The organism is Thermomonas fusca (genome assembly GCF_005862345.1).
GTDB classification, from domain to species: Bacteria; Pseudomonadota; Gammaproteobacteria; order Xanthomonadales; family Xanthomonadaceae; genus Thermomonas; species Thermomonas fusca.
Window position 1 is genome coordinate 1 of the sequence record NZ_SROY01000006.1, and the last position, 114,109, is coordinate 114,109.

Genomic DNA, 114,109 nt, shown 5'->3' on the forward strand with positions numbered 1-114,109 from the left:
TCTGCAGGAGGGCCGCGAATCATACCCGGGTTACAACCTCTGTCAACACCCGGATCGCCTCACTTCCCTGCCCCGCCTCCGCATTCATCCGCAGCGGCAAGGGGGCGCATCTTGCACCCCATTCGATCGATTGGGAAGTCTTGACGTGTTGACGAATCGCGTGCATCGCGCGCAAGGTGCGCGCTTTCGATCTGCAGGAACCCGCCCATGCGCCGCATCGTCCTTCTTCCGCTTCTCGCCTGCGCGATGTCCGGCTGCGCCGGCGCCAGCCAGCCCTGGGTGGAGCTGGCCGGGCAGCGCTTTTCCGTGGAGCTGGCGGACGACGATGCCGAGCGCGCACGCGGCCTGATGTTCCGCGACGCGATGGCCGATGACCGCGGCATGCTGTTCATCCACGACGCGCAGGAGCCGCAGGCGTACTGGATGAAGAACACCAAGATCGCGCTGGACATCCTGTACTTCGACAACGACCGCAAGCTGGTGGCCCAGCAGCGCGACGTGCCGCCCTGCTCGCTGGGCGATGCCTGCCCGTCCTATCCCAGCAACGCGCCCGCGCGCTATGTGCTCGAACTCAATGCCGGACAGGCGGAGAAGCTCAAGCTGCAGGACGGCGCCACGCTGACCTTCGGCCGCGGCATCCCGACGGCAGCACGCTGACGCGATCCGCGGACGAAGGCGATCAGCCTTCGTAGAGTTCGAAGTCGTCCTTGGTCACGCCGCAGTCCGGGCACGTCCACGTGTCCGGCACGTCTTCCCAGCGCGTGCCCGGCGCAATGCCGTCTTCCGGGGCCCCTTGCGCCTCGTCATAGACGTGGCCGCAGACCACGCACATCCAGCTGCGATAGGGACGATCGGGACCGGGAGTCGACATCGGGGCGATAATTGGCGGGCGGGCCGCGATTGTCCCATCCTGCACCGGATGGCGGAAGCCGCCCGCCACCCCACACCACTTCCGAAGACCCGCCATGCCGATCAGCACCGAACGCTCCCACGACCTGTTTTCCCGCGCCCAGCAACTGATGCCCGGCGGCGTCAATTCGCCGGTACGTGCGTTCAAGTCGGTGGGCGGCGAGCCGTTCTTCGTGCAGCGCGCGGACGGCCCGTATCTGTTCGACGTGGATGGCAACCGCTACATCGACTACGTGGGGTCGTGGGGGCCGATGATCGTCGGCCACAACCACCCGAAGGTGCTGGAGGCGGTGGTCGAAACCGCCCGCAACGGCCTCAGCTTCGGCACGCCCAATCCGCTGGAAGTGACGATGGCGGAGACCATCGCGCGGCTGATCCCCAGCTGCGAGATGGTGCGCATGGTGAACTCCGGCACCGAGGCCACGCTGTCGGCGATCCGGCTGGCGCGTGGCGCCACCGGCCGCAGCCGCATCGTCAAGTTCGAGGGCTGCTACCACGGCCATGGCGACTCGTTCCTGGTCAAGGCCGGCAGCGGCGCGCTGACTTTCGGCGTGCCGACCTCGCCGGGGGTGCCCAAGGCGCTGGCCGACCTCACCCTGACGCTGCCGTACAACGATTTCGAAGCGGCAACGCGCCTGTTCGACGAGTGCGGTGGCGAGATCGCCGCGCTCATCATCGAACCGGTGGTTGGCAACGCCAATTGCCTGCCGCCGCGCGACGGCTACCTGCAGCATCTGCGCGCCCTGTGCACGCAGCACGGGAGCTTGCTGATCTTCGACGAGGTGATGACCGGCTTCCGGGTTGCGCTGGGCGGCGCGCAGGCGCGCTACGCAGTGATGCCGGACCTGTCCACCTTCGGCAAGGTGATCGGCGGCGGCATGCCGGTAGGCGCCTACGGCGGCCGCCGCGAACTGATGCAGCAGATCGCGCCGAGCGGCCCGATCTACCAGGCCGGCACGCTGAGTGGAAATCCGGTGGCGATGGCGGCGGGCCTGGCGATGCTGGAGCTGGTGCAGGCCCCCGGTTTCTACGATGCGCTCGAAGCGAAGACCAACGCGCTGTGTGATGGCTTGGAGACCGCCGCGCGCGATGCCCGCGTCGCCTTCACCACCCAGCGCGTGGGCGGCATGTTCGGCATGTTCTTCAGCGCGGAAAAGGTGGACACCTTTGACCAGGCGATGGCCTGCGACAGCGCCGCGTTCAACCGCTTCTTCCACGCGATGCGCGAGCGCGGCGTATACCTTGCGCCCAGCGCGTTCGAGGCCGGCTTCATGTCCGGTGCGCACGACGACGACGTGATCGCCACCACCATCGACGCGGCGCGCGCCGCCTTCGCCGCGATCTGACCGGCGTCGTGGACGACAAGCCTCAGGCGGGTTCGGGCGGAGGCGATTTCTTTGCCCCCACCCTTCAGCCCGCCAGCCGCAAAGGGTGGCGCTTCCAGCTGTACCGGCTGATGTTCCACCACGAGAGCCGCGGCGAGCGGAACTTCGACCTCGCGCTGATCGGGGTGATCCTGGCCAGCGTGCTGGTGGTGCTGCTGGACAGCGACCCGGAGGTCAAGGCGCGCTGGCACTTCCAGCTGTACGTTGCCGAGTGGATCTTCACCCTCCTGTTCGCGCTGGAATACGCGGCGCGGATGTGGGTGGTGCGGGAGCCGACGCACTATGCGCGCAGCTTCCTCGGCATCGTCGACCTGCTGGCGATCCTGCCGACCTTCCTGTCGCTGCTGTTCCCCGCCAGCGCGTCGCTGACGGTGATCCGCATCCTGCGGCTGCTGCGCATCTTCCGCGTGCTCAAGCTGGTCAAGTATTCCGACGAAGCCGGCATGCTGACCCACGCGCTGATCCGCAGCCGGCGCAAGATCCTGATCTTCGTGCTGACCCTGCTCACCATCGCGGTGATCTTCGGCGCGCTGATGTACGTGGTGGAAGGCCCGGAACACGGCTTCGTCAGCATCCCCACCGGCATGTACTGGGCGGTGGTGACGATGGCGACCGTGGGCTACGGCGACCTGTCCCCAGCCACCGGGCCGGGGCGCTTCCTCACCTCCATGCTCATCATCATCGGCTACAGCATCATCGTGGTGCCGACCGGCATCTACAGCGCCGAGCTGGCCCGCACCATGCGTTCGCGTGGCCGCGTGCAACTGCGCTGCCCGCAGTGCAGCCTGGGCGAACACGACGACGACGCCTGGTTCTGCCGCAAATGCGGCGAAGCCCTGCCCCCACACGACTGAGGTTAGCGATGACCACGCACCGTCCCTGCACCCTCGCCGTCCACGCCGGCAACCATGCCGACCCCGCCACCGGCGCGGTGGCGCCGCCGATCCACCTGGCCACCACCTTCCGCCATGGTCCCGCTGGCGAGCGCATCGCCGGCTACGAATACCAGCGCGAGGGCGATCCCACCAACGACCGCCTGCGCGAAGCGCTGGTCGCGCTGGAAGGCGGCGCGACCGCGCTGACCTTCGCATCGGGCATGGCGGCGATGACCACCGCGCTGGAATCGTTGCCGGCCGGCAGCCGGGTGCTGTTCCCCGACGACTGCTACAGCGGCCTGCGCATGCTCTTCAACGAGTTCCTGCCGGAGCGCGGGCTGGTGGTCGAAACCGTGGACATGGCCGATCTCGACGCGGTGCGCGCGGCCTGCGCCACGCCGCTGGCGATGCTGTGGATCGAAACGCCGTCGAACCCGCTGCTGAAGGTCTGCGACATCGCAGCGCTCGCGGACATCGGCCACGCGGCCGGTGCGCTGGCGGTCGTCGACAACACCTTCGCCACCCCGCTGCTGCAGCGCCCGCTGGCGCTGGGCGCCGACATCGTGATGCACTCCACCACCAAGTATTTCGGTGGCCACAGCGACGTGCTGGGCGGCGCGCTGGTATTCGCCCGCGACGACGGATTCGCGAACAAGGTGGCACACCGCCTGCACGTCACCGGCGCGGTGCTGGCACCGTTCAGCGCCTGGCTGATCCTGCGCGGCTGCCGCTCGCTGGGCGCGCGCATGGCGATGCATTGCGCGAACGCACGCAAGCTGGCCGAATTCCTTGCCACGCATCCTGCGGTGGAACGGGTGAACTGGCCGGGGTTGCCCACGCATCCGGGCCATGCCGTGGCCGCGAAGCAGATGCGAGATTTCGGCGCGATGCTGAGCGTCGAGCTGCGCGGCGGCCGCGAAGCCGCGCTGGCAGTGGCCGGCAGGCTGCGCATCTTCACCAATGCCACCTCGCTGGGCGGCTGCGAATCGCTGGTGGAACACCGCGCCTCGGTGGAAGGCCCGAACCCGCGGTCGCCGCAGAACCTGCTGCGGGTGTCGGTGGGTCTGGAAGACGGCGACGACCTGATCGCCGACTTCCGGCAGGCGCTGGGCTGAGGGGCTCAGCCGGCGACGAACACCTCCAGCGCCTTGCGCAGCCGCGCCAACCCTTCCGCGACATCGGCATCGCCGATGTTGAGCGCCGGCACGAAACGCAGCACGTCCGGCCCGGCCTGCAACAAAAGCAGGCCATGTGCCGCGGCAAGGTCACCGATCGCGCCGGCCTTGCCTGCATGTTCCGGCTTCAGCACCGCGCCCAGCATCAGGCCGCGGCCGCGCACCTCGGCGAACAGACCGAGGTCGCGGTTGATCGCTTCGATACCGTCGCGGATCGCCTGCGACTGCTTCGCCACGTTGGCGGCGATCTCGGCGGATCCCAGCCGGCGCAGCGCCACGCGCGCCACCGCCGATGCCAGCGGGTTGCCGCCGAAGGTGGTGCCGTGGGCGCCGAACTGCATCGCCTGCGCGACCTTGGGACCGGCCAGCAGCGCGCCGATCGGCATGCCGCCACCCAAGGCCTTGGCCAGCGTCACGATGTCGGGCGTGACGCCGTCCTGCCAGTGCGCGAACAGCGCGCCGCTGCGGCCCATGCCGCACTGGATCTCGTCCAGCACCAGCAGCGCGTCGTGCCGGTCGCACAGCGCGCGCACCGCCTGCAGGTAACCGGGCGCGGCCGGCATCACCCCACCCTCGCCCTGCACCGGCTCCAGCATCACCGCGGCCACGTCGCCGCCGACCATCGCCGCCTCCAGCTGGGCGATGTCGTTGAAATCGACGTAGCGGAAACCGCCAGGCAGCGGATCAAAGCCTTCCTGGTACTTGGGTTGCGCGGTAGCGGTGACCGCCGCCAGCGTGCGGCCGTGGAAGCTGCCGCGGAAGGTGACGATGACGCGGCGCTCCGGTCCGCGCCCGTGCGATGCGGCCCATTTGCGCACCAGCTTGATCGCCGCCTCGTTGGCCTCGGCGCCGGAATTGCACAGGAAGGCGCGCTCGGCGAAGCGCGAGGCCGCCACCAGTTCCTGCGCCAGCCGCAGCGGCGGCTCGCTGTAGAACACGTTGCTGGTATGCCAGAGCCTGCCGGCCTGCTCCACCAGTGCGGCGGTCAGCTCGGGGTTGCAGTGGCCGAGACTGCAGACGGCGATGCCGGCGCCGAAGTCCACGTACTCGCCGCCTTCGCTGTCCCAGACACGCGCACCCTGCCCGCGCTCCAGGATCATCTCGCGCTGGCGGTATACCGGCAGCAGCACGTCGCGACCCAGTGCCAGAAGCTCCTCCACGCTCGTGTCGCGGGCCATCTCACCAGGCCCCCGTGTTCGGCATCGACGCCCACGGCTCCTGCGGCGGCAGGTGGCCGTCTTGCAGCAGCTCCACCGAGATCAGATCCGGCGAGCGCACGAACGCCATGTGGCCGTCGCGCGGCGGACGGTTGATGGTGTAGCCCATGTCCAGCAGGTGCTGGCAGGTGGCGTAGATGTCGGCGACGCGGAACGCAAGGTGGCCGAAGTTGCGGGCGCTGCCGTAGTCCTCGTCGGCGTCCCAGTTCCAGGTCAGCTCGATCTCCGCGTCCGGGCTTTCGTCGGCGGCGAGGAAGATCAGGGTGAAGCGGCCCGCTTCGTTTTCCATGCGGCGGGTTTCGCGCAGGCCCAGGCCTTCGCAGTAGAAGCGCAGCGACGCTGCGACATCGCGCACGCGCACCATCGTGTGCAGGTATTTCATGGCGGGATTCCGTTCGGGGGGATCGCAAGATGATCCCACGAAGCCCGGTTCAGGGATCGATGTAGAGATCCGGCAGCAGCGGCATCGACGGGTCCTGCGCGTAGCCGGACAGGTCGCCGATGCCGGCCTGGCGCAGCACCTGGTCGTCGATCAGGAAGTTGCCGGAAAAGCCGGCGGCCTCGCGGGTCAGCACGGCGTGCGCGGCGTCGCCCATGATCTCGGGCTTGCGGCCGTTGCCGGCGGCAACGCCGGGGATCATGTTCAGCGCATCGGTGGCGATCAGGGTGCGTGGCCACAGCGCGTTCACCGCCACGCCGCGCGGGCCGAATTCAGCGGCCAGGCCCAGCGTGACGAAGCTCATGCCCATCTTCGCCAGCGTGTAGGCGGTGTGCGGGCCCCACCACTTCGGTTCCAGCGAGGGCGGCGGGCACAGGGTGAGGATGTGCGGGTTGGGCGCGTCCAGAAGATGCGGCAGGCAGGCCTGCGCGCACAGGAAGCTGCCGCGGCTGTTGACCTGCTGCATCAGGTCGAAGCGCTTCATCGGCGTGTCCAGCGTGCCGCGCAGCCAGATCGCGCTGGCGTTGTTGACCAGGATGTCGATGCCGCCGAAGGCATCGACGGTGGCGGCCACCGCGGCGCGCACCTCGTCTTCTTCGCGGATGTCGCATTTCAGCGCCAGCGCGCGACCGCCCGCCTCCTCGACGGCGCGCGCGGCGCTGTGGATGGTGCCGGGCAGCTTGGGATTGGGCACGTCCGACTTGGCGACGATGGCGACATTGGCGCCGTCGCGCGCGGCGCGCAGCGCGATGGCCAGGCCGATGCCGCGCGAGGCGCCGGTGATGAACAGGGTCTTGCCGGAAAGCGTGGTCATGCGCATTCACCGTGTTGGCGACGAACGGAAGTGTAGCCTCCGCCACCTATAATCCGCCGATGCAAAGCGCGTGGTTCGACAACATCGTCGCGTGGATCGGCGCGCACCCGCAGGCGGCCGGCCTGCTGATCTTCCTGATCGCGTTCAGCGACGCGGTCATCGTGCTGGGCGCCATCGTGCCGGCGCTGCCGCTGATGATCGCCATCGGCGTGCTGATCGGGATGGACGAGATCGCAGGCCCCTACGCGGTGGCCTGCGCCGCGCTGGGCGCCTTCGCCGGCGACAGCCTGAGCTACTGGATCGGCCGCCGCTGGGGCAACGCGCTGCGCGGGGTGTGGCCGTTCAGCCGCTATCCGCAGCTGCTGGACCGCGGCGAGGCGCTGTTCCGGCGCAACGCGGTCAAGAGCATCTTCATCGCCCGCTACGTGGGCGCGGTGCGGCCGTTCGTGCCCGCCATCGCCGGCATGTCGCGGATGCCGCTGCCGCGCTACCTGCAGGCCAGCGGCGTGGCCTGCCTGTCGTGGGCGGTGCTGTTCCTGCTGCCGGGCTGGGCGCTGGGCCAGGCCTACGATGCCGTGGCCGCGGTGGCCGACAAACTGGCGCTGGTGCTGCTGGGCCTGCTGGCGGCGCTGGCGCTGGCCTGGGCGGTGGTGCTGTACAGCTGGCGCTGGTTCGCGATGAACGCCGACAGCCTGCTGGCGCGGCTGCTGCGCTGGAGCCGCCGGCATCCGCTGCTGGGCCGCTACGCCGCGGCGCTGATCGACCGCCGTCGCCCGGAATCGGCACCGCTGCTGCTGCTCGCGGTCTGCCTGTTCGCGGTGTCGTGGCTGTGGGCGTGGTTCAGCGCATCGCTGATGCTGCGCGGCGGGCCGCTGCTGATCGACCACGACGTGCACGCGCTGATGTTCGCCCTGCGCAATCCGCTGGCCGACCGGATGATGGCCACGCTGGCGGCGATCGGCAGCGCGCCCGTGCTGGGGCTGGCCTCGATGGCGGCGATGCTGTGGCTGCTGTGGCGGCGGCGCTGGAAGGCGGCGGTGCACTGGCTGATCGCCATCGCGGTGGGGCTGGGGCTGACCGAAGGGCTGGAGGCGCTGGTCGACATGCCGCGCCCGCCCACCGCCGCGGCGGGTTTCGGCTTCCCGTCGGTGGCGGTGACCATGACCACGGTGGTGTTCGGCTTCTTCGCGGTGCTGATCGCACGCGAGCTGCCGGGCCGGCAGCGTGTCTGGCCCTACCTGCTCACCGGCATTGCCACTGCGCTGGTCGGCTTCGCCCGCCTGTACCTGGGCGCGCACTGGCTGTCGGACATCGTCGGCGGCGTGCTGCTGGGCGCGCTGTGGGTACTGCTGATCGGCATCGCCTACCGCAGCCACAGCGAGCGCTCGTTCTGGATGCGGCCGCTGGGCTGGACCTTCTACGGCAGCTTCCTGCTCGCCGCGCTCTGGTACGCGCCGCACAGTGCGCCGCAGACGCTGGCGCAGTTCGAGCCGCCGCCGCCCGCGCAGGTACTGGAGGCGCGCAGCTGGCAGGCGCAGGGGCTCGGCGAGGATCACCAGCGCTTCGACCTGGAAATCGCCGGCGACATCGAACTGCTGCGGCAACGCCTGCAGGCGCGGGGCTGGCGGGTGCAACCGGCAGCGGACTGGGTGGCAGCGCTCGGGCTGCTGGATGACGACCTGTCGCCGGCACAGCGCCCGGTGCTGCCGCTGGCGCTGGACGCGCATCCCGAACGGCTGCTGCTGCGGCGCGTGGATCGCGGGAATCCCGAACGCATCGAAGTACTGCGCATCTGGCCGGGCCCGGTGCGGCTGGACGACGGCAGCACGCTGTGGGTGGCGCGCTATGACGTGATGCAGCTGCGTCGCCGGCTGTACCTGCTGAACCTGTGGAAGCCCGATCCGCCGGCGCATGCGCTGCCGGCGGACCTGCAGGCACTGGGCGATCCGCCGGCGCTACGGGTGCTGGCGCATCCGCGCTGAGGCCTGATTCCTTCTCTCCGTATGCGGGAGAAGGATTCAGAACGAGGATTCAGAGCGCGGCAAAAAACCTGCGCGGCGCGCCGTCAAAGCCGCCGTTGGACATGAACACCACGTGGTCGCCGGTGCGCACGATTCCGCCCAGCGCAGACAGCAGCGCATCGGCGTCGGCCACGGCATGACCTTCCCCGCGCAGCGCCGCGATCACCTTGCCGGCATCCCATGGCAGCTCCGGCCGGGCCAGGAACACCACCGTGTCGGCCAGGTCCAGCGACGGCGCCAGCGCATCGGCGTGCGCGCCCAGGCGCATCGAATTGCTGCGCGGCTCCATCGCCACCACGATGCGGGCATCGCCGACCTTCGCCCGCAGGCCAGCGAGCGTGGTCGCGATGGCGGTGGGATGGTGGGCGAAGTCGTCGTAGACGGTGATGCCGTTGCCCGCGCCGATCACCTCCAGCCGTCGCTTCACGCTATGGAAGCCCGACAGCGCCGGCATGACCGTCGCGACATCCACGCCCACGGCCGCGCAGGCCGCCAGCGCGGCCAGCGCGTTCAGCACGTTGTGGTCGCCCAACAGCGGCCAGTCGACGACACCAAGCTCGGCGCCAGCGTGGAGCACCGCGAAGCGACTGCCGTCTTCGGCCAGCTTGCGCGCGCTCCATTCGAACGCGGCATCGAAGCCGAACCGCTCCATCGGCGTCCAGCAGCCCATCGCCAGCACTTCACGCAGGTGCGCGTCGTGGCCGTTGACGATCAGCCGTCCGCGACCGGGCACGGTGCGCACCAGATGGTGGAACTGGCGCTGGATCGCTGCCACGTCCGGGAAGATGTCGGCGTGGTCGTATTCCAGGTTGTTGAGGATGGCGACCAGCGGACGGTAGTGGACGAACTTGCTGCGCTTGTCGAAGAAGGCGGTGTCGTACTCGTCCGCCTCGACCACGAATTCGCGGCCCGTGCCCACCCGCGCCGACACGCCGAAGTCCTCGGCCACGCCGCCGATCAGGAAACCGGGCTCGCGGCCCGCGGCCTGCAGCAGGTAGGCCAGGATGGTCGTCGTCGTGGTCTTGCCGTGGGTGCCGGCCACCGCCAGGGTGTCGCGGCCGGGCAATACGCGCTCGCTCAGCCACTGCGCGCCGGAGGTGTACTTCAGCCCGGCATCGAGCACGTGCTCCACCGCCGGGTTGCCGCGCGAAAGGGCGTTGCCGACGATGATTTCATCGCAATCGCCGGCGATGTTGCCGGCGGCATAACCCTGCTGCAGCGCAATGCCCAGCTGCTCCAGCTGGGTGGACATCGGTGGATAGATGTTGGCGTCGCTGCCTTCTACGGCATGGCCGAGTTCGCGCGCCAGCGCGGCCACGCCGCCCATGAAGGTGCCGGCGATGCCGAGGATGTGGAGTTTCATCTGACTGCTCCGGGAGGGGAGCAGATCGGCGGGGCACCGGCCCCGCAAGTCGCTCCCCGATACTCGCTTGGTTGCGGGGCCGGTGCCCCGCCGACCCGCTCATCGCGGGTCGCACGCCCCACGTTGCGCCGGCTTCAGCCGACGTCGTGCCCGGGTTGAATCGCCTCGACAATGCGGGCGAACACATCGTCCAGCGAACCGACGCCGTCCACCACGGTCAGCTGGCCGTGCTGGCGGTAATAGTCGATCACCGGCGCGGTCTTCTCGTCGTACACATTCAGGCGGTGGCGCACCGATTCGGGGGTGTCGTCGGCGCGGCCCTCGGCCTTGGCGCGGCCGGCCAGGCGCTCGATGATCTGCTCGTTGTCCACCGCCAGCTGCACCGCGGCATCGAACTTCTGGCCCAGGCTGGCCAGCAGCTCGTCCAGCGCGGCGGCCTGCGCGAGGTTGCGCGGATAGCCGTCGAGGATGAAGCCGGCGCGGGTATCTTCCTGCGAGAAGCGCGAGCGCAGCATGCCCAGCAGGATCTCGTCGCTGACCAGATCGCCGCGCGCCATCACTTCCTTGGCCTGCAGCCCCAGCGGGGTGCCGGCGGCTACTTCGGCGCGCAGCAGGTCGCCGGTGGAAATGTGCGGAACCTGCAGATGTTCCTTGAGTCGCGTCGCCTGGGTGCCCTTGCCGGAACCCGGCGCGCCCAACAGAACCAATCGCATCGAATCACTCCAGTAATGGACAGGCGGGGCGGCGTTAGACTGCACCCGAACCCCCGCTACCCGGTCAGCTTAACGCATCCGGCCGCCGTCTCAGACCCATTCCGAAGGATTTTCCATGCCCGCCGGCACCCTGCTGTACGCCCAGAGCGGCGGCGTCACCGCCGTAATCAACGCCACCGCCTCGGCCGTGCTGCAGGCCGCCCGCGCCCGCAAGGTGCCGGTGCTGGCCGCCCGCAACGGCATCCTCGGAGCGCTGCGCGAAGAGCTGCTGGATACCTCCACCCTGACCGCCGCCGAGATCAAAGGCCTGGCACATACGCCCGGCGGCGCGTTCGGCAGCTGCCGGCTCAAGCTCAAGTCGCTGGCCGACGACCGCGCCAGGTACGAACGCCTGCTGGAGGTGTTCCGCGCCCACGACGTGCGCTGGTTCCTCTACAACGGTGGCAACGATTCAGCCGACACCGCCCTGAAGGTCTCGCAGCTGGCCTCGGAATTCGGCTACCCGCTGACCTGCGTGGGCGTGCCGAAGACGGTGGACAACGACCTTGCCGTGACCGACTGCTGCCCCGGTTTCGGCTCGGCAGCGAAGTACACCGCGGTGTCGGTGCGCGAATGCGCGCTGGACGTGGCGGCAATGGCGGAAACCTCCACCAAGGTGTTCGTCTACGAGGCGATGGGCCGCCACGCCGGCTGGCTGGCAGCGGCGGCGGGACTGGCCGGCGAAGGCAGGGACGAGGCGCCGCACCTGATCCTGTTTCCCGAGCGGCCGTTCGACGAGGTGGATTTCCTGTCCCGCGTGGACGCCGTGGTCAAGCGCGTCGGCTACTGCGTGGTGGTCGCCAGCGAGGGCATCCGCACCGGCGACGGCACGTTCGTGGCCGACGCCGGCGGCGGCAAGGACAGCTTCGGCCACACCCAGCTGGGCGGGGTGGCGTCGCACCTGGCCGGGCGGGTCAAGGATGCGCTGGGCTACAAGGTGCACTGGGCGCTTCCCGACTATCTGCAGCGCTCGGCCCGCCACCTGGCCAGCGCCACCGACCTGGAACAGGCGCTGGCGGTGGGTCGGGCCGCGGTGGATTGCGCGCTGTCCGGCCAGAACGCGGTGATGCCGGTGATCGTCCGCGACAGCGACGCACCTTATCGCTGGCATATCGACATCGCCCCGCTGGCGCGCATCGCCAACCACGAGAAAACCATGCCGAAAGGCTTCATCCGCGCGGACGGCCATGGCATCACCGCGGCCGCGCGCCGCTACCTGACCCCGCTGGTTGCAGGGGAAGCCTACCCGCCGTTTGGCCGGGATGGGCTGCCGGATTACGTTGTACCCAAACTGCGGCAGGTGCGTCGCCGGCTTCCGGGCTGGAGCGACTGACCGCCTCCGGTTTAAACTCATCACCGCGCGCATTTCGCGACGCCCATCACATTCAACGGGGACACCATGAAGATTGCTTTCGCCGCCGCCGCCGTCCTGGCCTTGGCTGTTGCCAGCTCGCCCGCGCAGGCGCAGTTCAGCAAGAAGAAGAATGACCCGCAGGGCTCCGCCGGCGGTGCCAATGCACAGAACACCGGTGCCAACCTCGAATCCTGTGACGAGCCGATGGGCACGATTGCGGTGGTCGAGGAACAGGAAGGCGACTGGTACCGCTACCTCACCACCGACATGCGCCTGCCGTCGACGGTGCCGGTAATCCGCATGCTGATCCAGCAGTCCAACTGCTTCGTGGTGGTGGAACGCGGCCGCGCAATGCAGAACATGATGCAGGAGCGCGCGCTGCAGGACAGCGGCGAAATCCGCGGCGGCAGCAACTTCGGCAAGGGCCAGATGGTTGCGGCCGACTACACCGTCAGCCCCAGCATCAACTTCTCGCAGAAGAACGCTGGCGGCATCGGCGGCGCGCTGGGCCATTTCGGCGGCGCACTGGGCGCGGTCGGCGCGCTGGCCGGCGGGCTGAAGTTCGGCAAGGCCGAAACCATGCTGACCATGATCGACAACCGTTCCGGCGTGCAGATCGGCGTGGCGATGGGCGCGGCCAAGAAGACCAGCTTCGGCCTCGGCGGTGGCGGCTTTGGCGGCAGCGGCTTCGGCGCGCTGGGCGGCTACAGCAACACCGCGGAAGGCAAGACCATCGCCGCCGCCTTCGGCGAGGCCTACAACAACCTGGTGCGCGCCATGCGCGACTACAAGCCGCAGCAGGTCAAGGGCGGCCTGGGCAAGGGCGGCACGCTCAAGGTCGGCGACTGACCACGCTCCTTCGCAACACGGTTTACCGCGAACGCCCGGCCTGACCGGGCGTTTGCTTTTTGCACATGTCCGCTACGTGCGATGCTTGCGCGCATGCCGATCCTGCAGGTCAAAGCCAAGCCCAACAGCCGCGTTTCCGCGCTCACCCGGCAGGACGACGGCACCTGGTTGGCGCAGCTGAAATCGCCGCCGGTCGATGGCAAGGCGAATGCGGAATTGATCGAATTGGTGGCGCGCACTTTCGGCTGCGCGAAGTCGACCATCGCCATCAAGACCGGCGCCGGCAGCAAGCTGAAGCGGGTGGTGGTGCCGGACTGAGCCGGGCTCAGCGGCAGTCCTTGCCTTCCACCGCCATGGCCACCGCGTATTGCGGGATTGCCGCCAGCTGGCCTGCCGCCGCGGCGTCCAGTCCGTCCTTGAGGTAGACGCGGGCCTTGCCCTGCGCATCCATTTTCGGCGCAGCGTTGCCTGCCGGCTTGCGCCACACCCGCACCATTGCCTGTTGCGACGGGCAGGCCGCACTGGGCACGCGGATCAGATCGTTCAGCACCCACCCCGCCGCGCCCCCCTTGGGCGCCTGCTGCCGCAACGCCGCGCGGGACTGGCAGCGCGCGCCGGTGCGCACCGTGGCCAGCGCGTAGGGCGCGGCGGCATCGCCGGTGAAGCGGCCTTCCAGCCGCGCGCAGGCTTCGGGAATGGTGCGCAGGGTGTGCGCCACGCCCACGGCCTGTGGCGCGGCGGGGGCGCGCTGGATTTCCGGGGCACGATCGCCCGCAATGGCCAAGGACGCGGCGAGCAGGCCGGCGCAGAACGTGTGCAGTCGCACCATCGGAACAGCCTCGGCAACACGGATCGGATGGCCAGACTGGCACGCACCGGCTGAATCGGGCCGTCATCCGGGCCTGCGCGGGGCCGAACGCGATGGGCCTCCGCCCCGGCCCTCGCGCGGCGGCTCACGCCCGCCGGTCGTGTATGCGATAGTCGGACGTCGCCCGCCCACGGGTGGGCACGACAACCTGATGTCTTCCATTCGAACACTCCGGGGAGGGGTTTCATGCTGGAGCAATATGGTTTGGTGTTGGCGCTGGCCAGCGCCGTGATCGCGATCCTCTATGGCCTTTGGGCCGCTGCGTGGATCAACAAACAACCCGCGGGCAACGAGCGCATGCAGGAGATCGCCGGCGCGATCCAGGAAGGCGCGCGCGCCTACCTCAACCGCCAGTACACGACGATTTCCGTGGTCGGCGTGGTGCTGCTGGCGCTGATCGGGATCTTCATCGGTTGGCATACCGCGATCGGTTTCCTGATCGGCGCGGTGCTCTCGGGCGCAGCCGGCTACATCGGCATGAACGTCTCGGTGCGCGCCAACGTGCGCACCGCCGAAGCCGCCCGCAGCGGCATCGGTCCGGCGATGGACGTCGCCTTCAAGGGCGGCGCGATCACCGGCATGCTGGTGGTGGGGCTGGGCCTGCTGGGCGTGGCCGGCTACTACAGCCTGCTCACCGGCTATCTCAACGCCAAGCCGGAGGAAGCGCTGCACGCGCTGGTCGGGCTGGCGTTCGGCAGCTCGCTGATCTCGATCTTCGCGCGCCTGGGCGGCGGCATCTTCACCAAGGGCGCGGACGTCGGCGCCGACCTGGTGGGCAAGGTCGAAGCCGGCATTCCCGAGGATGACCCGCGCAACCCGGCGGTGATCGCCGACAACGTCGGCGACAACGTCGGCGACTGCGCCGGCATGGCCGCCGACCTGTTCGAGACCTACGCGGTCACCGTCATCGCCACCATGCTGCTGGGCGGGCTGATGGTCGCCACGGTGGGCCCGCACGCGGTGTTGTACCCGCTGGTGCTGGGCGGCGCCTCGATCATCGCTTCGATCATCGGCACGTTCTTCGTGAAGGTCAGCGGCAGCAACCCCAACATCATGGGGGCGCTGTACCGCGGCGTGATCGTCTCCGGCGTACTGGCGGCGGTGGCGTTCTACCCGATCACCACCCAGCTGATGGGTGGCGAGGGGTACATCCCCGCGATGAACCTGTACGGGTGCGCGCTGATCGGGCTGGTCCTGACCGGCGTGATCGTGTGGATCACCGAGTACTACACCGGCACCCAGTACAAGCCGGTCAAGCACGTCGCGCAGGCCTCCACTACCGGCCACGGCACCAACATCATCGCCGGCCTCGGCGTGTCGATGAAGTCGACCGCGCTGCCGGTGCTGGCGGTGTGCGCCTCGATCCTCGGTGCGTTCGAACTGGGCGGGCTGTACGGGATCGCGATTGCCGCCACCGCCATGCTGTCGATGGCCGGCATGATCGTGGCGCTGGACGCCTATGGCCCGATCACCGACAACGCCGGCGGCATCGCCGAGATGGCCGAGCTGCCGCCGGAAGTGCGCGCGGTGACCGACCCGCTGGACGCGGTGGGCAACACCACCAAGGCGGTGACCAAGGGCTACGCCATCGGTTCGGCAGCGCTGGCCGCGTTGGTGCTGTTCGCGGACTACACCCACAACCTGCAGGCCGCGCATCCGGGCGTCAGCTTCACCTTCGACCTGTCCAACCACATGGTCATCATCGGCCTGCTGATCGGCGGCCTGATTCCCTACCTGTTCGGTGCGATGGCGATGGAAGCCGTCGGCCGCGCGGCGGGCAGCGTGGTGGAGGAAGTGCGCCGCCAGTTCCGCGACATCAAGGGCATCATGGAAGGCACCGCCAAGCCGGACTACAGCCGCGCCGTGGACATGCTGACCAAGTCGGCGATCAAGGAAATGATCGTGCCCTCCTTGCTGCCGGTCGCGGTGCCGGTGGTGGTGGGCCTGGCGCTGGGCCCGCAGGCGCTGGGCGGGCTGCTGATCGGCACCATTGTCACCGGCATCTTCGTGGCGATCTCGATGACCACCGGCGGCGGCGCCTGGGACAACGCCAAGAAGTACATCGAGGACGGCCACTTCGGCGGCAAGGGCTCCGAGGCGCACAAGGCCGCGGTGACCGGCGATACCGTCGGCGATCCCTACAAGGACACCGCAGGCCCCGCGGTGAACCCGCTGATCAAGATCATCAACATCGTGGCGCTGATGATCGTGCCGCTGCTGCCGATCAACGCCGGCAACAGCGAGGCGGCGCCGGTGGCGGTGTCCGCGCCGGTGATGCAGGCCACGCCAGGCTCGACGCTGCCGGTGGCCGAACCCGCCGCAGAAGCCGCGCCGGAGCCGGCGCAATAAGCTTCGAGCACCTCAGCTAAACAGGAACGGCGACCGCAAGGTCGCCGTTTTTTTGCCCGCCGCTGCGGCGTTTGCGCATCGCGCGGAATACCCGCTGCGGAAACGACAAAGGCCGCCCGGAGGCGGCCTTTGCGTCGTGCGGATGAAGCGCTGGCTTACTTGGCCAGGCGCGCCGCGATGGCCGCGCCCAGATCGCCCGGCGACTTCACGGTGGTCACGCCCGCGGCTTCCATCGCCGCGAACTTGCCTTCAGCCGTGCCGGAGCCACCGGAGGCGATCGCACCCGCGTGGCCCATGCGCTTGCCCTTGGGGGCCGAGGCGCCGGCAATGAAGCCGACCACCGGCTTCTTGACGTGCTGCTTGATGTACTCGGCGCCGGCTTCTTCCGCCGCACCGCCGATCTCGCCGACCATGATGATGCCTTCGGTCTGCGGGTCTTCGTTGAACAACTTCAGGCAGTCGACGAAGTTCAGGCCGTTGATCGGGTCGCCGCCGATGCCGATGACGGTGGACTGGCCGAGGCCCGCAGCGGTGGTCTGCTTCACGGCTTCGTAGGTCAGCGTGCCCGAGCGGCTGACGATGCCGATCTTGCCCGGCATGTGGATGTGGCCCGGCATGATGCCGATCTTGCACTCGCCCGGGGTGATGATGCCGGGGCAGTTCGGGCCCACCAGCACCACGTCCGGATGCTGCTTCAGCACGTTCTTGACGCGCAGCATGTCCAGCACCGGGATGCCCTCGGTGATGCAGACGATGACCTTGATGCCGGCCGCGGCCGCTTCCAGGATCGCGTCGGCCGCGAACGGCGGCGGCACGTAGATCACCGAGGCGTCGGCGCCGGTGGAGGCCACGGCTTCGGCCACGGTGTTGAACACCGGCAGCTCGATGTGGGTGGTGCCGCCCTTGCCGGGCGTGACGCCGCCGACGACCTGGGTGCCGTATTCCACCATCTGGGTGGCGTGGAAGGTGCCCTGCTGGCCGGTGAAGCCCTGCACGATCACCTTGGTGTTCTTGTTGATCAAGACGGACATTTCTGGAAGTTCCTTCGCTGTTCGGATATCGGCTGCTTCGGACGCATCGGACAAGGGTGGATCTCCCTGTCCGCCACTACGTGCCTCCACAACCCCCACCGCGCCGCTTCGCGTCGCGGTTGCCCCCTTGACTCAAGGGGGCTGAAAAAACCGCTCCGCCGATCAGGCCGCCTTGGCAACAGCGGCGACGGCCTTGCGGGCACCGTCGTTGATGTCGTCGGCCGGGGTGATGGCCAGGCCGGATTCGGCCAGCAGCTTCTTGCCCGCCTCGACGTTGGTGCCTTCCAGGCGCACGACCACCGGCACCTTGACGTCCACTTCCTTGACCGCCGCGATGATGCCCTCGGCGATCATGTCGCAGCGGACGATGCCGCCGAAGATGTTGACGAAGATCGCCTTCACCTTGTCGCTGGACAGGATCAGCTTGAACGCCTCGGTCACGCGCTCCTTGGTGGCGCCGCCGCCGACGTCGAGGAAGTTGGCCGGCGAGCCGCCATTGAGCGCGATCACGTCCATGGTGGCCATCGCCAGGCCAGCGCCGTTGACCATGCAGCCGATGTTGCCGTCCATGGTCACGTAGTTCAGGTCATGCTCGCTGGCCTTCACCTCGGTCTCGTCTTCCTGCGTGGTGTCACGCATGGCGGCGAGGTCCTTGTGGCGGAAGGTGGCGTTGTCGTCGGAGTTGACCTTGCCGTCCAGCGCGTACAGGTTCTGGTCGTCCAGGATCGCCAGCGGGTTCAGCTCGACCAGCGACAGGTCCTTGTCATTGAACAGCTTGAACAGCCCGCCCATGATGCCGGCCAGCTGGTTGGACTGCTTGGCGGTCAGACCCATCTTGAAGCCGATCTCGCGTCCCTGGTAGGGCTGCAGGCCTTCGACGTAGTCGACGACCAGGGTGTGGATCTTCTCGGGGGTGTTGGCGGCGACTTCTTCGATGTCGACGCCGCCCTCGCTGGAGACGATGTAGGTGATCGCCTTGCGGTCGCGGTCGACCAGCAGCGACAGGTACAGCTCCTTGACGATCTCGCCGGCGGTGGTGACCAGCACCTGGTTGACCGGCAGGGCCACGCCCGCGGACTGGTAGGTGGCCATCTTGGTGCCGAGCATCTTGCCGGCCGCGGCCCGCACGTCGTCGGTGGTCTTGCAGAACTTCACGCCGCCGGCCTTGCCGCGGCCGCCCGCATGGATCTGCGCCTTGACCATCCAGGGGCCGTTGCCCAAGGACTTGGCCGCCTCGACCGCTTCGTCGGCGCTGGACGCAACGCGCCCGGCCGGAACCGCAATGCCGTAATCGGCAAACAACTGCTTCGCCTGGTACTCGTGGAAATTCATGGATCACCCGGGGAGGAATTTGCCGATAACGGCTGGAACGCTCCGCGCGGCCGGTGGAACCGGTCCGGCGCGGGCGGCCGGGCATTTTAACGTGTTGCGCCGCCGCATGCTTCGATCCCCGTCGCATCCCGCATACTCGGCCCCCATGGCCCCGCCCGACGCCGCGACCGCCGACGCCCGTTCGGTCCACCACGCCGAGATCCGGCGGGAACTCTATTTCTTCACCCTGTACCGGGTGTTCGAGGCAGCGCTGCTGTGCCTGACCGTGTTCGGCCCGGTCGGCGAGCTGCTGGCCCAGCCGCGCCATCCGCAGTTGGCTGCCGCGGTGGCGCTGGCTTATCTGCTGGGCGCGGCGGTGCTGTTCGCCACCGGCCGGCGCGGGGCGGTGGAAACCCAGGTTGCGGCCGGGGTGGCCGGCGACGTCCTGGTCACCGCGCTGGCCATGCATGCGCTGCCGTCGCTGGCCTCCAGCATCGCCATGATGCTGCTTTTCAACGTCGGCGCCGCCGCCCTGCTGCTGCCGATGCGTCGCGGCCTGGCGGTGGCCGGCGCCGCCAGCCTGGCGCTGCTCTTGCAGTACGCCTGGAGCGTGGCCGTGGGCGAGGACGAAGGCCGGCCGGCGGTGGAGGTGGTGATGTACGCCACCAGCTACCTGGCCCTGGCCACCCTTACCAGCCTGCTCGGGCGCCAGCTGCGCGCCAGCCAGGCGCTGGCCGAACAGCGCGGCAGCCAGGTCGCCAACCTGGCCGAAGTCAACGAGCTGATCATCCGCCGCATGCGCACCGGCGTGCTGCTGGTGGACGGCGACGACGAGATCCGCCTCGCCAACGAGGCCGCCATGCTGCAGTTGGGCGACGCCGGCCAGGGCCGGCGCCTGCTGGCCACCGCCGCGCCGGCGCTGGAGGCGCGGCTGCGGCGTTGGGAGCGCGACGGCCACAACGACCCCACCCCGATGCAGCTGGCTTCGGATCTGCCCGAAGTGTTGCCGCGCTTCGCCCGCCTGCTGGCCGAGGGCGACCAGGTGCTGGTGTTCCTGGACGATGCCGAACTGGCATCGCGGCGCGCGGAAAGCCTGACCCTTGCCACCCTGGGCCGTTTTTCCGCCAGCCTGGCGCACGAGATCCGCAACCCGCTGGCGGCGATCAGCTACGCCACCCAGCTGCTGGAGGAATCCCGCGATATCCCGGAAGCCGACCGCCGCTTGCTGGAAATCATCTACCAGCAGACCCGGCGCATGAACGGCATCGTCGAGAACGTGCTGGGCCTGGCCCGGCGCGAACGCGCCCAGCCGGAACACGTGGACCTGGGCGAATTCGCGCGCCATTTCGTCGCCGACTACCGCAACAGCCACCCGCTCGACCGCGACACCCTGGACGCCCGCACCGACGGCCGCCCGCTACCTTGCCTGGTCGATCGCCGGCAGCTGCAGCAAATCGTCACCGTGCTGGTGCACAACGCCCTGGTCTACGGCCGCATGCCCGGCGAACCCGCGCGCGTGTCGCTGCACGTGCACCGCGACGCCAGGGGCGCGCCGCTGCTGGACGTGATTGACCGCGGCCCCGGCATTCCCGAAGCCGTCGCCGGCCAGCTGTTCCACCCGTTCTTCACCACCTCCAGCCTCGGCACCGGACTGGGCCTCTACATCGCCCGCGAAATGTGCCTGGCCAACCAGGCCGACCTCAGCCATGTCGCCCTCCCCGCCGGCGGCGCCTGCTTCCGCATCCGCCTGGCCGGCGAGCGCGCGATCGATACCGCCTGAGCCCGGCATGCGCGACGCCGCACCGCTGGGTCAGTCGATGCCCAGCTTCTTCAGCTTGTAGCGCAGGGCGCGGAAAGTGATGCCCAGCTGGGCGGCGGCCTTGGTCTTGTTGTAGCGGTTGTCGACCAACGCCTGCTCGATCGCCTTGCGCTCGATTTCCTCGATGAAGCCCGGCAGCGCGCTGCTGGCGGATTCGCGCGGATCGATCAGGCTGGGGTCGAGGGTGGCGGCCGCTGCACTGGCCTGCGCGGCCAGCGACGGCGGCGCCGGACGGGCTTCGGGCAGGCGCAGGTCGGCGGCGCGGATGCCGTCGTCGTCGGCCAGGGCGAAGGCGCGTTCGAGGATGTTCTCCAGCTCGCGCACGTTGCCGGGGAAGGTGTAGTGCGCCAGCGCCTCCATTGCGTCGGAGTGCAGCTCCGGCCGCAGCCGGCCCTGCGCTGTGGCCAGGCGGGTGAGGATGGCGTCCACCAGCACGGGCAGGTCCTCGCGACGCTCGCGCAGTGGCGGCACCCGCAGCTCGATGACGTTGATGCGGTAGTACAGGTCGTGGCGGAACCTGCCCTCCTCCACCAGCGCGGCCAGGTCCTTGTGGGTGGCGGACAGGATCCGCACGTCCACCGGCACCTCGGTATTGGCGCCCACCGGCCGCACCGACTTCTCCTGGATCGCGCGCAGCAGCTTCACCTGCATCGACATCGGCAGCTCGGCGATCTCGTCCAGGAACAGGGTGCCGCCCTCGGCCGCCTGGAACAGGCCGGTCTTGTCGGCGTGGGCGCCGGTGAAGGCGCCCTTGCGATGGCCGAAGAACTCGCTTTCCATCAGTTCGGTCGGGATCGCGCCGCAGTTGACCGGCACGAACGGTGCGGCCGCACGCATGCCCTGGTCATGGATGGTGCGGGCCACCAGCTCCTTGCCGACACCGGATTCGCCGGCGATATAGACCGGCGCCTGGCTGCGGGCCACCTTGGTCAGCGTGGCGCGCAGCTCGGCCATCGCCGCGGACTGCCCCAGCAGCCGCGAGGCCACCGCACCGGCCACCGGCGCCCGCTTGGGCGCGTCCTCGCCGGCTGGCGCCGCCGGCCCCAGCTTCAGCGCGTGCTGCACCAACCCGCGCAGCACCGCCAGGTCGACCGGCTTGCTGACGAAATCGAACGCGCCCGCCTTCAGCGCGCCCACCGCCGCCTCCTGGTTGCCGAACGCGGTGATCATCGCCACCGGCGTCTGCGCGTACAGCTGGGAAATCTCCTGCACCAGCTCGATGCCGGAACCGTCGCTCAGGCGCATGTCGGTCAGGCACAGCGCGTACTGGTTGCGCTTGAGCAGCGCGCGCGCGTCGTGGAGGGACGAGGCCGTGTCGCACTTCAGCCCCATCCGCCCCAGGGTCAGCACCAGCAGCTCACGGATGTCGCGCTCGTCATCGACCACCAGGGCGCAGATCGGGGCGTTGGCTTGGGGGCTGCGGGCGGGAATACTCATATTGCTGGAACCATAACCGGTTGCCACGTCGCGTCCAAGTGCGACAAGGCAGTGCAGCGGAGCGGCAGTTCCGGATTGCAAAGCCTGTCGGGAAACGGCGTTTCTGGCAAAGGCGGAACCCCCCAGTGCCCGCTCGTCCACACAGCCCGATGACGGCGACCTGAAGCCGGGCAGCCCAGCCCGTCACGCAGGCCCCACCCGGCAGCGCAAAGCGACCTTATGCGTCACTTTGCGACGTCAAATGCCATACACTCCCCTTGGCACTTGTGCCGCCTTCCGTGATGGCGACCACAAAACCGCCACCCATGCCGGCATGACCGCAATTGGCATGAATCCTGCGTTATAACTTCCGCACGTGTCACCGCCCGTAGTCGGGACCGGTAACCGGCGGGCAACACGGCACGTGAACCACCCAACCAACCCTAGGGGATACACCATGAACAAGCAGCAAGGCTTCACCCTGATCGAACTGATGATCGTGGTCGCGATCATCGCCATCCTGGCCGCCATCGCGCTGCCGGCGTACAACAACTACCGCATCAGCTCGGCCGAAGGCGCCTGCCAGGCCGAAGCCAAGGCCTACATGAACTCCGCCGTGGCCGCGCTGATGTCGAGCATGACGGTTGACCCGCCGAAGGCCAAGGCCTGCACCGCTCCGACCGCCGCCCTGGCTGTCATCACCGGCACCACCGTCTTCACCCCTAAGGGTCCCGGCGTCAAGACCACCACTTGCAACAATGATTCGGCCACCTGCGGCAAGCCGGGCGTTGCCCCGTAAGTTTCGCTATCAGGCCTACACCCGCAAGACCAAAGCCCCTCGCGAGAGGGGCTTTTTTTGGGCTCTATTTCCCGACTGAGGCAGCCTCGCTCGGCGGGGCCGGAAGTAGCGGGCCGGAGTGGCACAACCCTTGCTTAAAGTGGGAGTGCGCGCCGCACATTTGGGATGCATCGCCATGAACCGCAGCAACTACGGCTTTACACTCATCGAGTTGATGATCGTCGTGGCCATCATCGCCATCCTCGCCGCGATCGCGCTGCCGGCTTACAACAAATACCGGATCAAGGCAGCTGAGGGTGCCTGCCAGGCGGAAATGAAAAATTACGCGAACTTCGCCCTTACAGCGATCTACACCAGTGTCGCGATCCCACCGCCCCCCAAGAACGCCTGCCCCAGCGCCGACACGGCCACAGATCTCGATACACCCATCACGGGCACGCCGCGGGCGCCAGGCGTTGCCGTAACCACCTGCGACATGCATACCGCCAACTGCACACTTTGATTCGGAATCGCCGGCGACGACGGCCTCAGTCCTACAGGGGATAGTTCGATAGGCGATACTTCAGGCATTCGCCCTCATGCCAGATCCCCCATGACGCAACTGTCGCGTGGATTCCTTTTCTTGAGCGCCATCGCGGCCACGGTTGCCGGCCTGTTGTTCCTGGCCGGCCTCCCCGGCGGATTCGTCTTCGACGACGCGTACAACATCGCGCAAAATCCTGGGATCCAACTCTCCTCACTTCAGCCCGGCGCACTGATGGATGCCGCCTTCAGTGCCCAGCCCGGCAGCGCGACCAGAGTCCTCCCGATGTTGACCTTCGCGCTAGACTTCTACCGCGGGGACGGAATGGACCCGGCAACGTTCAAAATCACCAACATCGCAATCCACGCGCTGACTACGGTGGTGCTGGCTTGGTTCCTGCGCGCACTGTTTCAAGCTGCGGGGCTCTCCGAAAGGCGAGCGGCCTGGACTGCACTTGCGCTTGCTTTTGCCTGGGCTGCGCACCCGTTGCAAGTTTCCTCTGTCCTGTACGTTGTACAGCGGATGCAAACGCTCTCCACGCTGTTCCTGTTGCTCGCGCTCTGGAGCTACCTGCAAGCTCGCATAGCGCAGATACAGGGGCGACCTGGCCGCGCAGGCTGGCTGCTGGGGGGGCTGTTCTGGGCTGTCGCCTTCAGTTGCAAGGAAGATGCGATCGCCTTGCCCGCTTACGCGCTAGCGATGGAGCTCACTGTCCTCCGCTTCAACGCCAAGGATGCATCTTTGGCACGGAATCTCCGGCGCGGCTATCTGTCCATTGCGCTCCTCGGCGGGCTCTTGTACCTGCTTGTGGTCGCCCCCTACTTCTGGTCGTGGGGTAACTACCCCACACGGGATTTTTCGAGCGTCGAGAGACTGCTGTCGCAAGGTCGCGTGCTTTGCCTCTATTTGTGGGAGATTCTCCTCCCCCTGCCATCGCACATGCCGTTCTACTACGACTGGCTGCCACCATCCCGGGGCCTCCTGTCTCCCTGGACAACACTGCCCTCACTGCTGGGCTTGGCGGCGCTGATGGGAGTGGCGTGGCACCTGCGTCGCCAACGCCCGCTGTTCGCGCTTGGCATTTTCCTGTTTTTCGGCGGGCATTTCGTCACCAGCAACGTAATCGGCTTGGAGTTGGCGTTCGAACACCGCAACCATTTCCCGATGATTGGCATTCTCATTGCCGCGGGTGACCTGATTGCCTTGGCCACCAGGCACCTCAGGTCTCGCCAGATTGCGACCTCGGTGACCTGCGCTGCGGCGTTGGTGGTGCTTGCCGGCACCACCGTCGCGCGGGCACGCACGTGGAACAGCGAGCTTTCACTCGCGAACACGAGCACGATCCTGGCTCCGCAATCGGCCAGGGCGTGGAACTCGCTCTGTGTGGCCTACTTCGAACTGGGCGGCGGGGCCAAGCGGGACAACCCCAATCTGGACAAGGCCATCGCCGCCTGCGGCAAGGCCGCGGACGTAGGACAGGATTCGATCAAGAGCCTTACCAATATCATCGCCTTCAAGGCGCTGCGCGGACCGGTACCCGATGCTGACTGGAATCGCTACCTGAACCGGCTTCGACACGTCACCATGACACCAGACAACTCGTCGTCGATCTGGGTGATCCTGAACCGGGCTCGTGACGGCATGCCCGTAGATGGAGAGAAGATGCTCGAAGCGATCGATATCATCAACGAGCGCGCCCGATTCAAGCCCATTGAGTCCGCGGCCATGGGCTATTTCATTCTCGGCCATACCGGGACGCCCGAACGCGCGTACCCATACTTCGCCCAAGCCGTGCTGGAAACCAGGGACCCTGCATTTGCAGCGAGCTTGACCGAGGACCTGCGCCAAGAGGGATATCCAGCATGGGCGGAAAGGCTGGAGCTTGCTGTGGAAGCTTCGCGTAGTGGCGGTGCTTCGCATCGAGCACCAGGAGTGCGCCAATGAACCACCCTCTCACCGGCAAGCTTGGGGTCAAAATCGGCGAAGAAACTCAGATGCGACCCAAGTCAGAGCGGAACCTGACGACACCCCCGATCCGCGCACCCTCATGGATATTCAAACACGAATCCAACTGCCTTATTGAATTCTTAATGTGATTGAAGTGATACAGCGATCCAAAGTACTGATGGTCAGCACGTCGTACCCGGCCTCGGGGGATGACTGGAGAGGCGTATTTATACGGCATTTGACGGATGCCTTGGCACGTCGCAGCGACATTGCGCTGCAGGTCTGGTGCCCACCCGGGGAGATGTCGACCAAAGTTGAACAGACCATGTCTAGTGGCGATGTCGCTTGGCTCTCCTCCTTGATGCGCGATGGCGGCATCGCACACCAAATGCGCAACGGAGGCGTTCAAGGCAAACTGCGTTCCATTGGCCTGCTGTTTCGCTTGCGTCAGCTATACCAACGAGTACCCGCTCTGGACGTAAGGCATGTCAACTGGCTACAAAACGCGCTGGTAATTCCGTCTGACAATGTTCCTTTGCTGGCGACCGTTCTGGGGTCGGATATGAAGTTGCTGCAGCTTCCGGGGATGGGTTGGGCGATGCGAAGAATATTTCGGCGTCACAGAACTGTGATAGCACCCAACGCCCAATGGATGGTCCCGGAACTTGTTGCGCGTTTTGGCGGGGATGCTGAGGTTCAGTATGTTCCGTTCGGAATCGACCCGAGCTGGTTCGAGGTGCGCAGAGATTCTGTCGAACCCATGGATTGGGTGTGCGTGAGCCGCGTCACCGAAGCAAAGGTCGGAAAATTACTCACTTGGTTCCAGGCGCTTGCCCTGCGGGGCGAGCGCCTGCACCTGTTCGGCCCAATGCAGGAAGCCGTGTCGCTCCCTGATTGGGTGACTTTTCACGGGCCGGTGACCGCGGCAGAGTTGAGAGAACGGTGGTTCGGGCTTGCATGTGGACTGATCACGTTAAGCCAGCATGCCGAGGGCCGGCCCCAGGTCATGCTCGAGGCCATGGCCGCCGGACTCCCGATCATTGCATCAGCCATCCCCGCACACATCGACCTTCTGCAGCATGGGATCACCGGCTGGCTTTGCCACGAAGCAGCCGATGTGGAGCAAGGCGTTGCTGAACTCTCTGACCCGGAGGTCAACCGGCGGATTGGGAAAGCCGCCCGTCAGTGGTGCCGAACGCACGTCGGCACATGGGATGACTGCGCTGGCCGCTATGTGGATCTTTACCGCTACCTCGCGCCAACGACATCCTCGTGAACAGGTCAGCACTTGTCTTGGGGGCAGGCGGCTTTCTTGGCCGGCATCTTTGCCGCAGTCTGACCGCGCACGGCTGGCATGTCGTCGCTGCCACACGAAATCCGACTACATTTGATGACTCGTCAATCGAAAATGCAGTTTCTCCATTCGATGATGCAAGCCATTTCGATGACCTTGTGAGCCGCTGCAGCGCCGTCATCCACGCCGCGGCGTCCACCACACCCGGGAGTACAGCGGCACAGCCGCAGATTGAAGGAAACCTACGGACAACGCTTGCACTTGTGGAGGCGCTGCAGGAGCACCCCGATGTGCGCCTGCTTTATCTATCCTCCGGCGGAACCTTGTATGGCGATAGAGCCAGTGCGCTGGCTAGGGAAGCGGACCCGTTATTGCCGCGGTCTTATCACGGAGCCGGCAAGGTCGCCGCAGAGGTGTTCGTACAGACTTGGGCAAGACAGTTCTCCGGCTGCGCCATCGTGCTCCGGCCCTCCAACATCTATGGACCCGGGCAATTATCACGTCGCGGGTTTGGCATCGTTCCAACCGCATTCGAGAGGGCCCGTGACGGCGCCCCGTTCATCGTCTGGGGAGGAGGTGGGGCGACTCGAGACTATCTATTCGTGAAAGACTTGATAGACCTCTGCATGCGCGCAATTGAGGCGCCATTCTCTCCCGGAGGGCATGTTTTCAATGCTGCCTCTGGAGAAGCATTGAACGTAAACCAGCTTCTTGACCGAATTGATGCCGTCACCGGCAGGCCCCTCGAGCGCTCCTTCGCACCGACACGCCCGGTCGATATCACTCACATCGTCCTGGACAACTCCGCCGCGCGAAACATTCTTGGCTGGCATCCCAGATACTCGATCGAACAAGGGCTAGAACGCACTTGGCAGTGGTTCTTGGGGCACGAATGAGCACCATCAACCGCCCGGAAATCTCGGTATGTATTGCCAACTACAACGGCAGGGATGTCCTTCTTCGCTGCGTCGATTCAGTCATCAATCAAGCGTGCTCGACAAGCGTGGAGATTCTCATCCACGATGACGCGTCGACCGACGACTCGTTGTCCATTGTCGAACAACACTATCCTGATATCCGAATTATTCGCAGCGAAGTCAACGTTGGCTTCTGCGTCAGCAACAATCGTCTTGCCCAAGAGGCGGCGGGCCAGTACATCCTTCTCTTGAACAACGATGCCTATCTCCGTGCAGGCGCCCTTCAGAGCATGCTGAATGAGGCATCGCGAGGATTTCGGGGGATACTGAGTGTGCCCCAGTACGATGCGGGATCGCGGCAGCTGCTGGATCGGGGCTGTGGCATGGACTGCTCTCTCATGCCGATTCCAGTACTTGCAAAGGATTCGCGGCGGGTCGTAACGGTAATGGGGGCGTGCCTGTGGATACCGAAACCACTCTGGGTGAGGATTGGCGGATTTCCGGAATGGTTCGGCTCGATCGCCGAGGACGTGTTCCTTTGCCTAGCCACCTGGAACAGTGGAGCTCGGGTCCAAGTCCTCGACAAGAGCGGTTACGACCACGTCGTTGGCTACAGCTTCGGTGGCGGCAAGGCCGTCCAAGGAAAGCTGCGAACGACTGTCCGCCGAAGGTTTCTGAGCGAACGAAACAGGCTGTGCGTGCTCCTTGTGTTTTGCCCGGCGCTGATTCTGCCCCCTGCTGTGGGGGCTCAAGTCCTCTGGATGCTTGTAGAGGCCATAGGGTTGTCACTGATTAGACGGGACATGCTCATACTGCGGGACGTCCACATCGCCGCGCTTCGGTCGGCATGGCGCTTGCGTGAAACGACCATCGCGGAGCGCCGAAGGATTCAACGGGAATTCGGGCGATTTCCGCTCGGGCGCTGGATCTCACTAGTGTCGCTTGTTCCGCAGAAGCTGCGGGCGATATGGCACTACGGGATCCCTGATGTCCGCTGATGGGGCAACCGGCAATGGCAGGTGGATCACGAATGCCGGAGGAAGCGCGGAATGAACACGGGCGAAAGAAAGACGTGGAGATCCGTGTTGCCCGTGATCCAGGTGGCGCTGGAAGTCGCCCTGATCGTCTTCTTCATCTGTTATGCGGCGCTGAACTGGGCCGAGATCCTTTCCGTCGTCGCCAGGCTTTCCCTCGTTGGCTTGATGTTCTGCATGGCTGCCTACTCCGCTGCACATTTCCTAGCGGTCGCGGCCGCCACCAGTCTGCTCGAGTCACTGGGGCAGGCACGTCCCTACAAGATGCTTCTGGGGATCCATTGGCGACGTCTGCCGGCGAAATACCTTCCCGGGGGGATCTGGCATACGGTGGGTCGCGGATCGGATCTCGTGGGCAACGGCGTACCAATGCGTCAGGTGGCGGAACTACTGACGGTGGAGCAGCTACTCTCTATCTGGTGGTCTGGGTTCTTGGGACTCGCTCTTGCTGGCATCGCATTCGACGGCGAGGTCCGCATGGTCGCGTTGACACTGTCCGCGGTCTGGATTGCGGCAACAACGCTAGTCCTGGGCTGGCTTTGGCGGTCCCCTGCGTATGCCCGGCTTGCTTCGGCAGTGCTTCGCCCCCGGGTATGGCTTTCGTACGTAGGAGGATGGGCTCTACTGGCATCGGCATTCACCGCCTATCTCAAGGTCGGCGCAGTCACGATCGATAATCCGTTGCAGGTTGCAGCGAGCTATCTAGTGTCATGGATGCTCGGCGCACTTGCGTTCTTCGCACCACAAGGCATGGGCGTGTTCGAGTTTGCGATGAGCAAGGCCGTAAGCGGCCCAGGAGGCATTGAGAGCGGCCTGCTCTGGTTCATTGGCGCGTATCGTATTGTCGTTCTGTTTGCCGATTTTTCGGCATGGTGCATGTGGCTTGCATGGCGGCAAGCGACACGTTTTTTCTGAGTCCGGCCCAGAGGCAGGCATGAGCTTTCGGCGACGAGTGATTGATGTCCTTTACTCAAGCAAGCTGTTGAAGAGCGTTCTTTTCAATCCGCTTGCCGAGTTCCACCAATGGCGCCTGCTCCGCTTTGTGCGCGGTGCCGCCAGCTCAACCGCAGCGGGCCAGCGCGTGATCGACGTGGGCGCCGGAGAGCTCAAGTACAAGCCACACTTCGCGCACTGCCAATATGTCAGCAGCGACCTGTGCATCGGGGATGGCGACTGGAGCTATGCAGGCATCGACATCGTGTCATCTGCGTACGATATCCCCGTCGAAAGCGGCAGCTTCGATGCGGTCCTCTGTATCCAAGTCCTCGAACACCTGGATGCTCCTGATCGGGCTTTCGAGGAGTTTCACCGGGTATTGAAACCGGGCGGCTACGCCTACTTATCCGCACCCTTGCTTTTCGGAGAGCATCAGCAACCGCATGATTTTTTCCGTTTTACTCGCTATGGACTTGTGTCGCTCGGCAAGCGACACGGGCTGAAGGTTCTTTCGATTGAACCCCATGGCGGGTGCTTCATCGCAATCGAGACAACATTCTGGGCGGCATTCTGGGAAATTATGCCATTCCGCAGGCAAACGCTCGGCCGCTACCTCATCTATGCGCTGCTATATCCGATAAAGATCACGACCGGACTGATGGCGTTGACGCTAGATATGCTTGACCGCAAAAAATCGATGACCATCAATTACGACGTCATCTACCAGAAGGCCGCCTGACAATGCCCTCGGCGAATTTCCACCAAATCATCATGCAGACATAAGCTCAGCTTCCAGTACGATCTGGATCGCAAAAAGGCTGGGCCAAGTGCGTCCGAGCATCCTCAAGGGCTCCCGTATGAACCATGGGTAGCGATGCAGACCAACATAGCCATCGACGCGAACCACGCGGAGACCAGCACCCTCAAGCAGCGCCACCATCGTACGCTTGGTAAAAAAGCGAAGGTGCGTTCGATCTAGGATCCCGTAATCCTTGTAGTCCCAGTTCCCCAGCAGATGGCTCAACCTGTTGGCGATAAACGCAATGTTGGGTAGAGAAACAAGGATCCGCGCTTCGGGCTTACCTCGCCGAGAAATCGCGGCAAGAACGTCCTTGGGCTGCAGCAGGTGCTCAAGGATGTCGCCGAACAGAATGAAGTCGTATTCCTGACAAGCTGAATCATCGAGCGGCTCGTTCAGATCAACGATCTCGACACGTCGGTAGCCTGTACCCAGGGCTTGTTCGGCCTGCATGGCGTCCCGCTCGATGCCGTCGACAACTGCCCCGCACGACCGAATCAGCTCCCGACCCAGAGTTCCGTTCCAGCAACCCACGTCGAGGATGACTGGCACCTTGCTGTGCCGCGAAACTGCTCGAACGAAGAGTGGATTAGCGTGCTCGTAGACATGTGGCTTGGACACGATCATTCGCCGCTCCCGCTCCCTCAAGCATCTCGCCGATAAGTCAGGTTAGTGATCTGCTCCGACACCAGCCCGATCAGGAACACGATCACCGCCGCGCTGAGTAGCAGCATGCTCATGTTGGTGAATCGGCCGGATTCTTGGAACGTCCATGCATACCAGCCAGCGCCGGCGAGAAAGAACGCCGCCGCCGTGGGCGCAAACAGTTTCAGCGGTGAATACAGGCTGGCGATCTTGAAGATGATCAGCAGGAAGCGCACGCCGTCCTTGATCGGACGGATGTGGCTGCCGTTGCCCACCCGCTTGGCCACCGGGATCGGCACATAGGCCACCGGGTAGGCGCTGCGGAAGAATGCCATGGTGCTGGTGGTGGGGTAGCTGAAGCCGTTGGGCAGCAAGTGCAGAAACTCGCGAAACTTTTCAGCGCGCACGGCGCGGAACCCGGAGGTAAGGTCGGCGATGCGGTGGCCGGTCATCCAGCTGGCCAGCCGGTTGTAGAAGCCATTGGCCAAGCCGCGATGCAGGTTGGCCTGGCCGCTACGGTCGCGGGCACCAACCACCATGTCGTAGCCTTCGCCAAGCTTGTCCAGAAGCGCGCGCACCTGGCCGGCGCAGTGCTGGCCGTCGGCATCCATGAACACCAGGATCTCGCCGCTTGCCGCCCGCGCACCGCGCTTGATGGCGGCGCCGTTGCCCATGGAGTATGGAGAGGACAGGACGCTGGCGCCGGCCTCGCGGGCGACCATCGCGGTGTCATCACTGGAGCCATCGTCGACGACGATGATTTCCGCGTCCGGATAGGCCACCCGCAGCGCCGGCAAGGTGCCACGCAGGCCTTCGGCCTCGTTCTTGGCGGGCAGGATGATGCTCAGTGTTGGGTTCCCCATGGAGTTAGGTTAGCGCGAACGGCAGCCGGCAGGGCCGAGCGTAGCTGGCTCATCGCCCGGGCCATCCGTGCCCTACCCGGACGACCGAACCGCACTCGCCCCAAGCCACGGGCCGCGTTGGGCCTTGTTATGCGTTTACGCTAAAGTCGCACCGTCCCCGTGGAGATACCCCGACCGATGAGCACCGCCCCCACTGCCAATCTGATGGGCATTACCGGGATCGCCCGGCGCCTGGTGCTGGACGGCGCCCTGGACGAGGCCATCGCACGCAAGGCGATGGACGGCGCCACCGCCGAGAAGATGCCGATGGCATCCTATCTGGCGGACCGCCGCCTGGTAACACCGGGGGCGCTGGCTGCCGCCAACTCCATCGAGTTCGGCATGCCGCTGGTGGACTCGCTGGCCATCGACCCGACGCAGTCGGCGATGGCGCTGGTCAAGGAAGAGCTGCTGCGCAAGCACCAGGTGCTGCCGCTGTTCAAGCGCGGCAACCGGCTGTTTGTCGGCACTTCCGATCCCACCAACAATCGGGCGCTGGAGGAGATCAAGTTCCACACCAACCTGGCGGTGGAACCGATCCTGGTGGACGCCGAGCGGATCAAGCGCAGCCTGGACCAGTGGCTCGAGGCCGCCGACGCGATGGCAGAAGATCTGGCCGACGGTGACGGCCTGGACGGCCTGGAAGTCAGCGGGGGCGACGACGACCTGAGCAACGATACCGGCGTGGACGCCAAGGGCGAGGACACCCCCGTCGTCAAGTTCGTCAACAAGGCGCTGGTGGACGCGATTCGCCGCGGCGCATCGGACATCCATTTCGAACCCTACGAAACCGACTACCGGGTGCGCTTCCGCATCGACGGCATCCTGAAGACATTCAAGAAGGTGCCGGTGAAGCTGCACGCGCGCATCGCCGCACGCCTGAAGGTGATGGCACAGCTCGACATCGCCGAAAAGCGCATTCCGCAGGACGGCCGCATCAAGCTCAACATCAGCAAGACCAAGCAGATCGACTTCCGCGTCAGCACCCTGCCCACCCTGTTCGGCGAGAAGATCGTGCTGCGCATCCTGGACGGCAGCGCCGCCAAGATGGGCATCGAGAAGCTTGGCTACGAGCCGGATCAGCAGAAGCTGTTCCTGGACAATATCCACAAGCCTTACGGCATGGTGCTGGTGACCGGCCCCACCGGTTCAGGCAAGACCGTGAGCCTGTACACCGGGCTGGGGATTCTCAACGACGAGACCCGCAACATCAGCACGGTGGAAGACCCGGTGGAAATCCGCCTGCCGGGCGTCAACCAGGTGCAGCAGAACGCCAAGCGCGGTATGACCTTCGCCGCTGCCCTGCGCAGCTTCCTGCGCCAGGATCCGGACGTGATCATGGTCGGCGAAATCCGCGACCTGGAAACCGCGGAGATCGCGATCAAGGCCGCGCAGACCGGCCACATGGTGCTGTCCACCCTGCATACCAACGACGCGCCCCAAACCATCGCCCGCCTGATGAACATGGGCATCGCGCCCTACAACATCACCAGCTCGGTGAACCTGGTCATCGCCCAGCGGCTGGTGCGCCGCCTGCACAACGACTGCAAGCGCGCGGTGCATCTGCCCGAGCACGCGCTGCTGGCCGAGGGCTTCACCGCCGACGAGATCCACGCCGGCATCACCGTCTACGAGGCGGTGGGCTGCGATGAGTGCACCGGCGGCTACAAGGGCCGCGCCGGCATCTACCAGGTAATGCCGATGACCGACGAAATCCAGCAGATCGTGCTGGCTGGTGGTAATGTCCAGCAGCTGACCGAGGCTTCCCTGCGCAGCGGCGTCCGCGATCTGCGGCGCTCCGCGCTGGACAAGGTGAAACAGGGGATCACCAGCCTCATCGAGATCAACCGCGTCACCAAGGATTGAAGGGGAGCGCCATGTCCGCACGCAAGGCCGCCATCGGCAAGGTTCGCGAGAAAGCCGAGGCCCACCGCTTGAATGCGCTGGAGGAGTTCGTCTGGCAGGGCCGCGACAAGCGCGGCAAGGTGATGAAGGGCGAGCAGATGGCGCGCAATGCCAACCTGCTGCGCGCGGACCTGCGCCGGCAGGGCATCACCCCGACCGTGGTCAAGGCGAAGCCGAAGCCGCTGTTCGGAGGCGGCGGGAAGAAGATCTCGGCACGCGACATCGCCGTGTTCAGCCGCCAGATCGCCACCATGATGAAGTCCGGCGTGCCGATCGTGCAGGCGCTGGAGATCATCGGCGGCGGCAACAAGAATCCGAACATGAAGAAGATGGTCAACAGCCTGCGCAGTGATATCGAGGGCGGCGCTTCCATCTACGAGGCGATGAACCAGTTCCCGGTCCAGTTCGACGAGCTGTACCGCAACCTGGTGCGCGCCGGCGAATCCTCCGGCGTGCTCGAAACCGTGCTGGAGACCATCGCTACCTACAAGGAAAACATCGAGACCATCAAGGGCAAGATCAAGAAGGCGCTGTTCTACCCGGCCGCGGTGATCGCGGTGGCGATCCTGATCAGCGCCGTGCTGATGATCTTCGTGGTGCCGATTTTCCGGGAAACCTTCGCTGGCTTCGGCGCTGACCTGCCGGCATTCACCAATCTGGTGTTCGGGATCTCGGACATCGTGGTGAAGTGGTTCTGGCTGATCGGCCTCATCATTGCCGCCGCCGTGGGCTTCTTTATCTTTTCCTACAAGCGCTCCGCCAAACTGCAGCACACCGTCGATCGGCTGCTGCTGAAGATCCCTGTGATCGGCAAGGTGCTGCACGAATCCGCCATCGCCCGCTTCGCCCGCACCCTGGCGCTCACCTTCCGCGCCGGCGTGCCGCTGGTGGAGGCGCTGGACAATGTGGCTGGCGCCACCGGCAGCATGGTCTACCACGATGCCGTGATGAAGATCAAAGAAGACGTTGCGGTGGGCTACCCGGTCAACGTGGCGATGAAGCAGGTCAACCTGTTCCCGCACATGGTGGTGCAGATGACCGCGATCGGCGAGGAGGCCGGCGCGCTCGATACCATGCTGATGAAGGTGGCCGAGTTCTACGAGGAAGAAGTCAGCAACACCGTCGACGCGATCAGCAGCCTGATCGAACCGATGGTGATGGTGATCATCGGCGGTCTGGTCGGCTCGATCGTGGTGGCCATGTACCTGCCGATCTTCAAGATCGCCATGACGGTGATGTAAGCAGGGCGCTCATACCAGATGGCATTTCTCGACGCACACCCCGGCCTCGGCTTTCCCGCCGCGGCTGGCCTCGGCCTGCTGGTCGGCAGTTTCCTCAACGTGGTGATCCTGCGCCTGCCGCCGCGGCTGGAATGGCAGTGGAAGCGCGACGCCCGCGAGATCCTGGAGGAGCCGGACCTTTACGATCCGCCGCCTCCGGGCATCGTGGTGGAGGGCTCGCATTGCCCGAAGTGCAAGAAGCCGCTGTCGTGGTACGAGAACATCCCGGTGCTGAGCTGGGTGCTGCAGGGCGGCAAGTGCCGCGGCTGCAAGGCGCCCATCTCGATCCAGTACCCGTTGGTGGAGTTGATCACGGCGCTGCTGTTCCTGGCCTGCGCCTGGCGTTTCGGTTTCGGCTGGAAGGGCTTCGGCGCGATGCTGCTGACCAGCTATCTGGTCGCGCTGTCGGGCATCGATTTCCGCACCCGCCTGCTGCCGGATCAGCTGACCCTGCCGCTGATGTGGCTGGGCCTGGTCGCCGCCAGCGACAACCTTTACATGTTGGCCAAGCCCGCGCTGCTTGGCGCGATGGCCGGCTACCTCAGCCTGTGGTCGGTGTACTGGATCTTCAAGCAGCTCACCGGCAAGGAAGGCATGGGCCACGGTGATTTCAAGCTGTTGGCGGCGCTGGGCGCGTGGATCGGCCTGTCCGGCATCCTGCCGACCATCCTGCTGTCTTCGCTGGTGGGCGCCATCGTCGGTTCGATCTGGCTGGCCGTGAAAGGCCGCGACAAGGCCACGCCGATTCCGTTCGGCCCGTATCTGGCCGTCGCCGGCTGGATCAGCTTCATGTGGGGCCAGCAACTGGTGGGCGCCTACCTGCGTTTTGCCGGGCTGGCATAACCCTCGAAACACCGGCGGCGATACCCACATAATGTCCCGATGAGCGACTACATCCTCGGCCTGACCGGCGGCGTGGCCTCCGGCAAGAGCGCGGTCGAAACATGTTTCCGGGCATTGGGCGTGGCAGTGGCGGACGCCGATGCGGCTGCACGCGACGCATTGGCGGCTGGCAGCGACGGCCTGGCCGAGGTGGTGGCGACGTTCGGCAGCGAGGTGCTGGGACCGGATGGCCTGCTGGACCGGGCGGCCATGCGCCGGCGGGTGTTCGCCGATCCGGCGGCGCGCCAACGGCTGGAGGCGATCGTCCATCCGCGGGTACGCGCAACCTTGGCCGATGCATGCCGCGGCGCGCCGGGCCTCTACGCCATGGCCTCGATCCCGCTGCTGGCCGAAGGCGGCGGTCGCGACGCCTATCCGTGGCTGGCCCGCGTGCTGGTGATCGATGTGCCGGAAGCCGTGCAGCTTGCACGCCTGCTGCGGCGCGACGGCATCGACGAGGCGCTGGCAGGGGCGATGATCGCGGCGCAGGCCACGCGGCGGCAGCGTCTGGCAATCGCCGACGACATCATCGTCAACGACGGGCCGCTGGAAGCACTGGACGGCCAGGTGGCGGCGCTGGACCGCTTGTACAGGTCGCTGGCCGCGCCTGTCCCGTAGCCGGCGTCATCCGCGAAGCAACAGCTCCGCCACCACCGGCAAGTCGGCGGGGGGCATCGGGTAGTCCACCAGCTTGCGCAGCGGCACCCAGGCCAAGGCCTGTCCTTCCAGGCCGCGCGGATGGCCGCTGAAGGCCACCTCCCGCACGTCCAGCAGCAGGCGCTTGCCGGGCGTCTCCAGCGGCACGCAGGCCACCGGTGCGCCCACCGTGGCCTCGATGCCCAGTTCCTCGCGCAGTTCGCGCACCAGGGCGTCTTCTGGTGATTCGCCGGGTTCCACCTTGCCGCCCGGGAATTCCCACAGGCCGGCAAGGTCGCGGCCTTCGGTGCGGCGCGCCAGCAGGATCCGCCCACGCACGTCGCGGATCACCCCGGCAACGACGTGGACCTGCTTCATGTCCGCAAGTCTGGGGCGGGCAATGCGGGAAGCGTGTTACGCAAGCTGCCCATGGCAGTGCTTGAACTTCTTGCCGCTGCCGCAGGGGCAAGGATCGTTGCGGCCGATATCGGCAAAGGCTTCCTGTTGCGCGCGCGCGGCCTGCACCTGCGCCGCCTCCTCGTCCGCGCCCATGCCGCCGGAACCGGGGTGCTGGAACTGCATCTGCCGGGCCACGGCCTCGGCGCGGGCACGCTCCTGCGCTTCCGCTTCGGCCACTTCCTCTTCGCTGCGGATGCGCACGCGTGCAAGCAGCGAGACCACTTCGTGCTTGACCTTCTCCAGCAGCTCCGAGAACAGCTCGAAGGCTTCCTTCTTGTATTCCTGCTTGGGCTGCTTCTGCGCATAGCCGCGCAGGTGGATCCCCTGGCGCAGGTAGTCCATGCGCGCCAGGTGCTCCTTCCAGCTCTGGTCCAGCACGTTGAGCATCACGTGCTTCTCCAGCATGCGCATGGTCTCGGCGCCGACCTGCGCTTCCTTGCCGGCAAACAGCGCGTCCACCGCGTCCTGCACGTGACTCTGGATCTGCGAGGCGTCCAGCTCCGCTTGCGCCTTGTGCAGGCCCACCAGGTCCAGCTGCACGCCGAACTCGGCGTCCAGCGCCGATTCCAGGCCCGGCAGGTCCCACTGTTCATCGATCGAGTCGGCCGGCACGTGGCGCTGCACCAGCTCGGCCACCACGTCGTAGCGGATGCCGTCGATGTTGTCCTTGACGCTCTCGGCTTCCAGCAGCTCGTTGCGTTGGCCGTAGATGACCTTGCGCTGGTCGTTGTTGACGTCGTCGAAGTCGAGCAGGTTCTTGCGGATATCGAAGTTGTGCGCCTCGACCTTGCGCTGCGCGTTGGCGATCTGCTTGGTCACCAGCGCGGATTCGATGATGTCGTCTTCCTTCAGGCCCATCCGCGCCATCACCTTCTGCACCCAGTCGGCGGCGAAGATGCGCATCAGGTTGTCTTCCAGCGACAGGTAGAAGCGCGATGAACCCGGATCGCCCTGGCGCCCGGAACGGCCGCGCAGCTGGTTGTCGATGCGGCGGGATTCGTGGCGCTCGGTGCCGATGATGTGCAGGCCGCCGGCGGCCTTCACCACGTCGTGGCGCTCCTGCCATGCGGCCTTGATCCGCTCCTTGTCGGACGGCGACGCGTCCTCGCCCAGCGCGGCCAGTTCGGCGTCCAGCGAACCGCCCAGCACGATATCGGTACCGCGACCGGCCATGTTGGTGGCGATGGTCACCGCGCCCGGCGCGCCGGCGTTGGCGATGATGTGCGCCTCGCGCTCGTGCTGCTTGGCGTTGAGCACTTCGTGCGCGATGCCGGCTTCGCGCAGGTTTTCGCTGAGCAGTTCGGACACTTCGATCGAGGTGGTGCCGACCAGCACCGGCTGGCCCTTGGCCACGCATTCCTTGATCTCGTTGGCCACCGCGCGGTACTTGCCGGCGCGGTTGAGGAACACCAGGTCCGGGTGATCCTTGCGCACCATCGGCCGATGGGTGGGGATGACCACCACTTCCAGCGCGTAGATGTTCTGGAACTCGAACGCCTCGGTGTCCGCGGTGCCGGTCATGCCGGACAGCTTCTTGTACATGCGGAACAGGTTCTGGAACGTCACCGACGCCAGGGTCTGGTTCTCGCGCTGCACCGGCACGCCTTCCTTCGCCTCCACCGCCTGGTGCAGGCCGTCGGACCAGCGCCGGCCCGGCAGGGTGCGGCCGGTGAACTCGTCGACGATGATCACCTCGCCGTCGCGGACGATGTAGTCCACGTCGTTCTGGTAGATCGCGTGGGCGCGCATCGCCGCGTTGAGGTGGTGGACCACGTGGATGTTCTGCGCGGCGTACAGGCTCTCGTCGGCGGCGAGGATGCCGGCCTGGCGCAGCAGCTGTTCGGCGTGCTCTTGCCCGGCTTCGGACATGTGCACCTGCTTCTGCTTCTCGTCGACCCAGTAGTCGCCCTCGCCCTCTTCGGTCTCCTGCCGCTGCAGCGACGGCACCACTGCGTTGACTCGCAGGTAGAGCTCCGGCGATTCGTCGGCCGGGCCGGAGATGATCAGCGGGGTGCGCGCCTCGTCGATCAGGATCGAGTCCACCTCGTCGACGATGGCGAAGTTGAGGCTGCGCTGGAAGCGGTCTTCCTTCGCCAACGCCATGTTGTCGCGCAGGTAGTCGAAGCCGAATTCGTTGTTGGTGCCGTAGGTGATGTCGCAGCCGTAGGCCGCGCCCTTGTCGCCGTGCGGCATGCCCGGGTAGACCACGCCCACGCTCAGGCCCAGCCAGTTGTAGAGCTTGCCCATCTGGGCGGCGTCGCGGCGGGCCAGGTAGTCGTTGACGGTGACCACGTGTACGCCCTTGCCCTCAAGCGCATTCAGGTACACCGCGGCGGTCGCGGTCAGGGTCTTGCCTTCGCCGGTACGCATTTCCGCGATCTTGCCGCCGTGCAGGACCATGCCGCCGATCAGCTGGACGTCGAAATGGCGCATGCCGAACACGCGCACCGAGGCTTCGCGGCAGACCGCGAACGCTTCCGGCAGCAGCTTGTCCAGCGATTCGCCCTTGGCGACGCGCGCCTTGAACTCCTCGGTCTTGGCCTGCAGCGCCTCGTCGGAGAGCGCCTGCATCTGCGGCTCCAGCGCATTGATCTTCCTGACGTTGGCGCCGTACTGCTTGAGCAGGCGCTCGTTGCGGCTGCCGAAAACGCTGGTAAGCAAACTGTTGAACATGGGGTGTCCCTGGCGGGATGCGCGCCGGTGGCGCGGCATCGGGAAAGCAACGAAATGCCCGAAACCGGGCATGGGTGCCCGTTCGGGAATCGAATAGTTTAGCTGGAGGCGGCCCGCGGCGTGCGCAAGCCCCTTGCCCGATGTCAGCCGCGCTTCGGCCCGTGCCGGGCCAGCGCGTTGTTGTGGCCGAGGAACTTGCGGGGATTGACCACCACGCCGTCCTGCCACAGTTCGAAGTGCACGTGCGCGCCGGTGGAGCGGCCGCTGGAGCCCGCCTTGGCGATTTCCTGCCCCGCGCGCACCAGATCGCCGACCTGGCGGGTCAGCCGCGAGTTGTGCGCGTAGCGGGTGACGTAGCCGTTGCCGTGGTCGACTTCCACGGTGCTGCCGTAGCCGCTGCGGTCGCCGGCATAGCTGACCACGCCGTCCGCCACCGCCAGCACCGGATCGCCGATGCTGGCCTGGAAATCGATGCCCTTGTGGAACTGGCTGCCACCGCCGAACGGATCGGCGCGGCCACCGAAGCCGGAGGTGACGAAGCTGCCGGCAATCGGTTCACGCGAAGGCACCGTGTTGCGGTCCAGCGCGCGGTTGAACAGCAGGGTTTCCAGCACCGACAGCTGGGTGCCGGCCAGGCGATAGTCGCCTTCCAGTGCCGCCAGCCGCGCGCGCAGCTCGGCCGGCGGCATGTCGCGGGTCATCCCGCCACCACCCTGGCCGACCGGCTTCTCGAAATCGAATTCGCCGTCCTGCAGCTGGCCGGCACGGGTCAGGCGGGTGCCCAGCGCGTTCAGCCGGTTGGCCTGCGCCTGCAGTTCGGCCAGCCGCGCGGCCAGCGCGTTGACATCGCGCTGCGCGTCGCGGCGGACCTTGTCCAGTTCGGCCTGACGCTCGGCATCCGCGGTTTGCAGCGCCTCCACCTGGGCCATGCCGATCGCACTGCGTGCGGCCGCGCCGCACAGCATGCCTGCGCCCAGCAGCAGCGCCAGCGCCGCCCACGGCCTGCTCCGCGCCCATTTGCGCAGCTGCCGGGCCTGCGCAACGGCGCGCTGGCGGGTATCGTGTAGGTTGCTGATTTCGATCATCCGTATGCCTGGTTCTCGATCCAACCCCGAAGGGAGCCGTGCCGCCGCCAGCCCGCGAGCGGCGCTGGACGCGCTGCTCGCCGGTTCCGCCGGGGGCACCCTGCGCCGGGCGCAGTGGCTCGACGCGATGGACCGGTTGTTGCGGCCCCTGCTGCCGGCGGGGCTGGGGGCGCATGCGCGCCTGGCCAACGTCCGCGGAGACAGGCTGGTGTTCGTGGTCGACTCGCCGGTGTGGCATGCCAAGTTGCGGCTTGCCGCGCCAGCGCTGATCGACGCCGCCCGCTCCATCGGGCTCGAAGTGAACGACGTGGGTGTCAGGACGACCACCGCACCGCTGCGGCCGTTACCGCCGGCCGAAGCGCGCCATGCTCCGATGTCGGCCGCCGCCCGTGCTGGACTGGAGGCGGCCTTGGCCCTGCTGCGGCCGGATGCGTCGGAAGAACACGCCGGGGGCGACCGCAAGGCCGGTGCGAGGCGGGCAACGAAGCCCCCCGCAGAACCAGCCGAGGGCGCATCCTAGCCGCGACGGCGGTCGGTTTTGTTAAGAAATCGCTGGCGAGCACTGCAATTTTGTGAGACGCACCGCGGTTTGCGGTGGAATCAGGCCGCCGGCAGCGCGATTCCGTAGCTCAATTGGGGCGCCTGTTCGGCGTCGGCGAAGCTGACCTCTTCCCACGCCTGCGCATCCGCCAGCAGAGCGCGCACCAGCTTGTTGTTCAGCGCATGCCCGGACTTGTAGCCCTCGTAGGCGCCGAGGATGGCGTGGCCGGCCAGGTACAGGTCGCCGACCGCGTCGAGGATCTTGTGGCGGACGAATTCGTCGGCATAGCGCAGCCCGTCTTCGTTCAGCACGCGGAAGTCGTCGAGCACGATGGCGTTGTCCATCGAACCGCCGAGGCCGAGGTTGCGGTCGCGCATGTATTCGAGGTCGCGCATGAAGCCGAAGGTGCGCGCGCGGCTGACTTCCTTGATGTAGGCGCTGGTGGAGAAGTCCACCTCCACCCGCGACAGCGTATCCGGGATCGCCGGGTGGTCGAACTTCACCGTGAAGCCCAGCCGGAAGCCGTCGTGCGGATCGAAGCGGGCGACCTTGTCGCCATCGCGCACTTCCACCGGCTTGAGGATGCGGATCAGCCGCTTGGCCGCGTGCTGTTCGACGATGCCGGCTGATTCCAGCAGGAACACGAACGGCCCGGCGGAACCGTCCATGATCGGGACTTCCGGCGCGCTCAGCTCGACATAGGCATTGTCGATGCCCAGCCCCGCCAGCGCCGACATCAGGTGCTCGATCGTCAGCACCTTGGCGCCATCGCGGCTCAGTCCGGTGCACAGCGTGGTTTCGGTGACCAGCGCGGCGGCGGCGGGCATTTCCACCACCGGCTCGAGGTCGATGCGGCGGAACACGATGCCGCTATCGACCGGCGCCGGCCGCAGGGTCAGGAAGACCTTCTCGCCGCCATGCAGGCCCACGCCGGTGGCGCGGATCACGTTCTTGAGGGTGCGTTGGCGAAGCATCGGTTCAGATTATCACGCGATTTGCTGAATCCAGCCGTAAAAAGGCCGTCGTCCTGCGCCCTGCGCAGACGGCAGCGGCGGAACGAAAGCGGCCGGCCGGCAGCGCCGACCGACCGGAAAACGCGCCGGGCGGACAACCCGGCACGCGATTCGACAGGAGTGACAGCCCCTTCCTCCGCCACGGACTGACGGGGGAAAAGGTCGGGGGCGGCGGCGTTGCGCGCGCTCCCCGGCTTCCTTCCGCTCACGCGGAAGGAAGCTGTGGGGGCATCAGTCTGCCTGGCGGCGCAAGAACGCCGGGATGTCCAGGTAGTCGTCCTTCGGCAGCTCGGCGGCGGCCGGGGCGGCCTCGGCGGCGTTGCGACGCAGGCTGCCGGCGAAACCGACCGGCGCGGCCGGGGTGAAGCTGTCGGCGATCGCGTCGATCGGCAGCCCGGTGGTGCCGTCGCGCTTGACCTGGGTGTTGATCAGCTGCACCTGCGGGCGACGCGGCGCTTCCTGGGTGGTTTCGTAGCGCACTTCGCGACGCTCGTTGCCGGCCGGCTGGCGCAGGCCCACGGTGGCGCGGCTGAGGCCGGTGGCGACCACGGTGACGCGCACTTCGTCCTGCATGTCCGGGTCGAGCACGGTGCCGATGACCACGGTGGCGTCTTCGGCGGCGAACTGCTCGATGGTGCGGCCAACCTCGTCGAACTCGGCCATGGTGAAGTCCGGGCCGGCGGTGATGTTGACCAGGATGCCGTTGGCGCCGGACAGGTTGACGTCGTCCAGCAGCGGGTTCTGGATCGCCGCCTCGGCCGCCGCCTGCGCGCGGTCGTCGCCGCGGGCGCTGCCGGTGCCCATCATCGCCAGGCCCATTTCGGACATGACGGTGCGCACGTCGGCGAAGTCGACGTTGATCAGGCCCGGGCGCACGATCAGGTCGGCGATGCCCTGCACCGCGCCGAGCAGCACGTCGTTGGCGGCGCGGAACGCCTGGATCATGGTGGCGTTGCGGCCCAGCACGGTGATCAGTTTTTCGTTCGGGATGGTGATCAGCGAATCGCAGTGCTGGCTCAGTTCCTCGATGCCCTTGGCCGCGACCTGCATGCGCCGGCGGCCCTCGAACGGGAACGGCTTGGTGACCACGGCCACGGTCAGGATGCCCATTTCCTTGGCCAGCTGCGCCACCACCGGCGCCGCGCCGGTGCCGGTGCCGCCGCCCATGCCGGCGGTGATGAACACCATGTCGGCGCCCTGCAATGCCTCGATGATGGTTTCGCGGTCTTCCAGCGCGGCCTGGCGGCCGACTTCCGGGTTGGCGCCGGCGCCGAGTCCCTTGGTGACGTTGCCGCCGAGGGTCAGCTGCTGGCTGGCGCCGCAGTTCTTGATCGCCTGCGAGTCGGTGTTGGCGGTGATGAATTCCACCCCGTCGACGCTGCTGTTGACCATGTGCGCGACCGCGTTGCCACCGCCGCCGCCGACGCCGAAGACCTTGATGACCGCGTTGGGTGCCACCTGCTGGATCAGTTCGAAATGTGCCATGTCCGTGTCCTGTCGTTGTGGCCGGGATCGGAGAGGCGGGGGTTCCGCTTCGCCTTCGCCGGCTTGTTATTGGGTTGTGTCCTGCGCTTGCCGCCTTGCCGCTTTTGCCGCCCTGCCTGCCTTTCCCTGCCCTGCCCGCTGTTGCTACCGCCTTCCGCTGCCGCCGCTCAGAACGCGCCGCGGAACCACTTCACCGCCTTGCCCAGCACCCCGCCGACCTTGCCGCTGGGCAGGGTCGGCCGCTTCGGGTGTTCCATCTGCGCGCCCATCAGCAGCAGGCCAACACCGGTGGCATGCACCGGATTGCCGACCACCTCGCCAAGGCCGGTGACGTGCTGCGGGATGCCGATCCGCACCGGCATCTGCAGCATTTCCTCGGCCAGCTCGACCACGCCTTCCATCTTCGAAGCGCCGCCGGTCAGCACCATGCCGGCGCGCACCCGCTGCTCGAAGCCCGAGCGGCGCAGTTCGGCCTGCACCATCTCGAAGATTTCCTCGTAGCGCGCCTGCACCGCCTGCGCCAGCGCGTGCCGCGGCAACCGTCGTGGCGGGCGGTCGCCCACGCTTTCCACCTGGATGCTTTCCTCGGCGCGCGCCAGCTGCGCCAGCGCGCAGGCGTACTTGACCTTGATGTCCTCCGCGTGCGGCGTGGGCGTGCGCAACATGTGCGCGATGTCCTCGGTCACCTTGTCGCCGGCCACCGCCAGGTTGGCGGTGTGGCAGATCGCGCCCTGCATGAACACCGCGATGTCGGTGGTGCCAGCGCCCATGTCCACCAGCACCACGCCCAGCTCGCGCTCGTCCGGGGTCAGCACGGCGGTGCTGGATGCCAGCGAGGACAGCACCAGCTCATCCACCTGCAGGCCGCAGCGCTGCACGCACTTGCTGATGTTCTGCGCCGCCGACTGCGCGCAGGTGACCAGGTGCGCATGCACTTCCAGGCGCACGCCGGTCATGCCGACCGGGTTGCGGATGCCTTCCTGCGAATCGTCCAGCACGTATTCGCGCGGGATCGCATGGAGGATGCGCTGGTCGGCCGGGATCGCCACGGCCTTGGCGGCTTCCAGCACGCGGTCGAGATCGCCGTAGGTGACCTCGCCGTCGCGGATCGGCACGATGCCGGGCGAATTCTTGCACTGCACGTGGTTGCCGGAAATCGAGGCGTACACGCTGCTGACTTCGCAGCCGGCCATCAGCTCGGCTTCCTCCACCGCGCGCTGGATCGACTGCACGGTGGAGTCGATGTCCACCACCACGCCGCGGCGCAGCCCGCGCGATTCGTGGGAACCGATGCCGATCACCTCGATGGGTTCGCCCGGTGCGTATTCGCCGACCAGCGCGGTGACCTTGGAGGTGCCGATATCGAGGCCGACGATCAGGGACTTGTCGCCTTTGCGGTTCATGTGTTGCTGCCGTGGTTCGTGGGGGTGGGATCGGCCTTCGCCCAGGTCAGGGCGAAGCCGTTGGTGTAGCGGAGGTCGGCGCGCACCAGCCGGCGGTGCGGGTTCTGCGCGGCCAGCTGCGGCAGCATCGGCGCGAACCGCGCCAGCCGCGCGCCGGGGTCGTTGCGGCCCAGCACCACGCGGGTGCCGTCGCGCAGGCTGATCGACCAGCTGCCGCGACGGTCCAGCGCCACGCCCAGCACGCCGCCGGCGTCGGCCAGCTGCTCGCGGGCCTGGTTGTACAGCGCCACCACTTCCGGCACCCGCCCTTCCGGGCCGTCCAGCAGCGGCAACCCGGCCGGCGTTTGCAGCTTGCCGGCCGGGAACAGCCGGCCGTGTTCGGACAGCAGCTGCTGCTCGCCCCAACGCGCGAACGGGCGATGTTCGACGATGCGCACTTCCAGCACGTCGGGCCAGTGCTTGCGCACCTGCGCGCGCTCCACCCACGGCAGGCCGTCCACGCTGCGCTGGACCGCACCCAGGTCCACCGCGAAGAAGCCGCGCTGCGCGTGCGGCAGCACTGCCGCCTGCAGCTGCGCGCGGTCGACCCGCGCCAGTTCACCCTGCACGCGCAGGGTGCGCAGCGGCCAGTGCTCGCCGCCCATCCAGCCCTCGACCACGGCCACCACCGGCAGCGCCAGCAGCGCCAGCGCGAGCAGCCAGGCCAGCGAGCGCAGGACAGTCTTCAAAGCGTCTGCTCCAGGATCCGCCAGCACAGTTCCTCGAACGACACGCCCAGCTCGCGCGCCGCCTTCGGCACCAGCGAATGGCTGGTCATGCCCGGCGCGGTGTTCACTTCCAGCAGCAGCAGCTCGCCGCTGGCGCGGTCGCGCATCACGTCGATGCGGCCCCAGCCGCTGCAGCCGGCGGCGCGGAACGCAGCCAGCGCCAGCGTGCGGATCGCGGCCTCGTTTTCGCCTTCCAGACCGGGGCACAGGTACTGGGTGTCCTCGGCGATGTACTTGGCGTTGTAGTCGTACCACTCGCCCTTGGGCACGATCCGGATCGACGGCAACGCGACCTCGCCCAGCACGCCGACGGTCAGCTCGTCGCCGACCACCATCTGCTCCATCAGCATCTCGCCGCCGTAGCCGCGCGCAACCTCGATGGCCGCGTCGATGTCGGCTTCGGCCAGCACCCGCGCCACGCCCACGCTGCTGCCTTCGCTGGACGGCTTCACGAACACCGGCAGGCCCAACTCCAGCGCGGCCGCGCGCAGGTCTGCACCGGGCGCCAGGCGGACGAACTGCGGCGTCGGCAGGCCGGCGCTGATCCACACCTGCTTGGTACGGATCTTGTCCATGCTCAGCGCGCTGCCCAGCACGCCGGAGCCCGTGCAGGGAATCTCGAAGCCCTGCAGCAGACCCTGCAGCACGCCGTTCTCGCCGTCGCCGCCGTGCAGGATGTTGAACACCCGGTCGAACCTGCCGTGCACCAGCGCATCGACCAGGGCCGGGATGCCGTCCACCGCGTGCGCATCGACGCCGCGCGACTGCAACGCTTCCAGCACGTTGCGACCGGAATCCAGCGAGACTTCGCGCTCGCTGCTGCTGCCGCCCATCAGCACGGCGACGCGGCCGAACGCGGCCGGGTCGGTGCAGCGCAGCGGGGCGAAGGCGGAGGCGCTCATGCGGGTTCTCCCTGCGCAGGTTGCGGCTGCAGGCCGTCGCGGGCGATCTGCTGGGCGGCGGCACCGATATCGCCCGCGCCCATCAGCAGCAGCAGGTCGCCGTCGCGCAGCACGCCGGGCAGCACGCCGGCCAGCTCGGCGGCACCGCCGACGACCACCGGCTCGACCCGGCCGCGGGTGCGGATCGAACGCGCCAGCGCGCTGGCATCGGCGCCGGCGATGGGCGCCTCGCCGGCCGGGTACACCTCGGTAAGCAGCAGCGCATCCACGCTCGACAGCACCGCCGCGAACTCGTCGAACAGGTCGCGGGTACGGGTGTAACGGTGCGGCTGGAACGCCACCACCAGCCGCTTGTCCGGCCAGCCGCCGCGGGCCGCGGCGAACACCGCAGCGAGTTCCTTCGGGTGGTGGCCGTAGTCGTCCACCAGCGCCACTTCGCCACCTTCGGCCAGCTTCAGCGTGGCCAGCTGGTTGAAGCGCCGACCGATGCCCTGGAAGCCTTCCAGCGCCTTGGCGATGGCCGCGTTCGGCACGCCCAGCTGCCAGCCGATGGCGGCGGCGGCCAGCGCGTTCTGCACGTTGTGGCGGCCCGGCAGGGCCAGCGTGCAGGCGGTGCGGCTGCCGTCGGGCAGGCACAGGGTGAACTGCATGCGCGCGCCGTGCTGGCGCACGTCGGCGGCGCGCACGTCGGCCTCCGGCGCGAAGCCGTAGGTGACCACATGGCGCGGCGTCCTGCGCGCCAGCTGCGCCACTTCCTCGTCATCGATGCACAGCACCGCCAGCCCGTAGAACGGCAGCCGGTGCAGGAATTCGGAAAACGCCTGCTTGACCCGTTCGAAGTCGCCGCCGTAGTTCTCCAGATGGTCGGCATCGATATTGGTGATGACCGCCACCACCGGGTTCAGGCGCAGGAAGCTGCCGTCGCTCTCGTCGGCCTCGGCCACCAGCCAGTCGCCACCGCCGAGGCCGGCGTTGGCGCCCGCGGCCAGCAGCTTGCCGCCAATGACGAAGGTCGGGTCCAGCCCGCCTTCGGCCAGCACGCTGGCGGTCAGCGAAGTGGTGGTGGTCTTGCCGTGGGTGCCGGCCACCGCCACCCCGCGCTTGAAGCGCATCAGCTCGGCCAGCATTTCCGCGCGCGGCACCACCGGGATGCGCTGGGCGCGCGCTTCCAGCAGCTCGGGATTGTCCTGCTTGATCGCGCTGGATACCACCACGCAGTCGGCTTCCAGCACGTTGGCGGAAGCGTGGCCGCGATGGATGACGATGCCGAGCGAGGCCAGCCGCTTGGTCACCGCGTTGTCTGCGCTGTCGGAACCGCTGACCTGGTAGCCCAGCGTGCGCATCACCTCGGCGATGCCGCTCATGCCGACCCCGCCGATGCCGACGAAATGCACGCGCGGCAGCGCCTTGGTCGGGTCGTTGATCTGCCGCAGGTGCAGGCTGTGCGGGCTCATCGGGAAACCTCGTTGGAAATGGTGGCCAGCACGGCTTCTGCGACGCGCTGCGCGGCATCGGGACGAGCCAGGCCGCGCGCGGCCTGCGCCATCGCCAGGCGCTTGCCGGGATCGGCGGAAAGATCGGCGAGCACCTGCTGCAGGCACCCGGCCAGTTGTTCGGTCTGCGGCAGCAGCACGGCGGCGCCGCGCTCCACCAGATATTCGGCATTGCGGGTCTGGTGGTCGTCCACCGCCTGCGGGAAAGGCACCAGCACGCTGCCGACGCCGACCGCGCACAGCTCGGCCAGGGTCAGCGCACCGGCGCGACAGACCACCAGGTCAGCGCCGGCATATGCCGCGGCCATGTCGGCGATGAAAGGTTCGACCCGCGCCTCGACGTCGGCATCGGCATAGGCTTGGCGCGCGGCATCGAGCATCTTTTCGCCGGCCTGGTGAACGATCCGCACCGGCAGGCCCAGCGCGGCGACTGCCTTCGGCACCGCTTCGTTCAGCGCACGCGCGCCCTGGCTGCCGCCCAGCACCAGCAGGCGCAGCGGGCCGGCGTGGTCGAAGCCGCGCTGGCCGGGCGGCGGCACCTGCGCGATCTGCGCACGCACCGGGTTGCCGACGTGGACTTCCTTCGCGAAGGTCTGCGGGAACCCCACCAGCACCTGCCGCGCCACCTTCGCCAGCGTCTTGTTGGTCATGCCGGCGGCGCGGTTCTGCTCGTGCACCAGCAGCGGAATGCCGGCCATCCGCGCGGCAATCCCGCCCGGCCCCGCGGCGTAGCCGCCGAAGCTGATCGCCGCGTCCGGACGGCGCGCACGCATCACCGCGGCGGCCGCGCGCACCGCCGACAGGATCCGCAGCGGCGCCGCCAGCAGGGTGGCGATGCCCTTGCCGCGCACGCCCTTGACCGCGATGGTGTCGATGGCGATGCCCTGCGGCGGCACCAGCCGGGTTTCCATGCCGCCGTCCGCACCCAGCCAGCACACCTCGGCACCGCGCTCGCGCAGCGCCTGCGCGACCGCAAGGCCGGGAAAGATGTGGCCGCCGGTGCCGCCGGCCATCACCATCACCAGGGGCGCATGCGCGCTCAACGGGACCTCCGCAGCGCGGCCAGCGCGGCCGATTCGGTGGACGGCCGGCCCAGGGCGGGTTCGATCCGCTGGCGCAGGCGGCTGGTGCCGCGGTTGCCGGCGTCGGCCGGCAGCGGCGGCTGCGCGGCCACCGGCGGCGTGCCCACGGGCGACCCGCTGGCCACGCCGCGCAGCTTCGCCACCTGGCGCGCCGCACGGTTGTACTCCCACGAAACACGCAGCAACAGGCCCAGCGCCACGCAGGTCATGAGTACGCTGGAACCGCCCGAGGACACCAGCGGCAGGGTCAGGCCCTTGGTCGGCAGCATGCCCAGATTCACGCCGATCGAAACGAAACTCTGCAGCGCCATCCACAGCGCGATGCCGAACGCGATGTAGCCGGAAAAATGCCGCTTCATCTCCACACACTTCAAACCCAGCCAGAATGCGCGCCCGGCCAGCAGCACGAACAGGCCCACCACCAAGGCCACGCCGGCAAAACCCAGCTCTTCGGCGATCACCGAGAAGATGAAATCGGTATGCGCTTCCGGCAGATAGCTGAGCTTCTGCACGGACGCGCCCAGGCCCACGCCGAACCATTCACCTCGACCAATCGCCATCAGCGCGTTGCTGAGCTGATAACCGGCACCCAACTGGTCTTGCCAGGGGTCCATGAACGAGGTCACGCGACGCATGCGATACGGCTCGAACACCACCAGCAGAACGAGCGCCGGCACCATCAACAGGATCGGCAGGGCGATCCGCCGGATCGGCGCGCCGCCCAGCAGCAGCATGCAGGTGGTGATGCCAAGCAGCAGCACCGATGAGCCGAAGTCCGGCTGCAGCAGCAGCAGCACGACCAGCACGCCGACCACGCCCAGCGGCTTGAACATCGCGGTCAGGGTGACCGCCACATCCTCGCTGTAGCGCTTCAGGTAGCTGGCCAGCCAGACGATGTAGAGCACCTTCACCGCTTCCACGACCTGGAAGTTGGACACGCCGAAGTTGAGCCAGCGCCGCGCACCGTTCACCGATTTGCCGATGACCGGCACGAACACCAGCAGCAGCAATACGGCGCAAGCCAGAAGCAGCCACTGGCTGTGCTTCTCGATGGTTTTCAGCTCGGTGCGCATCGCCACCGCAGCCAGCCCCACCCCGACCGCCAGGAACATCAGATGACGGCTCAGGAAGTACCACGGACCTGCATCGACGCCGCCACCGGCAATCGCCGCAGATCCGACCATCACCACACCCAGGCAGGCCAGCGTGATGGACACACCCAGCAGCCACGGGTCGAAACGCCCGACCAGCTCGTCGCGACGGGTCGCCTGGCCCAGGCTGCCGAAACCGGTCGCGGCCATCAGCGCACCTTCAAGGTGGCAAGGCCGACCAGCACCAGCACCACGCTGATGATCCAGAAGCGCACGATCACCCGCGGCTCCGGCCAGCCCTTGAGTTCGAAGTGGTGGTGGATCGGCGCCATCCTGAACACCCGCTTGCCGGTGAGCTTGAAGCTGGCCACCTGGATCATCACCGACAGGGTTTCGATCACGAAGATGCCGCCCATCAGCACCAGCACCAGTTCCTGGCGCACGATCACCGCGATCGTGCCCAGCACCGCGCCCAGCGCCAGCGCGCCGATGTCGCCCATGAACACCATCGCCGGATAGGTGTTGAACCACAGGAAGCCCAGCCCGGCGCCGGCGATGGCCGCGCAGATGATGATCAGCTCGCCCGCGCCCGGCACCCGCGGGATCTGCAGGTACTGGGCGAAGGTGGCGTTGCCGGAGGCATAGGCGAACACGCCCAGCGCGCAGGCCACCAGTACCGTGGGCATGATGGCCAGGCCATCGAGGCCGTCGGTCAGGTTGACCGCGTTGGAGAAGCCGACGATCCAGAAGTAGGCGATGCCGACGAAGCCGACGCCCGCCAGCGGCAGCGCGATCGATTTGAAGAACGGCACGTAGAAAGTGGTGGCCGCCGGCACGTCGGCGAAGGCGAACAGGTAGATGCCGGCGGCAAGGCCCAGCACCGACTGCAGCGCGTACTTGGTGCGCGAGCGCATGCCGTTGGGGTCGCGCTTGACGATCTTGATCCAGTCGTCCGCCCAGCCGATGGCGCCGAAACCGACCATCACCACCAGCACCACCCACACGTACTTGTTGCGCAGGTCGCCCCACAGCAGCACCGAAGCCGCCACCGTCGACAGGATCAGCGCCCCGCCCATGGTGGGCGTGCCGGCCTTGGAGAAATGCGACTGCGGGCCGTCCTTGCGGATCGGCTGGCCGCCCTTGAGCGTGGCCAGGTAGCGGATCATCCGCGGCCCCCACCACAGCGACAGCGCCAGCGCGGTCAGCGCGCCGAGGATGGCGCGGAAGGTCAGGTAGTTGAACAGGTTGAAATGGCCCTGCAGCTGTTCCAGCCAACGGGTGAGTTCAAGCAGCATCGGTGGTCTCCCCGTCGGGTCCGGCATCCCGCTGCAGCAGCGCGGTCACGATCCTGTCCATCGCGCTGCCGCGCGAGCCCTTCACCAGCACGGTGGTGCCGGCACCCAGCTGTTCCCACAGCGCCTCCGCCAGCGCGGCGTGCGAGGCATGCACGCTGCCACCCTCGCCGAACGTCCGCGCGGCGTGCGCGCTCAGCTCGCCCAGCGCGAACAGGCGGGCGATGCCGGCGACTTTGGCGCGGGTTCCGGCCGCGGCATGCAGATCGACTTCCTCGACGCCCAGCTCGCGCATGTCGCCCAGCACCAGCCAGGCCTCGCCGCCACTGTCCGCCAGGGTGTCGATGGCCGCGGCCAGCGAACCCGGATTGGCGTTGTAGCTGTCGTCCACCAGCATCGCGCCGCTACGCAGGCGATGGGTGGCCAGCCGACCGGCCACGCCCTCCACCGCTTCCAGCCCGGCGCGGATCTGCGCCAGGGTTGCGCCCACCGCCAGCGCCATCGCCGCCGCGGCGAGCGCGTTGCGGACGTTGTGGCGACCGGGCAGCGGCAATGCAACCTCGGTCTCGCCTTCCGGCGCCACCAGGGTGAAGCGCGATCCCTGCAGGCTGCCGTGGATGTCGCGCGCGCCGATCTCGGCCTCGGCTTCGATGCCGAAGCGGATCACCCGCACGCCACGCAGCCGCTCGCTGAAATAGAGCGCGAATGCGTCATCGGCATTCACCACCGCCACGCCGTCCGCCGCCAGCGCCTGGTAGATCGCGCCCTTGGTCTGTGCGACGCCGAGCAGGCTGCCCATCCGTTCCAGGTGGGCAGACGCGATGTTGTTGACCAGCGCCACGTCCGGCCGAGCGATGGCGGTCAGGTAGGCGATATCGCCGGGCTTGCCGGCGCCCATCTCGTAGACCGCGAAGCGCGCGTCGTCCGGCGCGTCCAGCACCGCCAGCGGCAGGCCGATCTCGTTGTTGCGGTTGCCGGGGTTGGCGTAGGCGCTGCCCAGCTGGCGCAGGATCGAATGCAGCAGGGTCTTGACCGTGGTCTTGCCGTTGCTGCCGGTGACCGCAAGCACCCTGGTGGCGCGCTCGCGCTGCACTGCCGCGGCCAGGCTGGCCAGCGCGCGCCCGGTATCGGCCACGATGACTTGCGGCAGTGCGACGTCGAGCGGGCGCGAGACCAGCGCCGCCACGCAGCCGCCGTCGGCAGCCGCCTGCACGTGGGCGTGGCCGTCGAAGTTTTCACCCTTCAGGGCGACGAACAGCGCGTTGCCGGCGGGCAGCGCGCGGGTGTCGGTGGCGATGGCGTCGACCGTGCGGTCGTCGCCGACCAGCCGGCCACCGGCGGCCTGGGCGATCCAGGACAGCAGGCGCGGCGTCATGCGACACCGCCTTCGCGACGACGCAGGCAGTCACGCGCCACCGCCGCATCCTCGAACGGATGCTTCACCCCGCCCACGTCCTGGTAAGGCTCGTGACCCTTGCCGGCGATCAGCACCACGTCGTCGGCGCCGGCGCCGGCAATCGCCTGCGCGATGGCGGCGGCGCGGTCGCGCTGGATCACCGCGCGCGCCGGCTCCGCCAGCCCGGCCACGATGTCGCGGACGATGGCGTCGCCGTCTTCGTTGCGCGGATTGTCGTCGGTGACGATGACACGGTCGGCCAGGCGCTCGGCGATGGCGGCCATCTGCGGGCGCTTGCCGGTGTCGCGCTCACCGCCGCAGCCGAACACGCAGGTCAGGGTGCCGGCGGTGTGCGCGCGCAGCGAGGCCAACGCCTGCTCCAGCGCATCGGGGGTGTGGGCGTAGTCCACCACCACCAGCGGCGCGCCGGCTTCGCCACCCAGCCGGTTCATGCGGCCATCGACCGGCAGCAGTTGCGACAGCGTCTCGGCGATCAGCGCCGGCGCCATGCCCATCGCGAACAGGGTGGTCGCCACGCCCAGCAGGTTGTCCACGTTGAAGCGGCCCAGCAGCGGCGAACGCACCGGGTGCGCCTGCCCGCCGGCATGCAGCAGGAAGCGGATGCCGCTGCCGTCCAGCAGCAGCTCTTCCGCGCGCACGCTGGCGCCGGCGGCGCCGCGCGAGGAGAAGCCCAGCGCGCGCACCTTGCCGCTGACCGCGGCGAACAGCTCGCGGCCGAACGCATCGTCCAGGTTGACCGCCGCCGCGCGCAGGCCGGGCCAGTCGAACAGCCTCGCCTTGGCCGCGCCGTAACGGGCCATGTCGCCGTGGTAGTCGAGGTGGTCGCGGGTGAGGTTGGTGAACACCGCCACGTCGAAGTGCACGCCATCCACGCGGCCCTGGTCGAGCGCGTGCGAGGACACTTCCATCGCCACCGCCGAGGCGCCCTCGTCACGCAGCTCGGCCAGCAGCGCGTGCATGCGCAGCACCAGCGGGGTGGTGAAGCCGGTCGGCACGATCTTCGGATACACGCCGCTGCCCAGCGTGCCGACGGTGCCGGCCTTCTGGCCGCGCAGCGTCCACGCCTGCGCCAGCAGCTGCACGGTGGACGTCTTGCCATTGGTGCCGGTCACGCCCACCGTGGCCATCGCCGCGCTGGGGTGGTCGTGGAAGCTGTCGGCCATCGCGCCCATGCGCGCGCGCAGGCCGACCACCGGGATCGCATCAGCGGGTGCCGGCAGCTCGTCCGGCGCCGGCGGCTCAAACAGCACCGCGGCGGCGCCGGCCTGGCGGGCGACGTCGACGAAGTTCAGCCCGTGCGCGCCGAAACCGGCGATCGCCACGAACGCATCGCCCGGCTTCACCTCGCGACTGTCCTGCACCAGCCCGGTGATGGCGAGGTCGGCGGACAGGCCTTCCAGCTCCGGCAGCAGCTCGCCCAGCAGCATGGCGCGGGTCATTGCAGCGCCCTCGCATTGGCGGCGCCGGACGGCGCGGCAGCGGCGGCGGCCACCGGCAGGGCGCGGCCTTCGGCTTTAATGCGCTTGGCTTCGGCCGCGGCCTGCACGGCCAGCCAGGCGTCGAGGTTGTCGGGTGAAACGTCCATCAGGCGCAGCGCGCCCTCCATCGTGCTGCGGAACACCGGCCCGGCGATCACGCCGCCGTAGTAGCCCTTGCGGCTGGGATCCGGATCGTTGACCGCCACCACCATCGCGAAACGCGGATGCTCCACCGGCACCAGCCCGGCGAAATAGCCGATGTAGCGGCGCGAATAGCCGCCGGCGCTGGCCTTGCGCGAGGTGCCGGTCTTGCCGGCCACGTGGTAGCCGAGGATCGCCGCCTGGGTGGCGGTGCCGCCCGGCTCGGTGACGGTCTGCATCATGTGCAGCACCTGATTGGCGATACGCGCATCCAGCACCCGCTTGGGCGGGTTGTGCTGGCCCTTGACGAAGCTGGGCTGGTGCAGCAACCCGCCGTTGCCCAGCGCCGCGTAGGCGGTGGCGATCTGCAGCGGGGTGGCGCTGAGGCCGTAGCCGTAGCTCATGGTCTGCTTGCTGGTGCCGCTCCAGCCGGGGCTGCCCGGCGACGGGAACAGCCCGGCCGCTTCGCCCGGAAAACCGCTGCCGGTGCGCTGGCCGTAGCCGAAACGGCGCATGAAGGCATAGAACTGCGCATCGCCCAGCCGCTTGGCCACCAGGGAAGCGCCGACGTTGGAACTCTTGCGGATGATGCCGGTGGTATCCAGCACGCCGTAGTTGTGGGTGTCGGTGGTGCGGTAGCGGCCGTTGGCGATCCAGCCCGGGTTGGTGTTGAACAGCGTGGCCGGGGTGATCACGCCGGCTTCCAGCCCCGCCGCCACGGTCAGCGGCTTCATCGTCGAACCGGGCTCCAGCAGGTCGGTGACCGCGCGATTGCGGTGCGCGTCGCGCGGGCTGGTGCCGACGGCGTTGGGGTTGAAGGTGGGCATGTTGGCCATCGCCAGCACTTCGCCGGTGGCCACGTCCAGCACCACCGCCGAGCCGCTGCTGGCGCCGGTTTCGGCAATCGCATTGCGCAGCTCGCGGTGGGTCAGGTACTGGATGCGGCGGTCGATGCTCAGCGCCAGGTCGTGGCCGGGCTGCGCGGCGCGCACCAGGTCCACGTTCTCGACGATCCGGCCCTTGTTGTCGCGGATCACGCGCTTGGCGCCGGCAGTACCGCGCAGCCAGTCGTCGAACGCCAGCTCCAGGCCTTCCTGGCCGCGATCATCGACGTTGGTGAAGCCGAGCACGTGCGCCAGCGCCTCGCCCTGCGGGTAGAAGCGGCGGTACTCGCGCTGGCTGGCCACGCCGGGGATGTCCAGCGCGAGGATGCTGGCGGCTTCGTCCGGGTTGATGCGGCGCTTGAGGTACACGAACTCCTTGTCGGCACGGGCGCTGAGCCGGCTGGCCAGTTCGTCCTGCGGCATGCCCAGCGCACGCGCCAGCGCCGGCAGGCGCTCGGGCACCTTCAGCAGTTCGCGCGGATTGCCCCAGATCGACTCGACCGGCGAGGAAATCGCCAGCGGCTCGCCGTTGCGGTCGGTGATCATGCCGCGCGAAGTGGCGATCGGGATCTCGCGCAGGAAACGCGCGTCGCCCTGCTGCTGGTAGAAGGCGTGATCGACCACCTGCAGGTCCAGCGCGCGCGCCAGCAGCGCCACCGAGCCCAGTCCGAGGAAGCCGCAGACCAGCGCCAGCCGGCGGCGCAGGTCGAACTGCTGCCCGCGCGCGCGCGGATGCACGCTGGCAGCGCGCTCGCGGCGCGCTTCGCTTCCGAACCAGCGCAGGCGTTTGCCGAAACGGGTCATCGCCGCAGCACCACCACGTCTTCGGTGCGCGGGAATTCCATTCCCAGGCGGGTGCGCGCGACCTGGTCGACGCGGTTGCTTTCCGCCCAGGTCGCCTGCTCCAGCTGCAGCCGGCCGAATTCGATGTTGAGCGCGTCGCGCGCCTTTTCCAGCCGGCTCAGCTCGACGAAGGCCTGGCGATGCTCGTGGCGGTCGCGCACGATCAGCAGCGCGGTCGCGATGTTGGCGACCACCAGCACGGCCAGCAGCAGATGCCGGTTCATGCCGCCACCGCCCGGTTCTCGGTTGCCAGCTTCTCGGCCACCCGCAGCACCGCGCTGCGCGCGCGCGGGTTGCCGGCCAGCTCGGCTTCGGCAGCCTTCTGCGCGCCACCCACCAACCGCAGGGTCGGCGTGAAGGACACTTCCACCGGCATGCGCCGGTTGGCCGGCGGTGCCTTGGCGTGTTTCGCCATGAACTGCTTGACGATGCGGTCTTCCAGCGAGTGGAAGCTGATCACCGCCAGCCGCCCACCCACCTTGAGCCGCGCCAGCGCGGCATCGAGGCCGGCTTCGAGGTCGGCCAATTCGCGATTGATGTGGATGCGGATGGCCTGGAAGCTGCGGGTGGCCGGATGGGTCTTGCTGGCGCCGCGCGGACAGGCCTGCGCGATCAATTCGGCCAGCTGCGCGGTGCGCAACAGCGGCGCCTGCGCGCGCGCGGCCACGATCGTGCGGGCGATGCGCCGGCTCTGGCGTTCTTCGCCATACACCCACAGCACGTCGGCGATGTCCTTTTCCGAAGCGCGGGCCAGCCACTCGGCGGCGCTCTCGCCGGATTCGGGGTCCATGCGCATGTCCAGCGGGCCGTCCTTGCCGAACGAAAAGCCGCGCTCGGCCACGTCCAGCTGCGGCGAGGACACGCCGAGATCGAGCAGCACGCCATCAAGGCCCGCCGCAGTGGCCGGCCAGTCGGCCAGGGAGGCGAAGCTGCCGCGCCGCCAGCACAGGCGCGCATCGGCGTCGGCCATCCGCATGGCCACCGCGATAGCGTCCGGGTCCTTGTCCATCGCCAGCAAACGCCCCTTTTCGCCAAGCCGCTGCAGCACCCCACGGGCATGACCGCCACGCCCGAACGTCCCGTCCAGGTAGGTTCCGTCCTCTTTCACCGCCAGACCGTCCATGACCTCGGCAAACAGCACCGGGAGGTGGGCGGACGCGATGCCCGCGCCACCGCCGCTCACAGCATCAATTCCTGGAACTCGTCGCCCAGGTCCCCGTCGCCCAGCGGCTGGCGGATCTGCGCCAGGTGGTCCGCCTCGCTCCACAGTTCGAACTTGTCGCCCATCCCCACCAGCACCGCCTTGCGTTCGATGCCGGCGGCATTGCGGTGGCTGGCAGGAATCGAGATCCGCGCGTTGCCGTCGGGCTCGACGAACTCGGCCGCGCCCACCAGCTTCAGCTGCAGGATGCGGCTGGGCTTCTTGACCCGCGGCAGCGCGTTGACCTGGTCGCGCACCTTTTCCCACACGGCGTGCGGATAGATGTACAAACCGGTGGTCTCGAAGGCGTTGTAGGTGATGACCAGGCGGTTGCCGCACGCACGCGCGACGAGCTCCCGGTAGGCGGTAGGAATCGCCAGCCGGCCCTTGTCGTCGATGGTGATGGCGGTCTCGCCCTGGAACATGCTGCCCTTGTCGCCCCCGTCTGTCGCGGAGTTTCAACCAGGAAAACCACGATTTTCCCGGTTTTCCCACGAGTCCCCACATTAGCAGGCAATTGACCTATGTCAACAATCCGACGGCGGAAATTTCCCCCGGCCCGTCAATGACTTGCAGCGAACTTCAACAAGTTGTTCAAGCTTTATCCACAAGCTCATGTTTCGTCTCATTTTTTGAGATTGTGAGACTGCCGGCACGCTTTTTCTGAACAGGCGAATGCAGGGGCGAGGCATGCTGCGTCGCAAAAAATGAATGGCCGTGCGACGGCGCAGAATGGCGTCCATGTGTCTGCTTGCCCTTGCCTGGAATGTGCACCCCCGCTGGCGGCTGGTGGTCGCCGGCAATCGCGACGAACAGCACGCCCGCCCGACCGCGCCGCTGGCCCGCTGGCCGGACATGCCGGTGCTGGCCGGCCGCGACCTGCGCTCCGGCGGCACCTGGATGGGACTGGGGCCGAACGGGCGAATGGCGGTGGTCACCAATGTGCGCAACGGGCTGGCACCGACGTTCACCGGGCCGTCCCGCGGCGCCCTGCCGCTGCGCTTCCTCGCTGGCAGCGACCCGGCCCCGGCCTTCGCGGCCTCGCTGGCCAGCGAGGCGGGGCGCTACGCGCCGTTCAACCTGCTGGTGGCCGATGCGCAGGCCTGTGCCTACGTCGGCCACCACCCGGATGGCGAACGCGAACGCCGGCTGGCGCCAGGCACCTACGGCCTGTCCAACGGCGCCCTCGATGCGCCGTGGCCGAAAACCACGCGCCTGCGCAGCGTGCTGGCGCAATGGGCCGATGCCGGCGACGCCGACCCGCAGCCGTTGTGGACGGCACTGGCCGACGAGCGGATCGCCGCCGATGACCGACTGCCGGATACCGGGGTGGGGCTGGCGCTGGAACGACGGTTGTCCGCCGCCTTCATCCGCGAGCAGGACTACGGCACCCGCGCCAGCACGCTGGTGCTGGTGGGACACGACGGCAGCGCCCGCATCCACGAGCGCCGCTTCGGACCGGGCGGGGTGTTCGAGGGCGAAACCATGCTCGAGTCCGCGCCCTGAACGACATCACGGCGCCACCACCGTACAATGGCCGCTGGCGGAGTCGGCCAGGCAGTCGCGTCATCGGAAACGGTGCCGAGGAAAGTCCGGGCTCCACAGGGCACGGTGCCAGGTAACGCCTGGGCGGCGAGAGCCGACGGAAAGTGCAACAGAAAGATACCGCCCAAGACTGCTTCGGCAGGACGGCAAGGGTGAAATGGTGCGGTAAGAGCGCACCGCGAGTCTGGCAACAGACCGGCACGGCAAACCCCACCGGGAGCAAGACCAAATAGGGAGACGATGAGGCGGCCCGCCGAGTCTCCGGGTAGGTTGCTTGAGCGTAGCGGTGACGCTGCGCCTAGAGGAATGACTGCCGCGGCGCGCAAGCGTCGAACAGGACCCGGCTTATCGGCCGGCTCCGCCAGCTTCAATTGCGCGCGGCGCAATTGAAGCTCCCAAAGTTTGCTGCGCAAACGTTTGGCCCCGGGCCTTCAACCTCCGAATCCCCGCGCCTGTCGGCGCGCCCCCTTTACCAAAGGGGCTGTTCCATCCGTGGCGATCCGGTGAAACCGCCTAGTCCGATCCGTACAGCGCCTTACGCGGGGCGCCGGAGAGATCGGCCGCCAGCTTCGCGGCGGTCGAGGGCGGCAGATGGCCCTTGAGTCTGGCGTACAGGCGTCGACCCTCGATCACCTTGGCATCGGCATCCTCGCCGGCACCCTGCACCAACACCACGAATTCGCCCTTGCGCTGGTCGCCATCGGCTTCGACCCGCGCCTGCAGTTGCGCGAGGTTGCCATCCAGTACGGTTTCGAACAGCTTGGTCAGCTCGCGCGCCAGCACCGCGGGACGCTCATCGCCGAACGCCTGCACCATGTCGGCCAGGGCTTCGGCGATGCGGTGCGAGGATTCGTAGAAGATCAGCGTGCGGGGTTCCGCGGCCAGCGCCTGCAGGCGTTCACGCCGGGCCGAGGGCTTCGCGGGCAGGAAGCCCTCGAAGGCGAAGCGGTCGCTGGGCAGGCCAGCCACGCTCAGCGCCGCGACCAGCGCGGACGGGCCCGGCAGCGGGCTGACCTTGACCCCGGCCGCGCGCGCGGCGCGCACCAGCCGGAAGCCCGGATCGGACACCAGCGGGGTGCCGGCATCGCTGACCAGGGCGAGGGATTCGCCGGCCTGCAGCCGCGCGACGATCTTCTGCGCGATCGCCTCCTCGTTGTGTTCGTGCAACGCCAGCAGCGGCGTGGCGATGCCGAAATGCGCCAGCAGCTGGCCGCTGCGACGGGTGTCCTCGGCGCAGATCGCCGCGACGTCGCGCAGGGTCTGCTGCGCCCGCGGCGAGAGGTCGCCGAGGTTGCCGATGGGCGTGGCGACGATGAAAAGCGTTCCGGAGTCCTGCATGCCTGTCTTCAGCCTGTGCGCGGGTAGAATCCTAGCCGGTTCCCGAACGAGCGCCCACGCCCGTGGCCCAAATGCGACTTTTCCTCCTCGTGCTGCTGCTGGCGCTGGCCGGCTGCGCGAACGTGACGCCGAAGGCGCCGCCCCCGCCGCCCTACGCCGCCGCCACCATGCAGGCGCAGGCGCTGGCAGCCGGCCACGCCGCGCTGGCCGGACAGGCGCGGCGCGACAATGCCGACGCCATTGAACGGCTGCTGGCCAGCCTCGACGACGCCACCCTGGCGCGCGACGCCGCGCGCCTGCCGGTGGGCGATTCGCTCTACAACTTCGCCGGCCGCACTCTGCTGCGCCGTGGCCTGCCGCCACCGCGCGGATTTGATCGCGGCGACGGCAGCTTCGGCGCGGCCAGCCGCCCGCCCGCCGCGGCCGACGGCTATCGGCCGCCGCTGCAGGTCGGCGTGCTGCTGCCGCTGTCCGGCAACCAGGCCGCCGCCGCCGCGGCGTTGCGCGACGGCTATCTGGCCGGCTATTACGGCGAGTCCCGCCGCCGCCCGCTGCTGCGCTTCTACGACACCGCCGGCGGCGCCAAGGCGGCGCTGGCCCGCGCAGCAGCCGAGGGCAACGACTTCGTGGTCGGCCCGCTGGGGCGCGACGAGGTCGACGCGGTGTTCGCCGGCGAACCGGCGCTGCCGCTGCTGGCGCTCAACCGCGGCGACCGCGCGCCGGCGCCAGGTAGCGCCGCGTTCTCGCTGTCGCCCGAAGACGAAGGCATCAGCCTGGCGCAGTACCTGATCGAGGAACGCGGCAGCAAGCGCGTGCTGCTGATTGCCGGCAGCGACGACACCCAGCGGCGCACCGCCGATGCCGCACGCAAGCAGCTGGAAAGCCGCGGCGTCAAGATCGTCGCCCACCTCGGCGTCAGCGAGCAGATGGACGGCGCGCTGCGCCAGCTGGCGCAGGCCGAGGCGCCCGACGCGGTGCTGCTGGTACTGAAGGGGCCGCAGGCGCGCATCGTGGCGCCGCAACTGGCGCTGGCCGGCATGGCCGGGCTGCCTCGGGTGGCTGCTTCGCAGATCGTCTCCGGCACCGGCAAGGCGGCCGAAGATGCGGCGCTGGACGGCATCGTCTTCCCCACCGAGCCGTGGCTGGTGCAGCGCGTGGACGGCCTGCCCTCGCAGGCCAGCGCCGCCGCCCGCGTGGATACCGCCAAAGGCCCGGCGGCGCGGCTGTTCGCGTTCGGTCTGGATGCGTGGCGGCTGACCGGTTATCTGGAACATCTGGCGCTGACCAACGGCGGCATCGTCGGTGCTACCGGGCGGCTGCGCCTGGACGGCTTCGGCAACGTGCTGCGCCGGCCCGGCTGGACGCGCTTCGTCGGCGGCGAGCCGGTGCCGCTGGCTGATGGCGCGCGCTGAGCCGGATCGACGCGCCTGCGGCGACGCGGTGGAAACCGCGGCACTGGGGTTTCTCGAGGCGAAAGGCCTGCGCCTGCTGGCACGCAACGCCAGTACGCGTGGCGGCGAACTCGACCTGGTGATGGCCGAAGGCGGCAGCGTGGTGTTCGTGGAAGTGCGCTATCGCGGCAGCGCCGCGTTTGGCGGCGGCGCGGCCTCCGTGGATGCCGGCAAGCGTCGCAGGCTGGTGCGCGCGGCGCAGGTCTGGCTGCTGCGGCACCCGCGCCACGCCGAGGCACCCTGCCGCTTCGACGTGGTCGCCGCCAGCGGCGACCCGGCCGCGCCGGCATTCGACTGGCTGCGCGACGCCTTCCGCGCCGACGACTGCTGAAGCGCATGACCCTGCCCGCCGCCCTCGTTGCCGAACTGTCCGCACTGCTGGGCGAGGGCTGGCGCACGGACGAAATCACGCGCACGGCCAACGGCGGCGACGACTCCCGCCGTCACGCCCTGCCCGACGCGGTGGCGCTGCCGCGCACGCGCGAGCAAGTGGTGGCGCTGGTGCGCGCCTGCCGCGCCCATCGCGTCCCCATCGTCGCCCGCGGCGCCGGCACCGCCACCACCGGCGCAGCGGTACCGACGCAGGGCGGCGTGGTGGTGTCGTTCGCACGCATGGACCGCGTCCTCGAGGTTCGCGCCGCCGACCGCTGCGCGGTGGTCGAACCCGGCGTCCGCAACGGCGCGCTGCAGGCTGCCTTGCAACCGCACGGGCTGTTCTGGCCGCCGGATCCGTCCAGCTTCGAGAGCTGCACCGTCGGCGGCAACCTCGCCACCAATGCCGGCGGCCCGCGCGCGGTGAAATACGGCGCCACCCGCGACAACGTGCTGGGACTGGTGGCCGTCACCGGTACCGGCGAACTGATCCGCGTCGGCGGCGCCTACACCAAGTGCTCCTCCGGCTTCGACCTCACCCGGCTGCTGGTGGGCAGCGAGGGCACGCTGGCGCTGATCGTGGAGGCGACCCTGAAGCTCGCGCCGCGCCCGCAGGCGCAGGCCGGCCTGCGCGCGTTCTACCGCGACGCCGCCAGCGCCGCCGCCGCGGTGTCGCGCTTGATGGCGCAGCCGGTGGTGCCGGCGATGCTGGAATTCATGGATCGGCGCAGCCTCGAGCTGCTGCGCCGCAACGGCAGCGGCGTGCCGGAGGCCGGTGCGATGCTGCTGGTCGAAGCGGACGGCAGCGTTGAAGCCTTGCCGGACATCCTTGCCGCACTAGGCGCAGCTGCCGACGGCGACGGCCTGATCGACATGGACGTGGCGCAGGACGGCATCGCCCGCGACAAGCTGTGGGCGGCGCGGCGCGCGCTGTCACCGGCGCTGCGCACGATCGCCCCGGGCAAGATCAACGAGGACGTGGTGGTGCCGGCCTCACGCATCCCCGAGCTGGTGGCGGGGGTCGAGGCATTGGCCGACGCATGCGCGCTGCCCATCGTCTGCTTCGGCCACGCCGGCAACGGCAACCTGCACGTCAACATCCTCTACCACCCCGACGATGCCGACGAATCAGCCCGCGCGCAGGCGGCACTGCCGCGCGTGTTCGCGCTGGCGCTGTCGCTGGGCGGCGCCCTGTCCGGCGAACACGGCATCGGCCTGTCCAAGCGTGCGTTCATGGCCGACGCCTTCGATGCCGCCACGCTGGAGGCCATGCGCGCGGTGAAGCGCGCACTCGACCCGGATGGCATCCTCAATCCGGGCAAACTGCTGCCGGACTGATCGACTCAGGCGAAGTGCTGGTAGCCGCCGGCACCGGCCGCCACGCCATCGCAGCGCACGCCCGTACCCGCAGTGACACTGCCGATGCAGGAGAGCGACAGCGCCAACGTGGCCGACAGCTGTCGCAACGCCGCGCGCTGCGCGGGTGCCGCGGTGAAGCACAGCTCGTAGTCGTCGCCGCCCGCGGCCTGCAGGACGCGGCGGGTGTCGGGATCGAAGGCGTTGCGCAGGGCAGCGCTGGCCGGCAGCGCATCGACATCGACCTCCGCGCCGACGCCGCTGGCGCGGCAGAGGTGGGCGAGGTCGGCGAGCAGGCCGTCGCTGACGTCGATGCAGCTGCTGGCGATGCCGCGCAGCGCGCGGCCCAGCGCCACCCGCGGGGTGGGCCGGTCCAGCCGCGCCTGCAGGGCCGGCGACATCGCCGCGCCGGCCTGCCACTGCCGCAGCGCGCCGGCGGCATCGCCCAGCGTGCCGCTGACCCAGATGTCATCGCCCACCCGGGCGCCGTCCCGGCGCAGCGCCCGGCCGGGCTCGACCAGGCCGTGCGCGGTGATCGCGATCGACAGCGGGCCGCGGGTGGTGTCGCCGCCGACCAGGGCGAAGCCGTGCTGCGCGGCCAGCGCGAAGAAGCCATCGAAGAAGGCGTCGACGAAGCCGGGGTCGCCCTGCGGCAGCGACAGCGACAGCGTGCCCCAGGCCGGCTGCGCGCCCATCGCGGCAAGATCGGACAGGTTCACCGCCAGCGCCTTCCAGCCGATGTCGGCGGGCGCGGTCTCGGGCGGGAAATGCACGCCCGCGTTGAGCGCGTCCATGGTCACCGCCAGCTGCATGCCGGGCGGCGGCAGCAGCAGCGCGCAATCGTCGCCGATGCCCAGCACCACGTCGCCGCGCGCGGCGGCGCGCTGGCGGATGCGGGCGATCAGGTCGAATTCGTGGACCGGTGGCATCGGTGCGGCGTTGTCATCCGCGCTGGCGCAGGACGACAGGGCGACTACTTCTTCGCTTCCACGCCGCGCAGCACCGCCGCGGCCTTGTCGAGCACGCCGTTGACGTAGGTGTGGCCGTGCTCCGAGCCGAAGCGCTTGGTGGAGTCGATGGCCTCGTTGATGACCACGCGGTACGGCACGTCCGGGCGGTGGGTCAGCTCGTAGGCGGCGATGCGCAGCGCGGCCCGCTCGATCTGGTCCACTTCCTCGATCCCGCGGTCCAGATGGCCGGCCAGCGCCGCGTCCAGCTCGGCGGTGTGGCGCAGCACGCCGCGCACCAGGTCCTCGAAGTACTCGAGGTCGGCCACTTCATGCGCCTGTTCGTGGGCGAACTGCGCGATCAGCGCGCGCTCGTCGGCATGGTTGATCTGCCAGGCATAGATCGCCTGCAGCGCGCGCCGGCGCGAGCGCGAACGGGCCACGGGATCGATGCCGTCCGGACGACGATGATGCTTGTTCATGCTTGCTCCTGCAGCTTGCGGCGCAGGTCGGCCATCTCGATCGCCACCAGCGCCGCCTCTTCGCCCTTGTTGCCATGGCTGCCGCCGGCACGCGCCAGCGCATCCTCGAATTTCTCCACCGCCAGCACGCCGTTCATCACCGGCACGCCGGTATCCAGCGCCACCCGCATCAGGCCATCGGATGCCCCGTCGGCCACCTGTTCGTAGTGGCGGGTATCGCCGCGCACCACGCAGCCCAGCGCGACGACGGCGGCGTGGCCGCCGGCCTGCGCCAGCTGGCGCGCGATCACCGGCAGCTCCCACGCGCCGGGTACGCGCACCACGTCGATGGCGGCCTCGGCGACGCCGTTGGCGAGGAAGGTGGCGCGCGCCGATTCCACCAGCGCATCGACGATGCGCGGGTTCCAACGGCTGGCAAGGATCGCGAAACGCGCGTCGGGATGGACGCGCAGGTCGCCTTCGAGATGCGGCATGGGCTTGGGCGGATGCGTGGGCTGGGCAGTTTACCGCGCCGGCAGCACCACGTATTCCACCACCTCAAGCCCGAACCCGGCCAGCCCGACCTGCCGGCGCGGGGTGCCGAGCACGCGCAGGTGGCGCACGCCCAGCGCGGCCAGGATCTGCGAGCCGGCGCCGTTGCGCCGCCACTGCGCCAGCGCGCCCGCCTTGCTGGCGGGCGGCGCCGGCTGTTCGCGGATGCGCGCCAGGGTGGCCTCGGCGTCGGGCGCATCGCCCAGCAGCACCAGCACCCCGCGGCCGTCGGCTGCGATCATCGCCAGCACGTCGCCTACCAGCGGGCCGAAGTCGGCGCGCCGCCAGTGCAGCGCATCGGCCAGCGGGTTCTGCTGCTGCACCCGCACCAGCACCGGCTCGTCGCCGGCCACCTCGCCGCGCACCAGCGCGTAGTGCAGGCCGCGGGTGAGGCGGTCGCGCCAGGTGTGCAGCTGGAAGCGACCGTGGTCGGTGTCGATCTCGCGGCTGTCGATGCACTCGACGGTGTGTTCGGTATCCAGCCGATAGCGGATCAGGTCCTCGATCGAGCCGATCTTCAGCCCGTGCTCGCGGGCGAACGCCTCCAGCTGCGGGCGGCGCGCCATGCTGCCGTCGGGGTTGAGGATCTCCACCAGCACGCCGGCCGGCTCGAAGCCCGCCAGCAGGGCCAGGTCGGCGGCCGCCTCGGTGTGGCCGGCGCGGTTGAGCACGCCGCCGGGCTGCGCCATCAGCGGGAAGATATGGCCCGGCTGGCTGAGGTCGGACGGCTTGGCGTCGGGGCGCACGGCGGTGCGCACGGTATGCGCGCGGTCGTAGGCGCTGATGCCGGTGGTGACGCCTTCCGCCGCCTCGATGCTGACGGTGAAATTGGTGTGGTGCTGCGAGGTGTTGTCACGCACCATCGGGTTCAGGCCCAGCTGCGCGCAGCGCTCGCGGGTCAGCGACAGGCAGACCAGCCCGCGCGCGTGGGTCACCATGAAATTGATGTCCGACGGCTTGACCAGCTCGGCGGCCATGATCAGGTCGCCTTCATTCTCGCGGTCCTCGTCGTCGACCACCACCACCATGCGCCCGGCGCGCAGTTCTTCCAGCAGTTCCGGGATGCTTGCAAAGCTCATGTCCAGTCCTTCGTTGCCTGCAGGCGCTCGGCATAGCGCGCCAGCAAGTCCACTTCGATGTTGACCGCGTCGCCGACCTGCAGCGCGCGGAAGGCGGTGTGTTCCACCGTGTGCGGAATCAGAGCGACCTCGAAACCGGTGTCGTCGGCGGCGTTCACGGTCAGGCTGACGCCGTCCACGCAGACCGAGCCCTTGTGGGCGATGTAGCGCAGCAGCGGCCGCGGCGCCGCGAACCGCCAGCGCACCGCGCGCGCGTCATCCCAGCGCCGCTGGGCACTGGCCAGCCCGTCCACGTGGCCGCTGACCAGATGACCGCCGAGGCGGTCGGTGGGCAGCATGGCGCGCTCCAGGTTCACCGGCGCGCCGATGGCCAGCCGGCCCAGCGTGGTCAGTGCCAGCGTCTCGTTGGAGGCATCGACGGCGAAGCTTGCCGCGTCGAATCCGATCACGGTCAGGCAGCAGCCGTTGACCGCGATGCTCTCGCCCAGCTGCACGCCGTCGAACGGCAGGGTGCCGGTGTCGATCACCAGGCGGGCATCGCCGCCGCGAGCCTCGCGCGCCGCCAGCCGGCCGACGCCGGCAATCAGTCCGGTGAACATCAGCTTTCCTCCGGGCGCAGCAGCAGGCGGAGATCCTCGCCCACCACGGTGCTGTCGATGCGCCGCATCTTCAGTCGCTGCGCCATCGCGTCGATGTGCAGTCCGTCGAACAGCGGGCGCGCGCGCGGACCCAGCAGCACCGGCGCCACGTACAGCAGCAGTTCGTCGACCAGCCCGGCATCGAGGAAGGCGCCGGCCAGGGTGGCGCCGGCCTCCAGCTGCACTTCGTTGATGCCGCGCGCGGCCAGCAGGCGCAGCACCGCATCGAGGTCGAAGCGGGTGCCCTGCACCGGCACCGCCACGCGGTCGATCTCCAGCCCGCGCGGCAGCCGGGCATCCGGCGCGTGGATGTACAGGGTGGGCGCATCGCCCTCGCGCACGCGGCCGCGCGCGACGGTGGCCAGGCCGGGGTCCAGCACCACCCGCAGCGGCGGCAGGAAGTCGCTGCCGTCCTCCAGCCGCACGGTGAGCTGCGGGTCGTCCGCCAGCACGGTGCCGGCACCGGTCAGCAGCACGCCGCTGCGCGCGCGCCAGCGCTGCACGTCGTGGCGCGAGGCTTCGCCACTGATCCACTTGGAGTCGCCGGAGGCCATCGCGGTGCGACCGTCCAGGCTCATCGCCAGCTTGACCCGCAGCCAGGGCCGGCCGCGCTCGACCCGAGCCAGGAAACCTCGGTTCAGCTCGCGCGCCTGCGCTTCCATCAAACCGTGTTCGACCGCGATGCCGGCGCCCTTCAATAGTTCGAAGCCGGCACCGTCCACCGACGGGAACGGATCGCGCATGGCCGCGACCACCCGCGCCACCCCGGCCGCCACCAGCGCCTCCGCGCACGGCGGCGTGCTGCCGTGGTGCGCGCAGGGCTCGAGGCTGACGTAGGCGGTCGCGCCGCGCGCGCGGTCGCCGGCGGCCTGCAGCGCGAACACCTCGGCGTGCGGCCCGCCCTTGCGCTGGTGCCAGCCCTCGCCCACCACCTCGCCATCGCGGGCGATCACGCAGCCCACCATCGGGTTGGGGCGCGCCGTGTACGCGCCGCGTTCGGCCAGGCGCAACGCGCGCGCCATCAGCGCGTGGTCGGTGGCGGAAAACGAGAAGGGGGTCTGAGTCACTTTTCCTTGTCCTTGCCCGGCTTGGCAGGAGGGCGGGGGAAAAGTGACTCCGACCCCCTCTTCCCCTCATCCAGCAGCGGCAGCTGGCCCTCGCCGGGAAGATCGCGCTCCAGCCGGTCCAGCTCCTCGCGGAAGTCGGCCACGTCCTCGAAGCTGCGGTAGACCGAGGCGAAGCGCACGTAGCCGACGTGGTCGAGCTTGCGCAGCTCCGCCATCACGAATTCACCCACGCGGCGCGCCGGGATCTCGCGCTCGGCGGCCATCCGCAGCTGGTGCACCACCGCCCGCACCGCGGCCTCGATCTGCTCCTCCGCCACCGGCCGCTTCTGCAGCGCGCGGTCGAAGCCGGTGCGCAACTTGCGCGCATCGAACGCTTCGCGCCGGCCGTCGGACTTGACGATGGCCGGCAGCTTCAGCTCGATGGTCTCGAGGGTGGAAAAGCGCTCGCCGCAGGCCTCGCAGACGCGCCGGCGGCGGATCGTGGCGCCGTCCTCCGACACCCGCGAATCGATCACGCGGGTGTCGCTGTGCTGGCAGAAAGGGCAATGCATAAGTCAGCAACAGGCAGCGTTCGCCCGCGCCCTGCGCTCAGCCATACACCGGGAACTGCTTGCACTGCTTCTCGACGTTGGCGCGCACGCCGGCGATCACGTTGTCGTCGTTGGGGTTGTCCAGCACGTCGCAGATCCACTCGGCCAACGCCACGCAGTCGGCTTCCTTGTAGCCGCGGGTGGTGACCGCCGGCGTGCCGATGCGCAGGCCGGAGGTGACGAAGGGCTTGCGCGGGTCGTTCGGCACCGAGTTCTTGTTGACGGTGATGTGCGCCTTGCCCAGCGCCTCTTCCGCCTGCTTGCCGGACACGTCCTTGCCGATCATGTCGACCAGCATCAGGTGGTTCTGGGTGCCGCCGGAAACGATCTTGTAGCCGCGCGCGATGATCACCTTCGCCATCGCCTGCGCGTTCTTCACCACCTGCTGCTGGTATTCGGTGAACGCCGGCTCCAGCGCTTCCTTGAACGCCACCGCCTTGGCCGCGATCACGTGCATCAGCGGGCCGCCCTGGATGCCGGGGAACACGATCGACTGCAGCTTCTTCTCGATCTCCTCGGCCGCATCGCCCATCGCGGCGCGGCTGGCGATGATGATGCCGCCGCGCGGGCCGCGCAGGGTCTTGTGGGTGGTGGAGGTGACCACGTGCGCGTGCGCCAGCGGGCTCGGGTACACGCCGGCGGCGACCAGGCCGGCCACGTGGGCCATGTCCACGAACAGGTAGGCGCCGACCTTGTCGGCGATGGCGCGGAAGCGCGCCCAGTCGACCACCTGCGAATAGGCGGAGAAGCCGGCGACGACCATCTTCGGCTTGTGCTCCAGCGCGAGGCGCTCCACTTCGTCGTAATCGATCAGGCCTTCGTCGTTGACGCCGTATTGCACCGCGTTGAACAGCTTGCCGGAGGCATTGACCTTGGCGCCGTGGGTCAGGTGGCCGCCGTGCGCCAGCGACATGCCGAGGATGGTGTCGCCGGGCTGCAGCAGCGCGAAGTACACCGCCTGGTTGGCCTGCGAGCCGGAGTGCGGCTGCACGTTGGCGTAGTCGGCGCCGTACAGCTGCTTGAGGCGGTCGATCGCCAGCTGCTCGGCGATATCGACGTATTCGCAGCCGCCGTAATAACGCTTGCCCGGGTAGCCCTCGGCGTACTTGTTGGTCAGTTGGCTGCCCTGCGCTTCCATCACCCTGGGGCTTGCGTAGTTCTCGGAAGCGATCAGCTCGACGTGGTCTTCCTGGCGGCGGTCCTCGGCGGCGATGGCCTTGGCCAGTTCGGGGTCGAAAGCGGCAAGCGTATCGGCGCGGGAGAACATCGGGCGGCTCCGGAAATGGGGGGACGTGGGGAAGCTGAATTCTAGCCCGTTTCGCGCCCGTTCCCGGCCATTTCCCCGCCGCAACTGTCCGTTCCAGCTATAATTTCCGCATCCCGAAATCCCTTCGCGGCCCTGCCCGGTGCAGGCCGCCGCCGTACGCCCGGAGCGCGCATGTCCTCGCAATACATCTACACCATGAACCGCGTGTCCAAGGTGGTTCCGCCGAAGCGGCAGATCATCAAGGACATCTCGCTGAGCTTCTTCCCCGGCGCCAAGATCGGCCTGCTGGGCCTGAACGGCTCAGGCAAGTCCACCGTGCTGCGGATCATGGCCGGCGTGGACAAGGATTTCGAAGGCGAGGCGCGCCCGCAGGCCGGCATCAAGGTCGGCTATCTGGCGCAGGAGCCGGAGCTGAACCCGGAACACACCGTGCGCCAGGCGGTGGAAGAAGGCGTGGGCGAAGTGCTGCAGGCGCAGGCGCGGCTGGACGAGGTCTATGCCGCCTATGCCGAGGAGGGCGCGGATTTCGACGCGCTGGCCAAGGAACAGGAGCGGCTGGAGGCGATCCTCGCCGCCGGCGATGCGCACACCCTTGAAAACCAGCTGGAAGTGGCCGCCGACGCGCTGCGCCTGCCGCCGTGGGACGCCATCGTCGGCAAGCTGTCGGGTGGCGAGAAGCGCCGCGTGGCGCTGTGCCGCCTGCTGCTGCAGAAGCCCGACATGCTGCTGCTGGACGAACCCACCAACCACCTCGACGCCGAGTCGGTGGAATGGCTGGAGCAGTTCCTGGCCCGCTACACCGGCACCGTGGTGGCGGTCACCCATGACCGCTACTTCCTCGACAACGCCGCCGAGTGGATCCTCGAACTCGACCGCGGCCGCGGCATCCCGTGGAAGGGCAACTACACCGACTGGCTGACCCAGAAGGATGAGCGCCTGAAGCAGGAAGAAAACCAGGAGAAATCGCGGCAGAAGGCGATCCAGAAGGAACTGGAATGGGCGCGCAGCAACGCCAAGGGCGGCCGCAGCAAGGGCAAGGCACGCCTGGCGCGGCTGGACGAACTGCAGTCGGTGGACTACCAGCGCCGCAACGAGACCAACGAGATCTTCATTCCGCCGGGCGAGCGCCTGGGAAATTCGGTGATCGAATTCAAGAACGTCAGCAAGCGGTTCGGCGACCGCCTGCTGATCGACGACCTGTCGATGATCGTGCCGCCGGGCGCCATCGTCGGCATCATCGGCCCGAACGGCGCCGGCAAGTCGACCCTGTTCAAGATGATCACCGGGCAGGAGAAGCCGGATTCGGGATCGATCAACATCGGCCCGACCGTGAACCTGGCCTACGTCGACCAGAGCCGCGGCGCGCTGGAAGGCAACCACACCGTGTTCCAGGAAGTCTCCGGCGGCCTCGACATCCTCAACATCAACGGCGTGGAGATCCAGTCGCGCGCCTACATCGGCCGCTTCAACTTCAAGGGCCAGGACCAGCAGAAGCTCGTGGGCACGCTGTCGGGCGGCGAACGCGGCCGCCTGCACATGGCCAAGACGCTGCTGCAGGGCGGCAACGTGCTGCTGCTCGACGAGCCGTCCAACGACCTCGACATCGAGACCCTGCGCGCGCTCGAGGACGCGCTGCTCGAGTTCCCGGGCAATACCTTCGTCATCTCGCATGACCGCTGGTTCCTGGACCGCATCGCCACCCACATCCTCGCCTTCGAGGGCGACTCGCACGTGGAGTTCTTCCAGGGCAACTACCGCGAGTACGAGGAAGACAAGAAGCGCCGCATGGGCGACGATGCCGGCCCGAAGCGGCTGCGGTTCAAGGCGCTGAAGTGACGCTTCTCTCCCTCCCCTTCCTGAAGGGGAGGGCCGGAGTGGGGTTGCGCGACCGCAAACCCCCTCCCAGCCTCCCCCTGCAAGCAGGGGGAGGAGCCAAACGGGGGATTACCGCATGACCTTCATCGAAAAACTGCGCGCCCGCTGGCGCGACGCGAACAGCCTGCTCTGCGTCGGCCTCGACCCGGATCCGGCGAAGTTCCCGGATCGCTTCGTCAACGATGAGGATGCGCTGTTCGCGTTCTGCCGCGACATCGCCGACGCCACCGCGGAATACGCCTGCGCGTTCAAGCCGCAGATCGCCTACTTCGCCGCCCACAACGACGGCGAGGCGCAGCTGCAACGGCTGATCGCCCACCTCAACGGCGCCCACCCGGACGTGCCGGTGATCCTCGACGCCAAGCGCGGTGATATCGGCAGCACCGCGCAGCAGTACGCCCGCGAGGCGTTCGAGCGCTTCGGCGCCGACGCGGTGACGCTGAACCCCTACATGGGGCGCGATTCGGCCGATCCGTTCCTGCAGTACAACGACCGCGGCTGCGTGTTCCTCTGCCACACCTCCAATCCGGGCGCGCGCGACTTCCAGGAATTGATGGTGGACGGTGCGCCGCTGTACCAGCACATCGCCCGTACCATCGCCGGCGAGTGGAACGGCGACGGCAACTGCGCGCTGGTGGTGGGCGCCACCTTCCCGGAGGAGTTGAAGGTGATCCGCGGCCTCATCGGCGAGATGCCGCTGCTGATCCCCGGCGTAGGCGCGCAGGGCGGCGATGTCGAGGCGGTGGTGCGCAACGGCAAGACCGCGGACGGCACCGGCCTGATGATCAATTCATCGCGCGGCATCCTCTACGCGGCGCGCGGCGAAGGCTATGCGGAAGCGGCGGCCGACGCGGCCAGGTCGCTGCGCGACCAGATCAACCGCTACCGCTGAACGCTGTCGCGCCCGGCATCGGAGCGGGCGCGGTCAGCGGCGCAGTGCCGCGCGCAGCGCCGCCAGCGGGAAACGCCCCCAGATCATCGCGAACACCGCCGCGCGGGTGATGCGCCCGCGCCGCGCCGCCTCGAACTTGCGGAAGTACCGCCACAGGCCGCGATGCTTGTGCCATTCGACGAACAGCGGCCGCGAGCGCGACGACACCCCGCGCACGTGCAGGACCTCGATGTCGTTGGCGATGGCGACCACGCCGCCGGCCTGGCGCACGCGCCGGCACAGGTCCAGATCCTCCGCATGCAGCCGGTAGCCTTGGTCGAAGCCGCCGATGCGCGCGAACAGCGCGCGCGGCAGCAGCAGCAGCGCGCCGGACACCGCACCCACCGGCTGCAGCGCCTGCGCCGGATCGCGCGGCAACGCCAGTCCGCGCGCGCTTGAGGTGCGCAGCATCGCCGCGAAGTCCGGATCGCGCCGGCGCGCGGCGGCATCCAGCGTGCCGTCCTCGCCGCGCAGCACGCCGCCCACCAGCGCATCGTCCAGCGTGGCGGCGGCGTCGCGCAGACGCGCCAGGGTGTCCACTTCGATGAAACAGTCGGGATTGACGAAGGCCAGCCACGGCGCGGTGCTGGCCGCCGCGCCCTGGTTGCAGGCCACGGCGAAGCCGGGGTTGTCCGGGTTGGCGATGAAGCGCAGGCGCGCATCGGCCAGCGCATGGCGCTGCACGAGGTCGATGCCGGCATCGCGCGAGGCGTTGTCGACCACCCGGATTTCTTCGACGCCGTCCGCCGCGCGCAGCCGCGACAGGCATTCGTCCAGGGTCTCCTCGCTGTTGTAGGCGACCACCACGACGGCGATGCCGGCGTCGCTCACGAGGCGCCCGCGAACAGGTCGGCCTGCGGCGGCAGCCGCGCCAGCTGCGCGAGCTCCTCGCCCAGGCGGGTGCGCAGCGCGCGCTGCGGGTCGTCCATCAGGCAGTGGGCGATGCGCGCGTGCCACGCCGGCCAGCGCGCGCACAGCGCGTCCATGTCGCCCTCGCGTGGCGCGCCCTCGACGGCGCGCACCACGAAGGCGGTTTCGCACAGCACGTTGCGCCCACCCAGCCCGGCCATGCGCAGGCTCAGATCGATCAGCGCCGCGTACCAGGAGCGATAGCTGGCGGCATCCAGGCCGCCCGCCTGCACGCGGGCACGGCCGCGCAGCAGCACCGCGTGGCCCACCGCCGCCGGCAATTCTGGATGCACCGGCGGCAGCAGTGCGCAGGCCTGGGCCAGCAGCGGCGACGGGTATTCGAGCGCAGCGATCTCGCCGATCCGTGGCCACGCGGCCGCTTCGCCGGCATTGCTCCACGGCGTGGCGCTGGCGATTGCCGGATCGCGCGCCAGGCATTCGGCCAGCCGCTCCAGCCAGCCGGGCGCGGGCGCCGCGTCACTGGCCAATACCGCAACGTCGGCGTCGGCGCAGGCGCGCAGCGCTTCGTCCATGTGCGCGGCTTCGCCCAGCGGCGCGGCGCGGCGCGTGTGCGCGGCCTGCAGGCGGGTGCGCGCCAGCCAGCCCTCGATGAGGGCGACGCCGCGCGGCCCGGCCTGGGCGTTGTCCGCCAGCCACACCCGCGTGCCCGCGGGGGTGCCGGCGTCTAGCGCGGCCAGGCAGGCGTCGAGCGCGTCCTCGTCGGTGCCCACCGGCACCAGCACGATCGGCAGGGCGGGATCGCTGCGGATCACTTCTTCGGCTTGTAGATCGGTTCCAGCGCGCGGAAGCGGCTGCCGTATTCGTCGGTCAGCGCGCGCGCCTCCTGCGGGTTGCGCACCACCGTGGGCGTGATCAGCACCACCAGTTCGTCGCGGTTCTTGCTCTTGCCCTGCATGCCGAACAGGCCGCCCAGCACCGGGATGCGGCTGAGCCCCGGCACGCCGCTGGAGTTGCTCCCGCTGCCCTCGCTGATCAGGCCGGCCAGCACCACGGTTTCGCCGCTGGTCGCCACCGCGCTGGTGGTGACCTTGCTGGTGTCGATGCGCACGTTGCCGAACCTGTCGGCGATGCCGGTGGGCTTGCTGACTTCCTGCACGATGTCGAGGAACACCATGCCGTCGCGGCTGATGCGCGGGCGCACCTTCAGGATGATGCCGGTATCGAGGTACTGCACCTGGCTGTAGGTGCCGGTGTCGCCGCCGGTCTGCGGGTTGAAGCTGACCGAGGCCACCGGGATCTTCTGGCCGACGTTGAGCACGGCCTCGCGGTTGTTCTGCGCCATCACCGACGGCGAGGACAGGGTGCGCACGTCGGTGACGTTGTCCAGCGCCTGCACGATGGCCGCGGCGCTGCTGCCGAGGAAGGTCCAATTGAGCAGATTGCCGGCGCCGTTGGGCAGCGCCGACACGCTGCCCGCGTGGGTGCCCCAGCTGTTGCGGCCAGTGGGAAGCGGCAGCCCCTTGTCGGCCACCGCCTGGTCGAAGAACCAGCTCACGCCGTACTGCAGTTCGCCCTTCAGGGCCACGCTCAGCACCTGCGCCTCGATGTGGACCTGCATCGGCATCACGTCGAGGCGCTCGATCACCTGGCGGATCGATTTCCACTGCGCCGGGCTGGCGCGCACCAGCAGCGAGTTGGTGTCCTCCACCGCCGAGACGCCCACTTCGCTGCCGTCGATCTTCAGGGTCACCCGGCCATTGCCGCTGCCCGCCTGCGGCAGGCTGGCGCCTTCGGCGAGGCCACCGGCATCGCCGCCGGAGCGGCTGCCAGCGTCGTCGCCGCGATCGCGCAGCTCGCCGGCCTGCAGGCCGGGCATCAGCGACGGCTCGCCGCGCCCGCCGGCAGCGGCGCCGCCGAACACCTCGCCCAGCCGGTCGGCCAGGTCGCGCGCCTTGATGTATTTCAGCTCGTAGGCGAACAGCCTGCCGTCACCGCTGCCGCCTTCGATGCGATCGATCCACTGGCGGATCTCGTCGAGGTGGGCGGGCTGGGCGGTGATCACCATCACCGCGTTGGTGGATTCCAGCGGCATGAAGCGGAACATGCCGGCGACGGGGGTGTTGGCCTGCGCGCCGAACACCCGCTCCAGGTCCTGCACCACGTCGCTGGCGCGGCCCGACTGCAGCGGGAACACGCCCACCGACATGCTGGCCATCCAGTCGACGTCGAACACCTGGATGGTGCGCAGGTAGTTCTCCAGCTCGGCGCGGGTGCCGGCGACCGTGATCAGGTTGCGCGCGCCGTCGATGCTGACGATCGAGCCCTGCCGCGCGTACGGCTTGAGGATCTTCTCCATCTCCAGCGCGGAGACGTGGCGCAGCGGAACCACCCGCGACTCGAAGCCGCGCGCCAGCGCCGGCGAACCGGTGCGCGGCACCACCCCGCTCTGCAGCGCCTGGTCGGCCGGGACGATGCTGTAGCGGCCGTCGCTGTAAACCATGCGCGCGCCGTTCTGCGCCAGCACCTGGTCCAGCAGGCCCAGCGCACCGGCGGCGCCGACCGGCTTCTGGGTGGCGACGGTGACGGTGCCCTGCACGCCCGGCGCGATGCTGTAGCTCTGGCCGAGCATGTCGCCGAGGATGGCCTTGACCACCGCATGCAGCGATTCGCCTTCGAAGTTGAAGCTGGCCTCGCCGCTGCTGGCCAGCGAGGGCGGCGGCGCGCTGGCCGCGGCCTGGTTGATCGGCGCGCTGCTGGCGCGGCGGATCACCGGCTGTGGCGCCTCGTTCCCGAGTTCCTGCAGCACCTCGCGACGGATGTCGGCGCCGGCGGCGGGATCGGTCTGCTGGCCAGCCGCTTGCATCGCCCGGTGCATCTGCGGCTGCGGCGCGCTGGCGCAGGCCGCCAGCATCCCCGCCAGCACGGCGACCAGCATGGGGCGCAGGGGCGCGCGAAGAAACGTTCGGTTCATGGGCTGCTTTGCCTTCGTCATCGGGCCGGTCCTGACAGTGGGCGCAGGCGCCCGCCGCCGTCGCCGGCGTCCTGGTTCTGTTGTCGCAACTGCGCACGCCGCGCTTCGATGCGCCGGCGGATGTCGTCGATCCTGCGCGCGTCGTCGGGCGTGGCCTCGCGCGCGGCCTGCACCTGCGGGGCGTCTGGCTGCGGCGGTGGCAGCACCATCGGCCTCGACGTTCCGGCATCGGCGCGTGGCTCAGCGGAGCCGGCAACGCCGAAGGCGCGCAGCTCCAGCGCCAGCTGCCCGCCGGGGCCCTCGAACAGCGCCCGCCGCGGCTGCACTTCCAGCAACCGCCAGTCGGCCGCACCCTCCGGCGCAGCGCCTTCGCGCACGCGCTGCGAATCGCCGCCGCCGCTGGGCTGCAGGATCGCCAACCGCACCTGCGGGCTGATCAGCACGCCGGTGAGGACGAAATCCAGCGCCGCGCCGCTGCCCTCGCCTTCGCCCTGGGCGACAGCGAGGAAGGCGCGCGGCCGGCGATCCTGGGTGAACAGCGGGCGCGATGCCGCTTCCGCGTACTGGCCGAGCGGACCGATGCGCTCGCCAACGACCGCGGGCGGCGCCGGCAGCGCGCCCGGCGCCTGCGCCGCCACCGCCGCGATGCGCGTGCCCATGCCCAGCGCCGCCGCCAGCCACAGCAGCAGCGCCCAGGCGCAGGCGGCGGCCAGCAGCCAGGTCGATGCCCTGGCGCGGCCCAACGAATGGGCGAAACCCTGTCCGCCGCTCATGGCTGTGCCCCCGCGGCGGGGCGCAGGTAGCCGTACAGGTTGAAGCCGACATCCAGCCCGCCTTCCTGCGGCTGCGCCGCGCCGGGGACGGCGAAATACCGCTGCGCGGTGATTCCCAGCGCGTCCACGAACAGCCACGGCCGCCCCGACTCCAGCGCATGCAGCACCGCCAGCATTTCGGCATTGCCGCAGCGCAGCCGCACCTGCACGGTGACCCGGCGGTAGCGACCGCTGCCGGCGTCATCACCCAGGGGGGTGCGGTTGACGATGGCGCAGCCGCGACCGCCGGGACTGGCGTCCGCCACCACCCGCTCCAGCCGCTGGATCAGCGCGGCGGCGGCCAGCTCCGCGGTCGCTTCGGCGAGGAAGCCGGACCCGCCGTCCTGCGCTTCCGGGGTCGCCAACGCGCGCTCGATCTGCGGTCGCTGCGCCAGCAGGCCGCGCAGGCGTGCGTCGCGTTCCTGCAGCTCAGCGATGCGGGCATCGGCGGCGCGCATCGGCAGGGTGAACAGCGGATGCACCAGCGCCAGATAGACCAGCCCCAGCGCCGCAAGCAGCAGCGCCAGCGCCAACCAGCGGTCACGGTCGGCGCGGATCACCGCACGCCCCCGGCCGGTGCGTTCGCTGCGGGGGGCGCGGCAGCGGTCGCCAGCTTCGCCACCAGGGTGAAGCGATCCACCCGCAGCCGCGGGTCCTGCTGCAGGGCACCGCTCAGGGCCGGCGCGCTCCACTGCGGCGCGCCCTCCAGCTTCCCGACCAGCGCCGCGGCCTGGTTGGACAGGCCGATCAGGGTCAGCTGGTCGCCTTCCACCGACACTTTCTCCAGCCAGGTGCCCTCGGGCAGCCGCTGCGCCAGTGCGTCCAGCAATTCCACCGACGACGGCCGCGCCGCGCGCTGCGCGCGCAGGTAGGCGGCGCCTTCCATCCCGTCCTGCAGCCGCTGGCGCTGCGCCGACAGCGCGCGCGCGCCGGCTTCACGGCTGGCCATCTCGGCGTGCAGCGCATCCGCGGCGGCACGGCGGTTGTCCAGCAGCTGACCCATGCCCAGCGCCAGCGCCAGCAGCGCGGCCAGCGCCAGCAGCCAGTTCCAGCGCCGCCACGGATCGCGCAGCGCATGCCGTTGCGCCGGCGGCAACAGGTTGACACCCAGCGGATGCCCGGCCTCATCGGCCAGATCCACCCCGGCCAGCCGCTCGCCCTGCCCGCCCAGGCCAGCGGTTGCCGCGGCCAGCTGTTGGCGCGGTACCACCACCAATTCGACCTGCAGTTGGCCATCGCCGCGCAGCGCGAGGACGCGGCCATCGAACAGCACGTCGGTAGCGGCAAACGGGGTCTGCCGCTCGATCTCGAACGCCAGCACATCGCGCAGGCGCTCCCGCGCCGCCGCCGGCAGCAGCAGGCCGCGGCGCAGGCCGCAGGCACCCGGCAGCAGCAGCCAGCGCGGCATGCCGATGGCGCGCTCGCGCAGCAGATCGGCCAGCGGGTCCACCGCCGCGGCCAGCGGCAGCGGCAGCGAGGCAAGCCGGCGCAATTCACCCGCCTGCTGCAGTTCCAGACCCAGCTCGCCCGCGTCGGGACGCAGCAGCAGGCGGTCGTCGCCCGCAGCCAGCGCCCGGCGCAGGCGCGCCGGCAGCCAGGCCAGCAGACCGGCCCGCCACCACGACAGGAAGCCGCGCAGACCCGAACCGGGCCACGGCCAGCGCAATGCGGCAGTGCTCACTTCACGGTTCCCCCGCGGCCCAATGCAGTGTCGTGTACGTCGAACCCGGCAAACCGCTGCTCCCCATCCGCAAGACCACCGACCATCGCGCACTGCGCCCATCGGCAAGCCGGGCGCGGCTCTCAATACTATACGTGCCGCTGCCCGGCGCCGGGGGCGCGGCCGGATCCACCGGCGCGGCCTGCGTGGACAGTCCCAGCGTCTTGCGCACCACCGCATCGGCAAGCCCGGCATCCGGCAACGCGCGGCCGCCGTACACGGTCAGGTGCGGCGCCGCGGCGGCCTGCAGTGCCGGGCGCATGCCCAGCACCTGCGCCAGCTCGGACACGGTGTCGAAAGGCGCGTCCTTGGCGCCGCCGTCCAGACCGGCCGCCGCGTAATCGGCATCTTCGGCACTGCCGGCAGGCTGGCCAAGGCTGTCGGCATCGCGCCAGTCGACCACCGCCGCAGCGAGCCTGGTCGCCGCGGCGCGCGGCTCGCCCAGCGCTTCGAAAAAGGCCTGCAGCAGATCGAACGAAGCCGCGTTGAGGTCGATCTTGCCGGCCTCGTCGCGCACCGCGACATCAATCGCGATGCCGTCAAGCGCGAAGCGGTAGCTGCGCCCATCCGCCACCCAGCGGCGCGCCGGGTCGGGATCGAGCAGCCGCGACGCCGCGTATTCGATCCCGGCGCGCGCGGCCTCCTGCGCCACCATCGCGCGCGCCACCCCGTTGCCCTGCATCGACTCCACCCGCGCCGACAGTGCATAGCCGGCCACCAGCCCGCTCAGCAGCAGCACCAGCCACAGCACCAGCAGCAGCGCCGCACCGCGCGCCGCCCTCATCGCTGCGCCTCCATGCCGGCGCCCGCCAGCGGCAGCGCCACCACCATCTCGGGCCAAGGGCCGCGGGCATCGCGGATGCGCACCCGCACCTGCATCGGCAGCGCCTGCGGCGCGGTCCAGACGCGCTCCCACGGTCCCGGCCGGCCGTCGGCAGCCTGCGCGCGGTAGGCGAATTCGACTTCGGCCAGCTCATCGGCCAGCGGTTCCGGGGGCCGCGAGGCCGGCAGCGCCTCGCCTGCGCGCAGCAGCTGGAAGCCGACCTCCAGCCGCCGCGCCTGACCGGCACCACCCACCTGCAGCGCATGCAGCTGCGGCCCGCCGCGCCCCAGGTAGGCCGGCAGTTCGGCAACGAAACGCATCGAACGCGCGTCGCCGGCGAAGCGCAGCGACTGGCCGCTGTCCGCATCGAGACCGAAGGCAATGGCCCCGGCGCCGCCGATGCGCTGCCGCAGGAACTGCGACACCGCGCGGATGCGCTCGTTGCGCTCCGCCATTGCTTCGCCGCGCGCCACCGTGGCGCCGGCCGCGCGCAGGATGCCGAATCCCAGCGCCAGCGCCGCCGCCAGCAGCGAGGTGGCCAGCAGCACTTCCATCAGGGTGAAGCCCGCCGCTGCCCGCCTCATGGCCGGACGCCGTCCGCCGCTGTTGGCAGTACCAGCCGCAGCGAGTTCACCTGCAGCTGCTGCTGCGGCCCGCCGTCGCCCCAGCGCACGTCCAGCCGCAGATGCAGCAGGCGTGCGGCGAACGGGTCGGCCGCTGCGGCGCGCGCCTGCGGCTCCTGCCACGGGGTCACCGCCAAGTGCCAGCGATAGCGGCCCTGCTCGAAGCTGCCGTCGAGTTGCCCCGGCTGCAGCAGCGCGTCGCTGCGTTCGGCCAGCAGCGACTGCGCGTGCAGCGCCGCCTGCCCGGCATCGCCGGCCTGGCGCAGCTGGCGGCTGGCGCCGGACAGGGTGCCCAGCAGCAGGGTCAGGCCCAGCGCCAGCAGCGCGAACGCCACCACGATCTCGATCAGGGTGAAACCGCGTTGCCGCCGCATGGCCGGCACGCGCGCGCCGCTGCGCCGCCGCGCGCTCATTGGGTGGCTCCGATCCGGCGCAGCCGCACCTCGCCGGTCAGCCAGGCCACGTCGACATCCCAGCCGCCGCCATTGGCGGCCATCCGCACCCGCCCGCCGGTGGCGGCGCCGTCGGGGAAAAAGCGCACCGCGCCTTCAGCTGACGCGGGCCGCAGGTCGCGCGCGCCGGTGAAGACCAGTTCGCCGGTGTCGGGCAGGCGGCCGTGGCGGCCTTTCGGCGCGCGCCAGGCGCGGGCGGCCGGGTCGATCACGAACTCCTGCGGCACCCCGCTGGCGATCGCCAGCGCGCGGGTGAAGCGCAGTTGCGCGGCCACCTCTTTCGCCGCCGAATGCAGGCGCGCGCCGCGCAGGCCATCGCCGAACGCGGCCATGGCCAGGAGGCTGGCGGCGGCGATGATCGCCAGCACCACCAGCATCTCCAGCAGGGTGAAACCGGCCGACCGACCACGCACGCGCCCGTCCGCTTATTCGAAGCGCAGGTCGGCGTCCACGCTGTCGCCGCCGGGCTGGCCGTCCGCGCCCAGGCTGACCAGGTCGAACGCCCGCCCTTCGCCCGGCAGCTTGTACTGCACCGGATGCATCCACGGATCCTTCAGCTCGGCCGGCTTGGCGTAGGGGCCCAGCCAGCCGGCGGCCCCGGGCGAGGTGACCAGCGCGTCGAGGGTGGGCGGCAGCGCGCCGGTATCCATCTGGAACTGCTGCACCTTCTCGGCCAGCGTCTGCAGCTGCGCCTGCGCCAGCTTGACCTTGGCGCGGTCGCCGCCGCCCAGGATGCGCGAGGCGGCGAAGGCGACGATGCCGCCGATCAGCACCACCACCACGATGATCTCGATCAGCGAGAAGCCGCCCTGCGCGGCCTTCTGGATCGGACGGAAATTGCGACGTTCACGCATTGCAGTGCCCCGGCTTGGGTTGGAATTCGGATTTCGGAAAGACGTCTGGCGCACTTATCCCACCACGCTGGTCAGGTCGTAGATCGGCGCCAGCACCGACAGGATCACCACCCCCACCACCGCTGCCAGCACCAGCGTCACCACCGGCACCAGCGCGGCCAGCAGCCGATCCATCGCCGCCTGCGTTTCCTGGTCGAAGGTGTCCGCGGTCTTCAGCAGCATGGCATCCAGCGCGCCGGATTCCTCGCCCACCTGGATCATCTGCAGCGCAAGCCGCGGCAGCCGCTTGCCCTTGGCCAGCGCGGCGGACAGGCCGATGCCGTTCTTCACTTCCTCGGCGGCCGCGGCCACGTCATCGGCCAGCACGCGGTTGTCCAGCACGTTGCGGGCGATGCCCAGCGCCGACAGCAGCGGCACGCCGTTGCGCAGCAGCGTGCCCAGCGTGCGCGCCAGCCGCGCGGTCTCGAGCTTGGCCACCAGCGGCCCGGCCAGCCTGCGCTGCAGCAGCCAGCCGTCGAAGCGGCGCATCACCGCGGGATCGCGGCGCAGGCGCCCCAGCCACAGCACCAGCAACAGCGGCACCGCCAGGATCACGATCCACCAGTCGCGGACGAACACGCCCACGCCCAGCACCAGCCGTGAGAACCACGGCAGCTGCGCGTCCAGGCTTTCGTACATGCCGGCGAACTGCGGCACCACGTAGCCCAGCAGGAACAGCAGCGACAGCCCCACCATCGCCAGCAGGATCGCCGGATACACCATCGCGTTGACCACCCGGGTACGCAGCGCGCGCGAACGCTCCAGGTAATCAGCCAGCCGCTGCAGGGTCTCGTGCAGGCTGCCACCCGCTTCGCCGGCGCGCACCATGTTCACGTACAGCCGGCCGAACGCGCCGTGCTGGCGCTCCAGCGCCGTCGACAGCGCCGCGCCGCCGCGCACCGCGTCACGGATGTCTTCGACGATGCGCCGCGCCGCCTCGTCTTCCGGCAGTTCCAGCAGAATCCCCAGCGCCCGATCCAGCGGCTGACCGGCCCCCAGCAGTGTGGCCAGCTGCTGGGTGAACTGCACCAGCCGCGCACCGGCGAACGGCCTGGGCTTGAACAGCGCGCGCCACGACGGATCGCCGCCCGCTTCCGAAGCCGGCTTCGCCTCCACCGGCAGATGGCCCTGCTCCTGCAGTCGCGCCGCCACCTCGGCCTCGCCGGCGGCTTCCATCTGCCCGTCCAGCAGCTCGCCGCGCGCGTTCAGCGCCTTGTAGCGGTACAGCGCCATCTCACGCGTCTTCCGTCACGCGCAGCACTTCCTCGATGGTGGTCTCGCCGCGCAACGCCTTGGCGATGCCGACCTCGTACATCGTCGCCATGCCGGCCTCGCGCGCGAGCGCCTCGATTTCGTCCATGCCGGCGTGGCGCATCACCGCGCGGCGCACCGCGTCATCCATCACCAGCAGTTCCATGATGGTGGTGCGGCCGAGGTAGCCGGTGGCCGACAGCGCGGACGGCACGGCGCGATACAGGAAGATCTCGCCCTGCGGCTGGAAGCGGCGCAGGCCGAATTTCTCGATTTCCTCCGGCGAGGCCGGGTACTTCTGCGCATGCACCGGCTCCAGCCGGCGCACCAGCCGCTGGGCCACGATGCCGTTGACGGTGGAGGTGAGCAGGTAATCCTCCACCCCCATGTCCAGCAGGCGGGTGATGCCGCCGGCGGCGTTGTTGGTGTGCAGCGTGCTCAGCACCAGGTGGCCGGTGAGCGCGGACTGGATGGCGATGCGCGCTGTTTCCAGGTCGCGCATCTCGCCGATCATGATGATGTCCGGATCCTGGCGCACGATGCTGCGCAGCGCGTTGGCGAAGTCCAGGCCGATCGCCGGCTTGGCCTGGATCTGGTTGATGCCCTCGATCTGGTATTCCACCGGGTCTTCGACGGTGATGATCTTGACCTTGGGCGTGTTGAGCCTGCTCAGCGCGGTGTACAGGGTGGTGGTCTTGCCGGAGCCGGTCGGGCCGGTCACCAGCAGGATGCCGTGCGGCTGCTCCAGCACCTTCTGGAAGCGCGGCATGAACGCGCTGCCGAAACCCAGCCGCTCGAAATCCAGCACCACCGTCTCGCGGTCGAGCAGGCGCATCACCACCGATTCGCCGTGCGCGGTGGGCACCGTGCTCACGCGCAGGTCGAGTTCCTTGCCCTGCACGCGCATCACGATGCGGCCGTCCTGCGGCAGGCGCCGCTCGGCGATGTTGAGCTTCGCCATGATCTTGATGCGGCTGATGATCGCGGCGGTCAGGTTGGTCGGCGGGCTTTCGCCCTCCTCCAGCACGCCGTCGATGCGGTAGCGCACCTTCAGCCGGTTCTCGAACGGCTCGACGTGGATGTCGGAGGCACGCACCTCAACCGCGCGCTGGATCAGCAGGTTGACCAGCCGGATCACCGGCGCTTCCGAGGCAAGGTCGCGCAGGTGCTCGATGTCGTCGGGTCCGGCCTCGCCCTCCGCGCCCTCGACGATGCCTTCCATCGTGCTGCGGCCCTGGCCGTGCCAGCGTTCGATCAGCTCGTCGATCTCGGAGCGCACCGCCACTGCAGGGCGCACCGCACGGCCGGCCGCCAGTCGCACCGCGTCCAGCACGTAGGCGTCCTGGGGATCGGCCAGCAGCACGTCGACGCCGGTCGCGTCCGCAGCCACCGGCACCACGTGGAACTGCTGCATGAACTTGACGCCCAGCGCCACCTCTTCGGGCGGCAGTTCCGGCACGTCCTTGCCGCTGCGCAGCGGCAGGTCCAGCGCGGCCGCGCAGGCCTCGGCGTGGTCGCGCTCGGACACCAGGCCCAGCCGCGCCAGCAGGTGCAGCAGGCTGCCGCCATCCTCCCCGTGCAGCCGCCGCGCGCGCGCCAGGTCCGGCTCCTTCAGCTTGCCGCGCTGCAGCAGCAGGGCGACGATGCGTTCGTCCGCATCCGCCTGCAGCGGCTCGAGCTGACTTGCAACTGCGTTCACGCACGGCACTCCAACGGTCCGTCGCGGACTTTAGCAGGCCGCGGGCCGGCGCCGAAACGACAGCGCCCGGTGGCTTGCGGGCCACCGGGCGCTCAACGGGTTCCCCACCGGCATTGCTCGATCAACCCGGCCCGACGGCCTGCATGCCGTCGGGCGTTCGCGGGCTCGCGGCTAGCGCCGCTCGAAAGCCCCGCTCACCCCACCCACACCCGGGCGTTGCGGAACATGCGCTGCCACGGCGAATCCTCCGGCCAGTCGGCAGGCGCCCAGCTGAAGTTGGCGCTGCGCAGGGTGCGCTCGGGGTGTGGCATCAGCAACGTGGCACGACCGTCGCGGCTGGCCACGCCGGCGATGCCGTCGGGCGAACCGTTCGGGTTGGCCGGGTAGCTTTCGGCGATGCGGCCACCCTCGACGTAGCGCGCGGCCACGTCCACCGCGCCCTGGTCGATCACGTTCGCGAACACCGCGCGACCCTCGCCGTGCGCCACCGCCACCGGGATCCGTGAACCGGCCATGCCGCGCAGGAACAGCGAAGGCGACTCGCCCACTTCCAGCAGCGCCAGCCGCGCTTCGTACTGCTCGCTGGCGTTGCGCTGGAAGGTCGGCCAGTGCTCGGCGCCGGGGATGATGTCGCGCAGCTGGGCCATCATCTGACAGCCGTTGCAGATGCCCAGCGAGAAGCTGTCTTCGCGGGCGAAGAAGGCGGCGAACATCTCGCGCAGCGCGGTGCGCTCGAGGATCGACGTCGCCCAGCCGCGACCCGCGCCCAGCACGTCGCCGTAGCTGAAGCCGCCGCAGGCGGCGAGGCCGTGGAAGTCCCTGAGGTCGAAGCGGCCGGCGATCAGGTCGCTCATGTGCACGTCGTAGGTATCGAAGCCGGCGCGGTCGAAGCCCCAGGCCATCTCGATCTGGCTGTTGACGCCCTGCTCGCGCAGGATCGCGACCTTCGGCCGCGCACCGGTCGAAACGAACGGCGCGGCGACATCCTCGGCGGCATCGAAGCCCAGCACCGGTTGCAGGCCCGGCGCGTCGAAGCGGCGCACCGACTCGCGCTCGCTGTCGGCACCGTCGGGGTTGTCGCGCAGCTTCTGCATCGCATGGGTGACCGACCACCAGGCGTCGAACAGCTCGTCCCAGCGCCACTTCGCCAGCTCGTCGTCGCCGTCGGCAATCCGCACCACCGGCGCGGTGGTGGGCACCGCGATGCGCTGGGCGCATTCGATCAGGCCGTGGCGGGCGACCAGGTCGGCGAACGCTGCGCGCTCCTCGACCGGCACCTGCACCACCGCGCCCAGCTCCTCGTTGAACAGCACCCGCAGCGGATCGCCGGTGCGGCCGTCGCCCCAGCCATCGAGGCGGATGTCCAGGCCCAGGTGCGAGGTGAACGCCATCTCGCACAGCGCGGCGAACACGCCGCCATCGGAACGGTCGTGGTAGGCCAGCAGCAGGCCGTCTTCGCGCGCATCGCGGATCAGCTCGAACAGCGCGCGCAGGCGCTGCGGGTCGTCCAGGTCCGGCGCTTCGCCGCCGAACGCCGGCAGCGCGGCGCCGCCGTTGGCTTCCGGGTGGCACTGCGCCAGCACCGAACCGCCCATGCGCTGGCGCCCGCCGCCAAGGCCGATCAGCCACAGCTCGGAGTCGACGTCGCGGCGCAGCAGCGGGGTCAGCTGGGCGCGCACGTCCAGCACCGGGGCGAACGCGGACACCACCAGCGACACCGGCGACACCGACTTGTGCGCTTGGCCGTCGGCCTGGTACTGCGCCTGCATCGACAGCGAATCCTTGCCGACCGGGATGCCGAGCTCCAGCTCCGGGCACAGCTCCATGCCCACGGCTTTCACCGCATCGAACAGGCGCGCGTCCTCGCCGGCATGGCCGGCCGCGGCCATCCAGTTGGCGGACAGCTTGATCCGGTTGAGCGACTCCAGCGGCGCCGCCATCAGGTTGGTGACCGCCTCGCCGACCGCCATCCGCGCCGAGGCGGCGGCGTCCAGCAGCGCCAGCGGGGTGCGTTCGCCCACGCTCATCGCTTCGCCGGTGAACCCGTCGAAGCCGGAGAGCGTGATCGCGCAGTCGGCCACCGGCATCTGCCACGGGCCCACCATCTGGTCGCGCGCGGTCAGGCCACCGACCGTGCGATCGCCAATGGTGATGAGGAAGGATTTCGCCGCCACCGCCGGGTGCGCCAACACGCGCAGGCCGGCGTCGTGCAGGTCCAGCGCATCGGTGTCCGCCTGCGGCCAGCGCGGCGGCGCCGGGTGCGCGGTGTCGCGGTGCATCTTCGGCGCCTTGCCGAACAGCACGTCCATCGGCAGATCGATCGCCGGCGGCTGGCCCTCATAGCCCACCCGCAGGTGTTCCTCGGCGGTGGCGACGCCGACCACCGCGAACGGGCAGCGCTCGCGCGCGCACAACGCGGCGAACTCGGCCACCCGCGACTGCGCCACGCCCAACACGTAGCGTTCCTGCGATTCGTTGCACCACAGCTGCATCGGCGACAGCGAGGGGTCGTCCTTCGGCACCTTGCCGAGGTCGATGACGCCGCCCACCCCGAAGTCGTGCAGGATCTCCGGGATCGCGTTGGACAGGCCACCCGCGCCGACGTCGTGGATGCACAGGATCGGGTTGTCGGCGCCGCGCGCCACGCAGCGGTCGATCACCTCCTGCGCGCGCCGCTCCATCTCCGGGTTGTCGCGCTGCACCGAGGCGAAGTCGAGGTCTTCGGCGGATTCACCGGAGGCCACCGAACTGGCGGCGCCGCCGCCAAGCCCGATCAGCATCGCCGGGCCACCGAGCACGATCACCGCATCGCCGGGGGACAGCGGCAGCTTGTCGACCTGGCCGCGATCGATGGCGCCAAGGCCGCCGGCCAGCATGATCGGCTTGTCGTAGGCGCGGGTCAGTCCCTCGCCCTCCGGCAGCTCGAAGCTGCGGAAATAGCCGGTGAGGTTGGGCCGGCCGAATTCGTTGTTGAACGCCGCCGCGCCCAGCGGGCCGTCGAGCATGATCTCGAAGGCCGAGGCCATGCGTGGATTGAGCGGACGTTCGCCCTCCCACGGCTGCGGCAGCGTGGGGATGCGCAAGTGCGAGACCGAGAAACCGGCGAGGCCCGCCTTCGGTCGGCCGCCGCGGCCGGTGGCGCCTTCGTCGCGGATCTCGCCGCCGGCGCCGGTGGACGCGCCGGGGAAGGGCGCGATCGCGGTCGGATGGTTGTGGGTTTCCACCTTGATGCAGAACGCCGAGTTGGTGACCGGCTCGCTGCGGTAACGCTGGGTGTCCGGGTCCGGGCGCCAGCGCGACGCGGCATAGCCTTCCACCACCGCAGCGTTGTCGCTGTAGGCCGAGAGCACGTGCTCCGGCGTGCGCGCCTGGGTGTTCTTGATCATCTTGAACAGCGAGACCGGCTGCGGCTGGCCATCGATCGTCCAGCTGGCATTGAATATCTTGTGCCGGCAGTGCTCCGAGTTGGCCTGCGCGAACATCATCAGTTCGACGTCGTGCGGGTCGCGGCCCAGCTCGGCATAGCGCACGCGCAGGTATTCGATCTCGTCGTCGGCCAGCGCCAGGCCGAGGTGCGCGTTCGCCGCCTCCAGCTGCGCCAGCGGGATGACCTCGACGTCGCCCGCGGGCTGCGCGGCGAACAGCGCCGCGCCGGCGTCGCGCGCGGCCAGCAGCGACTGGGTCATCGGGTCGTGCAGCAGCTTGGCCAGTGCCGCCTGCGTGGCGGCATCGTCCGGCCAGCCGGCCAGGTCGATGCGCAGGCCGCGCTCGACGCGCCGCACCGGCAGGCCGGCGCCGCGCAGCAGCTCGGTGGCCTTGCTGGCCCATGGCGACAGCGTGCCCAGCCGTGGCACCACGAAGCGGCTGACCGCGTCGGCGGCGGCGGCGGCGAAGCCATCCTCCGCCTGCAGGATGCGGCGCAGCGCGGCGGCATCCGGCGTGGCGCCGGGTTCCGGGTCGATCCAGTAACCGTGCCAGGCCCCGGCGATGTGCAGGCCGGGGACTAGGCTTTGAAGACGGGCTTGCAGGCGGTCGCGGCGGAATGGCGACAGGGCGGGCGCGCCCTCGAGGACGATCATGTCCGGCAGCTGTTGGGGACGGCCCGACATTGTAGCCGAGCCGAACAGGCCCGGCCCGCGGCGGGGCTCAGCCGGCCTTGTTGTCCTTGGCCATCGCGTCCAGCCGCTCCAGCAGCGCATCCGGCGGCAGATAGCCGCCGAGCTGGTGGCCAGCGGCATCGAGGATCATCGGCGTGCCCTCCAGTCCCATCCGCAGGCCGGCGTTGTACTGCATGTCCACCGGCGAGCGGGCGCACGGTTTTTCCGGCACGGCGCGGTCGTTCTTGGCGTCGGTCAGCGCCTTGCGCCGATCCGACGCGCACCACACCGCCACCATCTTGCGGTAGTCGGGGCTGCCGATGCCGGCGCGCGGGAACGCCAGGTATTCCACCCGGATGCCGCGCTTGGTGTACTCGGCGATGTCGGTGTGGAACTTGCGGCAGTAGCCGCATTCCACGTCGGTCAGCACCACCACGGTGTGCTTGGTGGCGCCGGCCGGGGCATACACGATGCGGTCGGCCTCGGGCAGGGTGGCCAGCACCTGCCGGCGCACCTTGGCCATCGCCTCGTCGCCCAGGTCCTTGCGGGCGGCGATGTCCAGCAGGTCGCCCTGGAACAGGTACTTGCCGTCGTCGCTGACCCAGATCACCTGGCCACCGGCGATGACTTCGCGGAAGCCGGGAATCGCCGCCTTGCCGATGGATTCGACCTGGATGCGCGGGTTCAGCGCGCGCAGCGCATCGCGTACGCGTGCTTCCGGGGTACCGGCGGCGAAGCTGGGTTCCTTCACCGTCGCTACCGGCTTGGCGGCGGCAGGCGCGGCGGGAGCGGTGGACTGCGCGCAGGCGGACAGGCTGAGGCAGAACAGGGCGGCAAAGACGAGGCGCTTCATTGGAACTCCGGATAGGGGCGCTGCATCCGACCGGACCGGGCGCCTTTGGTTCCGCATTCTCGCATGCCGTCCCGGCCGCGACCGGCCGCCCTCACGCCATCAAGCGCGCGGGTGGTGCTGCGCGTGCAGGTTGCGCAGGCGGTCGCGGGCCACCAGGGTATAGATCTGGGTGGTGGTCAGGGAACTGTGGCCCAGCAACATCTGCAGCGCGCGCAGGTCGGCGCCGTGGTTGAGCAGGTGGGTGGCGAAGCTGTGGCGCAGACCGTGCGGGCTGATCTTCGCGGGGTCGATGCCGGCCGCCACCGCGCAGCGCTTCACCAGCGCCCAGAACGCCTGCCGGCTGGGCGCGTCCCCATCCGCCTCGACAAACAGCGCCTGCACCGTGGACGGCTGGCGCGCGCTGGCCAGCAGTGGCGCCCGCGCGTCGCGCAGATAGCGCTCCAGCCAATGCCGCGATTCCTCCCCCAGCGGCACCAGCCGCTCGCGGCCGCCCTTGCCGGTCACCCGCAGCACGCCCTGGCGCAGGTTGAGCGCAGTGGCCGGCAGGCCGACCAGCTCGCTCACCCGCAGCCCGGCGGCGTACATCAGCTCCAGCATCGCGCGGTCGCGCAGACCCGTCGGCGATGTCACGTCGGGGGCGTCCAGCAGTGCCGCCACCTGCATTTCTGACAGGGCCTTGGGCAGCAGGCGCGGCAGCGTCGGCGGCTGCAGCAGGGCGCAAGGATCGTCCTTGCGCGCGCCGCTGCGCAGCGCATGGGCGAAATAGGCGCGCAGGCTGGACAGCAGCCGCGCGGTGCTGCGCGGCGAGTAGCCGGCCTCGGCGCGCATCGCCAGGCAGGCGAACAGGTCTTCGCGCCGCGCCTGCTCCAGCGGCGGCCGGGCCATCGCGCGCAGCCAGCGCGCCAGCCCCTGCAGGTCAGCGCGATACGCCGACAGGGTCGCACGCGACAGCCCGTGCTCGGCCCAGGCCGCATCGAGGAAACGCTCGATGCCGGCCGCGTCCTCCTCCGCCAGCTGCGGCAGGCTGCGGGACAACTGGCGGCGGTCGGCGGCGCTGGGCATATGCGCAAGGGTAGAGCCCCGGCGCGTTTCCGGCACCTTGCCAGCGCGCAGGCGCGCGCCGCCCCGCCTGTATCCTGTGCCGATGCCCGAACACGCCCCGCCCGCCCGACGTTTCCCCGCCCTGATCGGCTGGCGCCTGCTGGCGCTGCTGTACGACCTTTTCCCGATGCTGGCGCTGTGGATGCTGCTGTCCACCGCCTTCACCCTCGGCTACACCTATCTCGGCGACCACCCGGCGCGGGAAAACATCGCGCCCTTCAGCCCGCTGCAGTGGCTGCTGTGGCTGTGCTGCTGGCTGGCCACCGGCGTGTACGCAACGACCAGCTGGCGGCGCGGCGGGCAGACGCTGGGGATGCGGCCCTGGCGACTGGAAGTGGTCGCCGCCAACGGCGGCGAACCGACCACGCGCGTGCTGTGGCAGCGCTACACGATGGCCACGCTGTCGCTGCTGGCAGCCGGCCTTGGCCTCTGGTGGGCCTGGATCGACCGCGAGGGGCTGACCTGGCACGACAGGTTCAGCGGGACGCGAATGCAGAGGCTGCCGAAACCGGTGGCCTGACCGCGGCGCAGGACGCGCCGACTAGCTAATTGCTGCGGCGGCGGAACAACAGCCAGGACACCGTCAGCATCACCACCGGCGGCAGCGCGTAGGCGATGCGGTAGTCGAAGCGGAAGATGCCGGCCAGCTCACCGAAGATCCGCTGCAGCACCCAGAAGCCGAGCGCGAACACGATCCCGATGAACACCCGCTTGCCGTAGCCGCCACTGCGCAGCGAGCCGAACGCGAACGGGATCGCCGCCAGGCACAGCGCCAGCACGTTGATGGGATAGAACCAGCGGCCCCAGTAGATGTCCTCGAGCTCGCCGGCTTCCAGCCCGTTGCGACGGCGATAGTCGATGCTCTGCGCGAGCTCGCGGCTGCCCATGTTGCGCGGCTTGGTCACGCTGGAGGCCAGCGCGGTCTCGTCCAGCTGCGATTTCCAGTGCTCCTGCGCGCTGCGGCTGCGGCTGACCGACTTGGCGTGGAAGCTGGTGCGTTCGACCCCGCGCAGCTGCCAGCCGCCGGGCCGATGCTCGGCCACCTCGACGTTGGCGATGGACTGCAGGCGGCCCTCGCCGTCGAACTGGAACAGGCGCACGCCGCGCAGCTCCAGCCAGCTGTCGCCGCCGCGCTGCTTCCGCTCGCCGCTTTTCGCGTTGAGGAACATGTCGCCCTCGCGCGCCCACAGCCCGCTGTACTTGGACATCACCAGGTCGGTGTTGCGCACCGATTTCAGCGCCTGCGCGCGCTCCTCGCCCCAAGGCGCCAGGGTCTCGCCGTTGACCACCATCAGCAGGGTCAGCAGCGCCAGCGATGCCGCCACCGACACGCTCAGGCGCCGCCGCGACAACCCCAGCGCGCGCAGCGCGGTCAGTTCGGACGAAGCCGCCAGCTGGCCCAGGCCCAGCAGCGCACCGATCACCGCCGCGGTCGGGAACAGGGTGTAGGCGCGCCACGGGATGCTCAGCCCGGTGACCGCGATCGCGTGGTTGGCGGTGAACGCGCCCTTGCCGATGTCGCCGACCCCGTCGGCGAACGCCAGCACCACGTCCAGCCCCAGCAGCACGCCCCAGGCCAGCAGCACGCTGCCGATCACCGCCCGCGCGATATAGCTGTCGTGCAGCCGCGGCCAGTGCTTCATCGACGCCTCCACGGCCGCGCCACGCGGCCGTCGCGGGCATACAACCAGGCACCCAGCGCCAGCATCGGCAGCAGCAGCCACCATAGGCCGGCGGCCAGCGGCAACTGGCCCGTGGCCAGCCATTCGGTGCCCAGGATCATCAGGAATATGCCCACCAGATAGGCCAGGAAGGCCAGCAGCAGTGCGCCGTGGCGGGACTGGCGCGGCGAACTGCGCGCCAGCGGCAGCGCCATCAGCGCGAACGCCAGCGCCAGCAGCGGCGGCGCGATGCGCCAGTGCAGCTCGGCGCGCGCCGGCGCTGCGGGATCCGCCAGCAGTTCACCGATGGTCTTGAAGGCGGGATCATCCATGCGCCGCTGGTCATCTGGCGCCGGCAGCTGCATTTCGTTGCGGGCGTAGTGCATCAGCCGGTAGTCGAGCGCCTGCCCCGCCAGCGGGCCTTCCACCCGGAAACCGTCCAGTAGCGCCAGCACCCGCGCGCCCTGGTCGCGATACAGCTCGCCGCTGCGGGCGGTGGCCACGTCCATGCGGTCGCCACGCTCGCGGAAAATGAACACCCGCGCCAGCTTGGTGCCGTCGCTCGACATCTCGCCGGCATAGGCCACGCCGCCACTGGCCATGGGGGTGAAGCGGCCCGGCTCCAACCCGGCCACCAGCAGGTTCTTGTTGGCCTCGATCACCATCCCGCGCGCCAGCCGGTTCGCCCACGGGCCCAGCCACAGCGAACAGGCGGCGATCGCCAGCAGCACCGGCACCGCCACCAGCAGCAGCGGGCGCAGCAGCCGGACCGGCCCCACGCCGGCCGCGCTCAGCACGTGCATTTCCGAATCGCGGTAGAGCCGGCCCACTGCCAGCAGCAGCCCCAGCAGCAGTGCCAGCGGCAGGATCAGCGGCAGGTAGCCGAGCAGGCGCAGGCCCAGCTGCGACAGCAGCAGCGCCGGCGGCACCTTGCCGGCGGCCATCTCGCCGATCAGGTCGGCGAACACGCCGCCCAGGCTGACCATGCCCAGCACCACCAGCGCGGCAAGCACGGCGCGGGCGAACTCGGCGCTGAGGTAGCGGTCCAGCTTCGGCATCAGGCCGGCGTGCTCCAGAACATGCTTTAGAATCAGGGTTCGCCACGCGGCGCTGAGCGCCCGGCGCGGCCGCGCATTGTAAGCGACCCAGCCCGCCTGCCCGCCGGTCGCAACCGGCAGGCCGCCTTCTTTTTCGTGATACAGCCCGGATACCTTGTTCGATGAGCCTCGAATTCAGCCTGAGCCAGACCGCCCCCGTCTCTGCCACCGTCGACTGCATCGTGGTTGGCGCCTTTGCCGATGGCAGCCTGACGCCCGCCGCGCAGGCGCTGGACGCCGCCAGCAGCGGCCGCATCCGCGCCCTGCTGGAGCGCGGCGACGTGTCCGGCAAGACCGGCAAGACCGCCCTGCTGCATGACCTGGCCGGCATCGCCGCGCCGCGCGTGCTGGTGGTGGGATTGGGGGATGCCGGCAAGTTCGGCGTGCCGCAGTACCTCAAGGCGGTGGGCGACGCCGCCCGCGCGCTGAAGACCGGCCCGGTGGCCACCGCGCTGTTCACCCTGGCGGAAGTGGCGGTCAAGGACCGCGACGCGGCGTGGAACATCCGCCAGGCGGTGATCGCCACTGATCACGCCTGCTACCGCTACCTCGCCACCCTGGGCGAGAAGAACAAGAAGCGCGAGGACAAGGGCCTGCAGCACCTGCACGTGGCCGGCAGCGACGCCGCCGCGCTGGCGCAGGGCGTGGCGATCGCCGCCGGCGTGCGCTTCAGCCGCGAGCTGGGCAACCTGCCGCCGAACATCTGCAACCCGGCCTACATCGCGCAGCAGGCGCAGGAGCTGGCGGCGCGCAGCGAGGGCGTCGAGTGCGAGGTGCTGGACGAGGCTGCGATGGAAGCGCTGGGCATGGGTTCGCTGCTGGCGGTGGCGCGCGGCAGCGCGCAGCGCCCGCGGCTGGTGGTGCTGAAGTATTCCAACGGCGGCGACGCCAAGCCCTTCGTGCTGGTCGGCAAGGGCATCACCTTCGACACCGGCGGCGTCAACCTGAAGACGCAGGGCGGCATCGAGGAAATGAAGTACGACATGTGCGGCGCCGGCACCGTGCTCGGCACGTTCGTGGCCGCGGTGGGCATGCGCCTGCCGGTCAACCTGGTGTGCATCGCCGCGGCGGTGGAAAACGCCATCGACGGCAACAGCTACCGCCCGTCCGACGTCATCACCAGCATGAGCGGCAAGACCATCGAGGTCGGCAATACCGACGCCGAGGGCCGCCTGATCCTGTGCGACGCGCTGACCTATGCGCAGCGCTTCCAGCCGGCCGCGCTGGTCAACGTCGCCACACTCACCGGTGCCTGCATGGTGGCGCTGGGCAAATACGCCACCGGCGTGATGACCAAGACCAGCCACGACCTTGCGCGCGAACTGCTGGATGCCGGCGAAACCGTGTTCGACCGCGGCTGGCAGCTGCCGCTGTGGGACGAATACCAGCCGATGCTGGATTCGGCCTTCGCCGACATCTACAACATCGGTGGCCGCTGGGCCGGCGCGATCACCGCCGGCTGCTTCCTGTCGCGCTTCACCGACGGCCAGCGCTGGGTGCACCTGGACATCGCAGGCAGCGCCTCCGACGACGGCAAGATGGGGATGGCCACCGGCCGCCCGGTCGGCATGCTCAGCCAGTGGCTGCTGGATCGCGCCGGGTAAGCCATGCCCCGCGCCGACTTCTACCTGATCGACAAGCCGCGCTTCCGCGAACAGCCGCTGCTGCTGGTCTGCGAGCTGGCCAAGCGCGCGTTCGCCGCCGAGCTGCCGACGCTGGTGCTGGCCCGCGACATGGCGCAGGCGGAAGCGCTGGACGACCTGCTGTGGTCGTTCGATCCCGACGAGTACCTGCCGCACCAGATCGCAGGCCAGGACGAGGACGAGGATGAGGCGCCGGTGCTGATTGCGGCGCCGGAGGCCGACCCCGCACCGCGCCCGCTGCTGATCAACCTGCGCGACGACGCGCCGGCCGGTGGCTTCGAGCGCGTGCTGGAAGTGGTGCCGGCCGACCCGGCCGCGCGCGGCCCGCTGCGCGAGCGCTGGAAGCATTACCAGTCGCTGGGCTTCGATCTCAAGAAATACGACATGTAACGGCCTGCAGGCGGGGCAACAGCTCCGATCCAAACGCCACGGGTACGGCTCCGGCCGCGCCTGCATGAAGCACACCAACCGCTTTCGATGACCACCCACCGATGACCACCCTCGCCTCCGGCTTCGACCCGCAATCCTTCGAAACCCGCCTGTACCAGCAGTGGGAAGGCAGCGGCGCGTTCGCGCCGGCCGGCAACGGCCCGGCCTACACCATCCTGCTGCCGCCGCCCAACGTCACCGGCACGCTGCACATGGGCCACGCGTTCCAGCACACGCTGATGGACGCGCTGGTGCGCTACCACCGCATGCGCGGCTACCGCACCCTGTGGCAGATGGGCACCGACCATGCCGGCATCGCCACCGAGATGGTGGTGTCGCGCAACCTCGCCATCGAGGGCAAGGGCGAAACCCGCGATTCGCTGGGCCGTGAAAAGTTCATCGCCAAGGTCTGGGAATGGAAGCAGCACAGCGGCGACACCATCGAGCGGCAGATGCGCCGGCTGGGCGCCAGCGGCGACTGGTCGCGCAGCGTGTTCACCATGGACCCGATGCCGTCGCAGGCGGTCACCGAAGCCTTCGTGCGCCTGCATGAGCAGGGCCTGATCTACCGCGGCCAGCGGCTGGTCAACTGGGACCCGGTGCTGAAGACCGCGATCTCCGACCTGGAAGTGGTGAGCGAGGAAGAGAACGGCCACCTGTGGTCGATCCGCTACCCGCTGGCCGATGGCATGAGCTACGAGCACATGGAAGTCGATGCCGACGGCGTCGAGATCCTGCGCGAGACCCGCGACTACGTGGTGGTGGCCACCACCCGTCCCGAAACCATGCTCGGCGACACCGCCGCGATGGTGCATCCGGAAGACCCGCGCTACCTCGCGCTGCACGGCAAGTTCGTGCAGCTGCCGCTGACCGGTCGCCGCATCCCGGTCATCACCGACGACTACGTCGACCGCGCCTTCGGCACCGGCGTGGTCAAGGTGACGCCGGCGCACGACTTCAACGACTACGCGGTGGGCCAACGGCATTCGCTGCCGCTGATCAACATCTTCACCGACGACGCGCGGGTGGTTTCCAGCCGCGACGACATCGCCGACAAGTACCGCGGCCTGGACCGCTTCGAGGCGCGCAAGCTGATCGTCGCCGACCTCGACGCCGCCGGGCTGCTGGTCGAGGTCAAGCCGCACAAGCTGCAGGTGCCGCGCGGCGATCGCAGCGGCCAGGTGATCGAGCCCTACCTGACCGACCAGTGGTTCGTGCAGATGGAGACGCTGGGCAAGCGCGGGCTGGAACTCGCGGAGAGCGGCGCGGTGAAGTTCGTGCCGCCGAACTGGATCAACACCTACCGCCACTGGATGGAGAACCTGCAGGACTGGTGCATCAGCCGCCAGCTGTGGTGGGGCCACCGCATCCCGGCGTGGTTCGACGATGCGGGCAAGGTCTTTGTTGGCCGCAGCGAAGCCGAGGTGCGCGCGGCGCACGGCCTCGGCGATGCTCCGCTGCGACAGGACCCGGATGTGCTGGAGACCTGGTTCTCCTCGGCGATGTTCCCGTTCAGCACGCAGGGCTGGCCGGATGCGGCGGCGATGGCCGAGCGCGGCTTCGCGCAACACGTGCCGTCGAACGTGCTGGTCACCGGCTTCGACATCATCTTCTTCTGGGTCGCCCGGATGGTGATGATGACCGACCACTTCACCGGCCAGGTGCCGTTCCACGATGTCTACATCACCGGCCTGGTCCGCGACAAGAACGGCCAGAAGATGTCGAAGTCGAAGGGCAACGTGCTGGACCCGATCGACATCATCGACGGCATCAGCGCCGACGACCTGGTCGCCAAGCGCACCTTCGGGCTGATGCAGCCGAAGATGGCGGAGAAGATCGAGAAGGACACCCGCAAGGAGTTCCCGAACGGCATCAACCCGCACGGCGCCGACGCGCTGCGCTTCACCATGGCCGCGCTGGCCGGCCCCGGCCGCGACATCAAGTTCGACCTCGCCCGCGCCGAGGGCTACAAGAATTTCTGCAACAAGCTGTGGAACGCGACGCGCTTCGCGCTGATGAACGTCGGCGACGCGACCTTCAACGGCAAGCCGCAGCCGCAGACCGATGCCGAACGCTGGATCCTGTCGCAGCTCGACCGGGTCAGCGCGGAAGCCGCGGAACACTTCGCCAGCTACCGCTTCGACCTGCTGGCGCAATGCCTGTACGAATTCGCCTGGAACCAGTTCTGCGACTGGTTCGTGGAGCTGGCCAAGCCGGCATTGAACGGTGACGACGACGCGGCCGCGGACAGCACCCGCCACACCCTGCTGTACGTGCTGGACGCGCTGCTGCGCCTGCTGCACCCGCTGATCCCGTTCGTCAGCGAGGAGCTGTGGCAGTCGGTGGCGCCGAAGCTCGGCAAGTCCGGCAGCCTGATGCTGCAGCCGTACCCGCAGGCCGGCGACATCGACACCACCGCGTTCGCGCAGGCCGATGCCGACATCGAATGGCTGAAGGCGATGGCCAGCGCGGTGCGCCGCATCCGCAGCGAACTGGGCGTGTCGCCGGCCAGGCAGCTGGCCCTGCTGGCGCGCGGCGGCGGCGCCGACGATGCCTCGCGCCTGCAGCGTTTCGATGCCTCGCTGCGCTTCCTGTGCAGGCTGGAGCGGATCGAAATGATCGCCGGCGAACCGCCCGCGGCCGCACCGGCCGTGGTCGGCGAGCTGCAGCTGTTCGTGCCGCTGGAAGGCCTGGTGGACATGGACGACGAGCGCGCACGGCTGGACAAGGAAATCGCTAAGATCGCCGCGGAAAAGGACAAGAGCGAAGCCAAGCTGGCCAGGTTCGGCGCCGGCGTGCCGGCCGCGGTGGTGGAGCAGGAGCGGGCGCGCCTGGCCGACTGGGCCGGCAAGCTTGACGCGCTCTCCGCGCAACGGAGTAGGCTGGGCTAGCACCAGCGCCCCGGGGCCACCGCGCCGGGGCGACGCACACGCCAGCGAGGGCATCCACAGATGGCCAGCCAGACCCCGGGCAGCGGCGCGCCCATCACCACCGATCCCTACCGCCAGCTGCTGGACGAAGTGGGCGCGTTCGTCTACACCACCGATCTCGACGGCCGCTACACCTACGCCAACCAGCTGGTGCTGGACCTGCTGGGCGGTCACCCGCTTGATGCCGTCCTGGGCAAGTCGTTCACCGACTTCGTCGACATCGGCGAAGCCGGCGACACCTTGCGCAAGACCGATCGGCGCGTGCTGGAGCTGGGCGAAACCATCGCCCGCGAGGAAACCAACCACATCCACGCCACCGGCGAATCGCGCAGCTACTGGTCGATCAAGAAACCGCTGCGAGACGCCAGCGGCGCCATCGTCGGGATGCTCGGGATTTCCCACGACATCACCGAGAAGAAGCGGCTGGAGGACCGGGTGCGCCAGCAGAAGGAGCTGCTGGATACGGTGCTCGACAACATCGACGGCCTGGTCTACGTCAAAGGGGCCGATCGCCGCTTCCGCTATGCCAACCGGCACCTGGCCGATGTGTTCGGCCGGCCGGTGGAGCAGATCGTCGGCAGGCTGGACAGCGAGCTGATGCCGCGCGAGGCCGCCGATGCGTTCTGGGAAAAGGACCTCCGCATGCTGGCCACCGGCGAGCGCTACGCCGGAGAGGAATCCCTGGTCGATTCCGAAGGCCGCCTGCGCCACTACTGGAGCGTGGTGGTGCCGTGGCCGGACTTCAACGGCAGCCCCGCGCTGATCGGCCTGGTCACCGACATCACCGAACTGCACGCGCTGAAGGAAGAACTGCAGCGGCAGGTGCGCACCGACAGCCTGACCGGGCTGGCCAACCGGCGCAGTTTCCAGGAGCGCGCGGAAAGCGAATTCGCCCGCAGCCGCCGACACGGCACGCCGTTGAGCCTGGTCGCCATCGACATCGATCATTTCAAGCGGGTCAACGACGACTACGGCCACGCCGTCGGCGACCACGTCCTGCAGGACTTCGCGGCCTGCTGCCAGCACGCGCTGCGCGAGGAAGACCTGTGCGCGCGCACCGGCGGCGAGGAATTCTGCATCCTGCTGCCGGACACCGACGCGGATGCCGCCCGCGTGATTGCCGAACGCATCCGGCTGATGACCGCCAGCTGCCGGCCCTGCCCCGAGCATCCCGCGCTCACGATCACCGCCAGCTTCGGCGTTGCCTGCGTCGAACCGTCGGATCCCAGCTTCGACACCCTGTTCTCGCGCGCGGATCGGGCGCTGTACACCGCCAAGCAGCAGGGTCGGGACCGCACCTGCGTGCTGCACACGGAATCCGCGGAGCCGGCCGCGCCACACACCGCATCGACGCGGCACGCGGCCCAGGACTGAGAAAGCGCCGGCTGTGGCTGTCGTCGACACTTTGCGGATCCCTGATGACACATCAAAGCGTCACGGAGGGTGTCGCAACCCGGCTCCGGCATCGCAAAACCAGACGGCGGCTCGCCGCGGATGGCGGCCTGCAGACACAAAAAACCCCGCGGATTCGCGGGGTTAGTCGGGACGCGTCGTTGGTGGCTATGGGTGGACTCGAACCACATTATGAGAACGAGGAATCCGAAATACCTCTAGGAACCACAATAGACGTTGCTTCCGAAATGGCAGGCGCCAAAGTGGCCAAAAATCAACACTTTAAATCAATTAAATCAATAGCTTGGAGCGTTTCACTCATTTTACGAACCTAAGGGTCCGCTCTCGCCCGAAACCGGCACTAAGTACAGCAAGGTTACTTAAGGTCGTAAAAAATCTGGCGCGTCCACTTGCGACCCCTATGACCCCGACACTAGCGTTGGATCATGGACGGAAGCCACTTCGATCTGGACCCTTTTTCCGAGCTCGACGGGAGCCGCGTTCCCGAATCGTGGTGGCCAGACCTCAGTCGATCCTTGCTCGAGCTTGGGGACGCGACTTCGGCGATTGACCGGCCTACTCTGACGCCGCTCACCTGCTACCTGGCCCGCAACCAGCGAGTCCTTAGAACTCAAGCCGCTGTCCACGCTCCTGTCACGCCGCCCACGGAAATCCATGGCCTCCACCCGGGGAGTGCAACGCTTTTTCGGTTTCAGCATGGCCGGTCTACCGGGCTGGAACTACTCACCAACATTGGGCTTTGCGCTCTTCTCGAAGCAAGGAGTTCCGGGAGCTCGCATCCGAGACAGCTCCTCTCGATCGTTCGTGGGGCAATGGGCGGTGCAAACTCGACGCTGACGGGGGTTCTGGGCGCCATCTCCACAATCCCCGAACTCGTTCGTGTGGTTAACACCGACGAACTAGTAAGGAGTGCGCTCCCACCGCACTTCACGCAGCTCTGGAAGGCTTGGCTGGGTGACACCCTTTTACGCTGGATGCATTCGCATGCGTCCCAAGTACGGAGATCGCTGGAACCTAGTGTCCTCTCCCCGCAGCTGGACGATCCCATCCTTCACGTTTCGGTGGATGGGCGAAGCCAGGAATTCGGGCCCTCGCTCATCTGCAATAACGTCCCACCCTCGGAGCTATTGCCTGAGGGCATGACAACTACGCGGGCCGGGCGCGCAGCGTCCGATCTTCTGGAGCGGGCAAGTGCGGGCGACCCGCTTGCCGCTCCTGAGCAACGACTCCCCGGGGCTTTAGACGAGCGTCTGTGTCGCGCTGCCGCGCGCGAGGCCAGCGTGCATCTGGAGGATCCAGCTCGTTCGGAACCCTACGCTGCGTTGGCGCTGGTACTGGCCGGCGCCATTCGGGAGATCGACCTACCGATCGTTGTTTGGGGTGCATCCCATTCCGCCCGGCCGCTTGCAATTGATCCCACTGATCCGGTGCTTTACAGGCGGTTGAAGCGACCGGCGAATGCAGTTGTACCCCCCAAGCATCTCTCCACCGACTGGCTGATGCCTAGCGCTGAGGTCGTGGCATGGCCCCTGCCAAATTCGGTGCATCAGGCCCTGCTCGCCTTGGCTGGTGGAAATCCAATTCGGGACCAAGGGGTACTTCCCATGCTGGCGGCATCCCCCTTCTCCCCGTATCGCATGCGGGACGTGATCGCACGACTGGTGCCAGAAGCCAAAGTCGGGGCCCTCGCTCCGCGCTTGGCACTCGCCTCAGAAATTTCCAGCGAACTGGGTACAGAAGTCGCTCAGCTCGCGATGGCGGATACCTTCGGCATCTCCTCGATTCCCGCGTACTACTCGGCCATGCCCGAGGCGGAATTGGCTAGCTTCATCGCTGGTATCCAATCACGACGGTTCGCCGAGCACGTCAAGGTACCTACAGAGCGCAATGGATATGTCGGCTCTCGGCTGGTCCTAACCGATTACGCCGCACGGCAATGGCCGACTTTGCTTGGGAAGGCACTCAAAGACACCTCCAGGCAGTCCCAGAGCTGCACTGAGGCGTGGAGCGCTCACCGCAACCACCTCGTCGCAGCGCTGTGTTGCGCTACTGGCCACCGACCCGAGGATGCATTGGGACGCATCCACCTGTGGGACGTCATCCCCGAGTACGGCTTGGTGGTGCTCCAAGACAAGCAGGTGGACGCCTTGCGCTCGACCCGCATCGCGGCGACAGGGCGGTTATGGCTATCGGATCTACGGCGCTATTTGGATCGCTTGCGCGAGATTGCCTCCAGGCATGCAGAGGAACCTGCTGGCAGGCTGGCCAGCGCGATTCTCGGTAACGACGCTCCCTTGTTTAGCTTGCCCTCGGCGAGCGGCGGCATCGCACACATGACGGCCGCCACACTGCGCGAAGGGATGCCTGCAGAGCTCGCGTGCGTCGACAACTTCTTTCGGCACCGACTTAACCAGAAACTGTTGGAGCGTCGGGTGGATCCAGAGCTTCGGCACGCGCAACTGGGATGGGTCGTTTCGCCAGCCCATTTCCACAGCGACCTGTCGCCACGTGCTCCGATGGAACTTGGACACGACCTTGCGTCGGTTATCGACGACATCCTGACGAGGGAAGGATGGTACCGACCGTCCGCTCGCAGAACGCGTTGGACGTGGGAGGGCGTCCCAATGCCATCCCCCGTGGATTGGGATGCAGCGTTTGCCTCAGAAAAGCGTCGCCACGAGGAAGCGCTTAAGCAGGTCAAGCTAGATCTGCAGAAGCGATGGAGAGATCTGGAAGGTCCCGTCCTCACCAGGCTCGCGGACGCATTTCAGGAGTTCTGCCCCCTTCTCCGGGTGGATCTCGAAAAGAAGTGCCTTGTGCTCCGCCATGGCGGGCTCGGACGGGTGGAACTCAACGGAGATCACCACGCCCTAATCTGTGATCGCGTACGGTTGGGCGATCAGGAATTGTCCAGCGGTTTGGAAGCGGCTACAGCCCGAATCTTGCTCTATCGCCTAGTGCGACGTGCCCGGGACAAGGGCATCGTCCAAGGGCCGATTCCGGGGCGGCCATACTTAAGCGTAACGTCCGAGCCATCGCCCTTCGTTCCGGGGCTGGGGGCCGCTATACGGCATGCCCACGCGGTCCGCCACGACATCGAGGAAAGAGCCACCCAGCGGCAAGTTCGGGATCTGGGTCAGCTCACTGTCTGGTCGATCATGGCGTTTTCGATGTATCGACGTATGCCTTGGGCGAGGGCTGCAACCCACGCAGCCCGAACTGCGATGCGCGCAAAACGGAGGGGGCATATTCTCAGGATAGATGCGCGTATCGATGGCAGAAGCGTGCACATGGTCTTCTCGGGCGGCCCTGCGATTCTGCTGGCTCGCCGAAAAAAGCACGCCCCAACCTCTCCGGCACCGTCGCGGGAGGCACTGGAGGACTGGGCAGCCAAACACCTCTGTGGGCGGGTTGCATGGGGAGAGTCCTGCGAGGCCTCCGGTCGCATCGAGAGTTCGCTCGCTGCTGCAGCTAAGGTCGAGCTGTCGGGCATCGAGCGCCTGCTCATGCAGATGGGTACGGAAACCGCTGCTGAGTCACCGATCCGCTGCATCGCGAAGGACGATCGCTGGCCGATCCAGGCTTCGGACGGCGCCTCTGAACCGCCCGACGAAGGCCACACCGAGCCTCCCCTCCTGGAAGCCAGTCATTCCGGATTCGCCACAGGGCCAAGTCGGAAGGATTACGAAGAATTGATGGCCACCCTGAACAAACGGGTGTTCGCGAAACGGCGCGCGGGCAAAACGAAGGGTAAGCGGAAAGAGGCATCGGATGGCCAACATGGCTGGCATGGAGCTCTTCGCCATGAGCTCGAGGTTCTGCGGGATCGCATACACGTCGATCCCAACATGGCGTTGCTGGTTTCGTATGTCCTTGATCACCTCCGCTACGGCAGCGAGGATGGCCATCGTCTGTCGCAGAACTCGTTGCGGCGCGAGGTCTCGCAGATCGGCTGGCCGCTGATTTGCTTGGCTGAAGGACGAGAAATCCAGAGCATGCCCGCGGAAGGGTTGCGCAACTTGTACTTGGCGGTTCTCCTCTCTAAGACGACGCAGGGCAGACCCTACGTAGTGGAGGAACTCCGCAGGCTCCATCGCTTCTTGATGCGGTTGCATTCGCGACCTGCTCTCGACTGGGGGGAGCTTTCCCTCCTGGCCGGAAAGCGGCAACTTGGCATTGAGCCCGGATTGCTAACGGCAGCAGAGGTGCACGCGGTGGAAGCAGAGCTGCAAGTGGACTATCGGAACGAAATGGAGCGGGACGATGCCAGTCCAGACTTCCTGCGCCTCACGCAACTTCGGCGAATCTACTTTCTCGTCATGGAAGCCTCGGGCATCCGTCCCGGCTCAGCCTACGGATTGACGTTGGGAGACGTTCACTTCCTGGGCGATGGAGGTGACTTCGTGCACCTTCGAAAAGGAGAGTACGGGGAAGTGAAGACTCACACCTCCTTGGGATTTGTACGCCTTGAGGGTGACCTATGGAACCAGCACAGAAAATGGGTCGAGGGGTGGATTAAGAACCAGGCAACGATTCATCCTGAGACCTGGCGGGAGCTCCCGCTGTTTGGAGCCAAGCCAGGCCTTCGAATCCGGGTTCAGGAGCAACACCTCAGCAGTCGAGTCAACAGCCTGTTGAAGTGGGCTACCGGGGATCGAAAGGCCAGCTGCTACTGGTTACGAAAGTCCAGGATCTCGCAGCGCTACGAATCCCTTGCATCGAACCAGAAAAAAACTGCCAGGGACGTCTACCGAGCCATGGCTGCATCCGGGCATGCTTGGATCCAGACTCCGATTCAACGCTACAACAACGATCCCTCCAGCCTAATGGTTGTGGATCTTGAGATCAGCCGAGAAGCGCCTCGTGCGCACCTGTTGGCACTTTCAGGATTGGATCCCGGACCTGTGGACGCCGCATGGCATCGTGCGGGCGAAAGAGTAGGCGCGAGACTAGAAGTCGTCCTGGATCGCATCGACGCTAGATTTGTCGATGTCCCAAGTGAGCACCGGGTGCCGGCCCCTGCACTCCACCGCTTTAATCCGCTCAAACCCGTGCACGTGGACAATTTCGCGCGCGCTATGCAACGGCACAAGAACGTAGCTGAAGCATCCTTGGCGGCCGGCATCACCTCGCAACAAGCAGCTCATCTCGGGCAAGCTGCTGAGCGGCTGCTCGGCCAACGCGGTTGCGCTCCATGGCGACTGGAAGGGCTCGATGCAGTTCGCTACGTCCTGCCTGCGCCTAGAAAAATCGCCGGTACAGAAAAGTGGTTCGCCCTGATGGATGAGGAGCCTTCGGATGATCTCAGGTGCCTTGCCGCGTCCTGGGCCAATCAACCCCATTCGGAGCGATTGCACGGCAAAGGCACGGTGATGCAAGTCGAGTCCAGGCTACTGCCAGCCCTTATGGAGCTACTGGAGCGCACCCAACTCAATGTAAACGTGTGCACCAAAGATGGACGCCATTTGCTTAAAGCCGCCTCGAACGTCAAGTACAAAAAGGGGCATGCGCCTGCCTTGGCTTGGGTGTTTTCGATTATCTGGCTCTACGCGCCGCCTCCGCTCGCAGGCTCTTAAAGACCCAGCTGCACATCCAGCTGTCCGTTCGGAAGTGCACGGAAGTTTGCCTTGCCCAAAAAAATCGCTGGGCCGACATAAGAGGCTGTATTTTTTAAGACCAACTCAAATAGTTCGTCGATACTTCTCGGATAGTCAGATATAGGGAGCTCGAGGGTCGACCTGTCGGAGAGCATCAGGACGTTTGCATCCAGCTTGGGCTTGCAAACGCCGACTAGAGATGCTCTGAGAAATCTGTTGTTGGAACCATCAGGGCCCGGCTCGGTGAAGGCCGATGGCTTAAGTTGCGGCAAGTCCACTGCTACGCCCTGCACAAAAATCGATGCGATTAATCCGCTTTTTTCGTGGGTCGTGGATAGGGCGCGCAGCACCTCCACGCAGTTCGGATTGGATGCAGCCTGAGCCAGCCGCAACGGCGGGCTCCGCTGCGAGTTCTGCTCTATCTCCACGGCCGTCTTAACAAGCGCACCCGCGAATTCCCCCGCAAAGCCGATAAGCTGATCGTTATCGATTATTGCAAGATGCACGGAGCCGCCCCACAAAATAGGGCTACCCAGTCGCGCACCATAGCTTTTCGCAAACGCGCGAAGGACGCGCGGAATATCGCCCAGCTTCTCCATCGCGTCCTTATCGAGCTCGATCGGACTTCCCGGGCTTTCTTCTCGTGCGAACTGCAATCTAATAAATCTCGAAAGGTCAATTTCCTTCATTTCCACTCCAAAGGATTCGTTAATTTGGGATCGGCAAAGCGAGCCGATAGGACGCTGGGCGTCTCGACTGAGGAGTGCAATTTGGGCCTGCGCCGACAGAACTCTCGTTTGGCGGTCTACCCGCGCCACCCGAACGAACGCGGATGCATTCGTACGGACGAGCCATCGAAGGCATGGAGGCGATACGTACTTGATGCGCCCGAGGCAGTGGTAGCGGGCCAACTAAAAAAGGTAAATGCGCGTTGGCTGCGCTGACGCGGCTCGCTTGGCCAAAGCGCTTTGAGCGCCAAATTAGTCTGACACTGCTTTTCAGCAGTAGAGACCCCGCACGAAAGGGGTCGAAATAGTGAATCGCGCTTACCCTGCGACGTGAGGTCCGGATGGCCGGTCGTCGATCTAGTCGACGCAGCGAGTTTCCGCAATTCACCATAAATAGTCAAGTAGACAAACTCGCCAGAAATGATCATCTATTTCTTGAGCTTGGACATCCCAACCCAGGCCAAAAGCTCACCAGCAGCGGCAGGCAATCGCTCCCGGTTGTGAGCGTAGTGGTTGTCGTGCACGCGAAGCAGCTGCTCGGACAACGTCGTGCCAAAGCTTTTAAGCGTACTGGAGGGATGGCGGATCACAAGTCGCCTCTCATGCGTGCACAGCCGCACCAGACATGCTCGATTACATCGAAGGTCTACAGCCCAGTTCGCCAGCTTGTTCACTTAGCGACATGCCACGGTTAAAGTGCGGGCGGCGATCCACGCAAAGTAGCGACCAGGGTGTCTTCGGCACCCTGATCGGCCGACATCACACAATGGCATCAACTGCAAGCAGGAGTGCTGACGATGGAAGAGCTCCGTCAGGCAATCGGCTTAGTGAACCAAGCACGGCAAGCGCATCTTGAGGCTTGCGCGATCGCATGGGCCGCGCTGAAAAGGGCTGATCAGTCTCTCGCCGACGAAATTCTCTCGCGTTGGTCTGGTGAAGATGTTGCGGCGCAATGGCTTTGTCGCGCCAAGGGCGACGACCCTTCACCTGCAGACTTGGTGCTCGCCGGCAGGTCAGACTCGGTGCGAGACATGATCCTTCGCGCGAAGCATGGCTTCAGTGGATGAAGACTAATCCTGTTGAGCACTTGCCTTGAACAGCCACGTTTGACTTTGGCGTTGAACGTGGTTCAAGAAGCCAGCACCATGTCAACCGCGGCAAAGAAGCTGTCTGATTGGACTCGCGCCAAGTAACAGGCGCGTCAGAGGGGAAATTTGTGCCGACGTGGAAGCCGTCCAAGCTGAGGAAGTTTCTGTTCAAAGGTACGGGATGGAGCTTTGCGTCCGACAGCGACAGCTTCTCGCTTTCCATTCGAGGCCAAGCGACGATCAATGCTCCGCTGATCCACATTCGGGCATTCGCTTACCGCCGCATGAGTAGCGTGCCCGCGAACGGGGAATGCAAATTTGTCTTGTTCGGCGAGAAGGTTGATAGACCGCTTTGTGGGCTTAATCCGAGCCAAGGCGATGAGCTCAGGGATTTCCTGGCCCAGTGCATAGCTAGCTGTCTGATTTCGCATGCCCAAAGGGGCAAATCACTTCTGGACGCATGGAAACATTCCGTTGACCAGCGCTTACAGCATGATGGCTACGTTGACACCCCTGTCTTGCGGCTGCTTTACGAAACGATCCCAAGCCCACGGGTTGTTGGGCTGAATGACTGGAATGCCCTGTTTGGGCACCCTCACTTTCTTCAGGTCAGAAACACGAAGATTAGTGATTTTCCTGCTCTGCGTATTGCTCCTGACGCTTACCTGCGAGAGAAGGTCGAGGGGCACAACCAGAAAATTTTCGATCGACAGCTGGAGCAATGGGCTAAGGGAATTCGACAACATCTGAGTCGCCAGGGCTGGATCGGGTACAGAGCAGCAGCGAAGCTTTGTACAAGCGAATGGTCCCCACCCGAAATGCCCGGGAAGGAGTGGGAGAGCGCGGTCAACGAAGAGTTCCAGCCCAGTCCACAACGATGGGTAGAACGTCAGGTTGCTGCGCATAACAAGTCTCACGAAGAGGCTCAGCTGGTTGCGTGCCGACCATTCTTTGATCGAGTGGAGTCAAACCCTCTGACGGAGGAACAATCCCGTGCCGTCATCTGCATGGACGATGAGCTGCTGGTGGTGGCAGCTGCTGGTTCGGGCAAGTCCTCGACCATCGTGGCCAAGGCGGGATATGCACTTGAGCAGAGACTGTGCGCACCGGAAGAAATACTGCTGCTTGCATTCAATACCGCAGCGGCGGAAGAGCTGAGACAGCGCATCGCAAAGCGACTCGCCCATCTCCCTGGCGCGGATCGTATTGTTGCCAAGACCTTTCATGCTTTTGGATTAGAGGTGATCGGCGAAGGTACAGGCGCAATGCCAACCCCGGCGGGGTGGTTGGATCACGGTCAAGACGTTTCTTTTATCGGCAAGCTCGTAGACGAGCTGTGCGCTGAGAGCTCAGATTTTTCTGGCGACTACAATTTGTTCCGCCTTGTCTTTGCCAGAGGCTTGGGGCGCTGGGATACGGAAGAGGAGCCGGAAGATTACGACCCCGATAGTCGCCGAAAGCGTGGCTTTAGAACCATGCGCAACGAAATCGTGAAGAGCAAGGGGGAGCGGCTGATCGCAGATTGGCTATTCCTGCATGGAGTGAACTACGAGTACGAACGGCCCTACGAAATCGACACACGAACGCCGAATAAGCGGCAGTATCGGCCGGACTTCTACTACCCCGACATCGGCTTGTACCACGAGCATCTGGCACTCGACGCCAAGGGTGAACCGCCGGCCAGTTTCAAAGGCTACGCAGAGGCGGTGGCGTGGAAGCGCGCCACACATCGAGATCACAATACCGAGTTGTTCGAAACGACTTCGCATGACCTGCGAACCGGCAGAGCCTTGGCCACCTTGAAGGCCAAGCTGGAAGAGAAGGGACTCCTGCTCACGCTCGATCCCAACCGTGAAATTCCAGGCCGCAATCCGGACTCACCACAATCCATTGCTAAGCTGTTGCGAACCTTCCAACAGCACATGAAAGGCTCACGACAGACCATAACTGCTGCACGAGAGCGGATTGCGAAAATGCAGGATGTTTTCGTGCCCCGAATGGATCTTTTCCTCAGCCTGTACGAGAGGGTCTCTGATCGATGGGAGCGGAGACTGCAGGCCGGAGGGTTTGTCGATTTCGACGACATGTTGAACCGATCGGCGGATCTCATTGAGGCCGGACAATACAAAAGCAAGGCCAAGATGATCTTGGCCGACGAGTTCCAAGATAGCTCTCGGGCCCGGATGCGCTTGGTCCAGGCAGTGATCGACACAACGGGCGCCCAGTTGACAGCGGTGGGCGATGACTGGCAAGGGATCTACCGCTTTGCAGGCGCGGATATTGCCATCATGAGCCATTTCCAGCGACGCTACCCCAACGCCAACATTCGCTATCTAAGCCAGACTTTTCGGTGCCCCGGGGATCTGTGCGAAGTCAGTTCTCGGTTTGTATCGAAGAACCCGATGCAGATCCCCAAGGAAGTACGGACGTCCAACCCTCGCCTTCGCTCTTCCATCAAGGTGTTCGCTCTTCCTGATGTGAAAGACATCCCAGGCAAGATCGGGCAACAGCTAGAAACCATACACGACCAGTTGCCAGATGCCGCTCCCGGCCAGCGCCTGAAAGTCTTAATCCTTGGACGCTACAATAAGGATCGACCGGCTCAGTTCACGGCATGGCGGCAACGCCTAGGCGCACGCATAGCTCTTGAGTTCCTCACAGTCCACAAGGCAAAAGGACTTGAGGCCGACGTAGTGTTTGTCCTGAATGTCACGCGGGGCCGCCACGGATTTCCAAGCGAAGTGGAGGACGACCCGATTCTACAAATGGCAATGCCAGAACCTGAGGCATTTCCATTCGGTGAGGAGCGAAGGTTGTTCTATGTGGCGCTGACGCGCGCCAAACGTACAGTGGTGCTGTATACGGCATCTGAGCAACCGTCCGAGTTTATCGTTGAGCTGCAGAACGACTACGGCGTGGAGATTTTGAGAGCGCAAGGTGTGCCGGCGAAGCCCTGCCCCACCTGTGGGAAGGGAGTTGTCGTTGAGCGAGTCAACGCAAAGACTAATGTAGTGTTTGAAGGATGCAGTCGATTTCCCGCCTGCCCGCCTCTTCGACGGCAATCTGGCGTCATGAATTCATGACATCAAGGTGATCCGAAGCGCCGTCGTTACGGCTCTCCAAATTGGCCTCGGCCATCTTGTAGTAGCGACAATGCTCCTACAAGACAACGCCGCCCCATAGGGCGGCGCTGACTGTGGTGCACTTCGTGCGGGCTGTTACTCCCGTAGCCCCCTTCACGGCGCACTCCGTGCTGACAGAATGCGTTGCCCGATCTGATTGACTTCAGGGTGCGATAGCGTGACCACGGGCCCATCATGAGCTAAAGGGCTTGCGCTTGGCGATAGGGGACTAGCGCGTGAGCGCGTAGGAATTTTCCGAGACCTTAACCGCTATCTGCACCGACGAACCCGAGGGGAGACCGATACTGAGATTGTCGTCCGCGAGCCAGTAGTCCGCGGTTCGGAATGTCGTGAATACTCAGATATGCGGCGATGATTGACCTATCCTCAACTGGTCGCTTTCGGCCAGAAGCGGACATTCTGTCTGTTGTCTCCGCACCAACTCATTCCTTGGGCGCTTTGATTGTGTGTTAGCGCAAAACAGGTAGCGATCCAACCGCGGCGCGCAACTCATCAAACACCACCCGAACCCTGCCTGATACGGGCCCGCGCTGAGGCCGGTAGACGTACAACCCCCATGCAGGAGGTCCCTCCTGCTCCAGTACCTGCACGAGCTTTCCGCTGGCGATGTAGGGAGCCGCCATGTAGTCGGCCAGTTGAGCGAAGGCAATGCCGGCCAACGCCGCCCCCATTTCCATATCGGCGTTATCTGCGATGAAGGCCGGCGAAGTGGGCGTCCACTGGTGTCCCGCCTTGAAGTGCCAAGGCCAAGGGCGGCCGGTATTGATATCCACGGCAGCTGTAACCGGCAACCTTGCTAGCGATTCGATCCCTTCAGGTACGCCCACTTTCTTGATCAGGCGCGGAGCCGCAACGATCGGAAGCCGCATGTCGGCCGCCTTTCGCGCAACGAAGCGGCTGTCGCGCATGAATCCGACCCTGATCCCGACGTCGATTCCTTCGTCAACGGGGTTGCTGACGCGATCGGATAGGCGCACGTCCAGCGTGATGCCGGGATGGCGCGCGGCAACGCGCTCCAATGCGGGTAGAACTGCCCTGGTGCCGAGGCTGTGTGGCGCGGTGATCCGAACCGTGCCCGACAGGGAAGCCTGCTGATCCGCACCAGGTATCCGCCACAGGTCTTCGAAGCGCTCCAGGGCAGGACGCACCTGTTCCAGCAAGCCCTCGCCAAAAGCCGTGATGCGCACCTGCCGTGTGGTTCGATGGAACAATACCTCGCCGTAATACTCCTCCAGGCGCTTGATAGCGCGTGTGACGCCTTGGGGCGATGTCCCCAGCCGTACAGCCGCATCACGAAAACTGCTGCTCTCTGCCGTCACTCGGAAGATACGTAGCAGCTCGAATTCCTTGTTCACAGTGCGTCTGCTCGGCCGGTTGCGATGTTCGACTTTATTCCATATTGAGGAATTATGAAATCGCAACAATTCCATATACATAGCCTGAGCGGGTTCCCAAACTTGTCCTCATTCCGGGATGCCCCGGATCCTCCCACACGCACACGGAATCCGAATGAACACTTCGAATCTGATTGCCGCCTACTACGACGCCTTCAATCGCGGCGACCGCGAGGCCATGTTGTCGATGCTGACCGATGACGTCGCCCACGACCTGAACCAAGGGGCGCGCGAAACCGGCCGCAATGCGTTCCGCGCCTTCCTGCAACGCATGGATCGCTGCTACGGAGAACAATTGCGCGACATCGTGGTGATGGTCAGCGCCGACGGCCTGCGCGCGGGCGCTGAGTACGTGGTGCACGGCGAATACAAGGTGACCGACGAGGGGCTGCCGGAAGCCGAAGGCCAGCGCTACGTGCTGCCGGGCGGCGCCTTCTTCGACGTCCGTGACGGCAAAATCGCGCGCGTCACCAACTACTACAACCTGGACGACTGGATCGCCCAGGTTGGCGGGAAGCGCTGACATGGCGGGTGACATTCGCGTGCTGGTCCGCCGCGGTGCCGACATGGTCGAGTGGTTCGACGACGTGGCACGCCTGCGCGCCGAGGTCTTCCGCGCTTTTCCCTACCTCTACGAGGGCGACGCCGAGTACGAGAAGCATTACCTCGCCACCTATTCCCGCTCGGCAGGCAGCGTGCTGGTGTTCGTGCTCGCCGGCGACACGGTGGTGGGGGCATCCACCGGATTGCCGCTAGGCGAAGCCGAACCGGCCTTCCAGGCGCCGTTCCTCGACCGAGGCATCCCGGTGGAGGAGGTGTTCTACTGCGGTGAATCCGTCCTGCTCCCGGCGTTCCGCGGACAGGGCCTTGGGCATCGCTTCTTCGATGAGCGTGAGGCGCATGCCCGTTCGCTGGGTGGCATCCGCTGGACCTCGTTCGCATCGGTGAATCGGGCAAGCGATGATCCACGGCGGCCGGCCGATTATCGCGGCAACGACGTGTTCTGGACCCGCCGTGGGTACACGCGGCAGCCGGACATGCAGGTAAGCCTGCCGTGGAAACAACTCGGCGAAGCGCAAGAATCCGAGCAGACGCTGACGATGTGGCTGCGTCCGCTGGAGGCCGGGCAATGAAGATCGCCGTCGCCAAGTACGCGGTTGGCAACCCCGCCGACTTCGAGGCTTTTGCCGCACGCCAGCGCCAGATTCTGAGAGAAGCATGCGGTGCCGGCGTCGAACTGGCCGTGCTGCCCGAATACCTGTCGCTCGAACTGGCGTCAACGTTCGCGCCCGAAATCAGCCGCGACTTGAACGCTTCGCTGGCCGCGCTGCAAACGCTGCAATCCGAGTGGCTGGCGCTGTACGCCGACCTGTCGCGCGAGCTGCGCCTGGTCATCCAGGCCGGCACGTTCCTGACCGAAGTCGCCCCGGGACGCTATCGCAACCGCGCGTGGTGGTTCGCCCCGGACGGCAAGCGCGGCTATCAGGACAAGCTGCAGTTGACCGGATTCGAGCGGGACGCTGGCCTCATCGAGGGCGGCGACGAACTCAAAGTCTTCGACTTGGCGGGCGTGCGCGCCGGCATCGCCGTCTGCTACGACAGCGAATTCCCCTTGCCCGTGCGCGCCCAACGCGAAGCCGGCGCCCGTCTGCTGTT

At 67.8% G+C, this 114,109-nt stretch carries 96 protein-coding genes, 1 other RNA gene and 3 pseudogenes (1 of these 100 cut by a window edge); 41 read left to right on the forward strand and 59 right to left on the reverse strand.

Annotated features, from left to right (window positions below; all coding sequences use genetic code 11):
- Positions 1-207 precede the first annotated feature (207 nt).
- Positions 208-657: a DUF192 domain-containing protein gene (locus E5S66_RS11705; protein ID WP_138349473.1), complete on the forward strand. Its 450-nt coding sequence runs from the start codon at positions 208-210 to the stop codon at positions 655-657.
- A gap of 22 nt (positions 658-679) precedes the next feature.
- Here the strand turns inward: E5S66_RS11705 and E5S66_RS11710 are convergent, their stop codons facing one another.
- Positions 680-871, reverse strand: a complete 192-nt coding sequence (locus tag E5S66_RS11710) for a rubredoxin (protein ID WP_138349475.1) — start codon at positions 869-871, stop codon at positions 680-682.
- A gap of 94 nt (positions 872-965) precedes the next feature.
- Here E5S66_RS11710 and hemL point away from each other — a divergent pair, with 94 nt between their 5' ends.
- From hemL to E5S66_RS11725, 3 genes are read left to right on the forward strand one after another with little or no spacing between them, the layout of a single operon-like run.
- Positions 966-2,255 (forward strand): glutamate-1-semialdehyde 2,1-aminomutase, encoded by a 1,290-nt coding sequence (gene hemL, locus E5S66_RS11715; protein ID WP_425472225.1) that lies wholly within the window; start codon positions 966-968, stop codon positions 2,253-2,255.
- An 8-nt stretch (positions 2,256-2,263) separates the two neighbouring features.
- The gene (locus tag E5S66_RS11720; RefSeq protein ID WP_246037228.1) at positions 2,264-3,148 is read left to right on the forward strand and encodes an ion transporter; all 885 of its coding nucleotides are present in this window, start codon (positions 2,264-2,266) and stop codon (positions 3,146-3,148) included.
- Positions 3,149-3,156: 8 nt separating this feature from the next.
- On the forward strand, positions 3,157-4,284 hold the full coding sequence (locus E5S66_RS11725; RefSeq protein ID WP_138349477.1) for a trans-sulfuration enzyme family protein: 1,128 nt from the start codon (positions 3,157-3,159) through the stop codon (positions 4,282-4,284).
- 5 nt (positions 4,285-4,289) lie between these two features.
- On the opposite strand, the gene E5S66_RS11730 is transcribed toward E5S66_RS11725, so the two are convergent.
- The 3 genes from E5S66_RS11730 to E5S66_RS11740 are packed head-to-tail and all read right to left on the reverse strand — an operon-like array spanning position 4,290 to position 6,814.
- Entirely contained in the window at positions 4,290-5,522 is a 1,233-nt protein-coding gene (locus E5S66_RS11730; protein WP_138349479.1) for an acetylornithine transaminase, read from the reverse strand.
- 1 nt (position 5,523) lies between these two features.
- Complete coding sequence (locus tag E5S66_RS11735) at positions 5,524-5,943, reverse strand: VOC family protein (protein WP_138349480.1); 420 nt, start codon at positions 5,941-5,943, stop codon at positions 5,524-5,526.
- Positions 5,944-5,992: 49 nt separating this feature from the next.
- Entirely contained in the window at positions 5,993-6,814 is an 822-nt protein-coding gene (locus E5S66_RS11740) for an SDR family oxidoreductase (RefSeq protein ID WP_138349482.1), read from the reverse strand.
- A 59-nt stretch (positions 6,815-6,873) separates the two neighbouring features.
- Between E5S66_RS11740 and E5S66_RS11745 the strand changes: the two genes are divergently transcribed.
- Positions 6,874-8,796: a bifunctional DedA family/phosphatase PAP2 family protein gene (locus tag E5S66_RS11745; protein ID WP_138349484.1), complete on the forward strand. Its 1,923-nt coding sequence runs from the start codon at positions 6,874-6,876 to the stop codon at positions 8,794-8,796.
- A 49-nt stretch (positions 8,797-8,845) separates the two neighbouring features.
- Here the strand turns inward: E5S66_RS11745 and mpl are convergent, their stop codons facing one another.
- Both mpl and E5S66_RS11755 read right to left on the reverse strand, forming a co-directional pair.
- Positions 8,846-10,198: a UDP-N-acetylmuramate:L-alanyl-gamma-D-glutamyl-meso-diaminopimelate ligase gene (gene mpl, locus E5S66_RS11750; RefSeq protein WP_138349486.1), complete on the reverse strand. Its 1,353-nt coding sequence runs from the start codon at positions 10,196-10,198 to the stop codon at positions 8,846-8,848.
- Between the two features lie 134 nt (positions 10,199-10,332).
- Positions 10,333-10,911, reverse strand: coding sequence for an adenylate kinase (locus E5S66_RS11755; protein ID WP_138349488.1), 579 nt, complete (start codon positions 10,909-10,911; stop codon positions 10,333-10,335).
- Positions 10,912-11,026: 115 nt separating this feature from the next.
- Between E5S66_RS11755 and E5S66_RS11760 the strand changes: the two genes are divergently transcribed.
- The 3 genes from E5S66_RS11760 to E5S66_RS11770 all read left to right on the forward strand — a co-directional run bounded on the left by E5S66_RS11760 (position 11,027) and on the right by E5S66_RS11770 (position 13,471).
- Complete coding sequence (locus E5S66_RS11760; RefSeq protein WP_138349489.1) at positions 11,027-12,283, forward strand: 6-phosphofructokinase; 1,257 nt, start codon at positions 11,027-11,029, stop codon at positions 12,281-12,283.
- Positions 12,284-12,349: 66 nt separating this feature from the next.
- Entirely contained in the window at positions 12,350-13,153 is an 804-nt protein-coding gene (locus E5S66_RS11765; protein ID WP_138349491.1) for a CsgG/HfaB family protein, read from the forward strand.
- 93 nt (positions 13,154-13,246) lie between these two features.
- Positions 13,247-13,471, forward strand: coding sequence for a DUF167 domain-containing protein (locus E5S66_RS11770; protein ID WP_138349493.1), 225 nt, complete (start codon positions 13,247-13,249; stop codon positions 13,469-13,471).
- A gap of 7 nt (positions 13,472-13,478) precedes the next feature.
- On the opposite strand, the gene E5S66_RS11775 is transcribed toward E5S66_RS11770, so the two are convergent.
- Positions 13,479-13,982, reverse strand: a complete 504-nt coding sequence (locus E5S66_RS11775) for a hypothetical protein (protein WP_246037229.1) — start codon at positions 13,980-13,982, stop codon at positions 13,479-13,481.
- A gap of 225 nt (positions 13,983-14,207) precedes the next feature.
- Here E5S66_RS11775 and E5S66_RS11780 point away from each other — a divergent pair, with 225 nt between their 5' ends.
- Positions 14,208-16,370: a sodium-translocating pyrophosphatase gene (locus E5S66_RS11780; RefSeq protein WP_138349495.1), complete on the forward strand. Its 2,163-nt coding sequence runs from the start codon at positions 14,208-14,210 to the stop codon at positions 16,368-16,370.
- A 155-nt stretch (positions 16,371-16,525) separates the two neighbouring features.
- On the opposite strand, the gene sucD is transcribed toward E5S66_RS11780, so the two are convergent.
- Both sucD and sucC read right to left on the reverse strand, forming a co-directional pair.
- Positions 16,526-17,401, reverse strand: coding sequence for a succinate--CoA ligase subunit alpha (gene sucD / locus E5S66_RS11785; RefSeq protein ID WP_138349497.1), 876 nt, complete (start codon positions 17,399-17,401; stop codon positions 16,526-16,528).
- 162 nt (positions 17,402-17,563) lie between these two features.
- Entirely contained in the window at positions 17,564-18,733 is a 1,170-nt protein-coding gene (sucC, locus tag E5S66_RS11790; protein ID WP_138349499.1) for an ADP-forming succinate--CoA ligase subunit beta, read from the reverse strand.
- 145 nt (positions 18,734-18,878) lie between these two features.
- Here sucC and E5S66_RS11795 point away from each other — a divergent pair, with 145 nt between their 5' ends.
- Positions 18,879-20,492, forward strand: coding sequence for a sensor histidine kinase (locus tag E5S66_RS11795; RefSeq protein WP_138349501.1), 1,614 nt, complete (start codon positions 18,879-18,881; stop codon positions 20,490-20,492).
- A 30-nt stretch (positions 20,493-20,522) separates the two neighbouring features.
- On the opposite strand, the gene E5S66_RS11800 is transcribed toward E5S66_RS11795, so the two are convergent.
- Positions 20,523-21,968, reverse strand: coding sequence for a sigma-54-dependent transcriptional regulator (locus E5S66_RS11800; RefSeq protein WP_138349503.1), 1,446 nt, complete (start codon positions 21,966-21,968; stop codon positions 20,523-20,525).
- A gap of 436 nt (positions 21,969-22,404) precedes the next feature.
- Here E5S66_RS11800 and E5S66_RS13590 point away from each other — a divergent pair.
- From E5S66_RS13590 to E5S66_RS11840, 8 genes and pseudogenes are all read left to right on the forward strand, one after another.
- Positions 22,405-22,503: pseudogene (locus tag E5S66_RS13590) on the forward strand (prepilin-type N-terminal cleavage/methylation domain-containing protein); the annotation flags it as partial.
- Positions 22,504-22,921: 418 nt separating this feature from the next.
- Positions 22,922-23,024, forward strand: a pseudogene (locus E5S66_RS13660) (prepilin-type N-terminal cleavage/methylation domain-containing protein); the annotation flags it as partial.
- 314 nt (positions 23,025-23,338) lie between these two features.
- Entirely contained in the window at positions 23,339-25,213 is a 1,875-nt protein-coding gene (locus E5S66_RS11815) for a hypothetical protein (protein WP_138349509.1), read from the forward strand.
- Positions 25,214-25,517: 304 nt separating this feature from the next.
- Positions 25,518-26,492: a glycosyltransferase family 4 protein gene (locus E5S66_RS11820; RefSeq protein WP_212745354.1), complete on the forward strand. Its 975-nt coding sequence runs from the start codon at positions 25,518-25,520 to the stop codon at positions 26,490-26,492.
- A complete protein-coding gene (locus E5S66_RS11825) occupies positions 26,489-27,406 on the forward strand; it encodes an NAD-dependent epimerase/dehydratase family protein (protein ID WP_138349513.1) in 918 nt (305 codons plus the stop codon). Before E5S66_RS11820 ends, E5S66_RS11825 begins: the two co-directional genes overlap by 4 nt.
- Positions 27,403-28,425: a glycosyltransferase family 2 protein gene (locus E5S66_RS11830; protein ID WP_138349515.1), complete on the forward strand. Its 1,023-nt coding sequence runs from the start codon at positions 27,403-27,405 to the stop codon at positions 28,423-28,425. Before E5S66_RS11825 ends, E5S66_RS11830 begins: the two co-directional genes overlap by 4 nt.
- A gap of 51 nt (positions 28,426-28,476) precedes the next feature.
- Complete coding sequence (locus E5S66_RS11835) at positions 28,477-29,376, forward strand: hypothetical protein (protein ID WP_138349517.1); 900 nt, start codon at positions 28,477-28,479, stop codon at positions 29,374-29,376.
- A gap of 37 nt (positions 29,377-29,413) precedes the next feature.
- Positions 29,414-30,136 (forward strand): class I SAM-dependent methyltransferase, encoded by a 723-nt coding sequence (locus tag E5S66_RS11840; RefSeq protein ID WP_171033551.1) that lies wholly within the window; start codon positions 29,414-29,416, stop codon positions 30,134-30,136.
- Between the two features lie 30 nt (positions 30,137-30,166).
- Here E5S66_RS11840 and E5S66_RS11845 read toward each other — a convergent pair whose 3' ends face one another.
- Both E5S66_RS11845 and E5S66_RS11850 read right to left on the reverse strand, forming a co-directional pair.
- A complete protein-coding gene (locus E5S66_RS11845) occupies positions 30,167-30,823 on the reverse strand; it encodes a class I SAM-dependent methyltransferase (protein ID WP_138349520.1) in 657 nt (218 codons plus the stop codon).
- A 17-nt stretch (positions 30,824-30,840) separates the two neighbouring features.
- On the reverse strand, positions 30,841-31,704 hold the full coding sequence (locus E5S66_RS11850; protein ID WP_138349522.1) for a glycosyltransferase family 2 protein: 864 nt from the start codon (positions 31,702-31,704) through the stop codon (positions 30,841-30,843).
- Positions 31,705-31,881: 177 nt separating this feature from the next.
- On the opposite strand from E5S66_RS11850, the gene pilB reads away from it, so the two are divergent.
- The 4 genes from pilB to coaE are packed head-to-tail and all read left to right on the forward strand — an operon-like array spanning position 31,882 to position 36,428.
- Entirely contained in the window at positions 31,882-33,609 is a 1,728-nt protein-coding gene (gene pilB, locus E5S66_RS11855; protein ID WP_138349524.1) for a type IV-A pilus assembly ATPase PilB, read from the forward strand.
- 32 nt (positions 33,610-33,641) lie between these two features.
- Positions 33,642-34,889: a type II secretion system F family protein gene (locus E5S66_RS11860; protein ID WP_425472230.1), complete on the forward strand. Its 1,248-nt coding sequence runs from the start codon at positions 33,642-33,644 to the stop codon at positions 34,887-34,889.
- An 18-nt stretch (positions 34,890-34,907) separates the two neighbouring features.
- Complete coding sequence (locus E5S66_RS11865; RefSeq protein WP_138349527.1) at positions 34,908-35,771, forward strand: prepilin peptidase; 864 nt, start codon at positions 34,908-34,910, stop codon at positions 35,769-35,771.
- Between the two features lie 39 nt (positions 35,772-35,810).
- Positions 35,811-36,428 (forward strand): dephospho-CoA kinase, encoded by a 618-nt coding sequence (coaE, locus tag E5S66_RS11870; protein WP_138349529.1) that lies wholly within the window; start codon positions 35,811-35,813, stop codon positions 36,426-36,428.
- Positions 36,429-36,449: 21 nt separating this feature from the next.
- On the opposite strand, the pseudogene mutT reads toward coaE, so the two are convergent.
- The 3 genes and pseudogenes from mutT to E5S66_RS11885 all read right to left on the reverse strand — a co-directional run.
- Positions 36,450-36,824 (reverse strand): annotated as a pseudogene (gene mutT / locus E5S66_RS11875) (8-oxo-dGTP diphosphatase MutT); the annotation flags it as partial.
- A gap of 36 nt (positions 36,825-36,860) precedes the next feature.
- Entirely contained in the window at positions 36,861-39,578 is a 2,718-nt protein-coding gene (gene secA, locus E5S66_RS11880) for a preprotein translocase subunit SecA (protein ID WP_138349531.1), read from the reverse strand.
- Positions 39,579-39,721: 143 nt separating this feature from the next.
- Positions 39,722-40,663, reverse strand: coding sequence for a M23 family metallopeptidase (locus tag E5S66_RS11885; RefSeq protein WP_138349533.1), 942 nt, complete (start codon positions 40,661-40,663; stop codon positions 39,722-39,724).
- Here E5S66_RS11885 and E5S66_RS11890 point away from each other — a divergent pair.
- Entirely contained in the window at positions 40,653-41,183 is a 531-nt protein-coding gene (locus tag E5S66_RS11890) for a DciA family protein (RefSeq protein WP_425472232.1), read from the forward strand. The two genes, E5S66_RS11885 and E5S66_RS11890, sit on opposite strands and share 11 nt — an antisense overlap.
- Before the next feature lie 80 nt (positions 41,184-41,263).
- Here the strand turns inward: E5S66_RS11890 and lpxC are convergent, their stop codons facing one another.
- The 15 genes from lpxC to mraZ all read right to left on the reverse strand — a co-directional run bounded on the left by lpxC (position 41,264) and on the right by mraZ (position 58,121).
- Positions 41,264-42,178 carry a UDP-3-O-acyl-N-acetylglucosamine deacetylase gene (lpxC, locus tag E5S66_RS11895; protein WP_138349534.1) on the reverse strand — a complete coding sequence of 305 codons (915 nt, stop codon included), beginning with the start codon at positions 42,176-42,178 and terminating at the stop codon, positions 41,264-41,266.
- Positions 42,179-42,448: 270 nt separating this feature from the next.
- Positions 42,449-43,702, reverse strand: coding sequence for a cell division protein FtsZ (gene ftsZ / locus E5S66_RS11900; RefSeq protein ID WP_028839229.1), 1,254 nt, complete (start codon positions 43,700-43,702; stop codon positions 42,449-42,451).
- 167 nt (positions 43,703-43,869) lie between these two features.
- Positions 43,870-45,105 (reverse strand): cell division protein FtsA, encoded by a 1,236-nt coding sequence (gene ftsA, locus E5S66_RS11905; protein ID WP_028839230.1) that lies wholly within the window; start codon positions 45,103-45,105, stop codon positions 43,870-43,872.
- Complete coding sequence (locus E5S66_RS11910; RefSeq protein ID WP_138349536.1) at positions 45,102-45,833, reverse strand: cell division protein FtsQ/DivIB; 732 nt, start codon at positions 45,831-45,833, stop codon at positions 45,102-45,104. The genes ftsA and E5S66_RS11910 overlap by 4 nt, the downstream gene beginning before the upstream one ends.
- Positions 45,830-46,774 (reverse strand): D-alanine--D-alanine ligase, encoded by a 945-nt coding sequence (locus tag E5S66_RS11915; RefSeq protein ID WP_138349538.1) that lies wholly within the window; start codon positions 46,772-46,774, stop codon positions 45,830-45,832. Before E5S66_RS11915 ends, E5S66_RS11910 begins: the two co-directional genes overlap by 4 nt.
- The gene (gene murC / locus E5S66_RS11920) at positions 46,771-48,228 is read right to left on the reverse strand and encodes a UDP-N-acetylmuramate--L-alanine ligase (RefSeq protein WP_138349540.1); all 1,458 of its coding nucleotides are present in this window, start codon (positions 48,226-48,228) and stop codon (positions 46,771-46,773) included. Before murC ends, E5S66_RS11915 begins: the two co-directional genes overlap by 4 nt.
- A complete protein-coding gene (murG, locus tag E5S66_RS11925; protein ID WP_425472233.1) occupies positions 48,225-49,343 on the reverse strand; it encodes an undecaprenyldiphospho-muramoylpentapeptide beta-N-acetylglucosaminyltransferase in 1,119 nt (372 codons plus the stop codon). Before murG ends, murC begins: the two co-directional genes overlap by 4 nt.
- Positions 49,307-50,650: a putative lipid II flippase FtsW gene (gene ftsW, locus E5S66_RS11930; protein WP_051246936.1), complete on the reverse strand. Its 1,344-nt coding sequence runs from the start codon at positions 50,648-50,650 to the stop codon at positions 49,307-49,309. Before ftsW ends, murG begins: the two co-directional genes overlap by 37 nt.
- Complete coding sequence (mraY, locus tag E5S66_RS11935; RefSeq protein ID WP_028839235.1) at positions 50,650-51,735, reverse strand: phospho-N-acetylmuramoyl-pentapeptide-transferase; 1,086 nt, start codon at positions 51,733-51,735, stop codon at positions 50,650-50,652. The genes ftsW and mraY overlap by 1 nt, the downstream gene beginning before the upstream one ends.
- The gene (locus E5S66_RS11940; RefSeq protein ID WP_138349541.1) at positions 51,725-53,107 is read right to left on the reverse strand and encodes a UDP-N-acetylmuramoyl-tripeptide--D-alanyl-D-alanine ligase; all 1,383 of its coding nucleotides are present in this window, start codon (positions 53,105-53,107) and stop codon (positions 51,725-51,727) included. The genes mraY and E5S66_RS11940 overlap by 11 nt, the downstream gene beginning before the upstream one ends.
- Positions 53,104-54,588, reverse strand: a complete 1,485-nt coding sequence (locus tag E5S66_RS11945) for a UDP-N-acetylmuramoyl-L-alanyl-D-glutamate--2,6-diaminopimelate ligase (protein ID WP_138349543.1) — start codon at positions 54,586-54,588, stop codon at positions 53,104-53,106. The genes E5S66_RS11940 and E5S66_RS11945 overlap by 4 nt, the downstream gene beginning before the upstream one ends.
- The gene (locus E5S66_RS11950) at positions 54,585-56,456 is read right to left on the reverse strand and encodes a peptidoglycan D,D-transpeptidase FtsI family protein (protein ID WP_138349545.1); all 1,872 of its coding nucleotides are present in this window, start codon (positions 56,454-56,456) and stop codon (positions 54,585-54,587) included. Before E5S66_RS11950 ends, E5S66_RS11945 begins: the two co-directional genes overlap by 4 nt.
- Positions 56,453-56,719 carry a cell division protein FtsL gene (ftsL, locus tag E5S66_RS11955; protein ID WP_028839239.1) on the reverse strand — a complete coding sequence of 89 codons (267 nt, stop codon included), beginning with the start codon at positions 56,717-56,719 and terminating at the stop codon, positions 56,453-56,455. Before ftsL ends, E5S66_RS11950 begins: the two co-directional genes overlap by 4 nt.
- A complete protein-coding gene (rsmH, locus tag E5S66_RS11960) occupies positions 56,716-57,618 on the reverse strand; it encodes a 16S rRNA (cytosine(1402)-N(4))-methyltransferase RsmH (protein ID WP_138349719.1) in 903 nt (300 codons plus the stop codon). Before rsmH ends, ftsL begins: the two co-directional genes overlap by 4 nt.
- Positions 57,619-57,674: 56 nt before the next feature.
- Complete coding sequence (mraZ, locus tag E5S66_RS11965) at positions 57,675-58,121, reverse strand: division/cell wall cluster transcriptional repressor MraZ (protein ID WP_028839240.1); 447 nt, start codon at positions 58,119-58,121, stop codon at positions 57,675-57,677.
- A gap of 316 nt (positions 58,122-58,437) precedes the next feature.
- Between mraZ and E5S66_RS11970 the strand changes: the two genes are divergently transcribed.
- Both E5S66_RS11970 and rnpB read left to right on the forward strand, forming a co-directional pair.
- Positions 58,438-59,202: an NRDE family protein gene (locus tag E5S66_RS11970; RefSeq protein ID WP_138349547.1), complete on the forward strand. Its 765-nt coding sequence runs from the start codon at positions 58,438-58,440 to the stop codon at positions 59,200-59,202.
- Positions 59,203-59,241: 39 nt separating this feature from the next.
- An RNA gene (rnpB, locus tag E5S66_RS11975) (RNase P RNA component class A) lies at positions 59,242-59,605 on the forward strand.
- Positions 59,606-59,754: 149 nt separating this feature from the next.
- Here rnpB and rsmI read toward each other — a convergent pair.
- Positions 59,755-60,579 (reverse strand): 16S rRNA (cytidine(1402)-2'-O)-methyltransferase, encoded by an 825-nt coding sequence (gene rsmI, locus E5S66_RS11980; RefSeq protein ID WP_138349549.1) that lies wholly within the window; start codon positions 60,577-60,579, stop codon positions 59,755-59,757.
- Positions 60,580-60,650: 71 nt separating this feature from the next.
- Here rsmI and E5S66_RS11985 point away from each other — a divergent pair, with 71 nt between their 5' ends.
- Genes E5S66_RS11985 through E5S66_RS11995 form a run of 3 tightly spaced genes read left to right on the forward strand, consistent with a single transcriptional unit; the run spans position 60,651 to position 63,740 of the window.
- Positions 60,651-61,991 carry a penicillin-binding protein activator gene (locus tag E5S66_RS11985; RefSeq protein ID WP_138349551.1) on the forward strand — a complete coding sequence of 447 codons (1,341 nt, stop codon included), beginning with the start codon at positions 60,651-60,653 and terminating at the stop codon, positions 61,989-61,991.
- Positions 61,978-62,361 (forward strand): YraN family protein, encoded by a 384-nt coding sequence (locus E5S66_RS11990; protein ID WP_138349553.1) that lies wholly within the window; start codon positions 61,978-61,980, stop codon positions 62,359-62,361. The genes E5S66_RS11985 and E5S66_RS11990 overlap by 14 nt, the downstream gene beginning before the upstream one ends.
- Before the next feature lie 5 nt (positions 62,362-62,366).
- Positions 62,367-63,740, forward strand: a complete 1,374-nt coding sequence (locus tag E5S66_RS11995) for an FAD-binding oxidoreductase (protein ID WP_138349555.1) — start codon at positions 62,367-62,369, stop codon at positions 63,738-63,740.
- Between the two features lie 5 nt (positions 63,741-63,745).
- On the opposite strand, the gene thiL is transcribed toward E5S66_RS11995, so the two are convergent.
- From thiL to glyA, 8 genes are read right to left on the reverse strand one after another with little or no spacing between them, the layout of a single operon-like run.
- A complete protein-coding gene (thiL, locus tag E5S66_RS12000) occupies positions 63,746-64,687 on the reverse strand; it encodes a thiamine-phosphate kinase (protein WP_138349556.1) in 942 nt (313 codons plus the stop codon).
- Between the two features lie 44 nt (positions 64,688-64,731).
- Positions 64,732-65,187: a transcription antitermination factor NusB gene (gene nusB / locus E5S66_RS12005; protein WP_138349558.1), complete on the reverse strand. Its 456-nt coding sequence runs from the start codon at positions 65,185-65,187 to the stop codon at positions 64,732-64,734.
- Positions 65,184-65,660, reverse strand: coding sequence for a 6,7-dimethyl-8-ribityllumazine synthase (gene ribH, locus E5S66_RS12010; RefSeq protein WP_028839247.1), 477 nt, complete (start codon positions 65,658-65,660; stop codon positions 65,184-65,186). Before ribH ends, nusB begins: the two co-directional genes overlap by 4 nt.
- A 30-nt stretch (positions 65,661-65,690) precedes the next feature.
- Complete coding sequence (gene ribB / locus E5S66_RS12015) at positions 65,691-66,797, reverse strand: 3,4-dihydroxy-2-butanone-4-phosphate synthase (RefSeq protein ID WP_138349560.1); 1,107 nt, start codon at positions 66,795-66,797, stop codon at positions 65,691-65,693.
- Positions 66,794-67,396, reverse strand: a complete 603-nt coding sequence (locus E5S66_RS12020; protein WP_138349562.1) for a riboflavin synthase — start codon at positions 67,394-67,396, stop codon at positions 66,794-66,796. The genes ribB and E5S66_RS12020 overlap by 4 nt, the downstream gene beginning before the upstream one ends.
- On the reverse strand, positions 67,396-68,457 hold the full coding sequence (ribD, locus tag E5S66_RS12025; RefSeq protein WP_138349721.1) for a bifunctional diaminohydroxyphosphoribosylaminopyrimidine deaminase/5-amino-6-(5-phosphoribosylamino)uracil reductase RibD: 1,062 nt from the start codon (positions 68,455-68,457) through the stop codon (positions 67,396-67,398). The genes E5S66_RS12020 and ribD overlap by 1 nt, the downstream gene beginning before the upstream one ends.
- Positions 68,458-68,498: 41 nt before the next feature.
- Positions 68,499-69,053: a transcriptional regulator NrdR gene (gene nrdR, locus E5S66_RS12030; RefSeq protein WP_138349563.1), complete on the reverse strand. Its 555-nt coding sequence runs from the start codon at positions 69,051-69,053 to the stop codon at positions 68,499-68,501.
- A 37-nt stretch (positions 69,054-69,090) separates the two neighbouring features.
- The gene (gene glyA / locus E5S66_RS12035) at positions 69,091-70,359 is read right to left on the reverse strand and encodes a serine hydroxymethyltransferase (protein ID WP_138349565.1); all 1,269 of its coding nucleotides are present in this window, start codon (positions 70,357-70,359) and stop codon (positions 69,091-69,093) included.
- A gap of 171 nt (positions 70,360-70,530) precedes the next feature.
- Between glyA and ettA the strand changes: the two genes are divergently transcribed.
- Both ettA and pyrF read left to right on the forward strand, forming a co-directional pair.
- Positions 70,531-72,195, forward strand: coding sequence for an energy-dependent translational throttle protein EttA (ettA, locus tag E5S66_RS12040; protein ID WP_138349567.1), 1,665 nt, complete (start codon positions 70,531-70,533; stop codon positions 72,193-72,195).
- A gap of 115 nt (positions 72,196-72,310) precedes the next feature.
- Entirely contained in the window at positions 72,311-73,126 is an 816-nt protein-coding gene (gene pyrF, locus E5S66_RS12045) for an orotidine-5'-phosphate decarboxylase (RefSeq protein WP_138349569.1), read from the forward strand.
- A gap of 33 nt (positions 73,127-73,159) precedes the next feature.
- Here the strand turns inward: pyrF and E5S66_RS12050 are convergent, their stop codons facing one another.
- The 16 genes from E5S66_RS12050 to xerD all read right to left on the reverse strand — a co-directional run bounded on the left by E5S66_RS12050 (position 73,160) and on the right by xerD (position 91,291).
- Positions 73,160-73,996: a glycosyltransferase family 2 protein gene (locus tag E5S66_RS12050; RefSeq protein WP_138349571.1), complete on the reverse strand. Its 837-nt coding sequence runs from the start codon at positions 73,994-73,996 to the stop codon at positions 73,160-73,162.
- Positions 73,993-74,847: a glycosyltransferase family 2 protein gene (locus E5S66_RS12055; RefSeq protein ID WP_425472227.1), complete on the reverse strand. Its 855-nt coding sequence runs from the start codon at positions 74,845-74,847 to the stop codon at positions 73,993-73,995. The genes E5S66_RS12050 and E5S66_RS12055 overlap by 4 nt, the downstream gene beginning before the upstream one ends.
- A complete protein-coding gene (gene gspD / locus E5S66_RS12060; protein ID WP_138349573.1) occupies positions 74,844-76,970 on the reverse strand; it encodes a type II secretion system secretin GspD in 2,127 nt (708 codons plus the stop codon). The genes E5S66_RS12055 and gspD overlap by 4 nt, the downstream gene beginning before the upstream one ends.
- Before the next feature lie 53 nt (positions 76,971-77,023).
- Positions 77,024-77,779 carry a hypothetical protein gene (locus E5S66_RS12065; RefSeq protein WP_138349574.1) on the reverse strand — a complete coding sequence of 252 codons (756 nt, stop codon included), beginning with the start codon at positions 77,777-77,779 and terminating at the stop codon, positions 77,024-77,026.
- On the reverse strand, positions 77,776-78,378 hold the full coding sequence (gene gspM / locus E5S66_RS12070; protein ID WP_138349576.1) for a type II secretion system protein GspM: 603 nt from the start codon (positions 78,376-78,378) through the stop codon (positions 77,776-77,778). Before gspM ends, E5S66_RS12065 begins: the two co-directional genes overlap by 4 nt.
- Positions 78,375-79,499: a PilN domain-containing protein gene (locus E5S66_RS12075; protein ID WP_246037230.1), complete on the reverse strand. Its 1,125-nt coding sequence runs from the start codon at positions 79,497-79,499 to the stop codon at positions 78,375-78,377. Before E5S66_RS12075 ends, gspM begins: the two co-directional genes overlap by 4 nt.
- A 1-nt stretch (position 79,500) precedes the next feature.
- Positions 79,501-80,322, reverse strand: a complete 822-nt coding sequence (locus E5S66_RS12080) for a type II secretion system minor pseudopilin (RefSeq protein WP_138349580.1) — start codon at positions 80,320-80,322, stop codon at positions 79,501-79,503.
- Positions 80,319-80,945, reverse strand: a complete 627-nt coding sequence (locus E5S66_RS12085) for a general secretion pathway protein GspJ (RefSeq protein WP_138349582.1) — start codon at positions 80,943-80,945, stop codon at positions 80,319-80,321. Before E5S66_RS12085 ends, E5S66_RS12080 begins: the two co-directional genes overlap by 4 nt.
- Positions 80,942-81,358, reverse strand: coding sequence for a type II secretion system protein XpsI (xpsI, locus tag E5S66_RS12090; RefSeq protein ID WP_028839260.1), 417 nt, complete (start codon positions 81,356-81,358; stop codon positions 80,942-80,944). The genes E5S66_RS12085 and xpsI overlap by 4 nt, the downstream gene beginning before the upstream one ends.
- Positions 81,359-81,393: 35 nt before the next feature.
- Positions 81,394-81,849, reverse strand: a complete 456-nt coding sequence (xpsH, locus tag E5S66_RS12095) for a type II secretion system protein XpsH (RefSeq protein ID WP_138349584.1) — start codon at positions 81,847-81,849, stop codon at positions 81,394-81,396.
- A gap of 12 nt (positions 81,850-81,861) precedes the next feature.
- Entirely contained in the window at positions 81,862-82,290 is a 429-nt protein-coding gene (gene gspG / locus E5S66_RS12100; protein WP_138349586.1) for a type II secretion system major pseudopilin GspG, read from the reverse strand.
- A 54-nt stretch (positions 82,291-82,344) separates the two neighbouring features.
- Positions 82,345-83,562, reverse strand: coding sequence for a type II secretion system protein XpsF (gene xpsF / locus E5S66_RS12105; RefSeq protein ID WP_138349588.1), 1,218 nt, complete (start codon positions 83,560-83,562; stop codon positions 82,345-82,347).
- A 1-nt stretch (position 83,563) separates the two neighbouring features.
- The gene (gene gspE / locus E5S66_RS12110; protein WP_138349590.1) at positions 83,564-85,279 is read right to left on the reverse strand and encodes a type II secretion system ATPase GspE; all 1,716 of its coding nucleotides are present in this window, start codon (positions 85,277-85,279) and stop codon (positions 83,564-83,566) included.
- Positions 85,280-85,473: 194 nt separating this feature from the next.
- Positions 85,474-89,358: a phosphoribosylformylglycinamidine synthase gene (gene purL, locus E5S66_RS12115; RefSeq protein ID WP_138349592.1), complete on the reverse strand. Its 3,885-nt coding sequence runs from the start codon at positions 89,356-89,358 to the stop codon at positions 85,474-85,476.
- A 67-nt stretch (positions 89,359-89,425) separates the two neighbouring features.
- The gene (locus E5S66_RS12120) at positions 89,426-90,229 is read right to left on the reverse strand and encodes a DsbC family protein (RefSeq protein ID WP_138349594.1); all 804 of its coding nucleotides are present in this window, start codon (positions 90,227-90,229) and stop codon (positions 89,426-89,428) included.
- A 99-nt stretch (positions 90,230-90,328) separates the two neighbouring features.
- Positions 90,329-91,291: a site-specific tyrosine recombinase XerD gene (gene xerD / locus E5S66_RS12125; RefSeq protein ID WP_138349596.1), complete on the reverse strand. Its 963-nt coding sequence runs from the start codon at positions 91,289-91,291 to the stop codon at positions 90,329-90,331.
- 82 nt (positions 91,292-91,373) lie between these two features.
- Here xerD and E5S66_RS12130 point away from each other — a divergent pair, with 82 nt between their 5' ends.
- Positions 91,374-91,850, forward strand: coding sequence for an RDD family protein (locus E5S66_RS12130; protein ID WP_138349598.1), 477 nt, complete (start codon positions 91,374-91,376; stop codon positions 91,848-91,850).
- 25 nt (positions 91,851-91,875) lie between these two features.
- On the opposite strand, the gene lptG is transcribed toward E5S66_RS12130, so the two are convergent.
- Complete coding sequence (gene lptG, locus E5S66_RS12135) at positions 91,876-92,973, reverse strand: LPS export ABC transporter permease LptG (RefSeq protein WP_138349600.1); 1,098 nt, start codon at positions 92,971-92,973, stop codon at positions 91,876-91,878.
- Complete coding sequence (lptF, locus tag E5S66_RS12140) at positions 92,970-94,049, reverse strand: LPS export ABC transporter permease LptF (protein ID WP_138349602.1); 1,080 nt, start codon at positions 94,047-94,049, stop codon at positions 92,970-92,972. The genes lptG and lptF overlap by 4 nt, the downstream gene beginning before the upstream one ends.
- Positions 94,050-94,210: 161 nt before the next feature.
- On the opposite strand from lptF, the gene E5S66_RS12145 reads away from it, so the two are divergent.
- The 5 genes from E5S66_RS12145 to E5S66_RS12165 all read left to right on the forward strand — a co-directional run bounded on the left by E5S66_RS12145 (position 94,211) and on the right by E5S66_RS12165 (position 106,079).
- Positions 94,211-95,692: a leucyl aminopeptidase gene (locus E5S66_RS12145; protein WP_138349604.1), complete on the forward strand. Its 1,482-nt coding sequence runs from the start codon at positions 94,211-94,213 to the stop codon at positions 95,690-95,692.
- 3 nt (positions 95,693-95,695) lie between these two features.
- Complete coding sequence (locus tag E5S66_RS12150) at positions 95,696-96,121, forward strand: DNA polymerase III subunit chi (protein ID WP_138349606.1); 426 nt, start codon at positions 95,696-95,698, stop codon at positions 96,119-96,121.
- Positions 96,122-96,222: 101 nt separating this feature from the next.
- Positions 96,223-99,051, forward strand: coding sequence for a valine--tRNA ligase (locus E5S66_RS12155; protein ID WP_138349608.1), 2,829 nt, complete (start codon positions 96,223-96,225; stop codon positions 99,049-99,051).
- 60 nt (positions 99,052-99,111) lie between these two features.
- Positions 99,112-100,464, forward strand: coding sequence for a sensor domain-containing diguanylate cyclase (locus E5S66_RS12160; RefSeq protein ID WP_138349610.1), 1,353 nt, complete (start codon positions 99,112-99,114; stop codon positions 100,462-100,464).
- A 1,361-nt stretch (positions 100,465-101,825) separates the two neighbouring features.
- Positions 101,826-106,079, forward strand: coding sequence for a hypothetical protein (locus tag E5S66_RS12165; protein ID WP_138349611.1), 4,254 nt, complete (start codon positions 101,826-101,828; stop codon positions 106,077-106,079).
- On the opposite strand, the gene E5S66_RS12170 is transcribed toward E5S66_RS12165, so the two are convergent.
- Entirely contained in the window at positions 106,076-106,789 is a 714-nt protein-coding gene (locus E5S66_RS12170) for a hypothetical protein (RefSeq protein ID WP_138349613.1), read from the reverse strand. The two genes, E5S66_RS12165 and E5S66_RS12170, sit on opposite strands and share 4 nt — an antisense overlap.
- 836 nt (positions 106,790-107,625) lie before the next feature.
- Here E5S66_RS12170 and E5S66_RS12175 point away from each other — a divergent pair.
- Positions 107,626-107,895: a hypothetical protein gene (locus tag E5S66_RS12175; RefSeq protein WP_138349615.1), complete on the forward strand. Its 270-nt coding sequence runs from the start codon at positions 107,626-107,628 to the stop codon at positions 107,893-107,895.
- Positions 107,896-108,734: 839 nt separating this feature from the next.
- Entirely contained in the window at positions 108,735-110,999 is a 2,265-nt protein-coding gene (locus E5S66_RS12180; protein WP_425472234.1) for a UvrD-helicase domain-containing protein, read from the forward strand.
- Between the two features lie 509 nt (positions 111,000-111,508).
- Here E5S66_RS12180 and E5S66_RS12185 read toward each other — a convergent pair.
- On the reverse strand, positions 111,509-112,414 hold the full coding sequence (locus tag E5S66_RS12185; protein WP_130518443.1) for a LysR family transcriptional regulator: 906 nt from the start codon (positions 112,412-112,414) through the stop codon (positions 111,509-111,511).
- A 154-nt stretch (positions 112,415-112,568) separates the two neighbouring features.
- Between E5S66_RS12185 and E5S66_RS12190 the strand changes: the two genes are divergently transcribed.
- The 3 genes in view from E5S66_RS12190 to E5S66_RS12200 are tightly spaced (at most 43 nt apart) and all read left to right on the forward strand, a layout consistent with a single transcriptional unit that may run on beyond the window.
- Entirely contained in the window at positions 112,569-112,976 is a 408-nt protein-coding gene (locus E5S66_RS12190) for a ketosteroid isomerase-related protein (protein ID WP_138349619.1), read from the forward strand.
- 43 nt (positions 112,977-113,019) lie between these two features.
- Positions 113,020-113,586 (forward strand): GNAT family N-acetyltransferase, encoded by a 567-nt coding sequence (locus E5S66_RS12195; protein ID WP_425472229.1) that lies wholly within the window; start codon positions 113,020-113,022, stop codon positions 113,584-113,586.
- Positions 113,583-114,109 carry the 5' portion of a carbon-nitrogen hydrolase family protein gene (locus tag E5S66_RS12200; protein WP_138349632.1) on the forward strand. The gene runs 349 nt beyond the window's last position, so only the first 527 of its 876 coding nucleotides appear in the window; the start codon lies at positions 113,583-113,585; its stop codon lies off the right edge, out of view. The genes E5S66_RS12195 and E5S66_RS12200 overlap by 4 nt, the downstream gene beginning before the upstream one ends.

What these genes read in the sequence shown, in the direction of transcription:
- E5S66_RS11705 (WP_138349473.1), top strand. Translation starts at nt 208, where the DNA reads ATGCGCCGCATCGTCCTTCTTCCGCTTCTCGCCTGCGCGATGTCCGGC.
- E5S66_RS11710 (WP_138349475.1), bottom strand. Translation starts at nt 871, where the DNA reads ATGTCGACTCCCGGTCCCGATCGTCCCTATCGCAGCTGGATGTGCGTG.
- hemL (WP_425472225.1), top strand. Translation starts at nt 966, where the DNA reads ATGCCGATCAGCACCGAACGCTCCCACGACCTGTTTTCCCGCGCCCAG.
- E5S66_RS11725 (WP_138349477.1), top strand. Translation starts at nt 3,157, where the DNA reads ATGACCACGCACCGTCCCTGCACCCTCGCCGTCCACGCCGGCAACCAT.
- E5S66_RS11730 (WP_138349479.1), bottom strand. Translation starts at nt 5,522, where the DNA reads ATGGCCCGCGACACGAGCGTGGAGGAGCTTCTGGCACTGGGTCGCGAC.
- E5S66_RS11735 (WP_138349480.1), bottom strand. Translation starts at nt 5,943, where the DNA reads ATGAAATACCTGCACACGATGGTGCGCGTGCGCGATGTCGCAGCGTCG.
- E5S66_RS11740 (WP_138349482.1), bottom strand. Translation starts at nt 6,814, where the DNA reads ATGACCACGCTTTCCGGCAAGACCCTGTTCATCACCGGCGCCTCGCGC.
- E5S66_RS11745 (WP_138349484.1), top strand. Translation starts at nt 6,874, where the DNA reads ATGCAAAGCGCGTGGTTCGACAACATCGTCGCGTGGATCGGCGCGCAC.
- mpl (WP_138349486.1), bottom strand. Translation starts at nt 10,198, where the DNA reads ATGAAACTCCACATCCTCGGCATCGCCGGCACCTTCATGGGCGGCGTG.
- E5S66_RS11755 (WP_138349488.1), bottom strand. Translation starts at nt 10,911, where the DNA reads ATGCGATTGGTTCTGTTGGGCGCGCCGGGTTCCGGCAAGGGCACCCAG.
- E5S66_RS11760 (WP_138349489.1), top strand. Translation starts at nt 11,027, where the DNA reads ATGCCCGCCGGCACCCTGCTGTACGCCCAGAGCGGCGGCGTCACCGCC.
- E5S66_RS11765 (WP_138349491.1), top strand. Translation starts at nt 12,350, where the DNA reads ATGAAGATTGCTTTCGCCGCCGCCGCCGTCCTGGCCTTGGCTGTTGCC.
- E5S66_RS11770 (WP_138349493.1), top strand. Translation starts at nt 13,247, where the DNA reads ATGCCGATCCTGCAGGTCAAAGCCAAGCCCAACAGCCGCGTTTCCGCG.
- E5S66_RS11775 (WP_246037229.1), bottom strand. Translation starts at nt 13,982, where the DNA reads ATGGTGCGACTGCACACGTTCTGCGCCGGCCTGCTCGCCGCGTCCTTG.
- E5S66_RS11780 (WP_138349495.1), top strand. Translation starts at nt 14,208, where the DNA reads ATGCTGGAGCAATATGGTTTGGTGTTGGCGCTGGCCAGCGCCGTGATC.
- sucD (WP_138349497.1), bottom strand. Translation starts at nt 17,401, where the DNA reads ATGTCCGTCTTGATCAACAAGAACACCAAGGTGATCGTGCAGGGCTTC.
- sucC (WP_138349499.1), bottom strand. Translation starts at nt 18,733, where the DNA reads ATGAATTTCCACGAGTACCAGGCGAAGCAGTTGTTTGCCGATTACGGC.
- E5S66_RS11795 (WP_138349501.1), top strand. Translation starts at nt 18,879, where the DNA reads ATGGCCCCGCCCGACGCCGCGACCGCCGACGCCCGTTCGGTCCACCAC.
- E5S66_RS11800 (WP_138349503.1), bottom strand. Translation starts at nt 21,968, where the DNA reads ATGAGTATTCCCGCCCGCAGCCCCCAAGCCAACGCCCCGATCTGCGCC.
- E5S66_RS11815 (WP_138349509.1), top strand. Translation starts at nt 23,339, where the DNA reads ATGACGCAACTGTCGCGTGGATTCCTTTTCTTGAGCGCCATCGCGGCC.
- E5S66_RS11820 (WP_212745354.1), top strand. Translation starts at nt 25,518, where the DNA reads ATGTCGACCAAAGTTGAACAGACCATGTCTAGTGGCGATGTCGCTTGG.
- E5S66_RS11830 (WP_138349515.1), top strand. Translation starts at nt 27,403, where the DNA reads ATGAGCACCATCAACCGCCCGGAAATCTCGGTATGTATTGCCAACTAC.
- E5S66_RS11835 (WP_138349517.1), top strand. Translation starts at nt 28,477, where the DNA reads ATGAACACGGGCGAAAGAAAGACGTGGAGATCCGTGTTGCCCGTGATC.
- E5S66_RS11845 (WP_138349520.1), bottom strand. Translation starts at nt 30,823, where the DNA reads ATGATCGTGTCCAAGCCACATGTCTACGAGCACGCTAATCCACTCTTC.
- E5S66_RS11850 (WP_138349522.1), bottom strand. Translation starts at nt 31,704, where the DNA reads ATGGGGAACCCAACACTGAGCATCATCCTGCCCGCCAAGAACGAGGCC.
- pilB (WP_138349524.1), top strand. Translation starts at nt 31,882, where the DNA reads ATGAGCACCGCCCCCACTGCCAATCTGATGGGCATTACCGGGATCGCC.
- E5S66_RS11865 (WP_138349527.1), top strand. Translation starts at nt 34,908, where the DNA reads ATGGCATTTCTCGACGCACACCCCGGCCTCGGCTTTCCCGCCGCGGCT.
- coaE (WP_138349529.1), top strand. Translation starts at nt 35,811, where the DNA reads ATGAGCGACTACATCCTCGGCCTGACCGGCGGCGTGGCCTCCGGCAAG.
- secA (WP_138349531.1), bottom strand. Translation starts at nt 39,578, where the DNA reads ATGTTCAACAGTTTGCTTACCAGCGTTTTCGGCAGCCGCAACGAGCGC.
- E5S66_RS11885 (WP_138349533.1), bottom strand. Translation starts at nt 40,663, where the DNA reads ATGATCGAAATCAGCAACCTACACGATACCCGCCAGCGCGCCGTTGCG.
- lpxC (WP_138349534.1), bottom strand. Translation starts at nt 42,178, where the DNA reads ATGCTTCGCCAACGCACCCTCAAGAACGTGATCCGCGCCACCGGCGTG.
- ftsZ (WP_028839229.1), bottom strand. Translation starts at nt 43,702, where the DNA reads ATGGCACATTTCGAACTGATCCAGCAGGTGGCACCCAACGCGGTCATC.
- ftsA (WP_028839230.1), bottom strand. Translation starts at nt 45,105, where the DNA reads ATGAACCGCAAAGGCGACAAGTCCCTGATCGTCGGCCTCGATATCGGC.
- E5S66_RS11915 (WP_138349538.1), bottom strand. Translation starts at nt 46,774, where the DNA reads ATGAGCGCCTCCGCCTTCGCCCCGCTGCGCTGCACCGACCCGGCCGCG.
- murC (WP_138349540.1), bottom strand. Translation starts at nt 48,228, where the DNA reads ATGAGCCCGCACAGCCTGCACCTGCGGCAGATCAACGACCCGACCAAG.
- ftsW (WP_051246936.1), bottom strand. Translation starts at nt 50,650, where the DNA reads ATGGCCGCGACCGGTTTCGGCAGCCTGGGCCAGGCGACCCGTCGCGAC.
- mraY (WP_028839235.1), bottom strand. Translation starts at nt 51,735, where the DNA reads ATGCTGCTTGAACTCACCCGTTGGCTGGAACAGCTGCAGGGCCATTTC.
- E5S66_RS11940 (WP_138349541.1), bottom strand. Translation starts at nt 53,107, where the DNA reads ATGACGCCGCGCCTGCTGTCCTGGATCGCCCAGGCCGCCGGTGGCCGG.
- E5S66_RS11945 (WP_138349543.1), bottom strand. Translation starts at nt 54,588, where the DNA reads ATGACCCGCGCCATGCTGCTGGGCGAGCTGCTGCCGGAGCTGGAAGGC.
- E5S66_RS11950 (WP_138349545.1), bottom strand. Translation starts at nt 56,456, where the DNA reads ATGACCCGTTTCGGCAAACGCCTGCGCTGGTTCGGAAGCGAAGCGCGC.
- ftsL (WP_028839239.1), bottom strand. Translation starts at nt 56,719, where the DNA reads ATGAACCGGCATCTGCTGCTGGCCGTGCTGGTGGTCGCCAACATCGCG.
- rsmH (WP_138349719.1), bottom strand. Translation starts at nt 57,618, where the DNA reads ATGGACGGTCTGGCGGTGAAAGAGGACGGAACCTACCTGGACGGGACG.
- mraZ (WP_028839240.1), bottom strand. Translation starts at nt 58,121, where the DNA reads ATGTTCCAGGGCGAGACCGCCATCACCATCGACGACAAGGGCCGGCTG.
- E5S66_RS11970 (WP_138349547.1), top strand. Translation starts at nt 58,438, where the DNA reads ATGTGTCTGCTTGCCCTTGCCTGGAATGTGCACCCCCGCTGGCGGCTG.
- rsmI (WP_138349549.1), bottom strand. Translation starts at nt 60,579, where the DNA reads ATGCAGGACTCCGGAACGCTTTTCATCGTCGCCACGCCCATCGGCAAC.
- E5S66_RS11985 (WP_138349551.1), top strand. Translation starts at nt 60,651, where the DNA reads ATGCGACTTTTCCTCCTCGTGCTGCTGCTGGCGCTGGCCGGCTGCGCG.
- E5S66_RS11990 (WP_138349553.1), top strand. Translation starts at nt 61,978, where the DNA reads ATGGCGCGCGCTGAGCCGGATCGACGCGCCTGCGGCGACGCGGTGGAA.
- E5S66_RS11995 (WP_138349555.1), top strand. Translation starts at nt 62,367, where the DNA reads ATGACCCTGCCCGCCGCCCTCGTTGCCGAACTGTCCGCACTGCTGGGC.
- thiL (WP_138349556.1), bottom strand. Translation starts at nt 64,687, where the DNA reads ATGCCACCGGTCCACGAATTCGACCTGATCGCCCGCATCCGCCAGCGC.
- nusB (WP_138349558.1), bottom strand. Translation starts at nt 65,187, where the DNA reads ATGAACAAGCATCATCGTCGTCCGGACGGCATCGATCCCGTGGCCCGT.
- ribH (WP_028839247.1), bottom strand. Translation starts at nt 65,660, where the DNA reads ATGCCGCATCTCGAAGGCGACCTGCGCGTCCATCCCGACGCGCGTTTC.
- ribB (WP_138349560.1), bottom strand. Translation starts at nt 66,797, where the DNA reads ATGAGCTTTGCAAGCATCCCGGAACTGCTGGAAGAACTGCGCGCCGGG.
- E5S66_RS12020 (WP_138349562.1), bottom strand. Translation starts at nt 67,396, where the DNA reads ATGTTCACCGGACTGATTGCCGGCGTCGGCCGGCTGGCGGCGCGCGAG.
- ribD (WP_138349721.1), bottom strand. Translation starts at nt 68,457, where the DNA reads ATGGCGCGCGCGTTGCGCCTGGCCGAACGCGGCGCGTACACGGCGCGC.
- nrdR (WP_138349563.1), bottom strand. Translation starts at nt 69,053, where the DNA reads ATGCATTGCCCTTTCTGCCAGCACAGCGACACCCGCGTGATCGATTCG.
- glyA (WP_138349565.1), bottom strand. Translation starts at nt 70,359, where the DNA reads ATGTTCTCCCGCGCCGATACGCTTGCCGCTTTCGACCCCGAACTGGCC.
- ettA (WP_138349567.1), top strand. Translation starts at nt 70,531, where the DNA reads ATGTCCTCGCAATACATCTACACCATGAACCGCGTGTCCAAGGTGGTT.
- pyrF (WP_138349569.1), top strand. Translation starts at nt 72,311, where the DNA reads ATGACCTTCATCGAAAAACTGCGCGCCCGCTGGCGCGACGCGAACAGC.
- gspD (WP_138349573.1), bottom strand. Translation starts at nt 76,970, where the DNA reads ATGCTGGTCGCCGTGCTGGCGGGGATGCTGGCGGCCTGCGCCAGCGCG.
- E5S66_RS12065 (WP_138349574.1), bottom strand. Translation starts at nt 77,779, where the DNA reads ATGAGCGGCGGACAGGGTTTCGCCCATTCGTTGGGCCGCGCCAGGGCA.
- E5S66_RS12080 (WP_138349580.1), bottom strand. Translation starts at nt 80,322, where the DNA reads ATGAGGGCGGCGCGCGGTGCGGCGCTGCTGCTGGTGCTGTGGCTGGTG.
- E5S66_RS12085 (WP_138349582.1), bottom strand. Translation starts at nt 80,945, where the DNA reads ATGAGGCGGGCAGCGGCGGGCTTCACCCTGATGGAAGTGCTGCTGGCC.
- xpsI (WP_028839260.1), bottom strand. Translation starts at nt 81,358, where the DNA reads ATGCGGCGGCAACGCGGTTTCACCCTGATCGAGATCGTGGTGGCGTTC.
- gspG (WP_138349586.1), bottom strand. Translation starts at nt 82,290, where the DNA reads ATGCGTGAACGTCGCAATTTCCGTCCGATCCAGAAGGCCGCGCAGGGC.
- xpsF (WP_138349588.1), bottom strand. Translation starts at nt 83,562, where the DNA reads ATGGCGCTGTACCGCTACAAGGCGCTGAACGCGCGCGGCGAGCTGCTG.
- purL (WP_138349592.1), bottom strand. Translation starts at nt 89,358, where the DNA reads ATGATCGTCCTCGAGGGCGCGCCCGCCCTGTCGCCATTCCGCCGCGAC.
- E5S66_RS12120 (WP_138349594.1), bottom strand. Translation starts at nt 90,229, where the DNA reads ATGAAGCGCCTCGTCTTTGCCGCCCTGTTCTGCCTCAGCCTGTCCGCC.
- xerD (WP_138349596.1), bottom strand. Translation starts at nt 91,291, where the DNA reads ATGCCCAGCGCCGCCGACCGCCGCCAGTTGTCCCGCAGCCTGCCGCAG.
- E5S66_RS12130 (WP_138349598.1), top strand. Translation starts at nt 91,374, where the DNA reads ATGCCCGAACACGCCCCGCCCGCCCGACGTTTCCCCGCCCTGATCGGC.
- lptG (WP_138349600.1), bottom strand. Translation starts at nt 92,973, where the DNA reads ATGAAGCACTGGCCGCGGCTGCACGACAGCTATATCGCGCGGGCGGTG.
- lptF (WP_138349602.1), bottom strand. Translation starts at nt 94,049, where the DNA reads ATGCCGAAGCTGGACCGCTACCTCAGCGCCGAGTTCGCCCGCGCCGTG.
- E5S66_RS12145 (WP_138349604.1), top strand. Translation starts at nt 94,211, where the DNA reads ATGAGCCTCGAATTCAGCCTGAGCCAGACCGCCCCCGTCTCTGCCACC.
- E5S66_RS12150 (WP_138349606.1), top strand. Translation starts at nt 95,696, where the DNA reads ATGCCCCGCGCCGACTTCTACCTGATCGACAAGCCGCGCTTCCGCGAA.
- E5S66_RS12155 (WP_138349608.1), top strand. Translation starts at nt 96,223, where the DNA reads ATGACCACCCTCGCCTCCGGCTTCGACCCGCAATCCTTCGAAACCCGC.
- E5S66_RS12160 (WP_138349610.1), top strand. Translation starts at nt 99,112, where the DNA reads ATGGCCAGCCAGACCCCGGGCAGCGGCGCGCCCATCACCACCGATCCC.
- E5S66_RS12170 (WP_138349613.1), bottom strand. Translation starts at nt 106,789, where the DNA reads ATGAAGGAAATTGACCTTTCGAGATTTATTAGATTGCAGTTCGCACGA.
- E5S66_RS12175 (WP_138349615.1), top strand. Translation starts at nt 107,626, where the DNA reads ATGGAAGAGCTCCGTCAGGCAATCGGCTTAGTGAACCAAGCACGGCAA.
- E5S66_RS12180 (WP_425472234.1), top strand. Translation starts at nt 108,735, where the DNA reads ATGCCCGGGAAGGAGTGGGAGAGCGCGGTCAACGAAGAGTTCCAGCCC.
- E5S66_RS12190 (WP_138349619.1), top strand. Translation starts at nt 112,569, where the DNA reads ATGAACACTTCGAATCTGATTGCCGCCTACTACGACGCCTTCAATCGC.
- E5S66_RS12195 (WP_425472229.1), top strand. Translation starts at nt 113,020, where the DNA reads ATGGTCGAGTGGTTCGACGACGTGGCACGCCTGCGCGCCGAGGTCTTC.